The sequence below is a fragment of the Pseudoalteromonas sp. NC201 genome (genome assembly GCF_002850255.1).
Classification (GTDB): Bacteria; Pseudomonadota; Gammaproteobacteria; order Enterobacterales; family Alteromonadaceae; genus Pseudoalteromonas.
Map to the genome: position 1 here is coordinate 3,520,172 of NZ_CP022522.1, position 115,343 is coordinate 3,635,514.

A 115,343-nucleotide genomic window follows, 5' to 3' on the forward strand; every position below is an offset into this window, starting at 1 on the left:
TCTTGTATCAATGAGCTTATTAGTTACGCTAAAAGACGCGCAAAAAGAAGCGATGAAAGCCAAAGAGAAACTTCGTCTTGGCGCGATTCGTGCGGTACTTGCTGAAATTAAACAGCGAGAAATCGACAACCAAACTACACTAGACGACGCAGGCATTACTGCGGTTTTAGTTAAATTGGTTAAGCAGCGTCGCGATTCTTATACCCAGTATAAAGATGCAGGGCGTGAAGACTTAGCTGATATCGAAGCTAACGAAATTAGCGTACTTGAGACATTCCTTCCTAAGCCACTTAGCGAAGATGAAATTGTCGAGCTAATTGATGCCGTGATTGCACAAACTGGTGCGTCAGGCATGCAAGACATGGGCAAAGTAATGGGTGCGATTAAAGCAGAAGCTGAAGGTCGTGCTGATATGGGTAAAGTCTCTGGTTTAATTAAGCAAAGACTTACCGCTTAAGCCCACATACAATTGTATGATTGATAAGTGAACCGAGCCTAGTGCTCGGTTTCTTCGTTTTAGGCGTCATGCGTATCAATGCAGCGCTAATAAGATACCTTAATTGAATTAAGTTGATTTTTTCTCGTTGCTACTTGATATAATACGCTCACTCACTAATACAACTTCGGAACTTAAATGAAAGGCAAAATCCCTAGACAGTTTATTGATGACTTGCTCGCAAGAGCGGACATTGTCGAGCTCATAGACGGTCGTGTGGGATTAAAAAAAGCAGGAAAAGACTATCAAGCCTGCTGTCCATTTCACAATGAAAAAACGCCTTCATTTACAGTGTCACGTGATAAACAGTTTTATCATTGCTTCGGCTGTGGTGCTAATGGCAACGCAATTTCCTTTTTAATGGAATACGACAAGCTTGAGTTTGTCGATGCTATTGAAGAATTAGCCGCCCTATTAAACTTAGAAGTACCACGCGAAAACGCCCCGCAAGGGCCGCAGCGTTCAATGGAAGAAAAAAAGTCTGATTATGACTTAATGCTCCAAGCCGCTAAGTTTTATCAGCATCAGTTAAAACATCATAGCAATGCCACTCAAGTAATTGACTACGTAAAAGGCCGCGGCCTGAGTGGCGAAACTGTACAAAAGTTTATGATTGGTTATGCACCACCTGAATGGGAGTCATTGTGTAATCAAATAGCCCGCAAGCCTGAGCACAAACAACAGCTACTTGATTTGAAATTAGCATCAGAAAAGTCAGCTGGCCGCCAATTTGACTTCTTCCGCGATCGCTTGATGTTCCCTATTCGTGATAAACGTGGTCGTGTCATCGCATTTGGCGGAAGGATAATGGGTGCAGATCAAGGCCCTAAATATCTAAACTCGCCTGAAACACGCATTTTCCATAAAAGTTTCGAACTTTATGGTTTTTATGAAGCTAAACAAGCCCATAAGCAATTAGATAAAGTGTTGATTGTGGAAGGCTATATGGACGTCGTTGCCCTTGCAGAAAAAGGCATTGATTACGCCGTTGCCGCGTTAGGCACTGCAACCACAGCTGAACATATGCAAACTTTGTTTCGAAATACCAACAGAGTGATATGCTGCTATGACGGTGACAGAGCTGGCCGCGATGCGGCTTGGCGTGCACTTGACCATGCTTTACCTAATTTAAAAGACGGTAAGTCTCTACAGTTTGTCTTTTTACCTGATGGTGAAGATCCAGACTCATTAGTACAGCAAGAAGGCAAAGACGCCTTTGAAGCGCGGCTGGACACGGCAACCGATTATACGCAAGTATTGTTTACCAAATTACGCGAGCAATGCGACCTTACAAATGATGCAGGCAAATCCAAGCTGCTTACCGATGCCATTCCACTGATCAGCAAAATACCCAGTGACTACTACCAAGAGAGTTTGTTAACTACCTTAGCTAGATTAATTGGTCGTACTCGTGAGCAACTTAGTGCTAAATTGGCAAGTAACAAACAGCAGAATAAAATTGAGCGCCAATTTAAAGTCACGCCAATGCGTCGAGCGATTGGCTTACTGCTCCAACATCCACAGCTTGCGCAAACGGTTGAGTATATGCCTGAACTCGGTGAAATGGCGATCCCAGGTATTCAGCTGCTACTGAGCTTACAAATGTTATGTCACGATAACCCGCAAATAAACACAGCGCAGTTACTTGAACATTATCGCGACCAGGTTGAATTCGATGCCTTGAAAAAGCTTGCGGTGTGGCAACATGGCGTTGCTGAAGGCAGGCTAGAAGACGAATTTAAAAATACTTTTCAATTTATTGAAGATCAGTGTTTAAATTATCGCCTAGAGACCCTATTAATAAAGGAGAAAACCGAAGGCCTAACAAATGATGAGCGGCTAGAATGCGCACTCCTTACCCAAGCGCTTAAACAGTAGAAGTTCTAGTCAATAGCAATTTTCGGTGCTATAATGTTCTATTCACTGCGTCATCAAAATTTAGCTGTTAAATAGCTGGCGCCTGTTGTATCAACTTTTCAGAGTGGAAGCAAATTTCTCTATGGATCAATCTCCTCAGTCACAACTCAAACTTCTGATTCAGAAAGGTAAAGAGCAAGGTTATTTAACTTTTGCAGAAGTTAACGATCATCTTCCACAAGACATCATAGACTCAGATCAGGTAGAAGATATCATCAGCATGATCAACGATATGGGTATTCAGGTCTCTGAAAATGCGCCTGATGCTGACGAGTTGATGATGCAAGAAACAACAACAGATGAGGATGCTGCGGAAGCAGCAGCTGCGGCTTTAGCAACAGTAGAAAAAGAAATTGGCCGCACAACTGACCCTGTTCGTATGTACATGCGTGAAATGGGTACGGTTGAACTTCTAACTCGTGAAGGCGAAATCCAAATCGCTAAGCGTATCGAGGAAGGGATCAACCAAGTACAGATTTCTGTTGCAGAATACCCTGAAGCCATTACTTATCTTCTAGAACAATGGGACAAGTACGAAGCGGAAGAAATGCGCCTAAGCGACATTGTTTCTGGTTTCTTTGATCCTAATGCTGTCGAGGAAAACGAAGCACCAATTTCAGCAACACACATCGGTTCTGAGCTAAGTGATGAAGACTTGGATGACGAAGATGATGAAGATGATGAAGATGACGACTCAGAAGAAGGCGATTCAGGCCCGGATCCTGAAGAAGCTCGCGAGCATTTTGAACATCTTCGTACGCTGTACAATGCCGCGCGAGAAATTTTTGAAAGTAAAGGTCGCTCGCACCCAGATGCGAAAGCTGCAATTCAGGAAATCGGCGATCACTTCCGTACTTTCAAGTTAGTTCCTAAGCAATTTGACCGCATGGTAAATAACATGCGCGACATGATGGATAAAGTGCGTGTTCAAGAACGCATCATCATGAAGCAAGCAGTTCAAATTGCCAAGGTACCAAAAAAGGTTTTCGTTAAGCACTTTGCTAATAACGAAACCGATACCGCATGGATCGATGCTGAAATTGCATCAGGTGAAAAACACTCAGTAAAACTTGCTGAAGTAAAACCTGAAATCGAGCGTTGTGTTAACAAGCTTAAAGCGTTTGAAGATAGCACTGGCCTTAGCATTGAGCGTATTAAAGACATCAACCGTCGCATGAGTATTGGTGAAGCAAAAGCTCGCCGTGCGAAGAAAGAAATGGTTGAAGCGAACTTACGTCTTGTAATTTCAATCGCTAAAAAGTATACCAACCGTGGTCTGCAGTTCTTGGATCTGATCCAAGAAGGTAACATCGGTCTGATGAAAGCGGTTGATAAATTTGAATACCGTCGTGGTTATAAGTTTTCAACATACGCAACGTGGTGGATCCGTCAGGCGATTACTCGCTCAATTGCGGACCAGGCAAGAACTATCCGTATTCCAGTGCATATGATTGAAACAATCAACAAACTGAATCGTATCTCTCGTCAAATGCTACAGGAAATGGGCCGTGAGCCAAGTCCTGAAGAATTGGCAGAACGTATGATGATGCCTGAAGACAAGATCCGCAAAGTGTTAAAGATCGCCAAAGAGCCAATCTCAATGGAGACGCCAATTGGTGATGATGAAGATTCACATCTTGGTGACTTTATCGAAGACACAACTATCGAGTCGCCGATTGATTCAGCAACGATGGAAAGTCTTCGTGGCGCGACCAACGAAGTACTGGCAGGTCTTACAGCTCGTGAAGCTAAAGTACTACGTATGCGTTTTGGTATCGATATGAATACAGACCACACGTTAGAAGAAGTGGGTAAACAGTTTGATGTTACACGTGAGCGTATTCGTCAGATTGAAGCTAAAGCACTACGTAAGCTGCGCCACCCTTCTCGCTCAGATCTATTAAAGAGCTTTTTAGACGTTAAGGGCTAAAAAGTAGCAAATAAGATTAAGGCCGCTATTCAGCGGCCTTTTTTATAGTAATTGGATTAAATAGGTATACACACATGGCTTGGATCCAAATCCGAATTTATTCAGATAAAGCCGATGCCGATGCGTTAAGCGATATGCTTATGGATGTCGGTTGTCCGTCTGTCACATTCATGGATAGTAAAAACAATCCCGTTTACGAACCAAAACCTGGCGAAGTCATCTTATGGCCTGAGACAACGGTGATCGGTTTATTTGAAGCGAATCATGATATGCAAGCAGTCGTTGACTTTGTCCAGTCACAATATGACAAGCCGTTAAACTACAAGCTTGAACAGCTAGAAGACAAAGACTGGGAACGCGAGTGGATGGATAATTTCCACCCAATTAAGTTTGGCGAGAGATTATGGATTTGCCCAAGCTGGCGTGATGTGCCAGATCCCAATGCCGTCAATGTGCTACTGGATCCTGGTCTTGCATTTGGTACTGGTACCCATGCCACAACCGCACTTTGCCTGCAATGGTTAGAACAACAAGACCTCAGCGGCAAAACGGTCGTTGATTTTGGCTGTGGCTCTGGGATTTTAGGCATCGCAGCAATCAAATTAGGCGCTGAGCGTGTGATTGGTATTGATATCGATCCACAAGCGCTTATCGCAAGCCGCGATAATGCCGAGCGCAATGGCGTTGCAGATAAACTAGAAGTGTATTTACCTGAAAATCAGCCGCAATTCAGTGCTGATATCGTTGTTGCTAATATTCTTGCACAGCCGCTGAGAGAGCTACACGAAATCATTCTCGGCTTCTTGGGCGACAAAGGTGCCATCGCCATGTCTGGTATTTTAGAAGAGCAAGCGCAATCTGTTGCGGATGTTTATGCGCCATTTTTAAAGCTAGACAACATTGCTCAACAGGGTGAATGGACGCGCGTCAGCGGTGTGAAAAAATAAGGCTGCTAACGTAACGCTGACAAAAGTATCAGCGAGTCAATGAAAGTTAGTAAGTTTTAACTGGTAAAGCCTGTAATTAACAGGCTTTACGCATTTTTCACAGCTTAAATTTTCGGCTCAAATTGTACCTTTAAAATTGTTTTTGCATAAATTTCGTGCAAATTATCTGGGCTCTCAGGTTGTTATCAAATGTCAACCCATAAAGTTCAAAAAAAAAGCAATTATGTTCAATTTATAACCTTTGATTTTTGCGAAAAAAACCGTAAACTTAGCGCCCCTTGAGGTAAGGCGGATTAAACTGTAGTGCGTATTGGTCCATACCAACTTGAAAACAATCTTATCGTAGCACCAATGGCTGGGATCACCGACAGACCGTTTCGACAACTGTGTCGACGTCTAGGTGCTGGGCTTGCGGTATCAGAAATGTTGTCTTCAAATCCAAAAGTGTGGAAAACCGATAAGTCGCAAAATCGCATGGATCACAGCGGTGAATCGGGCATTCGCTCGGTACAAATCGCAGGAGCAGATCCTGAGTTGATGGCGCAAGCAGCGCAATTTAATGTCGCAAACGGTGCGCAGATCATAGATATCAATATGGGCTGCCCCGCTAAGAAAGTGAACAAGAAGCTTGCAGGCTCAGCATTGTTGCAATATCCAGAGTTGGTTGACGAAATCGTCACCGCTGTGGTTGCTGCCGTTGACGTACCTGTGTCGTTAAAAATCCGTACAGGATGGGACACAGACAATCGTAACGGTGTTGAGATTGCTCGCATAGCTGAACGTCGAGGCATTGCTTCGCTAGCCGTGCATGGCCGTACAAGAGCATGTATGTATAAGGGCGAAGCTGAATACGCCACGATCAGAGAAATTAAACGTTCAGTATCTATTCCTGTGGTAGCAAACGGTGACATTACGTCTCCTGAAAAAGCGAAACAGGTGCTGGAATACACGGGCGCAGATGCCATTATGATTGGTCGAGCCGCCCAAGGTCGTCCTTGGATTTTCCGAGAAATAGACCACTATTTGCAAACCGGTGAACATTTGCCAGAACCTGAAATAGCAGAGGTTCGAGCAATATTGATGGAGCACTTAGTAAATCTTCATCAATTCTATGGTGAGCCAATGGGAGCGCGCATCGCACGCAAGCATGTATCTTGGTATTTGCAGGCCCATGACCAAGAAGGTCAATTTAGGCGAGTATTCAATGCCTTGGAGACGCCAGAAGCGCAAATCGAGGCATTAGAAGACTATTTTGAAACATTAGGGTGAATGAATTTATTCATCCTTCAGGCTAACTAAGAAAGAGACATAACGATGTTCGAACAAAATGTGACTTCTCCATTTATTACTAACGCTCATGTTCAGTCACAAGAGAAACCGCAACCTTTGCGCGATGCAGTTAAAAAAGCTGTACATCACTACCTAAAGCAGCTTAATGGTCAAGACGTACAAGACGTTTATGAGTTAGTTCTTTCTGAGCTTGAAGCACCTCTACTTGAAGAGGTTATGACTTATACTCGTGGTAACCAGACTCGTGCAGCGATCCTTTTAGGCATTAACCGTGGCACACTTCGTAAGAAGCTAAAAAAATACGGCATGAACTAAGCACTGCTAGTAAAATTTAGTTGATAAAAAAGCACCTTCAGGTGCTTTTTTATTGTTTAAAATTCAGCATCTAGCGGACATTTATCCTTTTCATATCGCACTTTTCTCATGTTTATCTCGCCTTTTAACATCGTCATCTTAACAATAATGCGCTAAAATACCGGCTTTCTAAGCTAGCCCTTAACTAATCATTGAGGAAACCTGAACCATCATGGATATACATCGTCCAATTCGTCGCGCCCTACTAAGCGTGTCAGATAAAACCGGTATCGTTGAATTCGCCACAGCACTTGCAGCTCAAGGCGTAGAAATTTTATCAACTGGCGGTACTTGCAAACTACTTGCAGACAACGGCATTAAAGTAACAGAAGTATCTGATTACACTGGCCACCCAGAAATCATGGATGGTCGCGTTAAAACGCTTCACCCAAAAGTGCACGGCGGTATCTTAGGACGTCGCGGTCAAGACGAAGACGTCATGACTGAAAATAATATTTCAGCAATCGATATGGTAGTAGTCAACTTATACCCCTTCGCACAAACTGTTGCGAAAGCTGACTGTAGCCTAGAAGATGCAATCGAAAATATCGATATTGGTGGTCCAACTATGGTTCGTGCTGCGGCTAAGAACCACAAAGACGTGACCATTGTTGTAAATGCGAATGACTACAGCCGTGTCATTGAAGAAATGAAGGCGAACTCTGGCTCTACAACATACAAGACACGTTTCGACCTTGCTATTGCGGCCTACGAGCATACCGCACAGTATGACGGCATGATTGCCAACTACTTCGGTAAAATGGTTCCGGATTATACGGAAGAAGCAGCAGAGGAAACCAAATTCCCTCGCACTATCAATATGCAATTCACTAAGAAGCAAGATATGCGTTACGGTGAAAACTCGCATCAAGACGCTGCTTTCTATGTTGAAAACAACATTGAAGAAGCATCCGTCGCGACGGCTAAACAACTTCAAGGTAAAGCGCTGTCTTATAACAATATCGCTGATACCGATGCCGCACTTGAGTGTGTTAAAGAGTTTGATAAGCCGGCTTGTGTTATCGTAAAACACGCAAACCCTTGTGGTGTTGCGGTAGATGAAAACATTCTCGCCGCCTATGACCGCGCATTTAAGACCGACCCAACTTCTGCCTTCGGTGGTATCATCGCCTTTAACCGAGAGCTAGACGGCGACACGGCGGAAGCCATCGTAGCGCGTCAGTTTGTTGAAGTTATCATCGCGCCGAGCGTATCAGAAGAAGCTGCACAAATCGTTGCTGCGAAGCAAAATGTACGTTTACTAGAATGTGGTCAGTGGTCAAACAAAACCACAGGTACTGATATTAAACGTGTTAATGGCGGTATCTTAGTACAAGATCGTGACCAAGGTATGGTTGGTTTGGACGACCTTAAGGTGGTTTCGAAACGTCAACCTACAGAGCAAGAACTAAAAGATCTACTGTTCTGCTGGAAAGTCGCTAAATTTGTTAAGTCCAACGCGATTGTTTACGCTCGTGATGGGATGACTATTGGTGTGGGCGCAGGCCAAATGAGCCGCGTATACTCTGCAAAAATCGCAGGGATTAAAGCCGCAGACGAGAACCTAGAAGTTCCAGGTTCTGTGATGGCTTCTGATGCGTTCTTCCCATTCCGTGATGGCATTGACGCCGCTGCGGCTGCGGGTATCACTGCGGTAATTCAGCCGGGTGGTTCAATGCGTGATGAAGAGGTGATTGCCGCCGCTGATGAAGCGGGAATGGCAATGGTGTTTACCGGCATGCGCCACTTCCGCCATTAATCAATAAAGCGCGAAACTTATGAGTTTCGCGCTTTTTGTTTCAGCTAATTTCCAGTATTCTGGCTACAGCATAATCATAACAGAATGAAGGAAGCTAACGATGAATCTAGGTATGAAATCTCTTATCGCTGCTGCAGTATTTACCACTTTAGTGGGCTGTAACGCGACAGAATCTAACTCCAGCCAAGCAGTACCAAGCGCGATTGCAAAAGCCGTTGCTAGCGACAATCGAGCTGAGAGCAATAGAGCCCGAGACCAATATCGCCACCCAAGTGAAACGCTTGCTTTTTTTGGCATTGAGCCATCAATGACCGTGGTAGAAATTGCACCTGGTGGTGGTTGGTATAGTGAGATTTTAGCGCCGCTGGTTAAAGGTCAAGGCACCTATTACGCAGCGCACTTCCCTGCTGATTCAGATGTTGGCTACTATCAACGCTCATTAAAAGGCTACAAAGAAAAAGTAGCAACCAACCCAGACTATAGTGAAGTAAAGATCACGGAATTTGCACCAGTGACGCACAGTAATATTGCGCCACAAGGCAGTGCAGACGTGGTACTTACCTTCCGTAACGTACATAACTGGTACATGGGTAAAGGGGATGAAGGTGTACTTAGCGCGTTCAACGCGTTTAATAAGGCACTGAAACCTGGTGGCATTTTAGGTGTGGTTGAACACCGCCTACCTGAGCACCGTCAACTTGATGATCAAAAGTCGTCAGGTTATATGAAGCAAAGTTATGTTGTTGATATCGCCAAGCAAGCTGGGTTTGAATTAGTTGCAAGCAGCGACATTAACGCCAACCCACTAGACAGCGCCAATCACCCAAAAGGCGTCTGGACTCTGCCACCTCGCTTAGCGCTAGGTGATGAAAAAGCAGCGCAATATAAAGCGATTGGGGAAAGCGACCGCATGACCTTAAAATTCAAAAAGCTTTAATAGGAAAATTTCGCCATGAATGTACTAGTCATTGGCAGCGGTGGACGTGAGCATGCGCTTGCGTTCAAAGCCGCACAAAACCCATCTGTAAAAACGGTTTTTGTAGCACCTGGTAACGCAGGTACTGCGCTTGAGCCTAAACTCGAAAACGTAGCTATCGGCGTTGAAGATATCGATGCCTTGGTCGTCTTTGCTAAAGAAAACAATGTGCAATTAACCATTGTTGGCCCTGAAGCGCCACTGGTTATCGGTGTAGTTGACCGTTTCCGTGAAGAAGGCTTAGCTATTTTTGGACCTACTCAAGCGGCAGCGCAGTTGGAAGGTTCGAAGTCGTTTACTAAAGACTTTTTAGCACGTCATGATATTCCAACAGCGGCTTATCAAACGTTTGAAGAGATTGAGCCTGCGCTTGCCTACTTGAAAGCACAAGGGGCACCTATCGTCGTTAAGGCTGATGGGCTTGCTGCTGGTAAAGGGGTCATTGTGGCAATGACCGAAGCGGAAGCGGAAGAAGCAATCCGCGATATGCTTGCGGGTAACGCTTTTGGCGAAGCGGGCAGTCGTGTGGTTATTGAAGAGTTTTTAGAAGGTGAAGAAGCCTCTTTCATCGTCATGGTTGACGGCAAAAATGTACTTCCTTTTGCCACCAGCCAAGATCACAAACGTGCATACGATGGTGATAAAGGCCCAAATACAGGTGGTATGGGTGCATACTCTCCAGCTCCTGTAGTCACGCCAGATATTCATGACCGCATCATGGCCGAAGTGATCAATCCAACGGTTGAAGGTATGGCGAAAGAAGGTCACCCTTATACAGGTTTCCTATACGCTGGTTTGATGATCACAGCGGATGGCACACCAAAAGTTATCGAGTATAACTGCCGCTTTGGCGACCCAGAAACACAACCTATCATGTTACGCCTACAATCTGATTTAGTTGAGCTGATTGAAGCGGCAAACCGTGAAGAGCTTGATCAAACATCGATTGAATTCGATCCACGAGCTGCCGTTGGTGTTGTGCTTGCAGCTAGTGGCTACCCAGGGAGCTACCCTAAGGGTGACGCTATCTCAGGTCTTCAGGTGAACTATCCTGAAGGTGAAAAAGTGTTCCATGCTGGTACTAAGCAAGATGGCGAGCATGTAGTCACCGCTGGTGGTCGAGTATTATGTGCAACGGCCCTTGGCCACACGGTAACCGAAGCGCAAAAACGCGCCTACTCTCTAGTGAAAGACATTCACTGGGATGGTGTAGAGTACCGCACAGATATCGCATATCGTGCAATCGCACGCGAAAGCTAATTCACATTAAGCTTTGCAAGGCCAGCCCGACGCTGGCCTTTTTCATTTTTACACACTGCGTTTCTAGGTTTGTAATGGTATCCTACCCTTTTATGAGCATTTTTAGGGGCAAAGATGCAAGTACAAGGTACACTCAGCAAGTTAAAGTCAGCGCTTGTTGAACCTATCCAATATCAATTACCCGTGGGTGATAACTTGGTACCACTCAATGACTACTTTGGTAAATCTGTCACCCTTACCTTCACCGGCAATATATTTTGCAGTAGCTGTGGTAAAAAAACCAAAAAGAGCTATTCGCAAGGCCACTGTTTCGTGTGTATGAGAAAACTCGCGAGCTGCGACATGTGCATTATGAAGCCAGAGACCTGCCACTATGATCAAGGCACCTGTCGTGAACCCCAATGGGGCGAAGAGAACTGTATGATCCCGCACTATGTGTATTTGGCCAATACCTCAGGTCTTAAAGTTGGGATCACTCGTCATACGCAGATCCCAACGCGTTGGGTAGACCAAGGCGCAACGCAAGCTCTGCCGATTTTTAAGGTGCAGACCCGTCACCAGTCAGGATTAGTGGAAGTGGCACTGGCTCAGTTTATTGCCGATAAGACTAACTGGCGCAATATGCTCAAAGGCATCAATCCTGAAATAGACCTCAAAGCAGAAGCTGCTAAGCTTATTCCCGAGATCCAAGCAAAGCTCGACGAACTTGCTGAACTCTTTGGTGCAACCGCCATTGAAGTGCTGGACGAGGAAGTGGTTGATCTCACTTTCCCTGTAGAGCAGCACCCGAGTAAAATCAGCTCGTTTAACTTTGATAAAGACCCTGTAGTATCAGGCGTGCTTGAAGGGATCAAAGGCCAATACCTTATCTTTGATAATGGCGTGATCAATATTCGTAAGTTTACTTCTTACGAGATTACCTTCTCTGACGAATAAAATGCATGCCAATCGTCTTCTGTAAGTGGCTTACAGAAGACGTAACCTTGGATTGTATGACAACCTAGCTTGCGCAGGTAACGTTTCTGTACAGGCTTTTCTACGCCCTCAGCTACAACTTGCAGGTTTAGCGCCTTAGCCATCGCCACAATTGCCGAAACAATTTCGCTGTTGCCATATTCATCGGGCACTTTAGCAATAAAACTAGCATCTATTTTTAGGATATCGATGGGCAGTTTAGCCAAGTAACTCAGCGCAGAATACCCTGTACCAAAGTCATCAATCGCCAGTTTTACGCCCAGCTCCTTGAGTTTTTTCAAGGTGTACTTAGCCTCAAGCAGATTACCGATAAAGCTATTTTCGGTAAGCTCAAGCTCAAGATACTTGCCGTCGACGTTGTGCTTCTTTAATGCCTGCGCAACACATTGATACAGGTCGCCTTGAGTGACATGTGACGCCGAGATATTAATCGCCAAGCGCCTAATCTCAACACCTGCGCGTTGCCATTTAGCCAAGTGCTGGCAGGCTTTATCTATTACCCACTGATCTAAGCGAATAATAAGCCCAAGTTCCTCTGCGAGTGGAATAAATTGAGCCGGCGAGATCATCCCAAGATTTGGGTCACGCCAGCGCAGCAAACACTCAACACTGGAAATACGACTACTGGTTAAGCACTGCAAGGGTTGAAAATGCAGTTCAAACTCATCATTTTCTAAGGCACTCTGAAAACGGCTTAGCATGGATAAACGCTCAAATGAACGTGCATTCATCGAAGCTTCGAATAACTGAAAGGAGTTGCGCCCTACTTCTTTGGAGCGATACATAGCAACATCGGCGTGTTTAAGCAATGTTTCCGTGTCATGACCATCTTCGGGATAAATAGCAGCCCCCATCGAGGCCGTCGCAGCCACCTGCATATCACCAAGTTGAAATGGACTCGACAATGCCATCAACATTTGGTCGGCAAACTCAATAACCTCCGACATGCCATTCACTTCGCTCAGTAGCACAACAAATTCGTCGCCCCCAAGTCGCGCTAACGTGTCACCTTCGTTTAGAATAGACTTTATCCGCTCGCTAACCTGAACCAATAATTCATCTCCGGCGCTGTGGCCAAGAGAGTCATTCACTTCCTTAAAGCGGTCTAAATCTATAAACATCACACTGAGTTTTTGCTTGTAGCGGTGCGCTGATGCCAATGCCATAGAGAGTCTGTCGTAAAATAAGCGTCGATTAGGCAGCCCAGTCAATTCATCAAAATAGGCTAAGCGAGCAATTTTTTCTTCAGCATTTTTACGCTCCGTAATGTCGCTAAAAATGGCTGCGTAGAGCATGTCGTCACTGTACGGCTCTCTGATCTCAATAATCGTAAGCCATTCAACATAAATCTCACCGCTCTTTTTACGATTGCAGATCTCGCCCTGCCACACACCTGTTTCTCTGAGCGTTTGCCACATACTCTGATAATAGCATTCATCATGTAGCCCAGAGCTCAATATGCTTGGGTTTTTCCCTAGTACTTCGTAATCTTTATAGCCGGTAAGCGCACTAAACGCTGGGTTGATCTGGATTATTTCACCTGAACTTTTGGTGATCATAATACCATCGAGAGAAGCATCAATGATGCGGTTAGCTAAATAAAGATTCTTCTCCGATTTTTGCAGTGCAATATCACGTTGTACTAGGACTTTTTCCAGCTCGCTACAATACGCAGTTTCAATTTCAGTCAAAACATTTTTAAGCGCTAATAGCCCTATCACTTGTTGCGAGTCTGGGGAAGTCACCACCAAATGGCGAATGGAGTTTACCGTCATCAGCCGGTAAGCATCGAATAGACTGTCTTTTGGCGTCATGGAGAGCATCGGATAGCTAGCTAATTGCCAGCAAGGCTGACGCCAATCAGGGTTGAGAATAATATACGCAATATCGCGCTGAGTAATAATGCCATACTCATTTAATTCACGGTTATACACCAGCACAGCGGTCAGCTTAAGCTCACGCATATTATTGATAACATCAGAGACGCAGTCTTCACTGTCTAAAATCACAATGCTCGAGTCAAAGTGCTGCTCAATTGGTCTAAAATGCAAATAATGGTCAAGCCCTTGGCTGCGCACAATATCGGATAAAGAGACCACACCACAAGGTAGATTATCCAAGTCCACCACGAGTAAATGACGGATCCCTAATTGGTGGAACTTGACCGTCGCCTCACTCAAGGTTTTATCAATTTGAATTTTTTGCACCGGTGTAGTCATCACTTCTCGGATCGGCATCTGGGCAAAGTCAGGGTCGTTAAAGTTGAGCTTAACGCAATCCGACTCAGTCCAGATACCAATAATGTCATCGGCACGGGTAATAAAGATCGAGCTCACTCTGCTCGCTCGCATTTGCGCAACCGCATCATATAGACTGGTTTGCTCATCGCAACATAACAAGCTATTGGTAAATACTTCTTTGATCTGTAACTGACGTGAATCACCAACCATAAGCACACTCTCGCAATATTATTCCAATTTGAAGTATACTGGGCGACACTTTTGATAACTTGACCAAGAACAAATTATGGCGATAAAAACCTATCCTTTATTGCTGGTATTAGACCAAAGTATAGAGTTTATCGAAGATGAAAAAGCACTAGGGGATGCAACGCATCTGCTCGATGATGCGTCACTCAAACGGTTAATTCTAGTATACCCAAACGATTGCTGCAGCAACGTACACGGTGCGCCCGTGCAGTGTATTGATTTGAAATATTTAACCGAATTAGTGCAACAATATCTCGTTGACGAAGGCCAATGTTGCGTCAGCAAAATCCAACTGAGCAATACTCAGCAGGCTTTTGATTTATTAAGTCTAAGCTAACCCGACCAGCGCTTTGATATGTGTCACGGCGCTGCGGCCTAAAGAAGAAAGATCATAGCCCCCTTCTAAGTAGGAAATAATCCCCAAACAGTCCGATGAGTTTGCAAACTCGACTACTTGCTCAGTAAACCATTGATAATCTTGTTCAACAAACTTGAGTCCGCCCATATCATCTTCTAAATGACCATCAAACCCTGCACTGATAAAAATGAGCTGAGGTTTAAATGATCGCAGCTTAGGCAACCATTGCTGCTCCACCAAGGCTTTTAAGTCTGTGCCATCCGCTCCTGCACTCAACGGGGAATTGATTAGCGTTTGATGATTCTCAATCGCGGTATTTGGATAAAAAGGGTGTTGAAACAAAGAGCAAAGTAACACGCTATGATCGTCTTTGAAAATATCTTGTGTGCCATTACCATGATGTACATCGATGTCTAATATAGCTACCCGCTCTACGCCCTTTGTCTTGGCATAAGCGGCGGCAATGGCAACATTATTAAAGACACAAAATCCCGATGAAGTACTTTGATTGGCGTGGTGTCCAGGAGGTCTAACAGAACAAAATGCAGCATCAAGTTTACCTGCAACCACTTCGTCCACCGCAAGTATTCCTGCGCCGACAGCGCGTTCAATCGCTTTCATAGAATCAGGACAAAGCCAAGTGTCGCCGTCTAACTCGGTTAACCCTTCATTAGGGATTTTATCCATTACTTCTTTGATCATGGCTTGATCATGAACCAATGCATAGTGTGACGTATCGGCTTTCAGCGCCGTTTTGTGTTCAATGGCGATATCAAGTCCAGACGCTAGCAACCTGTCAGATATCGCATCTAACCTCGCAGGACACTCAGGATGTTCCTCGGTCATTTTATGCTTGCGGCAATATGGATGAGTAATAATTGCAGTACGCATAACGAATATACATCCTATGTTAGTTTGCGACGAGGTTGATTTAAGTAGCTATCCTTTCACTATATCAAAGCCACATAATTGTGGCTTTGATACTTTGGTATATCTTAATGCTGGATTTCTTTCGCCTTTAAATCCAAGTTATGGAAATCGAAACTAAAGTCGGTTATTTCCGGATTAACAAATTCCATCGCAGCAGACTCAACCCGTTGTGATTTACCCATCACAAAATTGATGTAAGCATCAGCTTCAAGTAATGGCTCATCCCACCGTACCACAAAAGTGTTACCGGTTAGGTGCTCAAGTTTCCCCTTTAGGCGCTTCGTGTGCGTAAAATCAATGCGCAGTTCCTTATCGAGCTTTTCCACTACCACATCGCCATACCAAGCGCTATTTAGTGTTCCCGTGTAGTTGTTTAATGGTAAAGCAGGCTGTGGTTTTGCAACTTCGATTATCCCAGCTTTGGCGTATTTATCTTGTTGCGCCTTAAAGTAATCATCGGCGATGATCTGCACCCAGTCTTTATCTTCTAGGCCAAGCGCATCTTCAAACACTTCATTGATAATCGCGGAAAGTGCGGGGTATTTTTGTTGGTTTGATAAGACCACCACACCCAATTTTTTCTCTGGGATCATCGCAACTTGCGACACCATACCTAAAATCCCACCGCCGTGACCTACCTTTTTATAACCAAAGTAGTCTTCTACCGCCCAGCCAAGGCCGTACCCTCTAAACTGTTGGTGGTATACTTCTGCGGCTTTTGCTGCGGGAATACGCGTAATGTGTGGATGCCACATTTGCACTTGTTGCTCTTGGCTAAATAGCTGCTCGCCAGAAGGTAAGCGACCACCTTCAAGCTGAGTTTGTAACCACTTGGTCATGTCATCCACGTTAGACGCAATGGCACCAGCACCACGGAAATCTTCTAGGTAATTAACAAAGAACGGCGTAAGTTTGCCATCCATCGGAATATGGCCAGTCGCCCAATTACTATTGTTAGCCTGGATCCGAGAGAATCCAGCCTTTGAGTCATCCATATCCAGCTTAGTAAACATTTCCTGCTCAACAAAATCGCGCCAATCTTTGCCACTGACTCGGCTTACGACTTCTCCTGCAACAACAAACATCAAATTGTTATAAGCGTAATGGCTACGGAAACTTGAATCAGGTTTGAGATGTGAAATACCTGCTAGCAATTCTGGCATGGTTTTATCAGTATCAGGCCAGATCATAAGATCACCCGCCCCAAGACCCAACCCACTTCGATGACTCAATAAATCGCGGATAGTCATCTCTTGAGTAACATAGCTATCATAGAGCTTAAATTCTGGAATGTGTTTGGTGACTTTGTCATCCCAACTCAGTTTGCCTTGATCTATCAACATCGCCAGCGCTGCTGCCGTAAATGCTTTCGTGTTAGATGCAATACCAAACAAGGTATCCGCATTGACCTTGGCTGGCTTATTTAAATGCGTCACCCCGAAGCCCTTGGTCATCACAACCTGACCATCTTCTACGATACCAATTGCCAAACCTGGAATATTAAACTTTGTCATTGCGCTTTTTACCGCAGTTTCAACATCCTGTTGGTTTACTGCCGCGCTTGCCTGTGCACTAAGAAAACTCGCAGCAACTAGGCCTGAGGTTAATAGCCATTGTTTTATTTTCATTATTTTTCCTTGGTTTTTTGCCACAACCAATCATGATGTTACCAGTCAAGCTTTGCGATTTAACTTCGTAATATCACATTGATAGATGGCTAATTCTTGTTGTTGTCTGTCACTATTATTATCTGTAACGTGTGATTGTGCCGAAATAGCCTGTAAATAGCTGGTCGGAAACTGATGCTCCTTTGCCCCGGCCAACACATGATGTACGTACCAATCGAAAGGTAATTGATGTTCCACAAAGGTGTTAGCAATATAGCACCAGGCCTCCACCATACCGCCACCTTGCCTTTCAACAGGCAAACAATGACAGTTGTATCGCTCCCCTTCAATGTCGTCCAAACGCGCTTTTTCTCGCTCATCCAAGGCATACAAAACGCCATAAACATGGCTATTTGCTTCAGTACTTGGCGTAATACTACACTTGGCTGAACCATCGGTGCTCAACATATCAAAAGTCAGCCGATAGCCATGCAATTTCCCCACTCCAAGTAACTTCGCTTGTGGTAAGCGAGCAAGCAAACGTGCAGTCGACATATTTGAACCAAAGCTAAAGTTAATAATGTTTTTGTCACACATTAGATCACCAATCTTACTGCAAGCAGTAACATGATCACACCGATCCCGCGATCAAACCAATGTCCTGCACGACGAAAAAATTGTCTTACCGTTGTTTTTGATAAAACTAAAGATAAAAACGAAAACCAAGCCCACGTAGCCAATGCCATATAAACACCGTAAAACAACTGCACACTGCTTGGTGTGGTTGGCTCAATCACTAGGGTAAAAAGCGATAAGAAAAACAGCGTTGCTTTAGGATTTAAGGCATTGACCAAAAAACCCCGTTTTAACGCAGTCCAATTAGACTCAGTAACAGCATGTGCAGTGATATTTTCTTGCTCTGAATTGGGTTTTGCATATCGCAACGCTTGCACACCAAGGTAAGCAAGGTAAAGCGCGGCTATATATTTTACTGCTGTGAACAAGGTTTCAGATTGAGATAGCAGTAACGCAACTCCCAATAAGCAATAACTGACATGTACTAAAATACCAAGACCAACCCCAAAACTTGTCCAAAGGGCGTTTGCTCTGCCCTGCTGTACACTTTGTTTAAGCACTATCGCAAAATCGGGACCTGGACTTGCGACTGCAAAAAAATGTGCCAGCGCAATTAAAATAAACTCATCAAGATAAACGAGCATGTGCATGCTCCTGTAAGGCCAGTAAATCACCCCGCTCTGAGTTATCCATTAAGGTATTAATTTGCTTTTTCGCCTTTTTATACTGGCTCACAAGGTGTGACTTAAGGTGCTTATGACCATCTCTAACCCCTTTAAAATGACATACGAGGGCATGCACAAAAACACTCTGCTGCTCCGTCAGTGCAGCTTTTCGGTTGGCATATTGGTTGTAGCAAGAACCACATCCTCCCCTAAAGTGATATACGGTATTAGACACCATGACCCCAAAGCCAAAAAAGCTCGCGAGCACATCACAAGCAGCGTCTAATTGCGCTTCCCCACCCGGAGGTAACACGCCACGCTGTAAAATTAAAACTTTTGCCATGACACCTGCATAACTGGCAATCAGATCTTGAGGCTGATTTATTTGGTTAGGATTATAAGAAATCAAAATAGGCGCAGCCGATTCAGCGATAACCGCTTGCTCACCGCGCCAACGCCCTGCAATGTTTAGCTTAGTCATGCTGGTCGACGCGAGCATGCGTTCAGGCGCAACCAAAGTGATTGGCCACTGTTGTAACCCCGCGTAGGACTTTACGCGGGAGAAAACCACCGCCGCCATCTCTTCAATACTGGATACCGGCTCAGGAAAACAACTGGGAGTCGGAGTAATGATCTGCGTTTCATTTAAAAAGTACTCGCCATCAAAGTGCTCAAATGCCCAAACAAAGGTGTCAATTAACCATTGGGTTTCTTCATCGCTAAGCAAAGGTGATACTTTAAATAAGGACAGCATGCTAATAATTCACTCTTTTCTGGAATAACCCCTGATAAATAGCATAAACTCTGAGCCTAATGCAAAAACATGGAGTTTCACATGCCACACTTTATTCTTGAACACTCAGCTAATTTGCCAATTGAAACCGAGGCGTTAGTATCGCAGGTGCAGCAATTTGCCTGTGCATGTGGCTTGTTTGATCCAACTTCCGTCAAAACCCGTGCTGTTGCTTTTGAGCATTTTCAGTTAGGTGATGGCAAACAAGGGTTTATTCACCTGCAGATCCATATGATGGCTGGTAGAACATTAGAGCAAAAACAAATGCTCACGGAAGGTGCTCTGAAGCTTTTGCTCGCAAAGGTCGGGGAGCATTTTGCGCTCAGTGTCCATTGCTATGATTTATTATCCGATATTTATCGCAAAAACTAATTTATTATTCGAGTTATTTAACTATGAAATTTCCATGTAGATTGGAGAAATTTTTGAGCCACGTTGCAGAGATACCACGCAGCAAGGTCAAAATTAATATTAAAAAAGGTCTCGTTACCGTCAATGGCAATATCGTCAAAAAAGGCGACATCCAAGTCACCCCAGCAGACCACATTACTTTTGATGGCGAACGCCTAGAGTATTTGGGTTTACGCTACTATATGCTAAACAAACCACAAGGTTATGTATGTGCAAATAGTGATGAATTACACCCAACAGTATTCGATTTAATTGAAGAACCTAACTTAAAAGATTTTCATGTTGCAGGTCGACTGGACATCGATACCACGGGTTTAGTACTGCTCACTAACGATGGTGATTGGTCTCATCAAATCACCTCGCCGAAGAAACAAAAGTTTAAAACCTATGTACTAGAAAGTCGCGACGAACTCACTGAAGAAGCGCTAACACAGCTTGAACAAGGCGTTGAACTACATGGTGAAAAACAAGCAACCCTGCCAGCAAAAGCGGAGCTTATTGATAAATTTGCACTACGCTTATCTATTTGCGAAGGAAAATATCATCAAGTAAAACGCATGCTTGCCGCAGTTGGCAACCAAGTAGTTGAACTTCATAGAGAAAATATTGCAGGGATCGAACTTGATCCAACCCTTGCTGAGGGCGAATACCGCCCATTAACTGATGAAGAAATAAGCATAATTAATGCAAGTTAGTCATCGTCTTTAGGTAGTATGAGTAAATATCATCTCAAAATCGCCTCCTTAGGGCATTAACCTACTTACAACTTCCCCCTAAACATGCTAAATCATGTAGTGAGAGTATTTTTAGGGGGCGATCCTGTGTTTTCTAGTTTCACATTAAAAGCAAAAATAATTACCTTTGCCGCCGCAATATTTGTTTCATTACTTGCCGTTGCCTTTGTAGGTCTTCAAGCTCTGCGCCATGCCAGTGAAAGCGATAATATTGCGCGTATCAACCAATTAATGAAAAGCACCGTTAATATTGTTAAACAGTTTGAGCGCTTTGCAGAGCAAGGGGAACTGACTGAGCAACAAGCAAAAGAGATGGCAATTCAGGTTTTAAGAGAAAATAAATACCATGACTCTGAGTATGTGTATGTTGTTAATGACAAAATGGACTTCGTAGCAACACCTCATGACCCCCAACTGCATAACACCAGCTTTAATGACTTTGAAGATGCTGACGGCAAAAGCATAGGCAGCATGGTGAAGCGCTTAGTCGGTAACCAATTTGATCGGATCATTACCTACAATTGGACTTCACTGCGAGATGGAGAAGTTGTCGACCTGACTTCAGTGGTACAAAAAACACCAGGGTTTGGCTGGTATGTCGGCACAGGTATTAGCTACAAAGAAGTAAACGATCGTTATTGGGACACCGCAATCTGGTTAGTCGCACTTTCTTTAGCGGTTGCCGTTGCATTGACCACCGCACTTGCGCGGTTTGGACTGTCTTTGAATAACAAACTTGGTGCTGAAATCAATGATGTGCTCGAAATCGTAAAACATGTTTCAAGAGGAAACCTAACTACACCTATCAATACTGCTGACTGCCAAGATTATAGTATTCTCGCAGCCATGGACTATATGCAAGGCGGATTAAAAGGAGTAGTTGAAGGGCTTAAAGAAGCAACTAAGGCGCTACAAAACCAAACATCAGACAGTGAGGTACGCTCAGTAGAACTTGAGAATCTAACTCGTAGTTTAAATGCAGAAACTCAAATGGTGGCTTCAGCAATTACCGAACTCACAGCATCAGCACAAACCGTTGTCGAACATGCGGAGCAAGCTGCGGATTCAGTTCAAGAGGCTGAAAAGCAAGGTAATGCTGCCGACAAACTGACAGCTCAAGCAGCAACTGAAATTGCATTATTAGAGCAACAAATTGACAGCGCTGGTAATAATATTCAAGTACTAGATGAAGAAGTATCTAATATCGCTAATGTACTTACCGTTATCCAATCTATCGCCGAGCAAACCAATTTATTAGCCCTCAATGCTGCAATAGAAGCTGCTCGAGCTGGAGAGCAAGGACGAGGCTTTGCTGTCGTAGCGGACGAGGTCAGACAGCTTGCTCAGCGCACTCAAACCAGTACAGAAGAGATCCGTACCATGATCACTAAACTGCAAAGTGCAACTCAAGATGCGAAGGCTTCTGTAAGCTTGAGCATTGCAACAAGCGAAAAAACGGTGAGTATGTCATCTAAGGCATCTCAAGCGCTTGTACAAGTCGCCGATTCTTTAAAATCTATATCGCAGATGAGTCATCAAATAGCTCAAGCAGCCAAAGAACAGTTGGATGCAGGAGAAGATACAGCCAAACGTGTCGTTGTTATCTCTGACACGGCCTCACAGACGGCAAGTGTGTCTGAAAAAGCACATAAAGCGACTGATACAATTAAATCTTTATCTGGAAATCTAGAGATTGAGATGGCCAAATTCAAAGTGTAATAAGTCAACTTTATTCTTATTTTTCATACAATTAGCCAAGTGTAAATTTATATAAACTGTTAATTGAAAAATTTCTTTAATTTTTCATTCACCTTGTGTTTATTTGGTGTTAAGTTTGTACCCACAGAGAGTTTCAGTTTTAGTAGTCTCAAGAGACTTCTTTGTTTGTTATAATTGCAATAATATATGCAACCTAAAGTTTGAATGCTTGATTGCGTAGAGATCAAGCAAACTTAATAAGGACTATGATAATGCAAAAACTAAATTTGAAAGAATGTAAAAAAGTTTCTGGTGGTGGTATTTGGATGCCAGATGAACCAGCAGCTAACAGTGCTGAAGCTAATGCAAATACCAAATCTAGCAAAGCCAATTAAAGATTATTGTTAGTTATGGAAAGAAAATTCGCACTCGGAGACTTACTACTACCATATGTCTTAGTTGTAGTAGGAGTCTTCATTATACACGATGTTAATTTTCACTTTTTTCTGACGTACACGGCACTTATATCTCTCTGTTTTGGTGTGGGATTACGACTGAAGGATGTGAACATATGTATTCTGTCCATCTTATGCCTGACTCCCTTTGTTCTTGAAACACTCGTGTTTTCAACCGGATTAATTAGCCTATCATCTTCCCCTGAGAATAGATTATTTCAGAATAGTTTGATTTTCGGCATTCACCTAATTATCGAGTTAATAGTGCTCGCCCCACTCACTTACCGGACAGAATTAACCAAAAAACTTTTCCCAAGATATAAAATTAAATACACCTTTGCGGATAATATATTTCCATGGTTGGCTATCTTAGGAGCTTTGTTCACATTCGCTACTATTGTCGAAAATTACCTAAGAAATGGTAAAGGCTATGATGTGACTTTCTTTTTCTACTCTTCCGATATTGCAGGATATATTCTGTACTCAGCAAAATGTGGAATTATGATAGCTTTAACAGCCCTAACATACAAAGAAGAGTACGATTACGCACTCCCAAGCTTGCGCAAGAAACGCTAGTAGTTTTTTGCAAAGTAAGGGTTATTCAATTTGATGCCTTCACCTTCAGGCGGTAACACTAAACGATATTTTTGTTTTAATCGTTTTAATTCACCAGACTCTTTAAGCTTAGCAAGCCCCTCCTCGAGTGCATAAGCAAGTTTTGGCTTGTCTTTATTCACAAAGAAGTAAAAAGCGGTTGAATACTCAAGGTGAAAATCAGGTACGATCATGAGGTTTTCGTTATTTTGTGCGATCAATTCTGAATTTGCCTCAATCACCGAGCGTGGAAAATAATCCGCTTTTTTATCCGCGATTAAATTAAACATGGTTTGATAATCGGAAATAGGCCTGACCTTCAGACCGTTATAACTAAGAATTTTAGTATCGGGCCAATCGTGTCCTTGTACCGCGGTAAAGCGCTTTAATTCATCAAGCGAACGAACCGTTTTTATGGCTGGATAAACATCTTTATGAACAATCAGCACGCGTTTACCAATAAGTCCATCATACAGTGGGACTTTAATGGGAATAGCGATTTGCTCGCGTGCGGGGCTGGTCATAGACCAGTGTAAATCAACCTTACCTCGGCTTAGTGCCATTAACGTACGCTGTTGATGAGGATGGATCTTGATGTGTTCGATTTGAGCTGAGTACTTAGCAGCAGCCAGTGCCTTTTCTAGTAATTCATAAAGATAAAGATCGCGATCGTACAAGGTTCGCGCTTCTTTCGCGACATAGATTAACTCGGGGGATTGCGCTGCAATACAAGCACTTTGAAACACCAGAGCAGAGATAGTTACACCCAACTTTAACTTCATCGCACAACCCTCTTTAGGGGAAATAATACTACAATCAAAAGTATTTTTACGGATTGCTATTACTATTGCGTAATTAAAAATATAGTCAACCTGCATTTTCCAGTCGTACAGTCGATACCGTAGGCTTACGACGGTTACAGACAAATAAATAGCTATTACGATAGCGCTTTGCTTCTTTCTTAGCATCTGTTGCTAAAGCTGCAACTTGATGCGAATTAATACAGTGTTGTAAATCTGGTCTCACTAAGCCAATCGATAAAGTGAGTAAAGGTACAAATTGCTTTTGCCCTTCACGATTTGTTGCCCAGTAACCGCCAGCACTAACATGCTCGGGAGTAAAAAAGGCTTTTGATTTAAGCTCAAACTGAGTGATGATCTCATGACACAACACTTCTGCATCATTATTATCGAACACCACCATAAAGTCGTCGCCCCCGATATGCCCAACAAAACTTGAGCTCTGTGCACATACATCAACTGTCACCTCGGCAAGTAGCTTAATCACACTATCACCACTTGCATATCCATATAAATCATTAAACTGCTTAAAATGATTAAGGTCGATATATGCTAGAGAAAAGTCATGATGTGAACGTAACCTTTGCTCTATTGCCTCATTTATCGCGACATTGCCCGGCAACATGGTTAATGGGTTGGCATGTTGAGCATGACGAATTTTTTCTTCTGTGATGTGCTTGAGTATGTCTCTCAAGGGCGCTAAGCCAAGATAACGACCATCTCTAGTAATAATGATATGACGTCGAATATCAAATTCATGGTCGGTTATTTGTTTACTCACCGTATCAAGCTCTTGCTGCTCATCCACCACTAACGGCTGTTTATCCATCAACTTAATCACTGATTTCTTATCGAAGAGTGCATGACCATATGGTGCCGCAAACACCTCAGTCAGTTGATCTCTGTGTAGCAGCCCTACAGGCTCTCTAGCATCATTAACCACAGCAAGGCTGGTTAGCTTACGATCTTGTTCAAACAACCTATGAGCATCGATACATTGCGTACATTCATGGATAGCATTGGCCTCTTTGGCAAGCCAGCCGATTGCCATCGACTGCTCAAATTGATTGAAGGCCGTTTTGGATTCCGTGTGTAAAAGTTTAAACAGTGCGAGTTCAGTGGGAGGTTTGCGAGTTGGCTTAGCAAGTAAGAAACCCTGCGCAATCACTATACCGAGCTGCTCAATAAGCTTCAGCTCTTCAATTCGCTCAATTCCCTCGGCAATTACTTGAGTACTGGTGGCTTTAGCAAGCTCGATAATGGACTTTAAAAACTCGCGTTTCACCACACTTTGGTCACAATGGTCGATGAAGTATCTGTCGACTTTGACGTAGTCAGGGCATAACTCCGACCACTTCTTGAGACCAGAATAACCCGCTCCCAAATCATCAATCGCAATTTGAAATCCAAGTTCTCGATAATGGGTAATTGTAGTTAGTAGCAGATTCGCGTCATCTACTTTGTCTTGCTCAGTCACTTCAATGACGACACGCTTGGGATCGAGCCCATACACTTCTGTAAGATGTCTGGTTTCGCCCTTTGGGTGGCTCGGATCAAGTAACGCTTTTGGACTAACGTTTAAAAATAACTTACCAGGAAGGTTGAGTGAGACGAACTGCTTAATAGCGGCTTCACGACAGATAATCTCCAGTTCTGACAAACGCTCCTGCTTACTCGCAATCGCAAAAAGCTTGTCTGGAGATTCCAACAATGAGCCGGACATGCCACGACTTAATGCTTCAAACCCTAAGATTTGCCGTTTCGCAAGATCGTAGATAGGCTGAAACAGAGTAAATACAGCTTTTTCTTTTATTATTGTATTAAGTACTAACGTGCGCGAAGGATCCACAGCATTAAACTCACTGTAAAAGTATAATCGCGCACGGTAGCAACAGAGTATGACAGATATATGTCAATCGGGTGAAATGTACCCAATTTGCAATTGAATGATTTTCAACCGCTTACTTTAGCGCCCGCTCTACCTGATCAAAGTGTGCAATCACTTCCACAATTTCCATCTCTGCACTCTTATAGTCTTCTGCGCCACTAAAGCCTTTCATCGCAATCGCTTGAACCGTTGCTGGATGCACTAATAAATCTTTTGCATGGTAGCAAACTGGGTCATCAAACTTGGGTAATTTGCCATCTGCGTGATAACCCGTTTCAATCTCTTCAAGTGGTAAAGTAGGAATGATATCCGCAGCCTTATCCAAGGCATCTAGATAAGTCTGGCACTGAGGGTACTTAGCCACAAACTCATTTAGCAAAGTTCTAGAAAGCGTCACAAGATCGGCGGATTGTGTTTCAAGTGCTGCAGCATCTTTCTCGATACGAATATCTGCAAGTAAGGCCTCTGCTTGAACTTTGTATTGTGCTAAAGATGAAGTTGCTTCTGTAGTTACAGATCCGGTTTGTTGCTCAAGCTCAGGTTGCTTAGAACATGCGGTCATTAATGTCAGTGCACCAACCGCCATCGCAAATTTGTACATAAGTATCTCCTTTATTGATAACGATTATCATTATATAGTAATGTAATATTTTAGAAACAATAAAATGACGTTTTACAGGCAACAAAAAAGCGGCCAAAAAGCCGCTTTCGATTATTACATCAAATTCCATGATTAAGGCATAGCGTCTAGGTCTGCACCTTCTTTTTCAACTTCTACCGGGATCAAATCTTCTTTGCTAACGCCCATTGCTACTGCAACTGAACTCGCCACATAAACAGAAGAATAGGTACCGATAAATACACCGAACAGCAGGGCCGTCGCAAAACCATGAATGGTTTGACCGCCCCATACAAATAGCGCTATCAATACAAGGATAGTCGTGATTGAGGTCACTAATGTACGATTAAGCGTTTGTGTCAGTGAAATGTTGATGATCTCTAAGGTGTCATCAATACGTACTTTACGGAAGTTTTCACGAATACGGTCAGACACAACAATAGTATCGTTAAGTGAGTAACCTATTACCGCCAATATTGCCGCCAAAATAGTTAAGTCAAACTCCAGACCTAAGATTGAGAACAGCCCCATTGTCAGTACAACATCGTGGAAAAGTGCAAATACCGCACCTACTGCAAAGCGCCATTCAAAACGAAAAGCAACGTAAATCAAGATACAGATAAGCGCGGTTAGCATCGCCAAGCCACCCTGCTCTTTGAGATCTTCACCAACACTTGGACCTACGAATTCAATGCGGCGCATCACCACACTTTCATCCGCTTGTTTCAGCGCGGAGATGAGTTGGTTACCTAATACTTCAGCTTTCACGTCGTCCCCACGAGGGGCGAGTCGTACTAATACCTCTTGGCTTGAACCAAAAAGTTGCACAGAGGCATCGGCAAAACCGCTCTCGGCTAATACACTACGTACCTTTGCTAAGTCTGCTGGCTGCGAGAATCCAACTTCAACTGCCGTCCCACCAGTAAAGTCCAAACCAAAGTTTAGTCCTTTCACCATAAACGAGCCGATTGAAGCCAAGATCAACAATGCCGAAAAAGCCATGGAAAGCTTTCTTGCCGACATAAAACGGATTGTGCCTTTTAAGTTTAATAATTGCATGTCCGTCTCCTAGATTGATAGCTTTGTGATACGTCTGCCACCGATGATGGCATTAATAACTGCACGCGTACCAACAATCGCTGTAAACATCGAGGTAATGATACCGATAGCTAGGGTTACCGCGAAGCCTGCAATTGGGCCTGTACCGACAGAGAATAGGATCACAGCTGCAATTAAAGTGGTGATATTTGCATCAAAAATCGTACTAAATGCACTATCGTAACCATGGTGAACGGCTTGCTGTGGACTGCGGCCTTCCGCTATTTCTTCCCGAATACGCTCAAAGATAAGTACGTTAGCATCAACGGCCATACCTACAGTTAATACGATACCGGCAATACCTGGCAGCGTCAGCGTCGCGCCTGGGATCATCGACATCACACCCACAATCATGATGAGGTTAGCCGCAAGCGCCAAGTTTGCTACCAGACCAAAGCCTTTGTAGTACAGCAACATAAAGGCAAGAACAAAAGCAAAACCAAGCACAACCGCAGTCATACCCGCTTCGATATTTTCCTGACCAAGGCTTGGACCTACAGTACGTTCTTCAACGATTTGAATTGGCGCAACCAGTGCACCTGCACGTAGTAGCAAGCTTAAGTTATGCGCTTCTGCTGGGCTATCAATACCGGTAATACGGAAAGAGCTGTTTAAACGCGCTTGAATCGTGGCAACGTTAATCACTTCTTCCACTTTGATTGGTGGTAACGCTTTGCCATTTTCATCTTTCTTGCCAGATGGTTTGTATTCGATGAAAACCGTCGCCATACGCTTGCCGATGGCGCGTTTAGTAAAGGCATTCATTTTTGCCCCACCTTTGCTATCAAGTTTGATATTCACCTGAGGGCGCTGATATTCATCCATACCAGATTGCGCACCTGTGATATGCGTACCTTCAAGAATAACGCGCTTTTTAAGCACGACAGGATAACCATCTTTATGCGGGATCACTTCCGTGCCAGGAGGAATACGACCTTGTGCTGCTGCACGCACATCGGCATTTTCGTCTACTTCACGGAACTCAAGCGTCGCCGTGGCACCGAGAATTTCTTTCGCGCGAGCCGTGTCCTGAACACCTGGAAGTTGAACAATTATGCGCTCACCACCTTGACGTTGAACATTTGGTTCAGCAACACCTAGTTGGTTAATACGGTTACGAATAATGGTTTCGTTTTGCTTGATAGCGTATTCGCGCAGCTCTTTATATTTAAGGTCGCTAAGGCTTGAGAAGAAAGCAAGGCTATCGCTGCTATCATTGATAAAGTCGTTACCTGGATAACGCTTTTTCAAGAAGCTCATTGCCGCGTCTTTGTCCTCTTCCGAACGCATCGTTACTTGTACACGTTCACTATTAGAAACCCGACGCACCGAGCGATAACGCAATTTTTCTTCACGTAAATCACTCTTAAAATCTTGCTCCATTTGCTCAAGTGCATTGTCCATCGCCGTGACCATATCCACTTCCATAGTGAAGTGAACACCACCACTTAAATCTAGACCAAGCTTCATTGGATTTGCACCTAAGTCTTTTAACCACTCAGGTTGCGCCGGAGACATATTGATTGCTGAAATGTAATCATCGCTTAAGCTATTACGCAAAATATCTTGTGCTTTAAGCTGATCTTCAACATTTTTGAAGCGGACAAGGATTTGACCGTCTTCTAACACAGAAGATTTTACGGCAAGGTTGTTCTTTTGTAGGGTTTCGTTAACTTGATCTAATACACTGAGCGTCGCATCAGCACCTTTTGTGCCAGACACTTGTATGGCCGGATCGCGACCATACAAGTTAGGTGTGGCATAAAGAATACCGATAGCCAACACAGCGAGAACAAGTAAGTACTTCCACATTGGAAACTTGTTTAACACTGGGCTATCCCTTTATTGTTATTCTTATAGAGATTTCATTGTACCTTTAGGTAACACAGCTGAAACCGCTGACTTTTGCACTGTTACTTCAGTTTGGTCGTTTAGTGCGATTACAACAAAGTCTTTATCATCAGCAACTTTAGTGATTTTACCCACAAGTCCACCTTGAGTTAGTACTTCGTCACCTTTGCCTAATGCACCCATTAGGTCTTTGTGTTCTTTAACACGCTTAGCTTGTGGACGGTAAATTAAAAAATAAAATACCAGACCAAAAATACCTAACATGATTAGCATTTCCATGCCACCACCAGCAGGTGCAGCTGCTGCGGTGCTAGCATGCGCGTTTGAGATAAAAAAGCTCATTTCACTTCCTCGTTTATAAATTAATTATTTTCTGTCAAACCAACGTCAGCCAACTCTGGCACCGCAATGCCACGGCGCGCATAAAAGTCTTCGACAAATTCATCAAATGTACCTTCAGATAAGGCGTTTCTCATTCCTTCCATCAGACGTTGATAATAACGTAAGTTATGGATGGTATTGAGTCGAGCGCCTAGAATTTCATTACACTTATCTAGGTGATGTAAGTACGCTCGAGAGTAATTCTTACAAGTGTGGCAATCACACTCCGCATCTAGTGGGCTAGTATCTGTTTTGTGTGCTGCATTGCGGATTTTTACCACGCCACCTGTCACAAACAAGTGACCATTACGAGCGTTACGCGTTGGCATTACACAGTCAAACATGTCGATACCGCGACGTACCGCTTCAACCAAATCTTCTGGTTTTCCAACGCCCATTAAGTAACGTGGCTTGTTTTCTGGCATTTTATAGGCACATTGGTCAAGAATATTGATCATGTCTTCTTTTGGCTCACCAACTGATAAACCACCAAGTGCATAACCATCAAAACCGATTTCTTCTAAGCCCTTTTGCGACTCGGCACGAAGCTCTGGGTACATACCGCCCTGAATAATGCCGAATAGCGCTGAAGGATTGTCAGCATGTGCATCTTTGGAGCGCTTAGCCCAACGTAAGCTTAGCTCCATCGAGTCTTTTGCTTCTTTTTCTGTCGCTGGATACGGCGTACATTCGTCAAAAATCATGACGATATCTGACCCTAAGTCGCGCTGTACTTCCATCGCTTTTTCTGGAGACAACATGATTTTCTCACCATTAACTGGTGACTTGAACAACACACCTTCTTCCGAAATTTTACGCATTGCACCAAGACTAAATACTTGGAAGCCGCCTGAATCGGTCAGAATCGGTTTATCCCAGTTCATAAAATCATGCAGATCGCCGTGCTGTTTGATGATCTCTGTGCCAGGTCTTAGCATCAAGTGGAAGGTATTTCCTAAACAGATATGTGCGCCCGTTTCTTTGAGCTCATCAGGGGTCATGCCTTTTACTGTGCCGTAAGTACCAACAGGCATAAATGCAGGCATTTCTACCACACCACGGTCAAAAATCAAGCGACCTCGGCGAGCCTTACCCTGTTTGCTATCTAATTCAAATTTCATTGTTACCTCGTTGTCGGAAAAACAGTCCAACTTTGACTAAAAAACGTGCTAAGCCAATGCTTAGGGCAGTGATCTTTCGATTCTACCAAGATTACTAGCGCAATTCTAATATTGGGATAAAAAACACAAAGTCCATATCGAGCTTGCAACTTTACAGCCATAAAACGCAAAATGCCCAGCAACACTGGGCATTTTAATAGCTGTATGGCGTGAGTTACTTATCTTGCTTTTGCAAGAACATCGCATCACCGTAACTAAAGAAGCGGTATTTCTGTTCAATGGCGGTTTGGTAAGCCTTCATAATATGCTGTTGCCCTGCAAACGCACTCACTAACATGATTAGCGTTGATTCTGGTAAGTGAAAGTTAGTCACCATTGCATCTACCACGTTAAAACGGTAGCCCGGATAAATAAAAATATCGGTATCGCCGTAAAGTGGAGCAATTTCACCGCCGTTTGCTTTAGCCGCAGACTCAAGTGAGCGCACCGACGTAGTACCTACCGCGATGACGCGTCCTCCTCTGGCTTTTGCCGCTTTGATTGCCTCCACGACTTCTGCTGAGACCTCGATATATTCTGAGTGCATAACATGCTCTTCCACCGAATCGACTCGCACCGGCTGGAACGTACCTGCGCCCACGTGTAAAGTAACAAAGGCCATCTCAACACCTTTGTCTTTTAGCGTGGCCATCAATTCATCATCAAAGTGCAGTCCGGCGGTAGGTGCAGCGACTGCGCCTGGTTTCTCACCATACACAGTCTGATAACGCTCTTTATCTTCTTCATCATCCGGTCTGTCGATATAAGGAGGTAAAGGCATATGGCCAATTTTATCTAAAATAGCCAATACATTTTCTTCGCCCTCGAATCTCAACTCAAATAATTCACCGTGGCGCTGAACCATTTCTGCGGTTGCTTGGCCTTCAAGCTCAATTTTAGTACCAGGTTTTGGCGACTTGCTCGCTCTTACATGAGCAAGCACAGTCCGCTCATCTACAACGCGCTCAACCAATACTTCTAGTTTTCCACCACTGGCTTTTTGACCAAACATACGCGCAGGAATAACTTTAGTGTTATTGAAGATGATTAAGTCTTCTGGATTAATGAGTGCCAAAATATCTCTAAATACTTTGTGTTCTATTTCACCACTATTGCCATTTAAGGTAAGAAGACGACTGCTAGAGCGTTCCTTCATTGGGTGTCTGGCAATCAACTCATCAGGAAGATCAAAACTAAAGTCTGCTACGCGCATGGAAAGGCCTCATTTCTAAAAGTGCGCCAAGTCTAGTGCGGTGTTTTGGCGAAATCAAGTGCTTGTAACCTTGCGTAAATACCTTTAACCTAGCGAGTCTAAAACGGTAATCACCATGTAAAATTTTGTACGGTGTGCACCTTTGTTTAGTACGTTCTTTATTCTTTACGTTTAAACAATAACTTATCGCTATCGGCTATGATTACCGAGCAAAGTTCGTGTCACTGTTTGATTATTATCAAGCAGCGGTTAAGTACGATTTGCTAACTTTAAGACAAGCCCAATGATTGTGTCGCAGTATCTGGTGAGGTTTTTTTATTGTGTCTAGACAACTAACGTTGCTCATTGTTAACGCCAGTGCTCACGAGCGTCAAACCTTGACTAAAACTCTTAGTGCATTAGATGTCTTTACTATCATTGCCAAATCCGACTCTCAAGATGCCCTAAGCTTACTAAAGACGCAAGCTGTAGATCTAGTGATCACCGGCTTGGATGTTGGCAAAATTGACGGCTGGCGATTCTCGCGCATGATCCGCTCAGGTCTGCTGGCAACGCCCAAAAATACACCCATCGTACTTATTCCACCGACTTATTGTGAACGAATAGCCGAAACCACCGCTCGTAGCTACAGTATTGATGCCGTGCTACCATTTGAACGTCAAGACATGTTGCCGCAAATTTTGGCCAATGTGTTGTCAACGCATTTAGATAAAAGCAGCCGCCTCAACTTGCTCTTGTTAGAGCCCAACCAACAACGTGCGCAAAAAATATGTGAGCACCTATCGCACAATTTCGTTTGCACACATGTAAGCTCGGCGGCCAGCGCTTTATCACTATTTCTACAAGATCATTACGCCATTGTTTTAATGGACACTACGTCTGATTTATCAGGTTCCGCAGAAAGCTTAGTCGAAAGTATTCTCAAACATCGTCCAAGCCAAGCCATTGTAACCATTATTGACAAACGCGATGCCGACCATGCCGAACAACTATTATTGTTAGGTGTTACCGACTTTGTTCGAGCACCATACGATATGCCCTTTTTAAGCAAAGTATGCGACCATGCAGCGCGGCGAGAAGATTTTATGGTGAGCTATGCCGAGTTTGCTAATAAAGTCGAGCAACTCAGTCGCAGTGAAAGTCGCTATAAAGATTTGTTTTCTGCACACCAACGGATTTTACTCCACCTGAGAACAGTTGTCGTTGAATTGGAATTGGAAGGCGCAATCCGCTTTATAAACCCAGCATGGGAATACCTCTCAGGCTTTGGTATTAAGTCAAGCCTCAATACCCAGCTCCGCGATTATATTGCCAAAGATGAGTTGCCGACCTTCAACAAAGTCATTCAAGAAATTCAAAATGGAGTCAGGCAACATGCGCAATTAGAGCTGCAACTCTGCCACAAAGCAGGACATCTAGTGTGGGTCGAGTGTCGCCTACAACTTATCAAGAATACCTCAAGTTCGGTCGCAATAACTGCAACACTCGATAATATTCACGAACGCAAGCAAGCTGAACTGCAACTCAGACACTTAGCATTGCATGATACGCTTACCGGCTTACACAACCGCTACTACTTCGACCAACAACTGAATCAGCTGTGCAATGAAGTAAAGTCTGCACAAGAGATAGAACATGCACTAATTTACATCGACTTAGATCACTTTAAGATCATCAATGACAGTAAAGGCCATCAGCAAGGAGATATTGTACTCAAAGAAGTATCTGAGTTGTTTGGTGACAAAATAGGTGAAGAGCATCTCACTTTCCGTATTGGTGGAGACGAATTTGCTGTACTGCTTAAGCACACCAATTTACTTGATGCTCATATGTGCGCTGAAAGCATTTGCATGGCTATCGAAGAACATAAATTTCACTTTGAAGATAATGCATACTCACTCAGTTGTTCTATCGGGTTAACGCAAATTACCAATGAAAATGCGGATCCCAGTGAGTGTTTGAAACAAGCTGACATAGCCCTTTATATCGCCAAGAATCTCGGCCGCAACTTGGTTCATTGTTATAATAAAGAAGATGAACAAAACCAAACACTGCAAACCGGTTTAGAATGGGGCCATAGTGTTAGGCAAGCGCTTCAGAACGACAGCATAGAACTCCATTATCAACCGATCTGGGATTTCAAAAAACAACAAATAGCCTATTACGAAGCACTGCTTAGATTAAAGATTAACGGTGAGACAGTTTACCCAAATCAGTTTATTCCTGCATTAGAGCTACTTAATGATACATTTTTGATGGATCAATGTGTGATCAGAACAGCCATTAAAGCACTGGCTGAACATGAGATTTTGAGCCAAGTGGCGATTAATTTATCTGCTCATTCATTTTTAGATGAACGACTGCAACCCCACATTCAGGCCTGTTTAAAAGAGCATCAAGTTTCAGCTAATCGCGTTATTTTTGAAATCACAGAATCTGCCAGTATTAATAACCTCAACGCAACCCAGACAATGATTAAAAATCTGAACGATCTTGGTTGTCATTTCGCTATTGATGATTTCGGGACAGGCTTCAGCACTTTTAGCTACCTAAAACAGCTACCCGCACAGCATGTTAAAATAGATGGCTCCTTTGTTCGAGACATGCTCAACGACCCAATTGACCTGGCGCTGGTCAAAGCTGTAAACGATATTAGTCACTCGTTAGATAAGTGTTCAGTTGCCGAATATGTCGAAAACAAAGAAATATTTCAACAACTTAAGGAAATAGGTGTGGACTATGGACAGGGTTACTTTATCTCTAGACCGCTCCCTATTGAACAACTAGCGAGCAGTGCAAAAACTATTTTATCTCTAAAAACAGCGTAGTAACATTTTTATACTAAAGGTTACTTTTACTTCTTGCAAAGTCCACTATAATTAAAGATACCAGTTTAAAATGTCACCAAATTTTAAGGTAACACCTTAATTTTATAGACATTCAAAGGATTGAGTTACATCTTGCTATGGACTTCAAGGGGTAAATTATGCTGTCATTATCACTGTTTTTACTACTTGCAAACTTGCTCATTGCTTATCAATGTTACCGCTATGCCAACACAAAAGGATACCCGGTAAAATTGTTCACAGGGCTCGGTTTGCTACCCTACTTTAATCTAGTGGTTTGGGTTTACTTACTCTTTTTACCAAATTTAACTACTGCAAAAAACATCGAGCAGGCTTAATAGCTCCTTTTTAAAACAAAACAGCATGCAGCCATGCTGTTTTTTGTGTTGTCATTTTCTTGCCCCCAAGTTCGAAGAAGGCGCTTTTTATCCCAAAATTAGGCTAACTAAAAGCGATAGCTAGTTACTATCTCAGCAAGCCGCTTAGCCGTTTTCTCACCTTTTACACATTGCTGCACCAAGGATTTTGGATAAACAAACACCTGTTTATTGTTTGGGTTGCTGAGTTCATTGTAAATAAAGCTTATATGCTCATCTCTAGGTAAACTTCTTAAACCTGCACCATAGTCACATAAACTTCGGGCTAAGCTGGTTACTAGCATTTTTTCAAGCGCCTGCTGCTTTTCTGCTTTCTCTTTCGCTCGTTTGACCCGAGAAGCTTCAAGACTTGCTTTCAGCTTATCCTTAAGGTCTTTTAATTCCGAATCCTTAAGTGAAAGCTTTTCTATGCGTTTCTCAACTTCTCTCAATGACTCCGTAAATTCTTTTACTTGATCATCACTTTCGTGCCTTTTCGCAAACTCCAGCTCCGCTTTTTGGCGTTCAAGTTCCCTCAATTGAATTCTATTCTCTCTTTCTTGCTCTACGGCTTCGCGGACCTTCTCGGCTCCTGCTCTCACTTTCTCAGCTGCATCCGAATAAGCTTGAGAAAAAGCTTCAGCTATCGGCTGTGAAATCTCAATCTCCGCGATGTCCATATCAAATTCCGGCAGTTCAAACTCCCCTATTGCAGCCACATCATCGAGATTATCGATATGAGAGATCCACTCTAAACGGTGCCGGCGTTTTAATGCCAGTTCAAACACAACTCCCTGATCTTTTAAATAATAGCCAGAAACACTACGAACTTGATCTTGTGTATCATGCTGTAGTGCACTCATTAATACCCGCTCAAAAATAGCAACCTCACGCTTTAGCGCTTCATCAACAACTTGGGCCTGAGCAAAGCTTGTAGCAATGGCTGCGACAGCGCCAAAACAAAGTGGAATTAACTTCATGGTTTACCTCGATACTGTGCTAAATTTTGTGTCGGTGTTTGCTCTACTTGCTCTGCCAATTCATTCAATTGCAGCCTAAGTAGGGCTTGATCTTGCGCTCTTTGTGCTTGGATCAGATCAACGAGATTATTCATTGCCAAACTGCGCTCTTTACGATTTTGTTCAACCACTTGCGTTGCTAACTTGGCAAGCGTAGCTTGATCTATTGGCTTAGTCTCATCAAGTTTTGCAAGCATGGCCTGCATAGCGCTTTGCTGCTGTGCCAGTTGTGTTTGTTGAGCACTCAACTGTTGATGTAAGCCTAAGTTCTGTAGCCAAAGTCCTGACACACCAAGCCCAACGACCAGCCAAGCTGCGACGGCAGCCACTGGCCAAGCGCGAGTTTGATGCTGCAAAGTGAGCTGTGGGGGTGGCGCCTGCTCTTCGAAGCTAGCAGCTCGCTGTTGCCAAGTAATAGCAGCACTCATCATTTCTCGATATTCACTATCTGCCTGAAGTTCGGCCAACTCTGCCTCAGACAGCACTTTGCCATCTAACCACTGCTCAAATAAGTGTGCTAATTTAGCCATGATTTTGCACCTCTAGTTGCCCTTTCATCTTACCTAACGCACTGTATAGCCTAGCCTTCACCGTATTACTTGATAACTCAAGCTGCAGCGCAATTTCATCAAAGGTGTAATGCTGGAAAAACTTTAGCTCCACGACAATGCGCTGCTCAAATGGTAGTTGTTTCAGCGCGATATATATCTCTTCATTACTTTGTTGTTGCGCTATTTTGCTGTCAGGTCCGTGTTGCGGCGTCTCAGGTTCTTTACCTTCAATCGATTCAAACTTATGTTTTCGCATGTGATCCACTATCCTTGCATGGGTGATTTTAAATACCCAAGTCGAGAACTTAGCATCACCATTAAAGGTATGCAGATTTCGATACATACTTAAAAATACATCTTGAGCTATATCTAGCGCGTCTTGCGGGTTACCAACCAGCCTCAAGCATTGGTTATACACACGGCTATGATGCTGGGCGCAAAGCTTTGACCATGCTCTTTGATTACCTTGCAGTGCTCTTTTTATTAATTGTTTTTCGCTATTAAAAAACACGCAGTTCACTCATCCAATCTTCTCACTAACTATTAATCGTAGCGGCTGCAAAAAAAGTTGTTCAGACGGGAAAGTTTTTTGAAAAAAAAGCACCGAGGGGGTGCTTCTTATCATTACTATGGCTGACATTGGCCGCTGATGTAGCCACCAACAAAGTCGCTAAACAGTCTAAAATCTCTGATCCGCCCCGTAGTACGACGCCAAATTAAGCCAATCTCACGATATGCATGATCTTGTGGTGGCATAGCCACTAAAGGTTTCCCTTCCAAAATCCCTGCATTGATCGCCATTTGAGGTAAAAACGTTACGCCATTTTTATATTCCACCATACTTAATAAAGTATGTAGGTTTGCCGCCTCAAATGGATTAATGCACGCGCTACGGTTTAAGTGGCAAGCGCTAAGAGCATGTCCCGTCATACAGTGCTCTTTTTCGAGTAAAAATACACTTTGCTCAGGTAACAGGTTAAAGTCCTCAATCGGCTCTGGTACGCTGTACTCGGTATGGCGAACCAAGCTAAAGTGATCTTTTGCAAGCACTTGAGTATGAAACTTATCGGTTCTATATGGCAGCGCTAACATGGCCATATCAATATGGCCATGCTCTAATTTGTCCAGTAAGTTATCACTGGTATCTTCAACCAGTACCAAATTAAGTGCTGCAAACTCCTTTTTACACGCCTGATAAAGTGGCGCAGCAATAAAACTCGCAATGGTGGGAATGATCCCTAACGTCAACTTGCCAGATAATGGATTTTTATAGCTTTTAGTCAGCTCTTTAACGCTCATGGTGTCGTCGATAATTTTCCGCGCTCGTTCAACCACTTCCTCACCAATATCGGTAAACATTAGGCTGCGATTTTCGCGTTCAATTAGCTGACATCCCAATGTCTCTTCAAGGTTTTGTATCGCGCTACTTAGCGTCGATTGGCCGATAAAGCATGCTTCCGCTGCACGACCAAAATGTTGGTGCTGATGTACCGCAAGCAGGTATTGTAGTTGTTTGATACTAGGTAAATTCGTCACAAGCTTTACTCTTAATTTTCAACAGCACAAATAAAAAGACCCCAACACCAAAGGTGCTGAGATCTTTTCAAGCTAAAAGTCTGTCTTTTTGAAAAGTGCGGTTTATTTTTATACGCCGAACACTAATCTCAAAATATAGAATATAACAATAGCAAGGGCAGCACCAACTGGCAATGTAATTACCCAAGAAACTACGATGTTACGAATAACACCCATGTTTAATGCCGCAATACCACGTGCCATACCCACACCCAATACCGCACCAACTAAGGTTTGAGTTGTAGAGATTGGTAGGCCTGTGCCTGATGCGATTACGACTGTTGAAGCAGCTGCAAGCTCTGCTGCGAAGCCACGGCTAGGAGTAAGATGCGTGATGCCTTCACCGATGGTCTTGATAACTTTCTTACCAAGAATCGCAAGACCCGCAACAATACCTAAACCACCTAGCGGTAAGATCCACCAAGCGAGTGCCGCTTTCTTAGCAATTTCACCGTCGTTTTCAACAATGTTTACCACTGCAGCTAATGGACCAATTGCGTTAGCAACGTCATTCGAACCATGCGCGAATGCCATACAACATGCTGTTAGTACCATAAGGATAGCGAATACTTTTTCAACATTGTTGAACTGCATTTGCTTGTCTGCATTAGGATCCATTTTCAGCTTAGAAATCGCAATCTTACCGATAATAGCAATGATAATAGCGATACCGATAGCAAGCGCAAAACCTTCGAATGTGCCAAGCTTGATACCAATATGCTTAAGACCTTTTTTGATTGTAACCAAAGACATAACAAAGCCCGCTAGACCCATGTAAATAGGCACAAAGCGTTTGGCGTTTTCTAGTGGCTTATTTGTATCAAAAATGAGCTTTTGGGCACTCATAAAGATGAGGTAAGCAATAAAGCCAGAGATGGCAGGGGTGACAATCCAGCTCCCAACAATGCCAGCAACTTTGCCCCATTGGATTGCTTCGCTGCCCACAGCTACTAGCGCAAAACCAATGATTGCACCTATGATTGAGTGCGTCGTAGATACCGGCCAACCTAGCATTGAAGCCATTAATAACCATGCGCCTGCAGCAAAAAGCGCGGAGATCATTCCTAATATCATCAGTTCAGGAATATCAATGAAAGGGGTTGAATCTATAATCCCTTTTCGGATCGTTGATGTTACCTCACCACCTGCAAGATAAGCACCAGCGAATTCAAAGATCATAGCAATGATAATTGCTTGTTTGATGGTAAGTGCTTTTGAACCTACCGAAGTACCCATAGCATTCGCAACATCGTTTGCGCCAATACCATAAGCCATAAAGAAACCAACTGCTGCGGCAATTAAAACCAATACTGTGCCGTAGGATGCAATGATATCCATAAGAAACCTTACTTTATTTTAAAAGATCGATTTTTATTAACGAGCTAACATCAGCTCAAGACGTGAACCAACGCGCTCTGCGATATCTGCAAGCCCACCGACCCATTCGATGATCTTGTATAAAAACATCGCATCAATTGGGTTAAGCTCGCTTTCAACAGCGCGTAACTCTCGACGAATTTTAATTTGCATATCGTCGGTATCTTGCTCGATGGCATCGAGCTCAACTAGCATTTTTTCAACTAAAGTGACTTCACGGCCTCTAAAGCCTGTCTCAAGCAGTTCATCAAACTCATTAATCGCTTCTGATGCTTGTTTAGTTGCGTCCACACAACGAGTGACGTAAGCAAGAAAGTCTTTTTGAATGGATTCAGGGATGACCATTTCACGACCGATAACGCGACCTGCGATATCTTTCGCTTTATTGGCTATCTTATCTTGGTGGGTGATAAGTTCCAGTAAGTCAGTCCGTTCTACTGGCATGAATAAACCACGAGGCAAATGTAAACGTACTTCACGTTTTAGTTCATCTGCTTCACGCTCTAGGTTGCGGATTTCAATGCGAATTGCATCCGCTTCTGTCCACTCCCCTTTGAAGACATGGTTAAAAAATGGGATCAAAGCCGCACTGGCTTGATGGACTATTTTTATATGCTCTTCAATTGGCTTAATAGGAGATTTAGCAAATACTCCTAAAAACGCGTTACTAGGCATAACTGACCCTTAAATCATATTTGTATGCATGTGCAAAGTGTAATTTTACAGCATTGAGCGCTGTTGTGAACGGTTTTATTGCAAGTTTAGATGAACTTACTATGAAATTGCGCGCCGAAAGCGCGCAACTAATTGATAAGCATCACAAGGTTTTTGCGATATCTTCTTGAGATGTATGACGAATATCTTTGCCATTTACGAAATAAATCACATATTCCGCAATATTTTGACAACGATCGCCGATACGCTCTAATGAGCGCACAGACCAAATTAAATCCATAATTTTTGGAATCGAGCGTGGGTCTTCCATCATGTAGGTCATAATTTGGCGTGTTACTGCTTCGTATTCACGGTCCACTTTGGCATCAGCTTTATGCACTTCAAATGCCTTTTGCGCGTCCATCCGGGCAAACGCATCGAGCACATCATGCAGCATTTGTGACACTTGGCGACCCATATTGTCAATATTCACCAATAGATCCTGCTGATCTTTGGTAAACGAATCCAATGCAACTTTAGCAATACGCTCCGCTTCGTCTCCGATACGTTCAAGATCTGCAATCGTTTTTGCGATGGCAACAACCAAACGCAAGTCACTGGCTGCAGGCTGCCTTTTCGCGATGATACGTGTACATTCTTCGTCAATATTCACTTCCATCGCATTGACTTTGTAGTCGTTCTGACTGACTTTTTTCGCTTTTTCAGCATCATTGTGATTAACCGCATCAAGCGCAGTGTTTAATTGCTGCTCTACCAATCCACCCATACTGAGTACGTGATTTCTCACGTTTTCTAGCTCTTCATTAAAGCGGCCAGAAATGTGCTTATTAATATTGTGTTCCATTATATTCTCCTCGCAAGCTCGCCTTAACCGTAACGACCTGTAATATAGTCTTCTGTTTTCTTCTTAGACGGCGTGGTGAATAAGGTATTGGTATCTGCATACTCAATTAACTCACCCATGTACATAAACGCAGTTTGATCAGATACACGCGCAGCTTGTTGCATGTTATGTGTAACGATAACTACAGTATACTTGTTTTTCAGGTCGTTAATGAGTTCTTCGATAACCAATGTTGAAATCGGATCGAGTGCTGATGTTGGTTCATCAAGTAACAATACTTCTGGTTCAATCGCGATAGAGCGAGCAATCACCAAACGCTGCTGCTGACCACCAGATAAACCAAATGCACTGTCGTGAAGTCGGTCTTTTACTTCATCCCAAAGTGCGGCGCCACGGAGTGACTTTTCAACCACTTCGTCTAACTTGCGCTTATCTTTGATACCTTGCAGACGCAGACCATAAACCACATTCTCATAAATAGACTTAGGAAAAGGGTTTGGTCTTTGGAATACCATACCTACGTTACGGCGCAGTGCCGCAACATCTACGCTCTTGTCATAAATGTTCTGTCCTTGAAGGTTGATTTCTCCTTCAATACGACAGCTATCAACAAGGTCGTTCATACGGTTAATACAACGCAGTAACGTTGACTTACCACAACCTGATGGACCGATAAACGCGGTTACCTGCCCTTTTGGGATCAACATATTAACGTTGCTAAGGGCTTGTTTATCACCATAGTAAAGATCTAGGTTTTTGATCTCTAGTGCGGTGAGTTCTGGACTTAAGTTTGCTAAATCAAGCTTGTTATTGCCGTTTGCTTGATTGACTTCTGGCGCTACTGTAATCATGTTTTTACCTATTAAAAATCTTTACTATTAATGCTCTAACGATCTGAATTTTTCGCGTAAGTGGTTACGAATACCAATCGCTGTGATATTCAGTGCAATAATCACCGTAACCAGTAGGAACGCGGTTGCATAAACCAAAGGTCTAGCAGCTTCAACATTCGGGCTTTGGAAGCCAACATCATAAATATGGAACCCTAAGTGCATAAACTTACGATCCAAGTGAATATAGGGGAAGTTTCCGTCTAGTGGTAGTGTAGGTGCCATCTTTACTACACCAACCAACATCAGAGGAGCTACCTCACCCGCTGCACGCGCAACAGCAAGAATAAGACCAGTCATAATTGCCGGACTTGCCATTGGTACAATGATCCGCCATAGGGTTTCAGCTTGAGTCGCACCAAGCGCAAGTGAACCATGACGCACTGAGCTTGGGATCCGAGACAGACCTTCTTCCGTGGATACAATAACCACTGGCAAAGTAAGGATAGCAAGTGTAAGTGCAGACCAAATCACACCCGGTGTACCAAATACAGGACTTGGCGCAGCCTCAGGGTAGAAAAGTTCGTCAATTGACCCACCTAGCATATAAACGAAGAATCCTAAGCCAAACACCCCATATACAATGGATGGAACACCTGCAAGGTTGATCACCGCGATGCGGATCATCTTAGTCACAGCGTTCTTTGCTGCATATTCATGAAGATAAATTGCGGCAATAACACCGAATGGGGTCACGATCACCGCCATCAGCATAACCATAAATACCGTACCAAAGATTGCAGGGAATACCCCACCTTCGGTATTTGCTTCACGCGGGTCATCGCTCACAAACTTGCTGATTTGCACTAAGTAGTGACCCACTTTGGCAAAAAAGCCCATGTCATTTGGAAACCAAACGTCCAACACTTGGTACAGCGGCAAAGTCACTTCTTCACCACGCATATCACGCACTACAACTTGGTCACGCTTTGCTTGCTTCCTTAGCTCAAATAAACGTTTTTCGAAGACTTTGTAATCTTCACGTAGCTCAGCACGGCGTGCATTTAACTCTGCTAACTTTTCCTCTGTCAGGTCATTATCGAGTTGATACGACTTTTCTTTTAAACGTAGTCGTTCAAGCTCATAGTTAATGTGCCCGATTTCGCTATTTTGTAGATCAAGCGCTTCGTCATTAAGGTCAACGGCACGCTCAACAAGCTCATGTAACCTTTCTATCGGCTGGTTAGTTACTACTTTACCGTCTTCTAAAACGCGAGCAACATAACCATAGAAATTACCATTTTTACTACGCTCAAATACCGCTAATTCCGCTGGCGTAGACTGGCTTTTGATGTCTGTTGATAACACCCAACGGAAATCAAGTTCTACGTATTCACGGTTACCCGTTTTAATGAGTAAACGCTCGATTTGTTCGCTGTTGTAGCCTGAAAGGTCGAATCCAGCCGCTTCAAGGCGAGACTTTGGTACCATCTCACGATCGTATATTTCACCAATAACAGTCTGCTTAGCAACAGAACCGTCGAGATGCATTTCTACAACTTCTGATGGCCAAAAGAAGCTCAGTCCTTTCCACGCTATCATCGCAAGTAGTCCAATTACTGAAATCAAACTAATACTGACCGCGCCACCTGTCATCCAGATCCACGGAGAACCTGACTTAAACCACTGTTTTACCATGTCATGTCACTCCAATTACATTGAGCTGTACTTTTCACGCAGCTGCTGGCGAACAAACTCAGCAACGGTGTTAAATACGAAAGTAAAAATAAACAATACAAAGGCAGCTAGGAACAAGATGCGATAGTGAGAGCTGCCAACTTCAGACTCCGGCATTTCCACCGCAATGTTTGCAGCAAGCGTACGCATACCTTGGAAGATACTCCAGTCCATGATTGGCGTGTTACCGGTTGCCATCAATACAATCATGGTTTCCCCTACGGCGCGGCCAAGACCCATCATTACCGCAGAGAAGATACCAGGACTTGCTGTTAGTAATACAACACGAACCAAAGTCTGCCACTGCGTGGCACCGAGTGCTAATGAGCCATTAGAAAGGTGCTTAGGTACGCTAAATACCGCGTCTTCTGCAATAGAAAAGATTGTAGGAATAACCGCAAAACCCATCGCGATACCCACGACTAGCGAGTTACGCTGGTCAAATGTTAGACCTAACTCATTGGTTAGATACTGACGCACATTACCGCCAAACAACCAAGACTCAATACCTGCGCTCATGGCAAATGAAATCCAGCCTACGATAAGCACCACGGGGATCAGTAAGATTGAATGCCAGCCTTCAGGCACAACGTGTCTCACTTTTGCAGGTAGCTTAGTCCAACCAAATGCCGTTGCTATCATCGCGATTGGCAATAGCACCAATAAAGCAACCACGGCAGGTAGATGCGTTTCAATTAAAGGAGCAAGCCAAAGGCCCGCCAAGAAGCCCAAGATAACCGTTGGTAGTGCTTCCATTATCTCGACTGTTGGTTTCACCACACGGCGTAATTCACTCGACATGAAATAGGCGGTGTAGATTGCTGACGCTAATGCAATAGGAACAGCAAACAACATGGCATAAAGCGCCGCTTTAATGGTACCAAATGAAATAGGCACTAATGAGAATTTCGACTCAAAGTCATCACTCGCAGAGGTTGATTGCCAAGTGTAAGCAGGCTCAGGATACCCTTCGTACCACACTTCTTGCCACAAAGCAGACCAAGTTACTTCCGGGTGTTCATTGTGTAGTTCTACCACCGTTAACGTATCATCGGCGAGTAACAAAGCCGCATTAGCACGTGGTGCTACCGCAAACTTTTGTACAGCTTTATCTGTGATTTTACCTTGCCATAAGTGCGCTTCACTGGTGGTGTAATATAGACCTAATTGACCATTTTCATTAGTCGTGAAGAAAGTACGACGATAATATTCACTAAATAGTTTGACCTGTTTGCTCTTTGGCGTCTCAAAAGAGCGGATTTTAGCAAACTGGCGTCCATCATCGGTATTGACTTCAAACCACTGTGAAACCTCACCGTTGTCGTTAGCAAGCATTAATGAGTTGGCGCCCGCTAGTAGGTTCATATCGACCAAGTTGGCATTTTCTTCATTTGCAGCAAGCAACTGGAATAACTCAACTTCAGAAGCATAGCGAGAATCAAAGACGTAAACTTGATTTGCTGAGCGAACAAATGTGCGCGATGTGTCTGGAGAAATAAGTAACTCATCAACGCGACCATCAATATCTAGCTCGGTACGCTCAACCGCCCATTCAACCTCTCCAGTAAACATGTTTTCTTCTGCAACAAAGGAGGCAAAAATCACACGTTTATCCGCAGTCTGTGCAACAACAGCGGTTTTGTCTTCGAAGTGACTAAAGGCGAATTTACGAATTGCTTGCCCTTGTTCATCAACAATCAGTTGCTTCGCATTAAGTGGATAACTTAAGCGAGGAGTTAAGACACGTTGATTTCCCGGAAAGCTTACCGTGAACATCGGCTTCACCAGTTGTACCTGACCGTTATCCAGACCAAATGCATATTGCCCTAAGAAAGGCGCACTTTCTGCAAATGCTGTAATATTACCGTCAAGTTCAACATCCAATGTATCTAGTAATTTACCGGCGCTTTCACCTTTGATCTGGTAATAATCTACCGAACCTCTGCTGCCGAGTAAGTACGCAATTTCCGTTTGTTCTTCTACCCCTACACCTAAATATGTTTTGTCTTGTGTAAGCTGAATATCCATACGCTTCTCAACCTTTGCCGATTCAAAGATTGGTTGAACAACATATAGTAAGTAGAAGAAGATAAGTAAAAGTGCGACTAATACCATTACTCCACCAGAAGTAATGCCAAATTGTGCAAACCTGTCTTTAAAGAGACGGCTTCTATCCGTTTTAAAGGATGGCTTTTGCGGATTTGAAGTCATCAATATACCCTTTGGTTTAAAAATTGGGGGCATTATATTTCATCAAGATGACAGTTGTGTTACACCCGAGACACAATTGCACTTTCTTCAATCGGTCTTGGCCTTCAAATTCATTATAAAAATAATGGAACTAATCGGCTCAAAAAGTGCTCTGATTGTTAGCCTAGAGTAAATACAAAAATTCCGTTGCATTTCTTTACATTAAGTGTTTTTAGACACTGGACAAAGTAAGTTTTTAGACTAGTCTAAATCATGCGCCGAATTCGTTTTTTCGCCCACGGGCGCCACAAAAAAAGAGACATGATATGAAGCAGTTAATATTAACACTTATAGGTAAGGACCGACCGGGTCTCGTTGAGGAAATCTCTTCCACTATTCTTTCTAACCATGGCAACTGGTTAACCAGTAACTTAAGCCATCTTGCCGGACAATTCGCGGGCATCGTACAGGTTGAAGTTGCAGAAGAACATTTGCAAGAAATACAAGATGCATTGCATAAGTTGCCTGGTATAGACGTTAGCGTTGAATCAGGCGAAAGCTTGCAAGTGCAGGATGAGCCAGACACATTAAATTTAATCATTACAGGCAACGATAGACCGGGAATTGTGCAAGAGCTTGCTACGGTTATTCGTCACAAAGGCGCAAACATCACGCACCTAACCTCAAAACAACGTAGTGCTCCAAACTGGGGACTGCCTATTTTCAGCGCTTTCGCAACCGTGACTTTACCTGCAGGCACGGTCAAGGAAAACGTAATTGAAGCACTCGAGTCAATCACCAGTGATTTGATCGTGGACATAGAAGAAAGCTAAAACCTTCACTATACTCATGATAGTTACATGACAAACACGACAGGCGCGTTGTGTTTGTCATAATTATGTCACACACCCTGCTTAAGCTGTAAAAATAAGCTGTACCTATGGAAAGAACCATGCAGGCCGTATCTCCAGAGCATAAAACTATCACGTACTTTGCCAAAGAATTAAGCTGGCTCTCTTTTAACGAACGTGTTTTACAAGAAGCCAAGGACCCAACCAACCCGATCATTGAACGGATCCGGTTTCTTGGTATATTTTCCAACAACTTAGACGAGTTTTTCCAAGTACGAGTTGCAGATGTAAAACGCCGTATCTTATTAAATAACCTTCCTGAAACGAATTTCGACGAAGACGAAGCACTGCTCGCCGACATTCAGAAGAAAGTGTTGGAACTAGGTAAAAAGTTTAATGCTATTTATGACCAGATCCTCATCGACTTAAATGAGCATCACATTCATATTAAGCAACCGGATGCGCTATCGGATTTCCATAAGAATTGGCTAGCCAACTATTTTAAAGACCAAGTACTACCTCACCTATTGCCAATGATGATTAACGAAAGTAAGGACTATTCAGACAATATCAATGACACCATGACCCACCTTTTTGTGGAGCTAAATGGTGAAAAGCAGCATCACGCTTTTTTGGAAGTCCCTACTGATCGCCTGAATCGTTTTGTCCAACTGCCGCCAGAAAAAACTCGTCGGCATAAAACGATTGTGTTGCTCGATGACGTTATTCGATTTTTTATAGCCGATGTGTTTAAGAGCTTCTTCAAATTTGAACGCATTGACGCCTATTCGATGAAACTCACTCGTGACGCCGAATACAACTTAGATGATGAGCTTGAAGAAGGCGTGTTAGATACCATGTCTAAAGGTCTCAAACAGCGCTTATATGCCGAACCAGTGCGCTTGGTATATGAAGAATCTATGCCGGAAGAAATGATCAAGCTGATGAAAAAGCGCTTAGGAGTGACAGGTCAAGATGCCATGATCCCAGGCGGTAGATATCGCAATTTTCGGGATTTTATTTCTTTTCCAAATGTTGGTCGCGGCTATCTAGAAAACAAGCCCCTGCCGCCGCTTAAAAGCGCAGCCTTTTCAAAATATAGCAGTGTCTTTCGCGCAATTTCAGTTCAAGATATCTTGCTGTATTACCCCTACCATACCTTTAATCACATGCTGGAATATATCCGCCAAGCGGCGTTTGACCCCAGAGTGACGCAAATCAAGGTCAACATTTATCGTGTGGCAAAGCAATCTCGATTGATCGCTTCATTGATCAATGCAGCAAAAAATGGCAAAAAAGTCACCGTGATGGTTGAATTGAAAGCCCGCTTCGATGAGCAAAATAATATTGAGTGGGCAAAACTCATGAGTGAATACGGTATTAAGGTCATGATTGGCATACCAGCGCTTAAGGTCCATAGTAAGCTTTGTGTGGTTCACCGTAGAGAAAAAGGCAAAATCGTCAAATATGCACACATAGGAACGGGTAACTTCCACGAAAAAACGGCTCGGATTTATACTGATTTCAGTCTGTTTACCAAACACCCCGATATTACGGAAGAATGCGATAGCGTGTTTCGCTTTATTGAGAGTAGTTATCTACCGTTTAAATTCGAACACCTGATGATTTCCCCCATCAATGCACGTAGTCGAATAATAGAGTTGATCGATGAAGAAATAGCCCATGCTGAGCAAGGCCGAACAGGAAAAGTAACTATTAAGGTCAACAACTTAGTTGACAAACAGCTCGTCGATAAACTTTACGAAGCATCGCGTAAAGGCGTCAAAGTCCGCCTCATCGTTCGTGGTATGTGTGCGCTTGTACCTGGCCTTACACATTTTAGCGATAATATAAAAATAATTAGTATCGTCGATCGCTTCTTAGAGCACCCACGAGTGATGGTTTTCGATAACAACGGCAACCCCAAGGTCTATATTTCCTCAGCGGATTGGATGACTCGTAACCTCGACCACCGTGTTGAAGTTGGCACGCCTATTTACGCCGAGCATTTGAAAAAACTAATTATCGATATCATTGAATTGCAGTTTAAAGATCGCACCAAAGCCAGAGTCATTGACGCCGAACAGAAGAATCTGTACGTTCGCCGAGGTAACCGTAAAAAAATTCGCTCTCAGATCGCGATTTATGACCATTTAAAAAAATGGGAGTTACACCAATTAAATGAAGCGAAAGAATAACCGTTGAGGAAGAATTTATGCGCGACTACCCTTCTATTGCCGCAGTGGACTTAGGTTCAAATAGTTTTCACCTTGTTGTAGCAAGAGAAGTAGATGGTCGCCTTCAACTCCTCCATAAAGAAAAACAACGTGTGTACTTAGCCGCGGGCCTTGATGATGATTTTAATTTAAGTGATGACGCGATCGCCCGAGCATTAGATACTCTCTCGCAATTTGCGACGACACTACATGATTTTCCGAAAGAGTCGGTGCAAGTAGTGGCAACCTATACACTGCGAAATTGCAAAAACCTTAATTATTTTCTCGCGAAGGCAAAACAAGTTTTTCCATATCCAATCAATGTGATTTCAGGCCAAGAAGAAGCTCGTCTTATTTACCAAGGGGTCGCCAACCATGAACATGATAGTCATAACCGTTTGGTTATCGACATCGGTGGAGGCAGTACAGAGTTGGTTATTGGTCAGCACCTTACACACAAACTGTTAAGTAGTCGCAATGTGGGCTGCGTGACCATGCAGAAAGCCTACTTTGCTGATGGTAAGCTATCTGCAAAGCGATTCAAAAAAGCCGAAATAAAAGCAGAGCAACAAATTGAGAGCATTACCGCGAGCTACTTAAGGCTCGGCTGGAATACCGTTATCGGTACTTCTGGTACTATTAAAGCGATTGCGGCCATGGTTCAAGAACTCACTCAAGCCGATGAAATTACCCTGCCTATTTTGGAGCAAATTAAGCAGTTATTTATTGATGCTGGACACATAGACAACGTCTCCTTAAAAGCACTACCTGAGGAGCGAAAAACCAGTATTGCTGGCGGCCTTGCTGTACTGATAGCATTGTTTAGACAGCTAGGACTTGAGCGCATGCGCCTTAGTGAATATGCATTGCGAGAAGGCTTATTGTTTGAAATGCATCAAACCAACGAGTTTGATATTCGTACTCGCACAATTAACACGTTCAGCGATCACTATAATATTGATAAGCAACACGCCGACAATATTTGTGAAACCATCAAACTTTTTACCACTCAACTCAAAGAGCAATGGCAACTATCCTCTTATGATGTCGAAATGTTATGTTGGGCAGCAAAACTCCACGAAGTTGGGCTCGCCATTAACTCTTCCGGCATGCATAAACACGGTGCTTATATTGTCAGGCACAGTCAACTTCCAGGCTTTACTCAAGCCCAGCAATTAAGGCTAAGTGCACTTGTTCGCTTTTATCGAAAAAAGATAAAAATGCCAGAGTTAACAGAGTTAATCGAAGAAGAGCTAATCCACTTTAACCGTATTTTGGCTGTGTTTCGTCTCAGCGTTTTAGTGAACCAAAAACGCCAACAAGACCAACTTCCCGAATTAAGTATTACAGCCGTTAATAACGCTTTGATACTTCACATTGCAGCTGGGTGGCTCGAATCACATTCACTGTTTCAAGCAGATTTAGAGCAAGAACAAAACTACTTAAAAACAATAGGTATTCAATTTAACCTGAGCTTTGGATAAGTATGCTGGCTATTGGAAGGGAATTCGACGTCGTTAGAACTGAAACAGGTTGCTAGAAAGGCGCTAATTATCCACAGCTCAAGTTACTTACCTTCTCACATTGACAGGTGAGAGCTACTGTTCATCACCTGCCACAATAGAGAGGATTTCATCTGCATAAGCTCGACTAGAAAGCGCCATATCATAGAGATAATTGGTCGGTGTAGCAGGTCGAATGGCTTGTAAAATAAGCTCAGCTTCTCGCCAGTCATTGCGCTCAATTTCGAATGCTAAACGTAGCGCTCCACCAAGCAACCCTTGATAACTCAGTAACGCGCTGGAAAGCGAATCATCGAGAGAAAATTCTGCTGCTATCACTGCAAGATCAACATCAAGTATCACGTCAAGGATGGACATAAGACCAAGCAAATAGCCGGTTTCAGCCATTTCTTCGCCCCCTGGCATCAAAAATGTTTCCACAAACTTGGCACGAGTTAACCCCATTCTTGTCAGCTCACTGGGTTTATCTGAACCCAATTCGCTCAACGCGAGTACTTTAACAAACTGCCTAATTGCGTCTTCACCTAAATACACAACGGCTTGAGAGATAGACTTAATTTCTAACCTATCTTCACCAGCTTTCGCGTTCGCCAGTTTTAGCAATCGTGCGGTTAAACTCAGATCTTTACTTACTCTAGTTTGTATTTCTTTGAAGCATAAAGACTTTCTGGCAGTGGCTTGTAGCAGCTGAAAGACCACCATTTTCGACGGTTCCACGTTGCCATGGTTGAGCATTTCAGGCTTGGCGAAAAAGAAACCTTGGAAAAAGTCTGCTCCAGATGATTTGATGATCTCGAACTCTTCTTTTGATTCGATACGCTCAACAATCACCTTAATATCTGGATACTGACGCTTGAGCTTTTTTACCGTCATATTGGTTTTTATAATTGGCTGCTCAACCTCTATTTTGACGAATTCCATGAGTGGTAACAACGGATCCCACTTTGACGTGCCATCGTAGTCATCTAGCGCAAAGCGGTAGCCTTTCTCTGTTAACTTAGTCACCGTATTCACCAGTGAAGGAATATTTTTAGAGCGCTCAACGATTTCCACCACAATTTTCTGTGGCGCTAATAAGCTAGGTAATTCCTGCAGCAAGGATTCGTCGGATAGGTTTATAAAGGCAAGCTGTCCCGCGGCCAAACGGTCTACGCCGATAAACATTAAGGAGTTAAAAAACATTCGCCCAGTCGCTTGCCCATCGCTCACCCCTACAGGGAAAGCATTGTTATCTGAGTCTCTGTAAAGCAACTCATAGGCAAAGACTTCTTGATCTGGCCGCAAAATGGCCTGTCGTGCAATATACTGCACTGCTGATTTACGTACTTCAGTCACCGGACCACTCATTAACATTCGTATCCTTTATTAGGTAAAAGGAAACCACGTATCATGGAGCGTATAATATGGTAACGCCCCGAGCAATAAAAAAGTTTCGCTATTTTACAACACTTATAACCAAAAGTTACCAACTTATTAAACTAAGTCCTTATAAAGAGTAGGCTTTTAATTCACAGAACGCCAGCGGCTTGCCTGTCTAAGAAAAGTTAAGCTAAGATGAGTGCATGAAGCAAGTTTTGATCGTCTGGTTATTCGCCTTTGCCGGTTTGACTAAGGCAGAACAAGTCCCCTACTTAAAATACAGTTTAAGTGGCTCGGGAAGCTTTTACCCTTATTTTACTCACAGTGAAGATGCGCCCGGGATCCTACCCGAAATGGTGGAAGCCATTTTGGTAAAGGCAAATATCAAAGGCGATAACTTACTTCTCCCAGCTAAACGTACTAACTTTTATTTAGAAAAGCAGCAAATTGATTTTGATATTATCAGCCCAGATTGGTTGAACGAACAGCAAAAGCAAGATGATAGATTTATCTATTCAGACCCCATTCTACCTATTAAAGAGTACGTTGTTACCCGTCAGTCTCAACCTCCAGTACTAACCCTAGCGGGTATCGAAGTTGGCACAGTGAGAGGCTACTACTACCATGATGACCAATTATTCGAGCGAGTTGATTTCGCATCCGAAAAGGAACTACTTCAGGCCTTAAACTTACGGCGGATTGAGTATATTATCATTGGTGATTTACCCGCATTATATTGGTCAGAACAACTTGGTATTACTTTTAGCTTCAACCAGCTACATTCAGAAGGGATGTTGCAGCTACGCCTGTTAGCTAAGCATCAAGGATTACTTAAGCGGATAAATCAAGCTATCACACAACTTAAACACTCTGGTGAAATTGAAAAAATAGAACAGCAGTATATTTCACAACTGCCTATGCACGCAAAAGGTGGCAGATAACCACTGCTCTGGATATAGATCAAGTTATACGCATAAATTCTTCCCATAAATTGAGCATCAATTGACGCATTTGGTATAATGGCGCTTTTACAGCTTGGGAAATCATTATGACTATCGCTGCCGCGCTTGCTGAGCGCAGTAACAATCAATGTGAGCTATGTACCTCAACGGATGGTCTCGAAGTATACGAAGTACCACCAGTCGCCGAGGCGCATTCTGACAAATGTGTTTATCTTTGTAGCCAGTGCAAACCACAGGTTGAAGGTCAGCAGGATTTAGAAGCCAACCATTGGCACTGTTTAAACGATAGTATGTGGAGCCAAGTTCCTGCCGTTCAGGTTGTTGCCTACCGTATGCTTAAACGCCTCGCGCCAGATAATGGTTGGGCTCAAGATGCATTAGACATGCTGTATCTAGAAGATGAGACTCGAGCATGGGCAGATCAAGCACTTGCAGAGGATGACGACCTTGTTCACCTAGACAGTAACGGGGTGAAACTGAGTGCTGGTGACACAGTGACTTTAATTAAAGACTTGGATGTTAAAGGTAGTAGCCTAGTTGCAAAACGCGGCACTGCGGTACGTAACATTCGCCTCTCGCCTTCAAACCCAGAGCATATTGAAGGTCGTGTAGAAGGTCAAAACATCGTTATTTTAACGAAGTTTGTTAAGAAATAACTAGGCCCTAAGATAAACTGCTAAGTCTCTTCAAGACCTTATCGACTAGGGCCTGTTGATCTTTGCTGTTTGATTTTTGTTCTCCTGAGTGTGTTTTGGTCGCGACGCTCGACTTGCCGCCTAGTAATCTAGGCAAAAGTTGAGCAACAATGAACAAAGCGCACTCAGGTGAACCCAAAGGGCAGCGCTTGATTAGCATTTCTACTGTGTTCTCGCCTGACTCACATAGAATAACTATGCTACGCAGGCTCTGCCTTGTACAAATACCAATCAAACTGCTGCAAAAACAAACTTGAAAGGTAAACAGGCCCTAGATAACCTGAGCTGCGGATAATTAATGCCTTTCTAGCAGCCAGTTTTAGCGCTAACTGCGTTGAATTCACTTCCAATAGCCAGCTATTGGTGCGTAAATTCGCCTTGTTTTCCCTAAAACTCTCTGGCTAGAAAAGGAAAAAACTAAGCTGTTCTTTAGAAACAATGAGTTGGAACATTCCTTATCCAAACCTCAGGTTAGATAGCTTAGCAGTTTATTTTTACTATTCTTCTACTAATTGAATGCTGCGGTAAAACGCACCATCATCCTCAGCCAATAACGAAACCAGCTCAGGCAACACTTTATCCATGATTTTCTTTAAGGTCCAAGGCGGATTGATCACCATCATACCAGAAGCCGTCATGCCTCGTTCTTGTGTATCTGCGCGGGTGGCAAGTTCAAACACTTGAATATTACGCACTCCAGATTCAATCAGGCTCGACTCCATTGCATCAATGCGTTCACGGTCAACAACGGGATACCAGATCATATAGACGCCGGAATCAAACTTTTTGTGCGCTTTTATGATGCTTTTGACCGCAACATCATAATCGGATTTGATCTCATAAGGAGGATCCATTAGCACGCAGGCTCTGCGTGAAGCTGGAGGCACCAATCCTAATAGCCCTTTAAAACCGTCACTCCCAGTGACGCGCAGTGACTTTTTATGTGCCGTATTTTGCTTTAACAGCTCAAGATCTTTTGGATGTAGCTCAAAAAACCAACCGTTATCCTGACGACGTAAGAAGTGCTCCGCTACCTTAGGAGAACCGGGATAATGGCTTAATTTATCGCCTTCGTTAAATGATTTGATTAATGCAACATAATCGCTAATTGCCGACACGGATCCAGAATAATCCCACAGCTTAGCGATGCCTTGCAGATACTCCTGAGTTTTTTGTGCATCACTACTCGCTAGCTCAAAAAAACCAGCGCCAGAGTGCGTATCCACGTAATCGTACGGCTTATCTTTTTTAGCCATGTATGACAAAGCTTCTGCCAATACTAAATGTTTGATCACATCGGCAGGGTTTCCTGCATGAAAAGAATGTCGGTAACTGAGCATAACCCCGCCTTGATAAAAATAATAACAACACAGGTGAAATAAACCTGAGCTAAATTTGAGCAATGATTCATCAATTTTTAACTTTAGACTGAATCACTTCTGAACAAAATATTCCAATATCGGCATTATCTCTTAAAAGTTGAGAAAAATCAGCAGAAAGTCGCGTAAACACTAGCATCCTTAGCCGCTTTGTTTTACATTTGCATGACAAATCACAGTCATATGAGCGCATTTATGAATAACCAAGATCTCCAAAAACTCGACCAGTTGATTGACCAACTTTTGAGCCAAAATAACCAGTTAAAATCGGAAGTTTCGGCACTGAAAGAACAAAATCAAAAACTCATCGATGAAAATGAAACCCTACAGCTTGAAATGCTAGAAAGCGAAGAAAAGCAAAAAGAATTTAGTTCATCTTTATCTGGCCTACTTGATAAGTTGCAAACTCAACAGGCTAGCTAATGTCTGAGCAGAATAACCAAGTAACAGTAACGTTACTTGGCAAGTCACATCAATTTGCATGTGCGCCAGATCAAGAAGAAGCGCTGCATAACGCCGTAGCGCTTTTAGACCGACGTGTAGAAGAAATGCGTAAACGCTCAACCGTTCGCAATGATCACAATGCGTTACTACTCGCAGCCTTACACCTTTGTCATGATTTACAAGCATTGGAAGCAAAGCAACAGCAAGACGCAGAGTTCGTTTCCACGCTCATCGACAAGTTAGTGCTGCCTGCAGGCGAATAATGCCGACATACTGGAGCAACCCTATCTTATGTAGCATCTCTCTAGTTTGGGGTCTCATTCTATTGGCGGCGAGTTTTCAAAGTACTGCCGCCAATGCTAATCAGTTCCATAAAATCAATGACGCGGTTTATTTTATCAAAGGAAAAGATAGCGCTTTACAGCCCAATCAAGCTTTAGTTATCGGCAAACAGTGTGCACTGTTGGCATCCATACATGGCGATCTTGTCACCACAGAGGCCTTGATCCACGAATTAGAAAAGCGCCTCACCGTTCCGCTTTGTTACGTAATCTCTTTGCATGCCGATATCAAACAAGACACCAGCATAGTGCTACTCAAGCATGCTTATCCAAATTTACAATGGCTAAGCCCAACGGCAACATCAGCCAACGCATTGACGAGGGCCTTTCACGCACAGCTTGAGCTTTTTAACCAAAGCGTCATGCTTAGTGAAAATCGTATCGCGTCTCTAGAACCAAGTGAACGAACGAAGTGGCAAACCAAACTTGCACTGGCAAAAAGTAGGATTGCAACGTGGTCCAAGCTCGCCACACAAGCGCCATCAAGTAAAGCCATTGATAACGCGCCTAAAACCGTGGAGCTAGGAGGTGTAGTGGTTGAGCTTACTCAAGTCACGGGCTTTAGCGGTCATGACATCAGTGTTTATCTGCCAAAATATCAAGGCTTGATAGCAGGTTATAGCGTGGATCAGATCCCACTTGCGCATTTACCGCATACTACACAGTGGCAGCAAACTATTACTCGCTTTAATCGCTATGCACTTGATTGGATATTACCTGCAACAGGAAAACCCTATCGTCCTGAAATGCTGAGCACTCCAGCACAATTTTTGGCTTTATTAGCGTTACAAGATAGTCAACAAGTGGTTGAAAAGATAAGCATTCTATATCCAAATAAACACATGCAGCAACGCGCGTTATTACAGTGGCAACACTTTCAGCAGCAAAGAAATTTTGAATAAAACTTAACCTCTCGGTATAGTTAAAGGATGAACAGAGTATTAATACAGCTAAGCGGGTTAATATTATTAACCATGCTCTCTGGATGTAAAAGCAGTAGCAGTCCACAGGTGAGTAGGCAAGCCATTTTGTCAGCTCTCACACAAGTGCCCGTAGAAAAGCCAGTCATGCCTCCAGCTATCGTTGAGGTAGAACCACCCAAAATCACTACCGTTAAAGCCCCCCTCAGAGACGATGATTTATGGCAACACATACGCCAAAAGCTCAGTTTTAATACTGCATCTCACCCAAGGCTTGATAAGCGCATAAAATGGTATTTATCACAGCCTAATTATCTCAATGTGGTAAATAAGCGCGCCGCTCCCTATTTTTATCACGTAGTAAAAAAGGTAGAACGCAAAGGTCTTCCTGTTGAAATCGCATTACTTCCTTTTGTCGAAAGTGACTTTAGACCAAAGGCCAAATCGCAACAAAATGCTGTTGGAGTTTGGCAGTTAGTGGATGCCACTGCCTACCATTTCGGCATCAAGAAAGACGAATGGTATGACGGTCGACAGGATGTGTTAGCATCGACTGACGCCGCGCTTGATTATTTGCTGTATTTGCATGAACGCTTTGATGGCGACTGGCTACACGCGCTTGCGGCCTACAACACAGGTGAAGGGCGTGTCAAAAAAGCCATCGCAAAGAATAAAAAAGCAGGAAAGTCGACCCACTTTTGGCACTTAACATTACCAAAAGAAACCGCAGACTACGTGCCCAAACTCTTAGCGCTCAGCCACTTACTAAAAACCTCACCCAAGGGTTTTAAGATACCAAGTTTGCCCAACAAGGCCACTACGTCGATACTTGATATTGGACAGCAATTTGACGTCAATCAACTGGCTAAACTCAGTGGTATCAAAAAGCGTCAACTATACGCACTCAATCAAGGGATCTTAAAACATAGAAGCTCTCCAAACGGTCCACACAAAGTGTTATTGCCATTATCCGAGCAAGCATTATTGGAAAGTGCATTTTTCAGGGAAAACTTCAGCCAAGGCTACACTGTCAAAGCTAACGACACACTCTACCGCATCGCATTAAATGCGGGGATGAGTGTTAGTGCACTAAAAGCGCTGAACAATAAGCGCTCTGATTTGATCCGAGTTGGCGAAAAGCTATTAGTTTCCGAGAGTAATGAGCAGTTAGACTTACTCATCGACTATGACGTAAGCCCTTATATTAAAGAAATAAAAGCCAAGCCCATACCTCAAGTGGAACATCACCACACCATAAAACAAGGCGAGTCATTGTGGACTATCAGCCGTCACTACAAGGTCGCGGTAAAAGATTTATTAAATTGGAATTCACTCACGGCGCAGAGTCTATTAAAACCTGGCAAAGTGTTAATGGTGTTTTTACCAGCTCCTGCTGCACCAAAAAGCAATAAGACTCAACCAGCTAGCTCCTCAATCTCTAGCATTGAAGCGCTCCAATCAATACTGCGCCATGGCAAGCCAAAGCAAAGTGAGAGCCCAAATTAAAGGGATAGACTTGCGTCCAAGAAGCGCACTCACGTAAACTACACGCTTTACAGGTGGATGCTAAATGGCGTCACCGAACACTATTTATTTAAGGTTTACTTATGCAAATTGCAAAGAACACAGTGGTAGAGTTTCACTACACACTTCACGAAGGTGACAGCCAAATCGAATCAAGCAAAGAAGGCGAGCCACTAAACTACCTGCACGGTACTGAAGGCATGCTACCAGGTCTTGAAAGTGAACTTGAAGGTAAAACCGGTGGTGATAGCTTTACGGTAACCTTAACGCCAGAGCAAGCTTATGGCGAATATCAAGAAGGTCTAGTGCAGCGCATTCCTATTAAGCACCTTCAAGGTCTTGGTGACAGCAAAGTTTGGAAGCCAGGCATGACTGCTATTGTCGATTCAAACCAAGGTCGTCATCAGGTTAAGGTAGTAAAAGTAGGACGCTTTAATGCGGATTGCGACTTAAACCACCCATTCGCAGGCAAAACGCTAACGTTTGATGTTGAGATCCTTTCTGTACGCGAAGCAACTGCAGAAGAAATTTCACACGGTCACGTACACGCTGCTGGCGGCTGCGGACACTAATGATGAACCAAGTTGCCATCGTTACCGGTGGCAGCTTTGGCATTGGCGCCGCCATTGTCAACAAGCTGCTATCGCAACAATACACCGTTTATAACCTCGATATTCAGCCCAGTGAACAAGGGATTTTTCGCCATTGTGACGTCAGTAAAGTCGCCGATGTAAAAGCAACAATTGCAGATATAGTCGCAGAAACAGGGAAAATAGATGCGCTTGTTTCAAACGCGGGGAAACATCTGAGTGCTACAATCGAAGATACCGATGAAGCCACATTTGACGCCCTTTTTGCATTGAATGTGAAAGGCGCTTACGCTGCCATTCAAGCCGTATTACCAAGCATGAAGTCACAAGGTAGCGGTAGCATCGTATTGATGTCTTCGGATCAGGCGGTTATTGGTAAACCTAACTCCTTCGCTTATAACCTGTCTAAATGTGCACTTGCTTCGATGGCGAAAACCACAGCACTGGATTACGCCAAATTTAACATTCGCGCGAATGCAGTGTGCCCTGGCACAATTGAAACTCCGTTATTCCATCATGCCATTGATAGTTACTGTGCGCGCAGCGGCGCTGATAAAGCAGAAATCGTTGCAGAAGAAGCCCAGTTGCAGCCATTGGGTCGATTAGGGCAACCGCAAGAGGTTGCAGCGCTGGTTGCTTTCTTGCTAAGTGAGGATGCGAGCTTTATCACAGGTAGCCTACAAAGCATTGATGGCGGTTATACTGCACAGTAAAAAAGGAATGCGTGATGAGTCTGAGAGTTATTGATAGCCACCTACACTTTTTCGATTTAGCGTTAGGACAATATTCTTGGCTCAAACACAACCCGCCCGCTTGGCCTAATCTGGAAAAAATAAGGCAGAATCATACCCTTACTAGTCTTCCCCAACATGCACAGTTTACACTCGAAGCCTTGGTGCATGTGGAAGCCGGTTTTGATAATCACAATCCCATCAACGAATTACATTGGTTAAATCAGGAACTATGCAGCTTTCCTTTTAAAGCCGTCGGTTACGCCCCTATTAACGCAACGCCTGAGCAATTTAGCGCAGCCATAGCACAGTTAGCACATCCTCACCTCGTGGCGATAAGAGACATCACCGAAGGCTGTGACAGCCAACGTTTATCCGCGCCTTTCGTGCTCGAAAATCTCACCTGTCTTGCCGAGCATGGACTACATTTTGAGGCGCAATTAGAATTTAAACAAAGCGAAAAAGTCGACCTTTTATTACAACTTGCAGAACAAAAAGCTGACCTTAAAATCGTATTTAACCATGCAGGGTTTATTGACGCTAACAGTCCTTGTACAGATATATTAAGGCGCATTGGAGCGCTTAATAATGTCATGATCAAGTGCTCTGGCCACGAAATGTTAGCAAACCCACTCACACTCTCTGAGTGGCTTACTCACTTAATCACACATGCGGGAGAAGAGAGCCTAATGCTAGGTTCGAATTATCCGGTTTCTCTTATGCAAAAAAGCTATTGGCAAATATGGCAGGATTATTTAGACGTGATAGGCATATCGTCAACTTGGCATAAACTCAGCCGAGACAATGCCAAAAGTTGCTATGGACTATGAGCGGATCTGGACGAGATCGTAAGCAACTAGCTCAGGTACTATGCGCTGTAGTTTTTCTTCCGTTTGATCTAAGGTGTTTAAGCACTCGCAATATTCTGCCGCTTTTTCTTCTAATTGATGGGCCTTTTTCTGCAGCGATTTATCTATCTCTTTCGAAATAATCTCCATGCGTTGCCCCATATCGTTGATGCGATCTTCGATATTCCCTTCGCGAGATTTAAATGCATCCCCCAAAGAGACTAAAATAGAGCCCAACGAACCATGAACAGCAGAGTGAATTTTTTGGCTGATCTCTTTAGTAAAAAAATCATCAATTTTAGAAAGTGACTGTGGTGCGATAAAAAAGAAATCATCTCCACGCTTAAACTTATCCATCAGCGCACGTTCAACGTATTGCAACTGCGTTTTGAGCACTTCGGGCTCTTTGTCGGACATCCCCTCAACCACCTGCTCAATCGCACTCAATCCGAGGTTGACGCCATCGGTTGCCAGATTTACCAGCTCAGGAACGGTATCCCGTATTCCTAAAGAGTACTCGCGCACAACTCTCTCCCCTTCCGGATCTAACTCAATCCAGCGACCTAGAATAAAGAGCTGACTATCATTGTTGATTTGGATTCGAGTCTGACCATCATCAACGATACGAATTTCGTTGTCGGTGATGATAAGACCATGCCCAAGTTCAACATCGCACTTATTTTTTGCATGTACGGAAGACGCCAATACGGCACAAGACAAGGCTATCGCGCTGAGTAATCGATTCATATGGCCTCCTGTGTGCAGAACGTAAGACGGGAAAGGGGTGCTTCAGGAGAGTACCAAAAGATCAAACAATCCCAAAGCCATTTTAGACGGATGAAAGTAACAAGCTATGTCTTACTGGCAATATTAGAGATCCATACCCGTCAGCATTAAAGGCAGTAGCAATACCACTAACTAAGGGCTATTGATAGTATCTCACTAACCTGACAAAGGCATCCGCAGTTTTAATGGTTGGATTATTTTTACCATCAGCAAACTGATACACCCAAGCAAACTGAGGTTGACTAGTCTGGGTCGTCGCAGACCAGTAATTATTACTTTTGGTCGTTGGAAATACCGTTATGTTTATCGCTGGAGTCACACACTCGTGATACACAATACTGGCAAGCTCTTTAACGTTAGGTACTTGCCAGTCTGTAAACCCTGCAAATTGGTCTTCGTTGGCAACCACCAATGCCTGCTGCCAAGTAAGTTGCTGAGCATTGTCTTCACAGCTTTGAGAAGTCGCGTTGTAACTTTGCCCAAAGTTGCAGCGCTGCCACATTAATCCCGTTTGGCTATCCAGCACTGTACCGTTGCTATTTATCGTATAACGGCTGGTATTGGAGCCAGTACCAACGCAAGTTTGCGCTTGGCAAACAGCCGTGAATGACAGAGTAAATAGTATAGTTGTAATAATTTTCATACCACGCTCCCTAAGGATTCCTAACCAACCTAACAAATGCGCTGCTAGACTTTTCTACTGCAAAATCATTGCCCGTATCCATGTCGATAACATAAGCCCTTCTCAGCGTGCCACCGGTACCATCTAAACTCGACTGCAAGGTCCAGTAATAGCGATGACCAAGTGTTGTTGTGCTAGGTAAGTTAGGGAAAAGCGCTTCATCTATCACCGCAGTACCTGCACTGCCGTAATCTAGTAGTCCAAGTAGTTCCATATAAGTTGGTAAGCGCCAATTGTTACCACCACAGTAACTTTGCTCTCCAACGGCAGGGTTATTTACTTCATCAATCAAAGCTTGAATACCACAGTGACTATCCTGCGGGCAGGTTGTATTTGCTGCGGCCTGCACACTCCCCTCGGCAATCGCTCCATCTACCTCAACATACCAGGTATAACTATTTTGTGCGTTGCGAGAAGAAGTGTTTGGTAATGTACCCGAACTCGCTTCTTTTACTTCCCAAATAAGTCCCGTGACGTTATCACGAACGCAAGCAAAGTCGGTAGCGTCATCAGGCAGTTCATCCGCAAAGCGATTTAGTTTGGTAAAGTCAAAACCTGCTCGACCACTGCCTTCTTTCGCCACCTGAGTGGCAAAATTATCACGCCCACGCTGTGCATCTTGAGCCGTAAACTGCGTCATACTACAGGTGATCACATCCGTATTGTTAAAACACGCGGTTTGGCCACTGTCGTTTAGTTTACCTAATGGCTTTTTCTCTATATCAATGCGCACGGTGTCGGTAGCTGAACGGTTTTGTGAGTCAGTAACGGTCAGCTCAAATTCCACTTGAGACAAAATATTTTGATCTGGTGCGTTAAAAGTTGTTGAACACCCGGTAACAGAACTTAATGCTACCTGAGTGCCAGACGTCACTTGCCGCCATACACACTGTTTCTGACCAGATACCGTATCACTGTTTGAACCATCAAGCGTGACCTCATCAAACTCTTGCACTTGCTGGTCGCTCCCAGCATCCGCCACTACTACATCCGAATTCTCAAGTAGCCCGAGGGTAAACTGGGTACTGGCTTGTCCGCCTTCATCATCGGTAACCGTCAACTGCCAGATTGACGCCTGAGAGGTAGCCAATAATGGGTGGACAAAAGATAAAGTAGCTGTATTCAAACCAATTGGCTGTATTGTTGTGGGACCACTCACTTGTTGCCATTGATAAGCAACCACTTGGCCATTTTCGTCTGGATCGGAGGAGCCTGCGCCACTGAGGACAATAGTATCTTTATATTTGGCTGGTAGTGTTTCCGGTGCAGTTTGGCTGATACTTGGTATAGGTAATTGGTTGTTAGATTTGATAGCAACCGTCACTTGGTCGCTTGCAAGACTGCCATCAGGCGCAACATAGTCAACCTGAATAAGTAAATTGACATCGGCTTTGATATCCGGTGCAACAAAAGCGGCTTGTTGCTCCGTAATTGGAAATTCACTGACGTTTGCACCAGAGATAACCTGCCAGTTAAAGGTGCCGCCAGCAGGTGATGCTTGAGCATTCAAGGTGACTTCTGTTTTTTCGGTCACTTGGATATCAGCACCCGCATTAACCGACGCACTGACTTGACTCGGTTCATCACTCCCAGAGCCTCCACCACAACCTGTTAATATTAGCGCAAGTACAACCCAACTTCCCTTGAATGCATTCATATTCTTCCTTATGAACTATAGATAACTTTCTTGATGTATCCGCACAAACAACTTAGTGCCAACTTTACTATAATCTACTTTGTATTCTCGACCATCTAAAGCCTGAATAAACAACAACCGCTTCACTTCACCAAACACATCAATACTCGAAACGTGGACGACTTCTAAATAACGCTCTTTAGCCTCTCTTCGATTTCTCGGCAGCTCTTCCTTAAAAGGCACCAAGCCGTTTGCAGTCACCTTGATTTTTGGGTGTGCTTCACCATTTACAATCACAAGATCTAACTTCTTCTCTTTGTGAATAATGGTATTACGCCCACTTTTAATATAGGCCGTTTCTAAGCTCATATTGGTGTATCCTGTTACATCTTCAGTAGGTGGTTTGTTCTTCTAACAATGCTTTTACCACCTCTTTAGGGTTAAGTTTCCAGCGGTTTAACATGACTGAAAATTGCCAAATATCCCTGTCTAAGGCAGTCGCGGGGATCAATAAATCATATCCCGTCACTGTCTTTAAATTATCCATCCGGTTTGCAAACATTGCCATTAAACCAGTATATTCTTTTCCCGCCTTGGAGCGAAAAACGGTTTCTTCTATCAACCATTCAGATGGGCAGTTGCCATTTTCGCAATGCATTTTAACAGCTTGTAAAAAAATATGCCGCTGCTCGATCAATAATTTACCCGCAAGTCGAGGTGTTAAATTTAATAAAAACGCATCAATATCATTAAGTTTAATACCAACTGCATTTAACTCAAGTGTTTCAACACCTTGTTGAACTTTGGGAATGCCGCTGGAGTGGAAGTTTACAATGGATAGCGGCCAAGCTCCATATTTATGCACATACCTAAACTCTTGTTCTGTAAAGTATAAACTAAAATATGGTTGCTGACTTTTGAGAAAGCCAACAAAAATAGCCACTAACATGGCGCTGGCAAGAAATATTTCTACAATAGTAATAGCAGTACCACGCAAATTGACAAAAAGCATGATAACAATCAAACCAATTGCGCCAACCAGCATAAATTCAACGCCATTGCGATCAGCGGTTGCACGTAGTTTTGCTTCAAGCATGGGTATACCAGACATAGAAGATATACATGATGATCGCCCATGCGACTAATTTACGTATTGTGATGCATCGTTTACATGAATGGCTGCGTTTCATAATATTTAATTTAGGTACAAACACTTAAATTGAATTACATTTTCGTTTAATGCACAAATTTACAGGATATGCCGTCGACTTTGTTAGCCTTTAATTTTGTAAACTAGAGACAAATTATAATCTGGGTCACTTTTATGCGTCATCAATCAGGAAAAGCACTGTTTCCTTTTATCATTGTAGTGCTAGTCGTCATCAGCGGCTATTTATATTTACCAGCCTCGGAAGGCAAAATGAGTGGCAACTCAGCACCCGTAACCTCCGTTCAAGCTCATACCGTAACTAAAGAGGAGCGTATTATTGCTGTTCACTCTATTGGTTCCGCCAGAGCAAATCAAGCAATCAACGTGAGTAGCGCCCAAAGCGACTATGTGGCAGCCCTCTTTTTCGATGACGGAGACGTAGTAAAAAAAGGTGACAAGCTAGTCCAGTTGCGCGATGCCGAAGAGAAGCTCGATATCGAAGCGCTGAAAGTGACGCTAAAGGAAGAAATTAGACAACTAAACCGCCTTAAAGACCTCGCAAAAACTCAATCGGCGGCTCGCTCTCAATTAGAAGCGCAATCAGCAAAGGTTGACACCTTAACGGCACAATTGGAAGCCACCAAAACAAAACTCGCCGAGATGACCATTTATGCGCCATTCGATGGATTATTGGGTACTCGAAATATCTCTATCGGTAGCTTCGTAAACAACAATACTGTGATCACCACACTCGATGACATTAGCATCATCAAAGTGGATTTTCAGGTACCAGAAAAATACCTAGCGCAACTACAGCTTGGTATGCAAGTGAATGCACAAAGCGAAGCTTACCCAGAGCAACTATTTACCGGTAAGGTCTCCCATATTGACCCGCGTATTAATGAACAAACGCGCTCGGTACGAGTGACAGCAAGTTTCACCAATCTAGACCATAAACTCCGCCCAGGTATGCTACTACACATGGGATTGGAACTGGCTCGATTACAAGCCCTTGTGGTGCCAGAAAAAAGCATCATACCAAGACAAGATAAGCATTTTGTATTTGTCATTGACGACCAAGGTAAAGCGCAACAACGTGAAGTGCACCTGCAAACTCGCTTTAGCGGCTGGGTAGCTATCGATGAGGGGCTTACAGAGGGACAACAGGTGATCACGGAAGGCACCCTGAAGATCCGCTCAGGCTCAAAAGTTGAAATAAAGGGGTAAGGCGACGTGAGAATCACTGATACGGCGGTAAAGCGCCCGATCTTCGCGATCGTTATTAACTTACTGCTGCTGACCTTTGGCTTAGTGGCATTTACTATGCTACCGCTGCGCGAATACCCTGATATTGAAACCCCAATAGTCAGTGTAAGCACTAACTACACAGGCGCATCAGCGGAAGTAGTAGAAACCAAGATCACCCAAGTATTAGAAAACCGGATTTCGGGGATCGAAGGGATCAAAAGCATAAATTCAAGTAGCCGCAATGGTAGTTCCAATATCACTATCGAATTTAATATCGATCGCGACATCGACGCTGCTGCAAATGATGTGCGTGAGCGCGTTTCTCGGGCGCTGGATAGGTTGCCAGAGCAAGTTAGGCCGCCTGAAGTATCGAAATCAAACAGCGACGAAAGCCCTATCGCTTGGTTTGTACTCAACAGCGAAACCATGGATACCTTGCAGCTTTCAGACTACGCCCAGCGCTTTATCGTTGACCGCCTGGCGGTTGTTGATGGCGTATCGAATGTACGTATTGGCGGTGAACGTCAATACGCCATGAAGATTTGGCTAGACCGAAAAGCGATGGCCGCTCGTGGAGTCACAAGCAGTGATATTGAACAAGTGCTACGCAGAGAAAACGTAGAATTACCCGCTGGCGAAATAGAATCCGTAGACCGTGATTTCTCTGTTCGTATTGCCAGAAGCTATAAGACTCAAGAAGACTTTGACAACCTAGTGATTAAGCGTGGCGAACAAGGCTATTTGGTGCGACTTGGTGAAGTCGCGCAGGTGGTACTTGAAGCCGCTGACGACGAAAGTACCTTCCGTGGTAATGGTAAAAATATGATTGGCCTTGGCGTTGTAAAGCAAGCCAAAGCCAATACGCTAGAAGTGGTCGACAACGCCCGTAAAGAGCTTGAAAAAATAAAACGCAACCTGCCTCAAGGTACCACCATAGAAGACAGCTACGATTCTTCTATTTTTATTCGTGAGTCCATTGCGGAAGTATACAGCACACTTGCGATTGCCATGGCGTTGGTGGTACTCGTTATCTACATCTTCCTTGGCAATATCCGCGCTACGCTGATCCCTGCTGTTACCGTGCCGGTAGCCTTAGTTGCAACCTTTATGTTCTTGCTGGCCATGGGGTATTCTATCAACTTACTGACGCTTCTTGCACTTGTGCTTGCCATCGGCCTTGTGGTCGATGACGCCATTGTAATGCTGGAAAATATCTATCGCCGTATCGAGCTTGGCGAACCCAAGTTACTGGCGGCATACCGTGGCGCGCGTGAAGTAGGCTTTGCCATCATTGCAACAACCCTGGTTTTGGTTGCCGTGTTTATTCCCTTGGTCTTTATGGATGGTCGTATTGGTGCCCTATTTACCGAGTTTGCCTTTGCAGTAAGTGCTGCGGTGCTGTTCTCCAGTATTACCGCGTTGACCTTGTCTCCAGCCCTTTGCTCCAAAGTATTAAAACCTAGTAATAAAGAAAACCGCTTTAGTCAGTGGATGGACCGTCGATTTACTCGACTAGAACAAGGGTATCGCCGTGTTTTACAAGACAACTTATCGCGCAAATACAGCCTGATCGTGATGTTGGCACTAGCGGGTTTTACCAGCTATAGCCTGTTTAAACAGATCCCGTCTGAACTGACACCAAAAGAAGACCGCGGTACTTTCTTCGTTATGATGAATGGTCCTGAAGGGGCAAGCTACGAAAACAACTCGCAAAATATGGCAAAAATTGAAGAGCGCCTACTTCCTTATGTAGACTCAGAGGAACTTAGCCGCGTGCTTATTCGGGTACCTGGTTGGGGTGGTCAAGGCGGTGTTGCTATTATCGGCATGCCAGACTGGGATGAGCGAAAACGCTCTACTTGGGAAGTCATGGATGAGATCAGCGGTAAAATGCAAGATGTTACAGATATTCGCGCCTTTGCTATTATGCGCCGTGGTATTGGCGGCGGCGGTAACTCACGCCCCATTGAGTTTGTACTACAAGGCAACGACTATGACGAATTGGCCGCATGGCGTGATCGCATCCTAGAACGCGCACGAGAAAATAAAGGACTGGTTCGCCTCGATCACGATTACAAAGAAACCTTCCCACAGTTTTTGATAAGCATTGATAAAACCAAAGCCGCAGATTTAGGCGTGTCGGTAAGTGCCATCGGCCAAACGCTAGAAACCATGCTGGGACAACGTCGTGTTACCACCTTTATTGACCGCGGTGAAGAATACGATGTGATCTTAAAAGGCACCAAAGCCGACTTCTCTGCCCCAGATAATATTTCTGATATTTATGTGAAATCTCGTAGCGATGAGCTCGTGCCATTAGACAGTTTGATCACCATAAAAGAAGAAGCCACAGCTTCTCGATTAAACCGCTACAACCGTATGCGCGCAATCACTATCACGGCAAACCTCGCTGGCGACTATACACTGGAGCAAGCGCTCGACTTTTTAAATAAAGTTGCCGCCGAAGAGAATGATATCGACGGTGCCATCGACTACAAAGGCGAGTCACAGCTGTTTTATGAAGGTGCATCAGCGATGACCTATGTGTTCATTCTGGCGCTCACCGTTACTTTCTTAGTATTAGCCGCACAGTTTGAAAGCTTTGTCCATCCACTGGTTATCATGCTCACCGTACCGCTGGGCTTAGTCGGTGCGATGTATGGATTATTTATCACCGACAGCACGCTAAACATTTATAGCCAAATTGGTATTGTCATGTTGATTGGCCTTAGCGCCAAAAACGGTATCTTAATCGTGGAATTTGCTAACCAATTGCGTGACAAAGGCATTGCCTTCGAACAAGCCATTGTTGATGCTGCTGCGCAGCGATTAAGACCTATTATTATGACCTCGCTAACAACCGTGATGAGCTCTATCCCGCTTGTGTTTGCAACAGGCCCTGGGTTCGAAAGCCGCATGGTGATCGGTGTCGTGATTTTTGCCGGTGTCAGTGTTGCCACCATTTTAACCTTGTTTGTTATCCCAACCGCCTATACTTTACTAGCTAAGCAGACGCAATCTCCAGAAGAGACGACAAAACGCCTTGAGGAGCAGTCGAAACAACATCCTGAGCAGGAGGTATAATGGCAACTTTACAAACCGCAACTTTTGGTGGTGGTTGTTTTTGGTGTATTGATGCGGCATTTCGCCGCGTCAATGGTGTTGAGTCAGTGCAGTCAGGTTACGCAGGTGGCCACACAGATAATCCCACCTATCAAATGATATGTCGGGGAGACAGTGGTCATGCTGAGGTAGTCCAACTGCAATTTGATGCCGATATTGTCAGCTTTGATACTTTGCTTAATATGTTTTTTACCCTGCATGACCCAACGCAGTTGAATCGCCAAGGCAATGACATTGGTACTCAGTACCGCAGTGTAGTGTTTTATCATGACCAGCAGCAACAGCAGCAAACTCAAGATTGTATTGCGCAGCTTCAAAGCCAGTTAAGTGAAAAAATAGTGACTGAAGTTAGCCCAGCGCCTGAATTTTATCCTGCTGAGCACTATCACCAAGATTATTACACTGAAAACCCAAACCAAGGCTATTGCAGTGTGATGATTGCTCCTAAAATTGCAAAGTTTGAAAGCCATTTTGCGGCGAATTTAAAACACTAAACTTGTGTGCCGAACGCAATCGATTGCGTTCGGCTTACGCCTTACGGCAACATAGGTATAGCAAATACATAAAAGCTAGTGCGGCCATCTTTAATCCGCAAATGCCCACGCGTTACTTCCATTTCTAAATTCGCAGTATCACCAGGTCTTAAGGTATCTAAGCCTTTAAGCGGAACAACACCTGAATTGATTAACTGGGCGTTGTGTTTAATGACCTGCGGAATATCTTCGCTCATATCCACACCCAAGAATTCAAACACATCAATCACAATACGGCTAAATTCTGTATAAAGCTTGTCAAAAATCCCCGGAGTCAAGGTATCTATCAAATCGAGGATCCACGGCAGCTCTACTTTTGTCGTCACCACAGGCTTAAAGCTAGAAATTAAAGGATCTAACTCAAGCTGCTGGGTACGTACATCATACTTACCTTTGATGGTGACATTTTCGTTGTTAATATAGACATGGATATAAATATTCATCCCAAGCTGCTTCTTACGAAACTTAGCGTAAGACTTCAAATCGAAGCCATCGATCAACACCGGTACTTTATTTTGTGCATCGACTCTACCTGCGATTTTCATATGCATAGTGCCGTAGAGACTAGTCGTGTGGCTTACTTTATTTGAACTAGATTGTGCGGCAATATTATTGACGATATCGGTCGTCAACTCTTTGTAGTTATGTTCTACATTCGAAAATTGCTGATGAATGATATCTGAAACCTGCGTATACATTTCCTTTGGACCTTGGCTAGATGTTGTCCTGCCAGTAGACCAACACTCTCCACCAGTATAAATCACAGGCACAGATATAGGCGTTAGGTGATCGTTGCCGGGGTGGCGATAATACATCATGCTGCGGATCCGATTACAGGTTTGCGATGGCGCGTTAAACCAAGCGAAATCGCCCGTCATTGATTGTGTTGAAAATTGAGGTTCAAGCTGATTTTCAGGTAGTGAGGCTTGCGCTGATGTGACAATCCCAAACGTGAGTAACCCAAATAATAGTGACTTCATGTTCTTTTCCTTAAGGTAGTAATAATACAAATCAAATCTATTATCAACCACACATAAAGCAGAACACCAGTTACAAATGTAATGCAACTAGGGCCTGTTGATCTTTCAAGTTTGTTTTTGCAGCAGTTTGACTGGTATTTATACAAGGCAGAGCCTGCGTAGCATAGTTATTCTATGTAAGTCAGGTGATAACACAGTAGAAATGCCAGTCAAGCGCTGCCCTTTGGGTTCACCTGAGTGCGCTTTGTTCATTGTTGCTCAACTTTTGCCTAGATTACTAGGCGGCAAGTCGAGCGTCGCGATCAAAACACACTCAGAAGAACAAAAACCAAACAGCAAAGGTCAACAGGCCCTAAATGATAAATAAGAAAAGTGATCCATTACTCATGATGGATCACTCTGGGTATTGAAAAGCAGTTAACGCATTAGAAGCTGTAGCTCACACCAACGTAGGCTTGTCTACCTAGTGGCTTATAGCCCAGTAAAGATCCATCTTTTGCTTCGCCCGCTGTGGCATTGAAATAACGCTTATCGGTTAAGTTTTCAATTCGGCCATTTAACTTGAATCCGTCGAAAAACGTATAGTTAGCAGCTAAGTTAAACAGCGTATATGACGGTAAAGTCACTGTATATGCACCTTCAGCTCCCCATACTTTATCGTCGCGATTACCTCTATGGACTAAGGTCAGTGTTGCATCGACATTTTCCCACTCTTTACTGACTGAATAAGTTAAGGTGCGTCTCGCTCTGCGCTGTAATTGCTTATCGGTATCTGCGTCTTTAGCACTCACATAGCTCACATTTACCGTATGCTCGATACCAAAGTTGTCTTCAATTTCAACAGAAAGATCAGCACCTTCAAAGTCAGCGCGCTGAACATTGTAAGGGATGTATTTCCATTTATCATTTTGCTGATAAACGATTTTATCGGTAATACGGTTATCGTATACCGCAGCTTCCACACGGAAGTTCTCGCCGCTCCATGTAACAATAATTTCGTTATTAGTAGCTTCTTCTGGCTTAATATTTGGGTTAGGTAAATAGTAAGGACTATCAATCACAAACGCCTGTGATAAAGAAGGTGCTCTAAAGGCAGTACCATGATTCAACTTAACACTTAGGCCATCCATGAGTTGCTTGCCTACAGCAACCGTGTAGGTGTTTGCACGACCATGAAAATCATAATCATCCGTTCTCAGTACAACCTCTGCCAGCCAATTTTCATCGTTGTAAAACCCACCGAGTGCTAAAGATAAATTATCACGCTCAGGCTCTGAAAAAGAGGCGGTAGAATCACCAACATCTTCATTTAGAAAGGTAAAGTTACCCGTGAAGATCAAAGCTTCAGTTAAACTATATTGCGACTGATATTCAAATTGGCTGCGTTTGGTGACATAAGCGTTATCGTCAGCACTATTACCGATTTGAACATTTTGTTCCTTACCTAAGCTGTATGACGCACTTTGGCTAAACTTATCAGTACGTCTTTTCCACGCCAACTTATTGGTGTAGTTATGGAAACGGTAAGCATCACTACCAAAAGAGTCATACTCCCCCTCACCTTCACTGTACTGTGAACGTAAGCTAAAAATGCCACTTTCTTCATCACCATACTGCACATTTAAACCGGCATTACCGTTATAATATCCATCACGGTCATGGTTTTTTGTGATTGCAGCTTCAGGGTCTTTCTCAATCACATCATAGCCATCGGTATGAGTGTAACCCGCATTAGCTGCAATACTAAACTTGTCTTTTTTGTAATTTACCGTCGCTTCGGTCTTGGAGTAATTGTTACTCCCAGTCGTAAACGCGATAGTATTGTTATTCCCTTCGCGACTAATAATGTTAATCACGCCAGCAATGGCATCTGAACCATAAATCGCAGCTTTGGCACCACGAATGATCTCAATTCTTTCGATGCTATTAAGTGGTAAATTAGTGAGCGAATTGTCACCGGAGTTTGCATCCGTCACTCGAACCCCATCGATTAACACTAGCGTATGCTTAGCGTCATTACCGCGTAGGAATAAACTCACGCTTTGGCCAAAGCCACCGTTTCTAACAGCTTGAATACCAGCGACATTATCGAGTAGCGATACGACATCTTGAACATTGCTTTTTTCAATTTCAGCGCGACCTATAACCGTAATGGCAGACAATGCGCTTTCTAGAGATTGTTCAAATTTATTGGCAGTAACAGTGATATGTTCAACATTTTGATCCGCAAATGCTGAAAAAGAGAGCGCCGTCGCTATCGCCGCGCTTAGAGCAGTTTTATTTAACATGGTTTCCCCTAACTTGTACCCACCGTACAAGAACACAAAGTGACTGTTTCAAGGCCGGTCTCCGGGCTCAGTAAATCTGCAGATTAGCAGTTCACTCTACCGTTGCGGGGGCAGCGCTGGCATAGAACCGATCCAAGCTAATCACGTGTAATAAACTGTCTTACTCAATTTATTATTGATTCACGCAATTAGATGTTCCCTTGTGTTCGCACCAGTTTCCCGATTATCTATACACTTAGCAACCACACTAGGTTGTGTACAGCACCTTGAAAATGCGAGGCTATTGTCTTGGGTTTCGGAATGATTGTCAATGGACGTCTAGAAATCCAAAAGTGCAATCTATGCACTTTTGGAATGAAGTAAAGCGTAATTAGTCGCGGAAGTTTTTGAATTGAAATGGTTGGCCAAGCTCACCGGTACGAACCAATTGCATCGTTTCTTGCAAATCGTCACGCTTTTTACCCGTTACACGCACCGTATCGCCTTGAATTGATGCTTGAACTTTAACTTTTGAGTCTTTAATAAGCTTAACCAGTTTTTTCGCCATCTCTTTGTCGATGCCTTGTTTTAACGCCACCTTGCGCGATACGTATTTGCCTGAGCGTTCAATGTCTTTTAGCTCGAAGCTTGCCACATCAAGGCCACGCTTTGCCGCTTTACCCACTAACATATCAAACAACTGCATAACTTGCTGTTCTGCTTCCGCTTTAAGGTTGATCATTTCACCGTTAAGCTCGATTGATGCATCTACGCCACGAAAATCAAACCGCGTATCAAGCTCGCGAACCGCGTTGTCTACGGTATTTTTTGCTTCTGTCATATCAATTTCAGATACAATATCAAATGAAGGCATGCTTCTCTCCTAAAGTCATTTTGGCTCGATTATAGCAGTTTATGCTTAATTTGAGTTACTTTAAGTTTTTAAACAGCGTATTAGGATGTTCACCCAATGGACAGTTTTCGATGGTATACTGCTCGCTTAGTCATACAGAAGTAGGATGTATTGTGACACGGCGCGTTTATAAAGCTCTTTTGATTATCTCTTTAATTATATGTACGGTGCTATTCGCAAAGGAAATTAGCTTGTCTCCAAAGCTGTTCCCAAATATCGATAAAGTGGCGCATTTTGGTGTGTTTTTTGTGCTTGCGTTTATCTCTCACCATGCTTTTAAAGTGAAAGTATGGACACACATAGTACTGCTGTCCTTGTATGGTGCAGGAATTGAGTGGATGCAACATTCATTACCGTATCGCCAAGCATCCACCGCTGATTTTTTCGCTGATTTAGCCGGTGCGGTCAGTTATTTTGTTCTATTTTATATTTGGGCAAGTTGGCGCAACAGAAAACATGGCTAACATACATATTTTAGGTGAAGGGGCGATAGGATTACTGCTCGCCCAGCACCTTAGTCAATCTCATCCAATTACGCTGATCACTCGAAACAAACGCGCGGCGACTTATCGCTATCAAACAGCAAGTATTCAACAAACCATCCCATGCAGTACAAAAACGCTTGCAGAACTTCCAGCTAGCAATATAGATACGCTAATCATTCCTGTTAAAGCATATCAGGTCATCGAAGCACTCCGAGCGCTTCGCCCTGCACTTTCAAAAAATGGCACGCTAATCCTTAGTCATAATGGCATGGTAGATTGGTCTGGTGAGTTAGCAGCGCTTGATAAAACGCAATCCGCCTACTTCTTAAGCACATCTATCGCAGGCTATAAAGTCGCAGACACTGTGCATCATACAGGACAAGGTGCAACTTGGTTTGGGCCGTTAAATTTACCAGCTGAATGCCACTACCAGCGCGTATTCTCGCAACTGTTTAGCACATTTGACAATGCTCAAACCACGTTTGACATCATGCCAACACTTTGGAAAAAGCTGGCGGTTAATATTGCCATTAACCCGTTAAGTGCATTGGAACAAGTCGCAAATGGTCAGCTAAGACAGCCCAAATACGCGGCCCAAATCCTTAATTTAATGAATGAAGTACAACTTGTGGCCACAAGTACAGGCGTGAACTTAGCGCTTAGTGAGCTAGTCACGCTTGCTTACACCGTAATGGCGCAAACTGCAAACAATCGCTCTTCAATGAATCAGGATATCGCGAATAACAGACGCACAGAAATTGACGCCATGTGCGGGTATATTTGTGAGCTAGCAGCGAAGCAAAATATCGATGTGCCGTTTAATCAACAGTTACTTGAGGAAGTGAATAAGCGCTGGCAGCTAGCGCGACAATAGACTTAACTTCTCGGCGGGTAAACCGCCCCCCACAAAGTTATTTGCACAGCGAATTAGGGATACAGCTCGTTGAGAGTTTTTGCAATACTTGCAAGCAGCTTAACTGCTAAAACCGTAGAAGGTTTCATAAGCAGCTAATACCAATTGAATTAATTCTCTAATCAATTTGAAGGGTGAAATAGCATATTAGCTTCGTTAAAAATTTCTCATTTAGAACAACTAAATAGCAAAATTTTTGCCTTGCTACTAAAGCTATTTCCCCGCTTCAAGATAGATCATTTACTTAATACAACTGGTATAATTCCCCTTTCATCACACCTGAGAAGCATAAGCCGATATGCAATGCACCGGCGGGATGTCGGTTGCTTTCCTATCAGTTTTTTGGTTTTAGGCTTCAGTATGATGTCGGGGCGACGTTTTCTTGATTCGCTCGATTGTGTCGTTTCAAAAGAATGAACTAGGAGCGCATGGCTGCGCTTTGATACTAACTGTGGAGGGCAGCTACAAAATACCTAGTAAATAAACGAGGATAAACAAGCAACCTATAACCTCCCCACAAGACGTACGTTGGGTAAATCCTAAAGTCTCACCCAACGCTTGTTAACACGCTTTTTTAAGGACGGTACACCTTGACGTTTGCATAGCCATTTTCATGCAGAATAAGTGCTTGTAACTGGCTCATTACGCCTTTCGAACAGTACAAGTAGTATGCTTTGTCCTGTGGTAAGTCGCCAAACTTAGTGGCTAATCTAAAGAAAGGTAAGTGGATCACTTGTGCACCATCTAGCTCTAGAGGGTTTGCATCTTCCTCTTCTGGAGAACGAATATCCAGTACCACCGCGTTGTCCGGTAATTCACTTACCGATTCCGCTTCTTTCACCTCTTCTTTTGCTTCAGCTTCAATGTCGCGAATATCTTTTACCGTCGCGTTAGCTACAACCGTATTCAATACATCAAAGTCAAACTTTTCTTCTTCAGCTAATATCTTGTGAAGCTGTGCTTTTACCGTTGGTTTTTGAGAGATCACACCACAATATTCAGGCATTGCTTCTGCCATTTCATTGGTGCCAATCGCTCTGGCAATACGAATGATCTCTTCTTTATCGTGTTGAATAAGCGGTCGTAATATCAGCATCTCTGTGACACGGTCAATCACGTTAAGGTTAGCCAAGGTTTGGCTCGATACCTGACCAATACTTTCACCAGTTACCAGCGCAGGGATCCCTAAACGCTCTGCAACCACAGCACCTGCACGCATCATCATGCGCTTTAGTACCACGCCCATTTGTCCGCTTTCGATATTTTCAAGAATTTCTGCAACAACCGGCTCAAAGTCAATCGTAATAAATTTAACTTTGTGGGTAGAGCTAAATTGTTTCCACAAATAGTGGCTCACTTGCTTAACGCCAATTTCGTGGGCTGCGCCACCTAAGTTAAAGAACAAAAAGTGCGTTCGCGCGCCTTTTCGCATCATTTGATAAGTCGCAACACCCGAGTCGAATCCGCCAGAAACCAAAGACAGCACGTCTTCTTGCGTTGGTAGTGGGAAGCCACCTAGACCAAAGTGCTGGTGACGAACGATGTAGGCTTTATTGTCTTTGACTTCGATTTTAACCGTCACATCAGGTTTTTTCAGTCTTACACTGGCACCCTCTACATTTTGGTTTAAACCGCCACCAACATAACGCTCCACGTCGCTTGAAGTAAACTCATGCTTACCTTGGCGCTTTACACGCACGCAAAACGTTTTGCCCTTGATCAATGGCTCAACCAAAGCAATCGTTTGTTGGTAGATATCATCAAGCGTGTCGAACTGTGTTTCTTGCACCTCAATAAACTGCACAATACCTGGCGTGCGTTTAAGGTGGTCGATCAGACCAAGACGGGTTTTCTCGTCACTTAGCTCGCTCGTCACTGAGATATTGTCCCAGTTATTTTTAACTTTTACGTTTTCGTCAACGCGAACCAACAGCATTTTGATGTTTTTCTCTAATACTTTGGTAAAACGCTTACGGACGGATTTGCTCTTAATAGCAATTTCGGGATGTAATTTGACGATAAATTTAAGCATAAAAGTCACTCTACTACAGATCGATTATCGGTTGCGATGACGCACTGATTTGACCTAAGCGGACTTTATCGTGGCGCACACTGACCGAGGACAGTTCGGGCGCGCGAGTATATCAAACTCAGAGCCGATTAGGAAATAAACAAACCTTTTCCCTTTGTGCTCTACAAAGAAAGCCTTTTGCCGTGCTCACCCAGGCAAAAGGCCCGCTTAATTATTTCAGGCTAAGCAATACTCGGTAAGCTCGCCTCTGCTAATGCTTGATAATGCTGCTGAAGTTGTGCCACTTTCGGTGCGCTCATGGGCGTCGCGTAAGGTTTAAAAATCATCAGAACTTTAACAATACCATTGTATATATCTTGTTGCTCAAGGACGCCTGTCATTCTTCTGGCTTTAACATAGGGAGTCCAGAAACTAACGGTCATTTTCAACATATGCGCGAGCTCTTTAGCATCGTCATCATCTATGGTGATCACGCCTGTATCTCTTAGACCAATTACCACAGCTTTTACTTGCTCAAGTAAGCGTAACTGAAAAGCAATGTAGTTTTTTTTCAATTCATCATCACGAGCCAAGATGTCTGTCAGATTGTCGTAGAAAAAGTGATAACGCCACATCAGGTCGAACAAGGAGTCTAAATATTGAGTTAGCTGCTCAAGCGGCTCATTGTGCTGCTCCAGTGGCTTAAAGTGCGTATTTAAATGCTCGCTATAAAGCGCGAATATTTGCCGAATGATGTCTTCTTTATTTTTAAAATGATAGTACAAATTGCCAGGACTAATCCCCAAACTGGACGCTATATGGTTTGTCGTAATCGCGCGCTCTCCATGCAAATTAAATAACGCGATGCTGGTACGTATTATTTTTTCCTTGGTATTCATTACGATTCTCTATCTTTGTTGATAACGTGGTCGCGCTATTGCTAGTGTTAATAGGCTATTGCGCGCTCCATGTGAAAAAATAGCACTAATTTTACCTCTAGATAAGCTTAGATCCGACAAAGCTGACCAGTGTTTTTTCAAAAAAACCTTGTTACCATACAAAAAAATTCAACATAATTACGCTTATGAAAGTCATCGCCCTCTACCCTGGCACATTTGATCCCCTCACTAATGGACATGAAGACTTAATCAAACGTGCAGCAAAAATGTTTGATACCGTGATCTTGGCAATTGCCCATAACCCAAATAAACAGCCTTGTTTCTCACTAGAGCAACGTGTTGCTTTGGCTGAAGAAATTTTAAAGTCACATAAAAATGTAAAGGTGATTGGGTTTTCAGGATTACTCGTTGATTTAGCGAAAGAGCAAAAAGCCAACGTGCTGATCCGCGGTATTCGCGCGGTGTCTGACTTTGACTATGAGTTCCAGCTGGCCAATATGAATCGCCGTTTACATCCCGATTTGGAAAGCGTATTTTTAACGCCATCTGAAAAGAATTCATTTATCTCGTCAACTTTAGTAAAAGAAGTTGCACTTCATAAAGGCAATGTCAGTGAATTTGTTCACCCGCTGGTTGCCAAAGCTTTAGAGGAAAAACTACACGGATGAAAAAGTGCCTATTATCCCTAGCCGTATTGGTTGGTACTTATGCGCATGCTTCACCTTGGATAGAGGTGTCACAAAGTGAGCTTAAACACAGCATAGATTTACTGGTTGCAGAAGGCGTGATAAATCGCCCAGTTAATCAATATCCTCTGTTGTGGAGCGGCATTGTTAATGACCTTGCCGCTATTGATGACAGCAATCTCTCTGAAACCGCAAGCTTTGCATTGGCACATTTACGCCATGCGCTAAAACAAGCAAAAAGAGAAAGATACAGTAGTGTAAAAGCACATTTTAACGGTGCTGAAGAGCGCTCAACAGGCTTTGGTGAACGTCAAAATGAACGTTCAGGCTTACGTACTTATGGCGTTATTACAGGTGGTGCTGTTAGCGCTAAAGTTGCGGTTAACTACGCAGATGAAAGCCAAGATGGAAAATACGTTAATCACCACGGCAGTCACCTTGCAGTGTTGTTTGGTAATTGGTCTCTCAGCGCTGAGCGACTGAGTTACTGGTGGGGCCCGAGCAACGAAAATGCGCTGATGCTTTCAAACAACGCAGCCCCCATGAAGGCGGTTCGTTTAAGTCGTGCCAATAACAATTATATTGGACCGAGCTTTTTCTCTTTCGTTGGTCCTTGGCAAGTGACGGCCATTATGGCAAAACAACGCCCAAATATAGCCAGTAAAAAGGATGGCGACTTTTGGGGGTTTAGAGCGGCTGCTTTTCCAATTCAAGGGTTAGAACTTGGCTTTAGTACAACATCCAGCGACTTTGTTTATCAACAACAAAACCTTGAAAGCGAAAAGCAAACGCAACGCCTCACCAGCGTTGACTTCAAATATTCCACTCGGATAGCTAATCAACCGCTCGCTTTATACGGTGAGTTTGCAGGCAATAATGCCAGTGGTGCATTACCAAGCAATCCAATGTACACCCTAGGTATTGAAAGCTACTGGGGTGGTAAAGACTATCGTCTCAAGAGCTTTATTGAATATTCAGATACAAGCATTGATTGTAAAGACGAGCTAAAGCTCGCGCTTTGCCCAAGAGACAATACAGTGGATTCAACGAACTACAGCGAGCGCGACCTCTGGCTTGGAGCAAGCTCGGGATTGGATGCTAAAAACCTCACATTCGCGTTAGATTACTTCAGCACGGATGGCATTGGCGCCTATGCCAAACTGAAACGAGTTGAATTTGACACACGAGATGTTGAACGAAACCAGCTCGAGCTCGGTTACCAACAAGGCGTGTTTGGCGCGCTTGCAAAAATAGGCGTAAAAGCATGGCAAGATAAGTCTCAGGAAGAAGACGAAAGCCACGCAGCACTTACGTTGAGCGTGGAATATCAGTTTTAACGAGCGGCCATCGCCGCTCTTTTATTGTGGCGTATAATCCAAGAAGATCTTTAGGAATAAGCAAAACGACAATTAAAAGCTAATCGGTTATATACATTCCGATAGTGTATAACCAGTAAGCACAAAAACAGCAAAACGAACACAACACACTGATAAGTAAGTAAAAACCACAGTTTAAATCGACTAAATTTTCAAGCTACCCTAGCTCTCACCTTACTTATAGCCCATTTAATACCTAACCAATCTTTATTGACTAATAAAGAAGCAACCATAATAAAGTCCACAGAAATCACTATGTATGAGTATAAATACCATAAGAACCAGCGTGTTACATTTTCATAAATATATGTATCTATAAACATAAAGAAGAACATTAAAGTATTAATAACCAAACCTACCGTAATATATAAAACGCCAACTTCGAGCTTTTCATCTTTAAAAAAAGTATACGCGACTAGAAAAAGAATCAATAAGGTAAAGAGATCAAACAAAGCAAATATTCCGTGAATAGCCGTATTGTAGCTATCAGAAGCAATGATAAAATCACTTACAAAGTAGGAGGTAAATAACAGGATAGAAGCAAAGAGTAGCTGTAAATTTTTCTGGACTTTTAGTATATAAAAAAATAGATGTAGCAGTGAGGCCATCAAGAAGCCCCATATTACAAGGGCTCCTATACTCATACCAAAAAAGTCATAAATTAACATTAATCATTAGTACGGTTCTTTAGACCCAGGCGGAATTATTGCACTTCCACGTGCGCCAGATACCATCTCAAGTTTACTTACAGATTGAATCACCTTATCAGAAAGTGGCTTTGCTTGACCAGTTGTTTTAGCTTGATTTTTTCTCGCTAGGATTGTTTTTATCATGAAATTTCCCTCAATATTTACAAATTAGTCTTAACTCTAAAAGTGAGTCATCTAAAAATTATCGAGATTTACTTAGCACGAAGCACGCCAACATTTATTAAATCAATTTCAATCGGTTGATTTACATACAGAAAGAACGCTTACTAGCGCTCTTTCTTATTCTGTAAAAGCTTAGTGTTAAGCCACAAATTTACATGGAATACTTAAGCTAGATGTTTGTTTTATAATGAAATCCATCGCAATTTCATCACAGTTATCTTTGCGCAAACACAACTCGCAGTCTTTCATCACTTTTTCAGGCAAGCTATCTTTGGTACAGTTGTTAAAACCTTGTTTCATAAAGAAGCCAGGTACTCTAGTTAGCACAATAATACGATTGAGTGCCAATTTTTTGGCTTTCACCAGTAAATGCTCGACTAAAAGTTGCCCCTGTCCCTTTATTTCGCTTTCGGGATTTACACCCAAAGAGCGAATTTCAGCAAGCCCAGTGTCGTAAATATACAAAGATGCACATCCTGTCACTTTGCCATCGACCTCTGTCACCGCAAACTCATTGATACTATGGATCATATCACTTTTCGCTCGCGGTAGGTTCTCACCTACTTTAGCCCAATATTGGATCAGTCCGGCAATGGCTTCAACATCATCTAAATTGGCATCACGCACTAGGATTTTTTGCTTTTTTTTTGCCGTTTTAATGGCATTGGTCACTTGTGGCAATGAGGTGCCGCCTAATGCTTTACGAGCGGCAATACAAGCGTCAATTTCTAGTACCGGGTAGACATCCTCTGCAATTACTGCGCTGACTTGCTGGAATTCTTCTAAGCTCAGATCCTCGAGGTTTTGCCCCTTACTAATTGCTAACTGCACTAATTCACCGACGATGTGATGGCCTTCCCTAAACGGTATTCCCTTAGCAACGAGATAATCAGCAAGCTCTGTCGCATTGGCGTAACCACCTTTTGCAGCCGCTAACGTCTTATCACCATTAACCTTAATGCCTTTAACGCATGCTTCAGCCATATGAATACACGCAAGCCAAGTTGGCATGGCATCAAATAGGCCTTCTTTATCTTCCTGCATGTCTTTGTTGTAGGCCAAGGGCAAAGCTTTAAGCGTCATCATCATGCCGCTAAAGGCGCCAAAAACTCGACCTGTTTTGCCACGGATCAACTCTAAGGCATCAGGATTCTTTTTCTGTGGCATCAAGGATGAGCCGGACGTCACGCTGTCGACCAAATCAATAAATCCAGATTCACCAGAGTTGTAAAAGATCAAATCCTCTGCAAAACGAGATAAATGCATCATCGAAATAGACGCACAACTGAGTAGCTCAACCACAAAGTCACGATCAGAGACCGCATCTAAACTATTGCGAGAGGCTTCTCTAAAGCCAAGGTTTACAGCTAACATTTCACGGTCGATAGGATAAGCAGTCCCCGCTAGTGCACCTGAGCCAAGTGGGCACACATTTAACCTTTCAAGCGCATCATTTAAGCGCGACTCATCACGCTCAATCATCTCAACGTAGGCCATACACCAATGACTAAAGAGCACGGGCTGAGCACGCTGTAAATGGGTGTAGCCTGGCAATATAGTACCAAGCTCCTGCTCTGCGAGTACCACAAGAGCTTGCTTGAGTGAACTCAGTGCCACAAGCAATTGCTGCGCCGTTTTCCGGCTCCACAATCTAAAGTCTGTGGCTACTTGGTCGTTACGGCTTCGACCTGTGTGCAGCTTTTTACCTAAATCACCCACTTTGTCGATAAGTTTAGCTTCAACATAAGAATGAATATCCTCATGTCCCGCGGTTGCTACACTGCGCGGATCAGCAATCACTTCATCCAAAAGCTGTTTCAGCGCTGAGATGATCTGCTGATGTTCGCTTTCAGTTAATACATCTACTTGCTTTAGCGCACCCGCCCAAGCGATAGAGCCAACAATATCTTGCTCTGCCAATTGATAATCAAATGGCAGAGAATCATTAAATTGCTTAAATGCCTCATCAGGACCTGATGAAAAACGGCCACCCCATAATGCCATCTCGTTCTCCTACCTTAAGACTGCTTTTGCTTGTTTAACGCCGCTATCCGGCTAGATAGTGAGAATAGACGAATGAATCCCTCCGCATGAGATTGGTCATATACATCATCTTCACCAAATGTGGCAAAATCTTCGCTGTATAAGCTATTGATTGATTGCTTTTGCACTGCATGTACATGGCCTTTATAAAGCTTAAGTACCACCTCACCAGTTGCCTGCTGTGCGAAAGACTCTGCGGCAGCTAGAATTGAATCTTTCAGTGGGGTAAACCAACGACCGTCATAGACTAAGTGTGCAAACTCTTCGCTAAGCGCGGTTTTCCATTTACGACAAGATTTGTCTAAGATCAGCTCATCAATCGCTTGTAACGCAGCCATCATCACAGTGCCTCCCGGTGTTTCATAACAGCCACGAGATTTCATGCCGACCAGGCGGTTTTCAACGATATCCACACGACCAACACCGTGCTGCGCTGCAATCTCGTTTAACTTAACTAGGCACTGATAAGGGCTGTAGCTCTCACCGTTAACACCGGTGATTTCACCCTTTTCGATTAATACCGACACATATTCAGGCTGATCCGGAGCTGCTTCTGGAGAGTTAGTCATGGTCCAAACCTGGTCGCTTGGCTCATTCCATGGATCTTCCAATTCTCCACCTTCGTGAGAAATATGCCAAGCATTGGCATCACGACTGTAAATTTTGGTGGCAGAGGCTGCACAAGGGATATTACGCTCGGCCAAATAGTCAAGCAAAGATTCACGACTTGATAGTGACCATTCACGCCATGGTGCAATCACTTTAAGGTCAGGCGCAAGCGCTGAGAAGCAAGATTCAAAACGCACCTGATCATTCCCCTTGCCTGTACAACCATGCGAAAGTGCATCCGCGCCAACTTTACGAGCGATTTCAACTTGTGCTTTGGCGATAATAGGACGCGCCATCGAAGTACCCAGTAAATATGTCCCTTCATAGATAGCACCAGTTTTAAGAGTTGGATAAATATAGTCGCTAACCATTTCTTCTTTTAAGTCGACGATATGGCACTCAGAGGCACCCGATGCGATTGCCTTTTCTTCAACCCCAACCAGTTCTTCTTCACCCTGACCTACATCGGCAACAAAGGCGACAACTTCACAACCGTAGTTCTCTTTTAACCATGGCACAATCGCTGATGTGTCTAATCCACCAGAGTAAGCCAGTACCACTTTTTTAATCTTGCTCATGTTCTTTAACCTCAAACGTAATCTTTGTTTAACAGCGATACCAGCAATGCGTTTTGAGCATGCATGCGGTTTTCAGCTTGTTGAATAATTTTTGACTTTGGCCCGTCCATCACTTCGGAAGTAATTTCAAACTCACGATGTGCTGGCTGGCAATGCAAAATGGTTTGTGCGCCACACGCTTCAACCAATTGTTGGTTGATTTGATATGGCATAAAGGTGTCTTTCACCTGTTCAATTGGCGTTTTATTCCCCATCGAAACCCAAGTATCAGCGTAGAGCACATTGGCACCAGCCGCCGCTTCTACCCGATCACTGACCAGAACTGAGGCGCCATTTACCGCCGCAATTTGTTCAGCTTGCTTTACAATCTGTGCATCTGGAGAATGACCTTTAGGACAAACCGCCACAAAATCAGTACCTAACGTTGCCGCAAGCAACATTAATGAATGTGTTACGTTGTTACCTTCACCGAGATAAGCGATTTTGATCTGGCTGACATCGTCGTAAGTTTCAAATAAGGTGAGAAAATCAGCCAACGCTTGGCAAGGGTGATATAAATCACATAGGCTATTCACAACAGGCACCGACGAAAACTCAGCGAGCGTCTCAAGCGTGCTATGATGATTTACGCGAGCCACAAGGCCATCGGCCCAAGTAGAAATATTAAGCGCAAAATCTTTTACGGATTCGCGCGCCCCCATTGCACCGTTTTGCTGATCTAAATACACAGCATGGCCGCCCAGTTTATGGATACCGATATCGAACGACAGCCGCGTTCTTAAGCTCGGCTTTTCGAATAACGTGACAATCGATTTGCCTGCTAAGGCTTGGTTATATTCTTGCGGTTGATTTTTAATATTTTTTGCAAGCTTTAATAAGTTCAAAACGTTAGTTTGGTCTAATTCCAAACCAGTTAAAAAATGCTTAGTCATGGTGTTTTCCTACGGCAGAATTTGTGTACCTACGTGCTCACCATTGAGCAACGCAATTAAATTTTCTGGCTTTTGCCAGCTAGAGATGTACACCCCTCGTCGTAAGTGTTGGGCAGCGTGAAGACTGGTCTTAACTTTGACCTCCATCCCGCCCACAATGACCTTTTGCGCGATTAACGTTGAGATCTGTTCCGCGTTAAGTTGATTTAATGGCTGTTTATCGCCATCAAGTACCGCCTCAACGTCAGTCATAAAGATAAGTTCTGCACCAAGCTTACTGGCGATAGCTGCTGCTGCTTCATCCGCATTCACGTTGTATAAATGGCCGTCAGCGCCAATACCAACTGAACTAACAACAGGCAACCTGTCAAACTCCAACACCGCTTCAAGCATGCCCCCTTCACTCGCTTCACAGCTACCCACACGGCCAAGCGCTTTAAGCTTTTGAGTTGTGGTAAATCCTGCATCATATAAGCACAGCCCAACGGGCTTGAGCGTGGCGGTAATGGCATCCGCCATCAGTTGCTTGTTAGCACAGCCTGCAAGTGCACCAACAATATAGGGCATTTGCTCTTGCGGACTGATCCGCAGTCCTTGATGTTTTGCAGTAGCAAAACCAGCATCGGTAAGCCACTTATCAACCAGCGCCCCGCCACCATGAACAATCACAAACTGCTTGTGTGGTGCGTCCTGTTGAATTTGCTTGATAGCTGAAAACAATGCTTGCGCTGCACCCTCTTGATTCAACACCGCACCACCTAGTTTTATCACCCAAGTTTGTTTGCTCATGCTGATACTCCTAAACCTTGATAATGCTCAAGTCCTGCCGCCAAGTTCATACATTGTAATGCTTGGCCTGCAGCCCCTTTAAGCAAGTTATCAATCGCGACAACCACGATCAGTTGATTGCCCTTTTGCTGCCAACCAATATCAACAAAAGGCTGATTTTCAACGGCTTTGATTGATGGAAGTTGACTCCCCTTTAATCTGATCAGCGGCTCATCGGCAAGCACTTGGTAAGCGGCATCGACTTGATTTGGTGTGACATTTTCTTTCAGAGTGACGTAGATCGTTTCCAAGATACCACGCTTAAAGTTCCCTAAATGCGGCGTAAACAACACTGGGTGTTCAAGGTATTTTTCTATTTCTGGACTGTGTCTGTGCGTAAACAAACCGTACGGTGCAAGAGATATTTCGCAAAAGTGTGTGGTGACATTCGCTTTTCTACCCGCGCCAGTAACACCAGAAACAGCATTAATGATAACTGGCTGCTCTGTTATCAGATCAGCTTGTTGTAATGGCTTAAGTGCATTGAGTGCCGCAGTCGGATAGCAGCCCGCGACCGCCACCAACTTCGCCGTTTTAATAGCATCGCCATACCATTCAGCTAATCCGTATTGCGCTTGCGCTAACCAGTCTTGATGTGGGTGAGAAAAGCCGTAGTAATTTTCGTAGTCTTCATTGCTAGATAAACGGTAACCTCCAGATAGGTCAAAAACCCGTTTCCCCATCTGTAAAAATATCGGTGCAAGCTCTACGCTAACCTTGTGATCCGTGCATAAACACACATAATCCGATGATTGCTCTATCAACGAAAAAGCTTGCTCATTTAAGGGTTGCAGCTCAATATCTAGCAAGCCCGAATATTCTGGATATAAATCGCTGATGAATTTGTGTTTGTCTAAGCTTTGCTCAGATACAAAGCAATGTGCAAGTGTGAAGGCAGGATGCTTGGCAACCAGCTTAGCAAGCTCAGCGCCACTGTAGCCGCTCGCTCCGATTATAGATACTTTCAACATAGTGTTCTCAAGATTAAAAAAGTTTGATTAGGATTGGTTCTGCTAATTGTTGAAGTCAAATCGTCGCATTGCTGTTCCAAAATATATTTATGCTAAAAAAGTGAATTGATATTCACTCTAAACATCTTTATATTTTTATGCAAGAACTTTGAATAAGTATTTTAGGAATTTTTATGAAATTGCCCGCTTTTATGGAAATGTATCAGCAACTGATCGCCGCGCCATCTATCAGTGCATTAGAAGAAAGTCTCAACATGAGTAATCAGAATGTGATCCACCTACTCGCACAGTGGTGCGAAACGTTAGGATTTACTGTCGAAGTAACAGAGCTTGAACATGCAAAAGGAAAATATAATCTAATTGCAAGACGAGGTAATGGCGATGGTGGATTAATGTTGGCCGGCCACACGGATACCGTGCCGTTCGACGATAGCCGCTGGCAATTTGATCCTTTTAAATTAAGCGAGCAAGATAATAAATTATATGGTCTTGGAAGTATTGATATGAAAGGTTTTTTTGCTTTCGTATTGAATGCAATCTCAGAGCTTGATGAATTACAGCAAAATGCACCTATCATGATTTTAGCCACCGCCGATGAAGAAACCACCATGGCTGGCGCTCAGGAAATTGCTAAACATCCAAGCTTGAAGCCGGCGCGCTGCGTTATTGGTGAACCCACCGATATGGTGCCGGTATTTACCCACAAAGGCCATATGACGACCGCCATCCGTATAGTTGGTCGTTCAGGCCATAGCTCAGATCCAGAGCGTGGCTTAAATGCTATTGAAATCATGCATCAGGTGATTGCAAATTTATTAAAATTAAGAGAAGAATTAAAGAATAAATATTCAACTCCACATTTTGCTATTCCTTACCCAACTTTAAACCTTGGACACATTCATGGCGGCGACAATGCCAACCGTATTTGTGGCTGTTGTGAATTACATATTGATATGCGCCCTTTGCCAGGTCTGAGCATCAAAGAACTACAAGCCATGCTCACGGCAGCCGTAGCACCAATCAATACACATTATCCGAATAGTGTCTCGGTTATAGATATGCACGAACCTATTCCGGCTTTTACCGGCTCGACGGATTCTGCTTTGGTGAAAATGGCTGAACGCCTGTCAGGACAACAAGCAATTGCTGTAAACTATTGTACCGAAGCACCATTTCTACAACAGCTAGGCTGCGAAACTATCGTCATGGGCCCGGGTTCAATTAATCAAGCACATCAGCCAAATGAATATCTCAATATGGAAAAAATAAAACCATCTCAAGCGATTATTAAAGCGCTAATCAAAGATTGCTGCTTTAGTTAAACATTCCGAACGAACAAGAAAAGCCACCTTAGCTGAAGTGACCCCTTAAAGTTGGACATTTCTATTATGCGGCTTCCAACGCCTGATTTCGGTATTCTACCGGAATCAGGCCTTTTAATTTGACCTTAATCCGATCGTTATTGTAATAATCAATATATTCATCAATACATGCCATAAGTTGCTCGGCACTGTCAAAGTGGTAACCATGGTACATTTCTGATTTTAAAAGCGTGAAGAAATTTGCAGCCACTGTATTATCAAAACAATTTCATTTTCTCAATACACTCCGATTAATTTTTATTTTTCAAAATTTTATGACAACCATGGTGCTGGTATTGCCACCCTTGTTCGCTATGTAGAACCAAGGATCATACTTGACTTAATTCACTCATCGCTTTATCTAGCATCTCAGTCACGAGATGCAATTTAGGTGTGGTCGCGACAGTATGGCTAACAATTTCTTGATTAAATAAATCGATAATAGGAGATAAATACATTTTTTCACCTGCCACTTTACATTCTGTCACATCGGTCATCCACTTTTCATTTGGTTTAGTCCATGTGAAGTTTCGATTCATGATATTTGGTGCAATACGTCCAACTAATCCTTTATATGAACGATATTTCTCCGGCCTTACAGTCGATTTTAACCCTAGTTTTGCCATTAAACACTGAACCATTTTATGATTAAGTAGATACCTTCTTTACGCAAAACATAATGAATACGCCAACAACCATACCGAGCATTTAAAGTCTGCGGAATTTTCATAATCAGAGGTAAAATGAAGATGAACCATGGATTATATAAACAGAAGTCCAATACCTAATCAGTCTAAAACTGATAGAAAACTCTTGATTCGATGATTCACCATCAAGACAACGCTGTGCGATGCACAGCTTTAATTCTCTGATGTATGTAGACATAAAATAACCCCCAATGTTGGTGTCCAACTACTGGGGGTCAGTTCAAACTGCTAGATTTTTTCTAAAGCGTGTAGTGCTTAAGAGATGATGTTTATTACATCATGCCGCCCATACCACCCATTCCGCCCATGCCGCCCATATCTGGAGCAGCAGCTTCTTCTTTCGGAATCTCAGCAACCATTGCTTCAGTAGTGATCATTAGACCGGCAACTGATGCTGCAAATTGTAGTGCAGAACGCGTTACTTTAGTTGGGTCTAGGATACCCATTTCGATCATGTCGCTGTATTCGCCAGTTGCAGCGTTGTAACCGTAGTTACCTTCGCCAGCTTTAACTGCGTTAACCACAACTGATGCTTCGTCACCTGCGTTTGAAACGATTTGACGAAGTGGTGCTTCCATCGCACGAAGTGCCACTTTAATACCGAGGTTTTGGTCTTCGTTGTCACCAGTTAGCGATTCAAGCTTGCTCGCAACGCGAACTAGCGCAACACCACCACCAGGTACTACACCTTCTTCAACCGCTGCGCGAGTTGCGTGTAGTGCATCTTCTACGCGGTCTTTTTTCTCTTTCATTTCAACTTCAGTTGCTGCGCCAACTTTGATTACTGCAACACCGCCTGCAAGTTTTGCCATGCGCTCTTGTAGTTTCTCTTTGTCGTAGTCAGAAGTTGCTTCTTCGATTTGTGCTTTGATTTGAGATACGCGACCATCGATTGCTTCTTGCTCGCCTGCACCGTCGATGATAGTTGTGTCGTCTTTAGTGATAACCACGCGCTTAGCTGTACCTAGGTCTTCAACCGTAGCTTTCTCAAGCTCAAGGCCAATTTCTTCAGAGATAACTGTACCACCAGTTAGTGTCGCGATATCTTGTAGCATTGCTTTACGACGGTCACCAAAGCCTGGCGCTTTAACCGCTGCCACTTTCACGATACCACGCATGTTGTTTACAACCAGAGTTGCCAGCGCTTCACCTTCAAGGTCTTCAGCAATGATTAGTAGCGGCTTGCTTGTTTTAGCAACAGCTTCAAGTGTAGGTAGAAGCTCACGAATGTTTGAGATCTTCTTGTCTACTAGAAGAATATGTGGGTTATCTAGCTCAACTTGGCCTTTTTCAGCGTTGTTGATGAAGTACGGAGAAAGGTAACCGCGGTCAAACTGCATACCTTCAACTACATCTAGTTCGTTCTGTAGTGATTGGCCTTCTTCTACAGTGATAACACCAGACTCGCGACCTACTTTTTCCATTGCTTCTGCAATGATGTCACCAATCTCTTTGTCAGAGTTAGCTGAAATCGTACCAACCTGTGCAATCGCTTTTGCGTCTGAACAAGGTACTGAAAGCGTTTTTAACTCTTCAACAGCAGCGATAACTGCTTTGTCGATACCACGCTTAAGGTCCATTGGGTTCATGCCCGCAGCAACTGACTTAAGGCCTTCATTCACGATAGCTTGCGCAAGAACAGTTGCAGTGGTAGTACCGTCACCCGCTGCGTCATTAGCTTTAGACGCAACTTCTTTAACCATTTGTGCGCCCATGTTCTCGAACTTATCTTCAAGCTCGATCTCTTTCGCAACAGATACACCGTCTTTAGTGATAGTTGGTGCGCCGAATGACTTTTCTAAAACAACGTTACGGCCTTTAGGACCTAGTGTTACTTTTACTGCGTCTGCTAATACATTTACGCCTTTTAGCATTTTTGTACGAGCGTCACCTGCAAAACGAACTTCTTTAGCTGCCATGTTATAAATTCCTCTTAAATTCTGTTGTCGATTAAACTAAAAAGTATTAATTATTCTACGATGCCTAAGATGTTATCTTCGCGCATGATCAGGTACTCTTGACCTTCGATCTTTTCAGTTTTTTCGATGTAAGAGCCGAACAACACTGTGTCGCCAGCTTTTACTTGTAGTGCTTTAGTTTCACCATTGTCCAACACGCGGCCGTTGCCTACTGCAACTACTTCACCACGTGAAGACTTTTCAGCTGCAGAACCAGTTAACACAATGCCGCCAGCTGACTTTGTTTCTTCTTCAAGACGCTTAACAATGACGCGATCATGTAAAGGACGAATGTTCATTTATATAGTTCTCCTAACAGTTTCTGAACAATGACAGAAATAATGCTTTTTTAAGGCGCTGTTACATCCACAGGTTGTGGTTAACACACGCAATTTTAATTGCTTTCATTTATGGGGATGGGCAAATTAAAACCCAAGAGAAAAAACCAAAAAAATTTAGTCTTTTCTTTCGTATTCACCTTCAATCGTTGTTGAAGAATTTCTACCCGATTGATTTTTAAATGGATCTCTAATTTCTTCCTGCTGATCCGCACGCTCGTCGCGTGATTGATTAGCAAACGGTGACTGACCTGAATGCATGCCTGTTTGCACTCTTACGGTGGCATGGGCTAAAAGCGACTGCGCCAGCTTTTTTCTAACGGCTGGGGTTAACAGTAAAAAACCTAATACATCGGTCATGATCCCAGGCGTCATCAATAGCACACCGGCAATGATCACACACAAACCAGTAAATAAATCTTGTGCAGGCAATTGCCCACGAGACATCTGTTGCTGTACGTTGACATAAGCGCCAAGACCCTGCTGTTTAACCAGTCTTGCCCCTAAAATGGCGGTACCAATTACAAGCGCAATGGTAGCAAAACCGCCTATCACCTCGCTGACTTGGATCAGCAAAGCAATTTCAATAATCGGAATAGCGATAAATAAAATAAATAAGAATCTAAACATACTTTCTCCAAATCTACGAAAGATAAATATGGGTGCTAAGGTCTTAATTCAAGCGATACAAGTAAGACGCTTTAGAAAAGAGGAGCTATCCGCTAAGATGCCATTACTAACCCTAAAATGGAAATGGCAATGGGCGTAAGATATAAACTCGTCTTATCTACATGCGATTCGGTTGCAGAAGCGCGTAAGATTGCAACGCAACTTGTAACGCAAAAACTTGCAGCTTGTGTGAACCTAATCCCAGCAGTGGAATCTATTTATGTTTGGGAAGGTCAGGTTGAACATGCACAAGAAACCAAGCTGTTAATCAAGACAAAATCCGAAAAACTAGAGCAAGTGATGGCCGCTATTCGCGACTTACACAGTTATGATGTCCCAGAAATTCAAGTCGTGGACGTCACCAGTGGCAACTTAGCTTATTTCAAATGGATGGACGAGGTATTATTGTAATGCGACTCTTAGTAGTTCTTTTCTCATTGCTGATGTGGTTTCCCGCGCAAGCAAACAATGCGGTGCTAGACAGCTTACTGGCTCCTAAACAACAGACTTTTTTACCAGTAAAAGAAGCATTCAAGTTCGATTTTGACCAGCAAGGCAACACCTTGTTTGTGGGTTGGGACATCGCCGACGGCTATTACTTATATAAGAAGAATCTTCAAATTATCGCCAAACAAGCCGACATCCAAGTGCCAGAGCTTGAACAAGGCAAGATGGTTGAAGATGAGTTTTTTGGTCGCACTGAAGTCTACTTTAATAACTTATCTGTTATCTCTAGGCTCAGTAATATCGAGCAAGGTGCAATCGTAAAAATACGCTATCAGGGCTGCGCAGAAGCTGGGCTTTGCTACCCGCCAGAAATTGTTGAAGTGCCGTTAAGCACGATTGCGGGAGAAAAGCCAAAAACCACATCAACCAAAGCTCCTGAAACAAAAGCAGCAGAGACAAAAGCAGAAGTTCAAAGCGACATCGCGCCTGTGGATAACGATAATTTGTCTTTCACTGAGCAGTTAATGCAGCGCAGCTTAGTTGCGAATATTTTGACTTTCTTTGGCCTTGGTATTGGCCTTGCGTTTACCCCTTGTGTATTCCCGATGTTCCCGATTTTGTCGAGCCTCATCGCCGGTCAACAAGGCCTTTCGACTAAAAAAGCCTTCAGTTTGTCTTTTGTTTATGTGCAAGGTATGGCGGTCACTTACGCTGCGCTTGGGTTAGTCGTTGCGTATTTCGGTGGCCAAATTCAAGGCTACTTGCAGCATCCCGCGGTACTTATCAGCTTTAGTATATTGTTCGTCGCACTCGCGCTATCTATGTTTGGGGTTTACGAAATTCGTTTACCTAGCGGCATGATGGATAAACTCACTCAGCTCAGTAACAAGCAAAAAGGCGGCAATTACTGGGGCGTATTCATTATGGGTGTACTATCAGGACTTATTGCATCGCCCTGCACCACGGCTCCACTTTCCGGCGCGCTATTATTTGTCGCGCAAAGTGGTGATTATGTGGTGGGCGCGGTAACCCTATATGCACTTAGCTTGGGCATGGGCCTACCGCTATTACTGCTAGGTACCTCAGGTGGAAAATTACTACCAAAAGCAGGTGGCTGGATGGATCAGGTCAAAACGCTATTTGGTTTTGTGATGCTCTTCGTACCGCTTATCCTTTTAGAGCGCATACTCGATGCGACAGTGATTGTCTCACTTGCCGGTGGCCTCGCCGTAGCAACAGCACTCTACTTGCATTATTGGCAAAGCCAATTACAGGCAGGAAAAGGTAAAACCACATTGTGGGGCTTTGCGATCACCCTGTTTATTGTTGGCTTATACGCATTAAAAACAAGCTTGTTTCCTGCACCTACAGCTGTTGTAAGTACTGCATCGACTCAAGCAGAGGCCGTTACCGGAGAGCAGAAGTTTAAGCTACTACCTGACTTAGCCGCGCTTAAAGTCGCCGTTACTGAGGCCAATGCCAAGGGCAAAGTGCCTATCGTTGATTTATACGCAGAGTGGTGTGTTGCGTGTAAAGAGTTTGAAAAATACACTTTCCCGAAACCTGAAGTACAAGCACAGTTTAAAGATTATGAGCTATTAAAGCTCGACTTGACCAAAGCCAATGACAACACCCAAGAGATCATGGAAGCATTCACGGTGTTTGGTTTGCCGACTATTTTAATCTTTGATAGCCAAGGTAATGAGATGCCAGCACACCGCATCACAGGCTTCTTAGATGCAAAAGACTTTGCTGCCCACCTAGAAAAGGCCAAGCAGGACGCAAAGTAACCATTTTAGGGGCAAGCTTGTTTGCCCCTCTCCCCTTCTGATTAGACCAGTATTTTGCTGCTATTTACCTCGAACTCTCTATAATACTCCACGAAATGGAGAAATATTTGCTATTTGCTGGAATTCGGCTTAAGTTAACAAGCCATACAGTCTAAATTTTTGGCTAATGCTTTAGTTAAAGGAAGTTCGCGTAATATGTCTGCAAAATTAAAGATTTTATTAGTAAACGGCCCTAATTTAAATATGCTAGGTCGCCGTGAGCCGCACAAGTACGGCACGCAAACTCTCAACGAAATTGTTGACGCATTAACTGAATATGCAGAAGCACAGCAAGTCAGCTTGTCACACATTCAAAGTAATAGTGAAGCGCAGCTAATCGAGGCTATTCACGCTCAATATGAACAATGCGATGCGATTATCATTAATCCTGCCGCATTTACCCATACGAGCATTGCCCTTCGAGACGCTTTACTCAGTGTGGACATCCCTTTTTATGAAGTACACATCACCAATGTGTACGCCAGAGAGCCATTTCGTCACAAGTCTTATTTTTCTGATGTGGCGGAAGGCGTGATATGTGGATTAGGCGCGTTGGGCTATCGTGCTGCATTTGATGCAGCGTTAGCGCAATTGCGAAAACAAAATAACTCAAATTAACTAACAGGCGGGTCATTGTATGGATATTCGCAAGATCAAAAAACTTATCGAGCTAGTAGAAGAATCAGGTATTGCAGAGCTAGAAATCACTGAAGGTGAAGAGTCAGTACGTATCAATCGCCACAGCAGTGCACCAGTTTATGCGCAACCTCAACAATACATGGCAGCTCCAGCGGCACCTGCACCAGCAGCACCTGCGGCGGCTCCTGCAGTAGAAGCAGCACCAGCAGAAAGCAGCGCACCTGCGGGTCACCAAGTTAAGTCTCCTATGGTTGGTACTTTCTACACAGCTTCTTCTCCAACAGCAGCGGCATACGTTGAAGTAGGTTCAAAAGTAAATGTTGGCGACACACTTTGTATCGTTGAAGCCATGAAGATGATGAACCAGATCGAATCAGACAAAGCTGGTGTAGTGAAAGCAATCCTAGTTGAAAACGGTGAGCCAGTAGAATTCGACCAACCGCTATTCATTATCGAATAATTACGCAGAAGGTCAACGTTATGTTAGATAAAGTAGTCATTGCAAACCGAGGTGAAATTGCACTTCGCGTATTGCGTGCCTGCAAGGAGCTAGGTATTAAGACGGTTGCTGTGCACTCAACAGCTGACCGCGACCTAAAACACGTTCTTCTTGCAGATGAAACCATTTGTATCGGAAAACCTGCGGCAAGCGAAAGCTACCTTGATATTCCTCGTATTATCGCAGCGGCAGAAGTCACTGACGCGGTTGCTATTCACCCAGGTTACGGTTTCCTTTCTGAAAATGCTGACTTTGCAGACCAAGTTGAGCAAAGTGGCTTTATCTTTATCGGTCCAAAGGGCGACACTATTCGCCTAATGGGTGATAAAGTATCAGCAATTGAAGCGATGAGAAAAGCAGGCGTACCTTGCGTGCCAGGTTCTGATGGTCCATTGACAGATGACAACGACCGCAATACGCAGATCGCTAAGCGTATCGGCTACCCAGTTATCATCAAAGCGGCTGGCGGCGGCGGTGGTCGTGGTATGCGTGTCGTTCGCAACGAAAAAGAACTTGCAAACTCTATCGCCTTAACACAACAAGAAGCGAAGCAGTTCTTCGGTAACGGCATGGTTTACATGGAAAAATTCCTAGAAAACCCACGCCATATCGAAGTTCAAGTACTCGCTGACGGTCAAGGCAATGCAATCCACCTAGGTGAGCGCGACTGTTCAATGCAGCGTCGTCACCAAAAAGTAGTGGAAGAAGCTCCTGCACCAGGGATCACAGCAGAAATGCGTAAATACATTGGTGATCGCTGTACTCGTGCATGTATCGAGATTGGTTATCGCGGTGCAGGTACGTTTGAATTCTTATACGAAAACGGCGAGTTCTACTTCATTGAAATGAACACTCGTATTCAGGTTGAGCACCCAGTAACAGAAATGGTCACTGGCGTAGACTTAATCAAAGAGCAACTTAAGATTGCTGCTGGTCAACCGCTTTCTATCACACAAGAAGACGTGGTGATCCGTGGTCACGCAATCGAGTGCCGTATTAACGCAGAAGACCCAGAGAGCTTTATCCCTTCACCGGGTAAAATTACACGCTTCCACCCAGCAGGTGGCCTTGGGATCCGTTGGGACAGCCATATTTACGCTGATTACACAGTACCGCCACATTACGACTCGATGATCGGTAAGTTAATCACTTATGGTGAGAACCGTGATGTTGCGATCGCTCGTGCTAAAAACGCACTAAATGAGCTAGTAATTGACGGGATTAAAACCAATACCCCGCTTCACAAGAAGATCTTGTCAGACGAGAACTTCCAAAACGGTGGCACAAATATCCACTACCTAGAGAAAAAACTAGGCATGCACCAATAACCTAATTCGTTCTCCTAAAAGAGGCCGGCCAATTGCCGGCTTCTTTTATCTCTGCCCTACTTCCAGCGAACGTTACTGCTTGCTCATCTTGTGTTTACAGCAAAAATCCAACCCGAATTCTAAGTAACTCTATTTTTTTACACTGCAAAACCAGACCAGTACTTACCTCACCATTTTAATGATCCGCACAACGCAACACCCTAACCGCTACAACATTGGCTTAATATTGAGCGATCAATCCATTCGCCCCGACTTTTTCACGTTTTAATAGTGACAAGCCTGTTAAAAATTTTTATACTGCCTGCGCTTTCAGTGATTTACCTTTAAACCACAAAGCAAAATTGCCCTATAGCTCAGTTGGGTAAACTTTCAAAGAAAGTTTACGTCGAGGAAGCAAAGGGATATTAGCGCAGCGACCCTGAGCGTTGAATCCGAGACCGGAACCAAGCTTCATGGACGAATATAACGCGCAAAAATACAAAATGGCCCTATAGCTCAGTTGGGCGAATCAAGACCGAAGCAGCGCTTCGCAGCTTGATGAGGTGGAGGCAGGACGCCGACAGGATATTGCTTCATGGATGAATTTAATGAGCACTTACAATACAAAATGGCCCTATAGCTCAGTTGGTTAGAGCGCACGACTCATAATCGTTAGGTCCCTGGTTCGAGTCCAGGTGGGGCCACCATTTTTACAAGCTTCCCAAGTAAACACCTACTAACAGCAATTACCTTGTGCTACCTCTGTGCTACTCTAAGCATTAGAGTTTTACTTTGATTTACCATCGTTTAGGTATGTATAATGCCCAATTATGTTTATTAATCCTCTGTATCTATTTTTAGTTAGTGTCCATACTTAGCTCTAAAGATAACAACTCAAGATCAAAAAAAATTAAGGCTTAGCTATTATGAAACGGCTTTTGGAATCAGATATAAAATCCTTAACCATCAAAGAACTAATAAAACGTAAGCTTTTAAATAAAGACTCTCTGATCATGAGTGAATTAGTAGTTGGCAACTTTTTAAGAAGAGTTGATTTAGCATTTACGTATCAAAATCGCTTGATAGCCATAGAGATAAAAAGCGAAGCAGATTCGCTCTATCGGCTCTCTGGTCAGTTGGATACGTACCTTCAATACTTTGATAAGGTTATAGTTGTAGCTGATTCAAAGTTTATCCCCAAGCTTATATCTGAATCGCCAGCTAATATAGGCCTTTGGGAGTTAGAAAAAAATACAATCAAAGTAAGACGTAAAGGCCGCTTTCAACAAAACGTTTCAAAAGAAAATTTATTAGATTTTCTTGATGTTGTAGATTTGCTAAAGCTTACATCAAACTTGAATTTCAAAGTTGATAGAAATAGAGCTGATCTGGAACAAGCTGCAAAAAAACTTTCAAAAGCTGTAATCAAGAGCGCGGCTTTGAAAGCTCTTCAAAGGAAGTTTAGGGAACCAACAAGTCGTTTCTTAACACAAACATGTTCTGATGAAATTAAGACAGAAGACTTAAAGTTATTAAGCAGATTTCAAGAGCAAAAAAGTTTTGCAGAAGAAAGTAGAAAACAAAACTTTGATTTCTGGAACAATCTAGATAACTACCTAGTTAGCTTGAAAAGCTTCGCTGAAAGTGTATAACTAAAGTTATTAGTCAACCCAGTCATCATCAGTATCTTGAATTTCAGTAATGTTGTCATAATAAAGCTGGGTGTGTAGATGCTTATTTATTCTCACTGCGGTTGCCTTTTGAGCTGAGTCTATTCCGTAATCATCCCCCTTTGCTGTTAATTCAATTAGGTAGTTTGAATATAAAGCTAGGGATTCTTCCCAGTAATCTTGTAACATGATATCTGAAGCAATTTGAGTATAAAGTTGTTTTTTTTGCTTTTTCTTTGTATTTTTCTCTTCTTCTGAATTTGCATTATTCAGATTTGATGGCAGCTCTCGTCTAATAAAATGCCACTCATTGCGGCATGCATAATCAATTCTAGGTGGAGGAGTACCCGCGCCTCCCGATTGTTTTTCAGCTCTTGCACTCCCTCTATCCGAATAAATAAGCTCTGGCAGCTGTAGTCTGACTCTATCAAATAAGGCCCTCTCATGTATGGAGTTACAGCCTTTATAGTACCCACCAAATGAATCAGGAAATGAAGTTGATGATAATGATAGCTTCGCATTAGGTAGTAGGTTGTTAATTGTTAGTAGTAGGTCTGTAATTGTGCCATGAGTATCAACAGCGTCTCGTGTTATTTGTTCTAGGTCTAATATTATAAGTATATTTTCTGTGCCGATAAGGTACGGTGTTATCCTTTCTAGTACAGCTAATTGAATGTCAACTTGTTTGAGTCTTAAAACAACTCCTCTGTTTAAACTAACGAGATTATTAAGTTGTTGTTGGAACTCTGATAAGTCTTGCAGCTGTAAACATGGAATTAAATATTTTTCTTTTTGGATAAATTCATACCAGTTTCTATACCCGTTTCTAGAGTCCATTAAAGTCAAAATTTCTTGATGTACTTCTCTAAGTTTCGATTGGTCTCTGGTTTTTAGGTCTGCGTGATCTATATCCGCAATCCAAAAATTTTCTTTACCAAGAGAATTCCTAACACGCTCCAAAGAACTACTAAGTTTATTTGCAGTAGCCCAAGATTTAATAGGAAATAATGGTAAGATGAGTTGCTTGTCTTTAGCTGGTAGCTCTTTTAAAGCCGTTGTTTCAGCTGGACTAATTGATAAAATTGGGCAGTATTTATAATCAAACTCGTTAGTGAACATCTTAAAATCCTTTTTTTCCTAATCGAATTTCCATAGCGGGTATAGAAAGTTTCGATAAATTAGCCAAGTACTCAACACGCTCTTCAAAGCGAAGGTTACTCGATAGTGGCTCTGAATCAATTAATGAAAACGGCATTACTATATCAGCTGCTAGTCTATTTGCCTCAGCTTCTAATGAGTTAGATAAAGATGATCGGAAGAGCATTGTATCAACGATTCCATCTCCAATTTTGTCACGATGTAGCAAAAAGTGAGCTATCTCATGGGCAAGTGTAAACCTTTGCCTTTCTTCAGAGTCATGCCTATTTATTTTTACAATGACCTCCCCATTAGTCTCTTTAATCTCACCTGAAATACCAGGGCTTAGAGTTGATCTTTTTACTTGAATCCCAAAAGCTTTCGCTATTGAGCCAACTTTGACAGGGAAAGAGTCATGATGTTGAGATATTATATCTTTTTGTTCTTTTGATAGCCGAAACCATTCACTACAAACTTTCATTATTTCTCATCCTCCGAAGGGTCAGTTGGGAAGTCATTTTCAGACAGAATATTACGGTATATGGACTTTTCTACAGCTTTAAAAATAACACTATCAAACTCTCCATTTTCAAGTTTTGTAGAGACGACGTTTTTTGATTTCTCGATCGCACTTTCAACGGCTCCCGCCTTTATATTACGATATCCCCAAAAAGCTAATATCGCTAATGTAAAGCTCAAACCTGTAATTATTAAACTTGCAGCTCCAAGCATCCAGCCAGTCCAATCATTGTGCTTCCCATTGACTTTAACAAGGTTTGAAATATCTTTTAGTTCTCTTAGCTCAATTTTAAGCCTTGTTACCTCATCTTTTAAATTGTTTAAGCTCTCTTGGCTATATTTAGGAGTTTGTTCTTGTACAGATTTCAACTTTTCTTGGTTAAATTTTAAAGATTCATATTTAACTTCAACCAGCGCTATTTGACTGCTTAGTACATCTATTTTCATATTTAGATTAGGTAAGCTTTTTGAGTTTGATTCAGAAGCTACATTTTCTGTTATTTGATTAGAAGTAATTTCCTTAGCTTTTAGAGCCTGTTGACTAGTTACTAAAAAAATTAAAGCAAAGAGTATAAATCTCATAATGAATCCATTCTATAAAATTAATTTTGATAGTAACTTACTTTAAACTTTACAACCACTATATCAATAGTCGTACCTATTCGAAGAGGTAGGGACGACTCGCAGAGTAGCCCCACTCTAGGCTATAGCTCATGATGCCTTGAACTCGATCACCCGACCGCAAAATCAAAAGGCCGGAAGAGGAAAAGGTATCCACTGGGCAAGTTAGCTACTTGCAATCAGCAATCTATGTGTTAACTTAAATACGAACCTGCTCACAACGAGCAAATAAGATAACGGGCGCCCCCCAACAGCCCTCAGCACATCAAGAGGGGCTACATCCGTAGCTGTCAGGCTCGACCCACATTAATAGTAACCAAAATCACTTAACCTGTGCCTTGAATCAACGACTCAGCGCCGCTTTGCTTGTTTACTTTAGATCACTAAACGAAAACCCAATAGTAATCACAGCTCGAGCAACAACACACTTTATGAACATACCGTAACCATCTTTGGAGTCTGCATACATCAATCCACATCATAAGACACTGAAACCTAGTAACCAAAGCGTCAGATGACTCAAACCCCTACCCACTTGAACTCCATTCATCTAACGCTGGCTAAACTCTAAGTATTTATATCCACATCACGCACCACCCCAAATAGCAGTTGCAGTAATTAGATAGTTGCCAAAACCAGAAAAATCAAAAAGTTGCATGAAGTTACATTTACCTTATATTGAGACTGAATAAAAAATAAACACAACTGTAAAGGAAAGACTATGGTTACATTCAACACTCGACTGCTTGCGATGGCATTGGCTTGTAGTTCCACTTCTGTTTTGGCTACACAGGTATTTTATGATCAGGATGGTGCGGGAGATCATTCACAGTATCAGGGCGCACCTGTTGATTTTATCTCAGCTCGTGCAGGCACAACTGAGTACTTTAATGCGCTCACGGGCGGCTTAGCGGCGGATGAGTGCCATCAATTTGAAGTGGTTAATACACAAACCGGCGATTTGATTGCTCCTCTCACATTCAACGCGCCCTTTATTTCTGGCCCACTGCCTGCGGAGCATAAGCTGACAGAAAAGTCGGTTAAACTCAGCTGCGCGTTACCCTCAGGTGAAGAGGCGGTTGTTTATCACAAGATACCCAAGGCTCCCGCTGTTGTATGGCACAGTGAAATCACAGTGGCTGATTGGCAAACGCCGAGCAATGGCCCTGGGTATTTTGCGGATGTTCAATATACCGGCTTGATTAATATTAATAACAACTCGCACGAAGGCCAGTGCCGTAAAACCAACTACGTCAGTGGTAACCCAGTATTTTTCAATGAAAGACATCAAGGTGGATTTTATAGTGATGTCTTGAATGTTGTGGGTGAGGCTAAATACAGTGGTTTTTATAAAGTGCTGGTGACAGAATTAATTTGTAAAAACTCGGGTGGTACGACTCGCCTTGTCGAAACTTGGCATATTAACCAAAATTCACAATCCCGCGAGCTTTCTTCCGAGCTATTTTAAACACAAAAATAGTGCAGCCTAGCTGCACTTACTTTAATGAGACTTAGCTCACACAAATTCCGTATTTGGGCAAAATATCATCAATAACACAGAGGCGATGCTTTTTGGCTGCATCGTGAAAATACTTCCAGTTAGAAGTTAAGAATTCACTGCGAAATGAATAGCTATCGTCGTCACCTTTAGCACGGGTTGTTCCTAGCGCTTGGTGTTTCCACGACCCCTCACCTTTGGCAATGTAAGTTAGGGTATAACTTCCAAGCCCAAATCGGTTAGCTTCGATGGCATCAAGCCACAGTTGATGACGTTCTTCACCATCATCCATATCAAATTCAGCAAAGCACTGCGCTATTTCTTGCTTTAATGACTCACTCAAGCCACTTGTAGCCTCACCTCGATAGTCTTGATAGACCTTGCAAAGCTCATCGGCTGCGATTAGAAAATCGCTTGGATTATCTCGCACTACTTTTTCGCCCAATCCGTTGAAGTAACTCCACTGCTGATGAGGCTGATCAGGGTGAGAAAGCGCCTGCCCATGTCCTAAACTTGGAATATCATCTTGAAAAACATCAGAAAAGTATTCGCTTATTCGCTCGCGCCAAGTCTCTTCTGCTTCACCATTCAAGTCCGTTATTTCAGTCACTTCATTGACTTCATGCTGTATGCCAGCAAATCCCTGGTGGCCCCAAGTATCAATAAAGACATGAGAGGTGATACCAAGGCGGTGCAGTCCATAAGGCCTATGCTTATCTGCAATACACTCAGCGACCATATCTTTTGCTACATGGGAATGTGGCTTACACACTAGCTTTTGAATAAAGGTGCCCGACGGATTTTGCCCAGCAGGTAAACCGCCATTACCCGGTAAGAAATGAAAAGGTACCCACACTTTCATGTTCTTTAAGCTGTCTAGGTTTTTATAATCGAGCATCTTATGGGCAGTTGCGATGCGCTCGTAAGCAGCACCGTTATCAAACTTGATGTGACCATAGTTTGTTGCATCATCAACGTATTGTGCCGCGTGAGCAATAATTTCAGCCTCTTGGTCAGTGAATCCCGCTGCGCGTGCGACCACCCACGTCATGCCATGATGTAAATCAATTTGCATTTTTCGTTGTCCTTCTCTTTTCCTTTATCGCCACAGTGTAGTCCGTGACACTGAAAATGTAACTATTCCTTACTTTGATTTAGCTGCATTAGGTGTTTGTGGCTCTTGGCTTTGTGGATCCGTAGCATTTGGGTTAACCGAAGCAGGCAAAGCAGATGTGCTGCCCTCCGTATTTAAAATCAATGGTAGACCATCTTTACCACTGCCTATTACCACCACTTTTGCGTTATTAGATTTCGCCAATTCTATGGTTGCTTCTATGCCGCGCCATCTTAGATAAGTTTCAGAGATCCCACCACTCACCGTTTCTTGAAAGTCGGCTATCCCCTGAGCCTCCACTTTCTTTCGCTCAGCCTCTTTTTCAGCAACATCTAAACGCATTTTATATTCTTGATATAGGTGCATTTGATTCACCTTCGCAACAATCGCACTATGCACGCCTTCAGGAATATCAACCTGACGAATAAGCATATCGTCTAAATTAACCAAATTGTGCCCTTGCATTTCGCTTTTTTCTTGTTTGAGTATCGACTTCTCTTGTAGCTGAACTTCTCTCAACACAGTGCTTAACAGTTGATCTTGGATCTTTAATCGCTGATTAGCATAGACCTCTTCAGCGGTATAATCAGAAACAATCATACGAACCGCTGATGCAACTTCAGGGATCACAATTTCATCAAGATAGTCTGTCCCGACTAACTTGTGTAGGTAAGGAATATGTTCCACAACAGGACGGTATCGCACTGTTATTTCCATTTTGATCCTGAGCCCCTCGGAGGTAATGGCGTGGATCTCTGTGGTCGCAGTTTGAAATCGACTCGAATAAATCGTCAACGTATCCCAGGGATAAACCAGCACCGTACCCTCATAAAATGGATGTTCTACAAACGTACCACCGCCAAGGCGCTTCCACAGCACCCCAACTTGACCTGAGTCGACTTTAATAAAAATAACTTTGACCAATGCAACGGCAATAAACAGTAGAATAAGTAACGTCACACCTGCGCGAAAACGCCAAGACAAAATACGCTTATGCCACTTGGGCTTGTAACGCTTTAACACCCGCATGAGCAAATTAGATAGGATCAGTGCCAGTATTAAGCCGCCGGCGACGAGTAAGGCAAAATCCCCTGAAATATTAATGTTCATGATGGTACTCCATTACTTTCACTGTCGAGGTGTGCTAACAACTGACCTTCCTCCATTTTTAAGTGCACATCGGCCAAATGGAAATAGGCGTCGTCATGGGTGATAGCAATAATGGTGTTACCACGCGCTTTTAAACGAGGTAACACTTGTTCGTAGAATTTTCGTCTAAAGATAGGATCTTGATCTGCCGCCCACTCATCAAAGATGTAAATGGGACGATTTTCTAAAATGGTACTCAAAAGCGCTAAGCGCTTGCGCTGACCTGATGATAAATCTATGGTGCTAAACGCCCCATTTTGAATACCCACTTTGGCGCGCATCTCTAAAAAGTCCAACCATTCGTCGATTTCTTCAGTACTCAAATCACGAATACCATAGAGCTGCTGGAACAAATGAAAATCCGCAAAAACGGCTGTGAATAGGCTTCGATAAGCAAGGCGATTATCTTCCGTAACCGCTTTGCCATTCAAAAGGATTTGTCCGCTCTGTAATTCATAAAGGCCAGTCAACATCCGTATAAACGTTGTTTTACCGCTACCATTACCACCGGTAATAAAAGTGGTTTTCCCTTGTTCAAAGGTGATATCCACCGGCCCCACAGCAAACGGACGATCGCTCGATTTTTTCTGATGTTGATAAAACGCCCCCGCTAAGGTGATGGCATTGAATGAGGTTAGGCTTTCACTCGGTTCAGGTCGTTTAACCTCTTGCTCATCTTGGACATTTTTTAAATCGCGCTCCAATGCTAAGACGTTTTGCGCCGCCTCTGTTGCGGTGGTGAAAACGGGGATCCCACCAACAATACTGGTAATAGGGCCGATTAAAAATAGCGATGCGGTGGTAACTTTAATGACCACATCGGTATACACGTCAGAGAGCATAGGGACGATAAACACCATAGCGCCTGTCGCTGCGAAAAAGGTGATTTGCGACAGAATAAAGTCGGTCGCAAACAAGGTTTGGGTTTTGGTTTTTGCACGCCTTGCACGATTCGAATCGCGACGATATTCATGTTCTAAATCTTCCGCTCTTGGCTCACTGAGCTTTACTTCTTTAAAGCCATCGAGCAAGTCAGATAAGCGTTGAATAAGCTGGTTTTCGCTTTCAAAAGAAATGCGCATGTTGCGCTGGATTTCATTGGCGCGTAAACGGTGAATACTGGCTCCGACCAAAATCAGTGTCGAGATAACCATAAAAGCCACAAAAGAGTGCCAAGCAATATAAAGAGATGTAAAAAACACCAAACTGATGGATTGACCAATGATCACAAACAGCTGCGCCGACTGAGATATGGTCTGTAGTTCTTTGCTGATGGTATTAAAGATCCGCTCTTTACCAATTTTCTCTAGCGTTGACAGCTCGGTATGACGAATGCTTTCAAACAGATCGACTCTCAATTTATCTATAGCACGCTCCACCATTTGCGCGGCTTTAGTCATCAATCTTTGCTGAGTGAAACCATATATTGCAATCGTCAGTGTAAATAGCACCAAGTAGTAAAGAATATGATTTTCTTTATTAATATCAGAGATATTGGCAGCTACGTTGTTGATAAGCGCAAGCACCAACGCGTTGGCCAAACCAGAAATACACCCCAGTGCAATAAAGGTCCTTTTCTTTATCTGAATATGTCGGCGAATTAATTCGTACAATACCATTGTTATTATCTTTTATTGTTATTGGGCTACCGCCCGCGCATGCTACTTAGCATAGTCCCTAAAAATCAAAACTGCCTGTTGGATTTAAATAAATATTGCATTAAAACATTAAGTTATATTTATAAATCGCCCAGTTTTACCGGCAATGTAAGATCTCATTCCTCGTCATTCACCTCTGTGGGCTTGCGCTTTTGCCCAACTAGTAAAATGATCAAGCCAACAATAGGCGTAAACATCAACGAAATTAAAAAGAAGCCCACAGGTCCGGCAAAGGTGTTTCGTCCCCAATAACCAGTTAAAATGCATAACACTAAATATAAAGCGATAAGCATAATTTTCTCCAAGTTGTTGATAAATTCGGTGCGAAGAATAAACCAGCAGTTGCCTGCCGGTTTATGTCAGCCAGTATCGGTTATACTGTGGCTTTTTCCGCTGTAGCTGTTGCGTCCGCATTCCCTTTATTTGCACGATACTTAGCTGCGATGTCTGCGATATCCCCTTTCATACTTGCTAGATTCAGGTCTATCAGCGTGCCGCCATTTTCAAAGTGTCGAACAAAAGTTGCGCCTACTGCGTGTGTTGATGCCGCAGACACAACTGGCATAAATGCGATTGCGCTTAACGTGCCAAGTACAGGAACCGCCTTCAAAAAGCTGCTTAGTCCCGCGCCCCCTAAGGTTTGTGGAAAAGAGCCGCCGATCAATGCGCTTACTGTGCCACGCAGCTTGTTGTCACCATATGATTGACCATAGACTTTTGCTACTTCGCCTATCATCTTCATTTGGATCCCTGTCAACGCCACTAAATCAACCGCAGGAACGGGAATAAACCCAGAGCCAAACGACCATTTTGTGTATTTGTCGACAATCAGCTGAGCAACGGCTGCTCTGTCTTCATCAGCAACAAGTTGTGATTCCTGTTGTTCTGGAGCATCGCTCGCCTTGTCATCCTTCGCTGTTTTTGTCACTGCCATAATTCATCCTCTATGATTTATTTAAACAGTTGTCGAACTCATCAAGCACCATGTTGGCACTTGCCCTAGTACCCAAAATCAAACAAGTTGCACTTATTCAACTCTGAGCTTTACCGCCTTCATCCATGATGAAGAAGTAAACCTAAGAACAACCAAGGATTTGCACAGTGTCACAAATACAACTGGCGAAACGTTGCCACCTACTGCAGGCGTTCTATTAATTTGTTTAACCGAGCGCGAAAGCTCGGTATTTTTCCCTACCGCGTTATGCCTGATTCAAATCTTGCTGGCATTGCTCGGTACGGTGTTTATCACTATAGAAGATAATGTTGCGGATCTCCTTGGCGATACAATCTGACTCAATCCCCTCTTTCACATAGTTGCTAAACACCATGATGCTTTGATCTCGTTCCAGTAAACGGGTGAAACTGGTCACCCATGAATAGGGGTAACTACCAGAGTACTGTAAAAATTTTTCATACATTCTAAGATTTGCATCGGCTGGGTTTTCGGGGCAATTTGCCACTTTGCCGTACTGGTTTGGGTCGACATAAGTCACAAACCAACCATAGCCATAGTATTCACACTCGTCGCTGCTACCAGTGTTAGAGTAGGGAGCAAAGGCCGCTAGTTTCTGGGTATCGTTTAAGATTTGAGTGCCATACAAGCCTTGATCCCACTTATGCATGTCTTCCACTGTGGAATACAAATCTCCAGCGGAATACAGTACCAAAGGGTTGCTATATGGATTCACTAAAATGTCTTCGTAAGGTGCAGGTCCACCTGTAGCTGGTGGACGACCATTGGCAAGGGGTAAGTATTGGTTTTGATTATAGATATAGCCTGTGGTCATATTTGAATAGACACCAATCGCACTGTAAGAGCCGCTGTCCGTCATGCTAAGCGGGTTTAGAATTTGCTCTTGAACGATATTAGCAAACCAATACTCACGACCGATATTGCCTTGTTTGCCAGCCGCTAGCTGCTCGATGATATTACCGATGAGATAATAGTTACAGTTGCTATATTCATACTTGCTACCCGGGGTAAATGACGGTGAGCCACTTTGCCCCGCTTCGGCACCACAAGTGCAAAAGCGATTACTAAAATCTTCCGGACCGTTAAGATCTAGACTCGAGTTATATAAATAAGGCCGCCAACCGTAGTTATCGTATACGGCTTCGTTGTCGCTGTAGTTATTGATCCCAGACGACATGGTAAGCAAATGATGTAGCGAAACATCCGCACATTGGTTATCTGGGTACCAAGGCAAGTGATCGCCAATGGTTTCCTGCCGTAAGTCCTTACCATCTAACATCTTCATTAAAATAGCAGCCGAAAACGCTTTGGTATTGGAGCCAATGCGATACTTGGACTTAACGCTGTTATCTACATCATATTGCATGTTCTGTGGTCCGCAGTTGGACTGGTACACCACCTTATCAACCGAGGTGATATAAACCGTGCCAAAGAATAGGTTGGCATCGCAATATTCCTTCACCACCGCCGCTATCATTTCTAATTGATTAGGCATAATGGTGTGATTATCTGCGACGCTCTTTTTCTGCAAACAAGAAGCCAGTGCTAAGGTGATGCAAAATAGCATCATCATTCTTAGCCGTAGTTGTATTAGCCATTTCATTTTTTCATTCCTTACATTGCCAACCACGTAACCACTAACAAATGTTGTTGCCCGATTTTCATCGGAATGAGTACCAACTAGTTATGCTGACGCGATATTTGCCATGCCAACTAGTACTTTACGAGTGCCTGTATAGGCCTCTCTGCCATGAGTAAACAGCATATTATCCAGCAGCAAAATATCGTTTCTTTGCCACGGGTAAGCAAAAGTGAGGTCTTGATAAACCTGATTGATGAGCTTGATGTCTTGGTCACTTATTTCGCTACCATCACCAAAAAAGGCGTTACGAGGTAAAAATTCGCTGCCGATACTGTCACGCATTTGTGCACTGAGTTGATTATCTAGGCTCGAGCAGTGGAACAAGTGAGCTTGATTAAACCATACCTTTTCACCACTTTTTGGATGGCGCATGACCGCCGGACGCCATTGCTTGGTTTGTAGCCTTTTATCATCAAGCCAAGTAAATTCGATTTCATTTTGTCGGCAATATTGCTCAACTTCGGCTTTACTCTCAGTCTGAAAAACCTCTTGCCAAGGTAGGTCGATATCACCGTAGTTACGCACGTACTGCACACCTAAACGCTCAAACTTGTCTCTTAATTCACTGGGAATACGACGATATACTTCACGGCTGTCGGCAAGTGGTGTGCACCCACCCGTGGTTGCTGGGATCACACAAAAAAAGCCCATTCGCATCGGCCAAACATTGGAGTAAGCATTTTCGTTATGCTGCAGGATCACTTGATCGGCATGATATTCCGTGGTGGTGTAAATATTGTTGTTCAGTGCCGTTCGTGGCGAAGAGCGATAAACATACTGGCTTAAACGCTCACCAAACAAGGTCTCAAGTATGGCGCTAAACTGATTCGTGCTCACAATATTTAAGCCACGAAGCAATGCAAAACCATCTCGCTCAACCCAGTTATTCACCTCTTGAACGTGGTTTTTCACCCATGCCATGCCGCTTTGTTTAACCTCAGATAAGTCATGTATCCGAGGGTCTGCTGCAATCGATGTCGGATCCAATTCCAAAGAAAGTGCGTGATCCATTGTTTTCCCATCCTTAAAAGTATGTACTTTTGCTAGTGCAACACATAGTTGCGCTCAATTATGTTAACCAACTGCCCTACTTGCTCGGCTTGCAGGCAGGACAAATGATCTCCTTTGACTTCATAACAAGAGAGAGAGTGACTAAATGGTTTCCATCCCATGTCTTTATTCACAGGATGGCCTTCAAATTCTTGCGTTTGCTGCGTTTTTACAACACAGATTAGGGTGTCGCTAAGCATAGACGGCATCTCAATATTTGCTCGCAGTTGGGCACTAAAAACTTGTTGAAAGTGGCGTAAATGCGCATCACTAAAGTTAAATCCAGCTTGATGTATCCATTGATTGAGATAGGCAATGCGTGCTGAAGCATCACCTTGCTTATAGGCACTGATTTCAGCATCAGAGACACTGAGGCGAAAAAACGTTATCAGATTATCCAGCATCATTTGTGCGATTTGCGCTTCATCTAAGTTAAGCGCTGGGTTGCTCGGTACAGGCGTATCAATCACAGTTACCGAACAGCCAATTCGACCTTGCTGCTCAAGTAAAGTGGCAAGTTGATAGGCGATAAAGCTGCCAAAAGAATGTCCGACCAAATGCACTTGCTCACCAAGTTCAGCGCCTGCTAATACACTCAAGTAATACGCTGCGGTGTGTCTAATCGAGGTTAGCGTCTCGGGTTCCTCGGCTAGCGCCTCTGGCTGCAAGCCATAAACGGGTATACGGCTATCAAGCCCATTCACTAACGCATGAAATGCCATTAACCAACCCCCCGCTCCCGCAATCAACACCACTGGTGTAAAACCAAGCTCGCCCTCTTGCAAACACACTAAGGTTTCAAGCGATTGAGGTTTACCATGACATTCGCCGAAACTATCCCTCAATGCTTGAATATACTGGCTGAGCCCACGCACAGTCGGATGCTCAAAAAGTGCCGACAGTGGCAAATTGAGCTGTAGGTGCTGATTAATATCACCCACTAAACGCATCGCTAATAGCGAATGACCACCTAAATTAAAGAAGTTATCGTCAAGGTACACTCCATCCACCAGCAAACGACTAGCAAACTGCTGCACTAATTGAGTTTGTAGTGGTGTAAGCCTTTCCAGCTTAGCCTCTTGCCGCAAGGGTTGAGGCGGAGGGTATGATCCGGCCAGCGCAATGAGCTGTTTGCGATCTACTTTGCCGTTCGTTGTCAGCGGAAGTTGGCTAACTGATTGAAACAACTCAGGGACCATGTAAGTGGGTAGTACTGCGCGTAATTGCGCTCGCAAAGCAGCATCACCCACTTCCGTATGCTGCGTTGGCTGCACAAATGCCACTAATTGCGCGTTGTTACAGCTATCTTCACGCACCACCACAGCACAAGCAGCAACTTCGTCTAGCAGCTGAAGTTGCCGCTCAATCTCACCCAATTCGATGCGGTAACCGCGCACTTTAACTTGGTCATCACCACGACCTAGATACAGCAATTCATTTGAGGCTAAGCAGCAAGCGCGATCGCCAGTTTTATAAAATCGCTGGCTGCTATTTGGCTCAATGATAAAGGCCTGCTGCGTCTTTTCTTCGTCATTGAGATAGCCTCTGGCAAGGCCAATACCTGCAATGTATAAATCCCCTTCCACACCGGTAGCCACCGCTCGAAGCTGCTCATCAAGTAAATATAAAGACAAACCCGCGACGGGCTGACCGATTGGCACGCGTGCACCGCTGAAGTGTGTGACATCATTAAGGGTTGCAGAAATGGTTGCTTCAGTCGGGCCATAGGCGTTAATAATTCGAATACGGTCGCCATAGCGCTGCTGCCAATCGGTGAGCGCGGCAATCTGCATTTGCTCGCCACCTATGGTGATGATCCTCAGCGAGGTTGGCAAGGTGACTGAAGTCGCTGCAAGTTGATGCCAATACGCCGTTGGTAAACTCATCAGTGTTAACTCGGCATCTTGGCTTAATTGCGCCAACTTATTGGGGTCCAACATGTCGTCTGTCGGTGCCATCACCAAGGTTGCGCCACGAAGTAAAGTACAAAAGACTTCTTCGGCAAACACATCAAAACTCATGCTAGCAAATTGCAGGTAATTGTCGCTTGGCGTAATCGCATATTGCGCGGCTAATGCCTGCACATAATTAACGACACTGGCATGCTCCACCATCACCCCTTTTGGCATGCCCGTGGTGCCCGAGGTATAAATTACATAACAGAGGTCGTCAATCTGGCATGGCGCAGTAAAGCAACGACTAGGCTGCTCAGCCAAAGCGCCCTGAATACTATCTAAATCGACTTGAGGCACCACCTGCTCCGAGCTACCCTGCCAATATTCTGTTTTAGAAACCAGCATGGCTGCATTGGCATTTTGCAGCAGCAAACGACGTCGAGACTCGGGTAGTGTTGGTGCAATTGGTAGATAAGCTGCGCCCAATTTGAGCACCGCAAGCATAGCCACAATAAGCTGGTAATTCGCCTCTAGACACAGGCCAATAATAACGGGGGCTGTACTCGGCTCTAGTCGTGAAGCAAGGTAATGGGCGAGCTGATTGGCGTCTTTATCCAGCTGTGAATAGCGATAACAGCGAGCCTCCCCAGAGGCGGTACTATATTCACGAATAGCAATATGCTCAGGAAATTCAGCAGCAACTTGAGCAAATAATTGCTGAATTGGTAAATTTGGCGTTTGATATTGCACCGCTTGCGTCAGTGAAAAAGTAGGTAGAGGCAATGCCTTGCTGTACTGCGCGTGTTGAGGCTGCCAAGACAATTTCCCAAGTGTTTGTTCGGGCTGTTGTGTCGCAGCTAACATCAGCTGCTGCATCGCCGCTAGGCTTTGCTCGATAAACACTTCATCAAAGCATTGCTGCTGATAGCTCAGCGTGAGCGATAAACTCGCCCCTACGCCGACCACAAAGGTCAATGGGTAGTGTGTTTCGTCAACTTCGCTTAAGGTTGTTGCAATAAATGGCAGCGCAGCGCTATTTTGCAACGGATCTTGCGGATAATTTTCAAAAACATACAAGCAATCAAACAATGGACTGTCGTTCTCAATACCCGACCACTGATGAACTTGTGTCAGTGGTGTATGCGGGTGCTGCGCCAATGCCGTAAGCTGCGACTTCACCGCTTGCAGGTAATCTTTCACACGCGCAGCTTGATCTATCGCGACATGGACCGCTTGCGTATTGATATACAAGCCAACGCGCTGCGCCATTCTACTAAGCGCTGTAGGTCTGCCCGCAATGGTTTGACCAAATAAGGCATACGGTTCGTTGCAGCAATTTGCCACCCAATACGCCCAGAGCCCTTGGATAAACTGATTGACGGTAAGTCCTTGTTCGCCTGTAAAGCGAGTCACGGCATCTTGCAACGATTGCGGTAAAGTCACACTAAGTTCTTTAACTCCAACCGCTTGATTTTCAGTGTGTAGTACCTTTTCGCTGAGTAATGTGGGCGCAGTGACTGCTCCCAAATACTCTCGCCAAAACGCTTCATCAACTTCAGCATGCGTATGTAAGTACTCAATATGATCGCGGAAATTATCCTCCACAATGGGGCGTAGCTCACCTTGACAACGAGCTTGATAAAATGCCAATAATTCAGCAAATAATACCGGCAGCGACCATCCATCTATAATGAGATGATGATAAGTCCAAACCACCCCAACATTGCCATCTTCAAAAGCGATTAAACACAACCGCATACAAGGCGCTTGTGAAAGCCTAAGCGGCTCGGCAAGTTCCACCGCAGCCTGTGATTTCACTATTTGCGATTGCTCTTCTGCAATGACGCTGCTGTGCAACAATTTGAGTGGCACATCGGCATGTTTACAGACCGCTTGCAGCGGCTCGCCAGCAACATCTATAAAGGCCGAGCGTAATATGCTGTGCTGCTTAATCAATTGCTGCCAAGCATAACTCAGCGCTTCAATATCTATACTTCCTTGCAACAATAAGCTGGTTTGCTCGACGTAAGGTAGCGTGCTTTGAGCGTGCGCCTCATGTACCGTTTGACTGTGAAACCACATGCCTTGCTGTAAGCCTGTTAGAGGGTAAATATCCTCAACTTCCCCTTCAACCTGCCCAAGTATGCGCTGTAACTGCCGTTCAGAAATGCCGCTGAGAAGTGCAAAGTCACTGACTGTGTAATGACGTTGAGGCTGGGATTGGCAATGCTCGATGACCTGAATTAGACTTTCGAGTATCTCTTTACTTAATCGCTCTGCTGCTTCAGATGCTAAGCGCAGGCTGTCAAACTCTAACGTTAACGCCAATTGACCATCGACAACTGCCGCTGTTAGCTGCGCTCCAAAGTAACTGAGGTTTGACTCTGCAACCAAAGTGCCAGTCGACTCACGAGCATCTCCCAGCAAACCTTGTTGCTCAATGACTGTATCTAGCTGGCCTAAATAGTTGAAAAACAGTAAGCCTCGGGTATCAATCTCAAGCGACGAGCGAACGTTTGGTTCTGGGTGTAAATACCGCGCTGCACCATAACTACTGGCGACTTTAGCGCTCCTTTCAAGCTCTGCCTTGATACTGCAAATCACATCATGCAAGCGGCTACCATTACTAAATAACTGCATTGGATAGAGCGCCGTTAACCAGCCAATGGTTCGGCTGCTATCCAGTGCCTCCGTCAGTAACTCGCGACCATGCCCTTCTAGCATGATCACTTCACTGCCTGCACCACGCTTTTGCGCACACCAGGCAAGCGCACTAAGCAGCAATGCTTGCGCCGTCGTACCGTAACTGGTGTTGGCGGATCCCAGTAGCGCACGGGTGTGCGCTGCTGACAATGTGTGGCGAACTTTGGCTATGGTTGGGGTCGCGCTTGTATCTTTAAGACTCAATAAGTGCGAAGTTTCAGCCAGTGCAGCCACCTTCTGCCATTTGCGCAAACCACGCTCATCGGTTGCAAGTTCACGATAAAAATCGGCAAGTTCAGCCAAATTCGCGCTTGCGGCAGGAAGCTCCAGCGGCACATTGTTTGTTTGCTGCTGTAATAGCTGACTTACATCTTCAAGTAACACACGCCAAGAGACGCCATCCACTAGCAAGTGATGTGCGCTAAACAGCAAGCGATTGTTGGCTTCGCCGTCAGGTGTAACAAATAACACTGCTTTAAACAGTGGCGTGCCAGTAAACGCAAAACCTTGCTGCACTTGCTCACTGAACTCGCTCAGCTCAGCTTGCCATGCGTCACGCTCAAGCGTATGCGCCGTAAATACCTTTTTAATATCAATGCCATCACGTACAAATAGGGTATTTTCATCCGCAACCACCAAACGTAGCGCATCGTGCTGAGCTATCAAGTACCCTATCACTTGCTTGAGCTGCGCTGGTGTGACGGATTTATCTACACTCACCAACACGCTTTGATCCCAATGACTGGGTTTGGCAAATTGTTGGGCGAAAAACCAATGCTGAATTGGTAATTTATCGAGTTGACCAACCAATGGCTGCCTTTCTTTACCCATA

104 protein-coding genes, 1 tRNA gene and 1 riboswitch (1 of these 106 cut by a window edge) are annotated in these 115,343 nt (G+C 43.6%); of the genes, 45 read left to right on the plus strand and 60 right to left on the minus strand.

The window, feature by feature from the left end:
* Positions 1-10: 10 nt before the first annotated feature.
* From PNC201_RS15435 to PNC201_RS15480, 10 genes are all read left to right on the plus strand, one after another.
* Positions 11-457 carry a GatB/YqeY domain-containing protein gene (locus PNC201_RS15435; RefSeq protein WP_010374111.1) on the plus strand — a complete coding sequence of 149 codons (447 nt, stop codon included), beginning with the start codon at positions 11-13 and terminating at the stop codon, positions 455-457.
* 177 nt (positions 458-634) lie between these two features.
* On the plus strand, positions 635-2,374 hold the full coding sequence (gene dnaG / locus PNC201_RS15440; RefSeq protein ID WP_102057549.1) for a DNA primase: 1,740 nt from the start codon (positions 635-637) through the stop codon (positions 2,372-2,374).
* 121 nt (positions 2,375-2,495) lie between these two features.
* Positions 2,496-4,343, plus strand: coding sequence for an RNA polymerase sigma factor RpoD (gene rpoD / locus PNC201_RS15445; RefSeq protein WP_102057550.1), 1,848 nt, complete (start codon positions 2,496-2,498; stop codon positions 4,341-4,343).
* Positions 4,344-4,417: 74 nt separating this feature from the next.
* Positions 4,418-5,290 carry a 50S ribosomal protein L11 methyltransferase gene (prmA, locus tag PNC201_RS15450; RefSeq protein WP_010607189.1) on the plus strand — a complete coding sequence of 291 codons (873 nt, stop codon included), beginning with the start codon at positions 4,418-4,420 and terminating at the stop codon, positions 5,288-5,290.
* Positions 5,291-5,593: 303 nt separating this feature from the next.
* Positions 5,594-6,559 (plus strand): tRNA dihydrouridine synthase DusB, encoded by a 966-nt coding sequence (gene dusB / locus PNC201_RS15455; protein ID WP_010374120.1) that lies wholly within the window; start codon positions 5,594-5,596, stop codon positions 6,557-6,559.
* A 45-nt stretch (positions 6,560-6,604) separates the two neighbouring features.
* Positions 6,605-6,895, plus strand: coding sequence for a DNA-binding transcriptional regulator Fis (gene fis, locus PNC201_RS15460; protein ID WP_010374122.1), 291 nt, complete (start codon positions 6,605-6,607; stop codon positions 6,893-6,895).
* Between the two features lie 211 nt (positions 6,896-7,106).
* On the plus strand, positions 7,107-8,693 hold the full coding sequence (purH, locus tag PNC201_RS15465) for a bifunctional phosphoribosylaminoimidazolecarboxamide formyltransferase/IMP cyclohydrolase (protein WP_039492703.1): 1,587 nt from the start codon (positions 7,107-7,109) through the stop codon (positions 8,691-8,693).
* 100 nt (positions 8,694-8,793) lie between these two features.
* Positions 8,794-9,630 (plus strand): class I SAM-dependent methyltransferase, encoded by an 837-nt coding sequence (locus PNC201_RS15470; protein ID WP_102057551.1) that lies wholly within the window; start codon positions 8,794-8,796, stop codon positions 9,628-9,630.
* Between the two features lie 15 nt (positions 9,631-9,645).
* Positions 9,646-10,929 (plus strand): phosphoribosylamine--glycine ligase, encoded by a 1,284-nt coding sequence (gene purD / locus PNC201_RS15475; protein ID WP_102057552.1) that lies wholly within the window; start codon positions 9,646-9,648, stop codon positions 10,927-10,929.
* 114 nt (positions 10,930-11,043) lie between these two features.
* Positions 11,044-11,865: a DUF2797 domain-containing protein gene (locus tag PNC201_RS15480; protein WP_102057553.1), complete on the plus strand. Its 822-nt coding sequence runs from the start codon at positions 11,044-11,046 to the stop codon at positions 11,863-11,865.
* On the opposite strand, the gene PNC201_RS15485 is transcribed toward PNC201_RS15480, so the two are convergent.
* Positions 11,838-14,354 (minus strand): EAL domain-containing protein, encoded by a 2,517-nt coding sequence (locus PNC201_RS15485; RefSeq protein ID WP_102057554.1) that lies wholly within the window; start codon positions 14,352-14,354, stop codon positions 11,838-11,840. The two genes, PNC201_RS15480 and PNC201_RS15485, sit on opposite strands and share 28 nt — an antisense overlap.
* Positions 14,355-14,430: 76 nt before the next feature.
* On the opposite strand from PNC201_RS15485, the gene PNC201_RS15490 reads away from it, so the two are divergent.
* A complete protein-coding gene (locus tag PNC201_RS15490; protein WP_102057555.1) occupies positions 14,431-14,730 on the plus strand; it encodes a DUF4144 family protein in 300 nt (99 codons plus the stop codon).
* On the opposite strand, the gene PNC201_RS15495 is transcribed toward PNC201_RS15490, so the two are convergent.
* From PNC201_RS15495 to PNC201_RS15515, 5 genes are all read right to left on the minus strand, one after another.
* On the minus strand, positions 14,722-15,642 hold the full coding sequence (locus PNC201_RS15495) for a histone deacetylase family protein (RefSeq protein ID WP_102057556.1): 921 nt from the start codon (positions 15,640-15,642) through the stop codon (positions 14,722-14,724). The genes PNC201_RS15490 and PNC201_RS15495 overlap by 9 nt on opposite strands.
* 104 nt (positions 15,643-15,746) lie before the next feature.
* On the minus strand, positions 15,747-17,309 hold the full coding sequence (locus PNC201_RS15500) for a serine hydrolase (protein WP_102057557.1): 1,563 nt from the start codon (positions 17,307-17,309) through the stop codon (positions 15,747-15,749).
* Between the two features lie 45 nt (positions 17,310-17,354).
* The gene (locus tag PNC201_RS15505) at positions 17,355-17,885 is read right to left on the minus strand and encodes a gamma-glutamylcyclotransferase family protein (RefSeq protein WP_102057558.1); all 531 of its coding nucleotides are present in this window, start codon (positions 17,883-17,885) and stop codon (positions 17,355-17,357) included.
* Positions 17,885-18,508 carry a LysE family transporter gene (locus tag PNC201_RS15510; RefSeq protein ID WP_010607178.1) on the minus strand — a complete coding sequence of 208 codons (624 nt, stop codon included), beginning with the start codon at positions 18,506-18,508 and terminating at the stop codon, positions 17,885-17,887. The genes PNC201_RS15505 and PNC201_RS15510 overlap by 1 nt, the downstream gene beginning before the upstream one ends.
* Positions 18,492-19,283, minus strand: coding sequence for a hypothetical protein (locus PNC201_RS15515; protein ID WP_102057559.1), 792 nt, complete (start codon positions 19,281-19,283; stop codon positions 18,492-18,494). Before PNC201_RS15515 ends, PNC201_RS15510 begins: the two co-directional genes overlap by 17 nt.
* Positions 19,284-19,364: 81 nt before the next feature.
* Between PNC201_RS15515 and PNC201_RS15520 the strand changes: the two genes are divergently transcribed.
* From PNC201_RS15520 to PNC201_RS23630, 4 genes are all read left to right on the plus strand, one after another.
* A complete protein-coding gene (locus PNC201_RS15520; protein ID WP_102057560.1) occupies positions 19,365-19,694 on the plus strand; it encodes a 5-carboxymethyl-2-hydroxymuconate Delta-isomerase in 330 nt (109 codons plus the stop codon).
* A 23-nt stretch (positions 19,695-19,717) separates the two neighbouring features.
* A complete protein-coding gene (rsuA, locus tag PNC201_RS15525; RefSeq protein ID WP_199539666.1) occupies positions 19,718-20,428 on the plus strand; it encodes a 16S rRNA pseudouridine(516) synthase RsuA in 711 nt (236 codons plus the stop codon).
* 126 nt (positions 20,429-20,554) lie between these two features.
* Entirely contained in the window at positions 20,555-22,186 is a 1,632-nt protein-coding gene (locus tag PNC201_RS15530; protein WP_102057562.1) for a methyl-accepting chemotaxis protein, read from the plus strand.
* A gap of 251 nt (positions 22,187-22,437) precedes the next feature.
* Entirely contained in the window at positions 22,438-22,560 is a 123-nt protein-coding gene (locus PNC201_RS23630; protein ID WP_264484056.1) for a hypothetical protein, read from the plus strand.
* 632 nt (positions 22,561-23,192) lie between these two features.
* Here PNC201_RS23630 and PNC201_RS15540 read toward each other — a convergent pair.
* The 8 genes from PNC201_RS15540 to queA form a co-directional block, all read right to left on the minus strand.
* A complete protein-coding gene (locus tag PNC201_RS15540) occupies positions 23,193-23,996 on the minus strand; it encodes a substrate-binding periplasmic protein (RefSeq protein ID WP_102057886.1) in 804 nt (267 codons plus the stop codon).
* Positions 23,997-24,081: 85 nt separating this feature from the next.
* Positions 24,082-25,863, minus strand: coding sequence for a bifunctional diguanylate cyclase/phosphodiesterase (locus PNC201_RS15545; protein WP_102057563.1), 1,782 nt, complete (start codon positions 25,861-25,863; stop codon positions 24,082-24,084).
* Between the two features lie 112 nt (positions 25,864-25,975).
* Positions 25,976-26,503, minus strand: a complete 528-nt coding sequence (locus PNC201_RS15550; protein WP_102057564.1) for a hypothetical protein — start codon at positions 26,501-26,503, stop codon at positions 25,976-25,978.
* A 132-nt stretch (positions 26,504-26,635) separates the two neighbouring features.
* On the minus strand, positions 26,636-27,580 hold the full coding sequence (gene secF, locus PNC201_RS15555; protein ID WP_010607169.1) for a protein translocase subunit SecF: 945 nt from the start codon (positions 27,578-27,580) through the stop codon (positions 26,636-26,638).
* Positions 27,581-27,589: 9 nt separating this feature from the next.
* Positions 27,590-29,449 carry a protein translocase subunit SecD gene (secD, locus tag PNC201_RS15560; protein WP_102057565.1) on the minus strand — a complete coding sequence of 620 codons (1,860 nt, stop codon included), beginning with the start codon at positions 29,447-29,449 and terminating at the stop codon, positions 27,590-27,592.
* Between the two features lie 24 nt (positions 29,450-29,473).
* Positions 29,474-29,812 (minus strand): preprotein translocase subunit YajC, encoded by a 339-nt coding sequence (yajC, locus tag PNC201_RS15565; protein ID WP_010374166.1) that lies wholly within the window; start codon positions 29,810-29,812, stop codon positions 29,474-29,476.
* A gap of 20 nt (positions 29,813-29,832) precedes the next feature.
* Complete coding sequence (tgt, locus tag PNC201_RS15570) at positions 29,833-30,972, minus strand: tRNA guanosine(34) transglycosylase Tgt (RefSeq protein ID WP_102057566.1); 1,140 nt, start codon at positions 30,970-30,972, stop codon at positions 29,833-29,835.
* Positions 30,973-31,186: 214 nt separating this feature from the next.
* Positions 31,187-32,224 carry a tRNA preQ1(34) S-adenosylmethionine ribosyltransferase-isomerase QueA gene (gene queA, locus PNC201_RS15575; protein WP_102057567.1) on the minus strand — a complete coding sequence of 346 codons (1,038 nt, stop codon included), beginning with the start codon at positions 32,222-32,224 and terminating at the stop codon, positions 31,187-31,189.
* Between the two features lie 320 nt (positions 32,225-32,544).
* On the opposite strand from queA, the gene PNC201_RS15580 reads away from it, so the two are divergent.
* Positions 32,545-35,052, plus strand: a complete 2,508-nt coding sequence (locus PNC201_RS15580) for a two-component system response regulator (protein ID WP_010607166.1) — start codon at positions 32,545-32,547, stop codon at positions 35,050-35,052.
* Positions 35,053-35,210: 158 nt separating this feature from the next.
* A complete protein-coding gene (locus PNC201_RS15585) occupies positions 35,211-35,408 on the plus strand; it encodes a hypothetical protein (RefSeq protein WP_010607165.1) in 198 nt (65 codons plus the stop codon).
* Between the two features lie 107 nt (positions 35,409-35,515).
* On the opposite strand, the gene PNC201_RS15590 is transcribed toward PNC201_RS15585, so the two are convergent.
* The 10 genes from PNC201_RS15590 to PNC201_RS15635 form a co-directional block, all read right to left on the minus strand.
* Complete coding sequence (locus PNC201_RS15590) at positions 35,516-36,406, minus strand: hypothetical protein (protein ID WP_102057568.1); 891 nt, start codon at positions 36,404-36,406, stop codon at positions 35,516-35,518.
* Complete coding sequence (locus tag PNC201_RS15595; protein WP_045962626.1) at positions 36,403-36,975, minus strand: hypothetical protein; 573 nt, start codon at positions 36,973-36,975, stop codon at positions 36,403-36,405. The genes PNC201_RS15590 and PNC201_RS15595 overlap by 4 nt, the downstream gene beginning before the upstream one ends.
* Complete coding sequence (locus PNC201_RS15600) at positions 36,968-37,507, minus strand: RNA polymerase sigma factor (RefSeq protein WP_010607162.1); 540 nt, start codon at positions 37,505-37,507, stop codon at positions 36,968-36,970. Before PNC201_RS15600 ends, PNC201_RS15595 begins: the two co-directional genes overlap by 8 nt.
* A gap of 116 nt (positions 37,508-37,623) precedes the next feature.
* On the minus strand, positions 37,624-38,532 hold the full coding sequence (locus PNC201_RS15605) for a hydrogen peroxide-inducible genes activator (RefSeq protein ID WP_010607161.1): 909 nt from the start codon (positions 38,530-38,532) through the stop codon (positions 37,624-37,626).
* A gap of 108 nt (positions 38,533-38,640) precedes the next feature.
* A complete protein-coding gene (locus PNC201_RS15610; RefSeq protein ID WP_010607160.1) occupies positions 38,641-39,909 on the minus strand; it encodes an inorganic phosphate transporter in 1,269 nt (422 codons plus the stop codon).
* A 36-nt stretch (positions 39,910-39,945) separates the two neighbouring features.
* A complete protein-coding gene (locus PNC201_RS15615; RefSeq protein WP_010607159.1) occupies positions 39,946-40,623 on the minus strand; it encodes a TIGR00153 family protein in 678 nt (225 codons plus the stop codon).
* A 142-nt stretch (positions 40,624-40,765) separates the two neighbouring features.
* Positions 40,766-41,467, minus strand: a complete 702-nt coding sequence (gene phoU, locus PNC201_RS15620) for a phosphate signaling complex protein PhoU (RefSeq protein WP_010607158.1) — start codon at positions 41,465-41,467, stop codon at positions 40,766-40,768.
* A gap of 23 nt (positions 41,468-41,490) precedes the next feature.
* Positions 41,491-42,318 (minus strand): phosphate ABC transporter ATP-binding protein PstB, encoded by an 828-nt coding sequence (gene pstB / locus PNC201_RS15625; RefSeq protein ID WP_010607157.1) that lies wholly within the window; start codon positions 42,316-42,318, stop codon positions 41,491-41,493.
* A 27-nt stretch (positions 42,319-42,345) separates the two neighbouring features.
* Positions 42,346-43,995, minus strand: a complete 1,650-nt coding sequence (gene pstA / locus PNC201_RS15630; protein WP_102057569.1) for a phosphate ABC transporter permease PstA — start codon at positions 43,993-43,995, stop codon at positions 42,346-42,348.
* Positions 43,996-44,010: 15 nt separating this feature from the next.
* The gene (locus PNC201_RS15635) at positions 44,011-46,245 is read right to left on the minus strand and encodes an ABC transporter permease subunit (RefSeq protein ID WP_102057570.1); all 2,235 of its coding nucleotides are present in this window, start codon (positions 46,243-46,245) and stop codon (positions 44,011-44,013) included.
* Between the two features lie 305 nt (positions 46,246-46,550).
* Here PNC201_RS15635 and PNC201_RS15640 point away from each other — a divergent pair, with 305 nt between their 5' ends.
* The 3 genes from PNC201_RS15640 to PNC201_RS15650 all read left to right on the plus strand — a co-directional run bounded on the left by PNC201_RS15640 (position 46,551) and on the right by PNC201_RS15650 (position 50,775).
* Positions 46,551-47,057 (plus strand): glycine cleavage system protein R, encoded by a 507-nt coding sequence (locus tag PNC201_RS15640; protein WP_102057571.1) that lies wholly within the window; start codon positions 46,551-46,553, stop codon positions 47,055-47,057.
* Between the two features lie 119 nt (positions 47,058-47,176).
* Positions 47,177-49,273 (plus strand): polyphosphate kinase 1, encoded by a 2,097-nt coding sequence (gene ppk1 / locus PNC201_RS15645; protein ID WP_102057572.1) that lies wholly within the window; start codon positions 47,177-47,179, stop codon positions 49,271-49,273.
* 17 nt (positions 49,274-49,290) lie between these two features.
* Complete coding sequence (locus PNC201_RS15650) at positions 49,291-50,775, plus strand: Ppx/GppA phosphatase family protein (RefSeq protein ID WP_102057573.1); 1,485 nt, start codon at positions 49,291-49,293, stop codon at positions 50,773-50,775.
* A gap of 114 nt (positions 50,776-50,889) precedes the next feature.
* Here the strand turns inward: PNC201_RS15650 and PNC201_RS15655 are convergent, their stop codons facing one another.
* Positions 50,890-52,167, minus strand: a complete 1,278-nt coding sequence (locus PNC201_RS15655; protein WP_029215901.1) for an EAL and HDOD domain-containing protein — start codon at positions 52,165-52,167, stop codon at positions 50,890-50,892.
* A gap of 209 nt (positions 52,168-52,376) precedes the next feature.
* On the opposite strand from PNC201_RS15655, the gene PNC201_RS15660 reads away from it, so the two are divergent.
* Positions 52,377-53,114 (plus strand): substrate-binding periplasmic protein, encoded by a 738-nt coding sequence (locus tag PNC201_RS15660; protein ID WP_010607150.1) that lies wholly within the window; start codon positions 52,377-52,379, stop codon positions 53,112-53,114.
* Positions 53,115-53,221: 107 nt separating this feature from the next.
* On the plus strand, positions 53,222-53,791 hold the full coding sequence (locus tag PNC201_RS15665; RefSeq protein WP_010374208.1) for a PhnA domain-containing protein: 570 nt from the start codon (positions 53,222-53,224) through the stop codon (positions 53,789-53,791).
* A gap of 7 nt (positions 53,792-53,798) precedes the next feature.
* Here PNC201_RS15665 and PNC201_RS23685 read toward each other — a convergent pair whose 3' ends face one another.
* On the minus strand, positions 53,799-53,990 hold the full coding sequence (locus PNC201_RS23685) for a hypothetical protein (protein WP_095728048.1): 192 nt from the start codon (positions 53,988-53,990) through the stop codon (positions 53,799-53,801).
* A gap of 337 nt (positions 53,991-54,327) precedes the next feature.
* On the minus strand, positions 54,328-55,170 hold the full coding sequence (locus PNC201_RS15675; protein WP_102057574.1) for a 23S rRNA (adenine(2030)-N(6))-methyltransferase RlmJ: 843 nt from the start codon (positions 55,168-55,170) through the stop codon (positions 54,328-54,330).
* Positions 55,171-55,404: 234 nt separating this feature from the next.
* Between PNC201_RS15675 and PNC201_RS15680 the strand changes: the two genes are divergently transcribed.
* From PNC201_RS15680 to PNC201_RS15710, 7 genes are all read left to right on the plus strand, one after another.
* Complete coding sequence (locus PNC201_RS15680; RefSeq protein ID WP_010374211.1) at positions 55,405-55,632, plus strand: hypothetical protein; 228 nt, start codon at positions 55,405-55,407, stop codon at positions 55,630-55,632.
* Positions 55,632-55,916 (plus strand): cell division protein ZapA, encoded by a 285-nt coding sequence (locus PNC201_RS15685; protein WP_010607148.1) that lies wholly within the window; start codon positions 55,632-55,634, stop codon positions 55,914-55,916. Before PNC201_RS15680 ends, PNC201_RS15685 begins: the two co-directional genes overlap by 1 nt.
* Positions 55,916-56,896, plus strand: coding sequence for a hypothetical protein (locus tag PNC201_RS15690; protein ID WP_102057575.1), 981 nt, complete (start codon positions 55,916-55,918; stop codon positions 56,894-56,896). Before PNC201_RS15685 ends, PNC201_RS15690 begins: the two co-directional genes overlap by 1 nt.
* 27 nt (positions 56,897-56,923) lie before the next feature.
* Complete coding sequence (locus tag PNC201_RS15695) at positions 56,924-58,420, plus strand: LysM peptidoglycan-binding domain-containing protein (protein ID WP_442793311.1); 1,497 nt, start codon at positions 56,924-56,926, stop codon at positions 58,418-58,420.
* A 101-nt stretch (positions 58,421-58,521) separates the two neighbouring features.
* Positions 58,522-59,010, plus strand: a complete 489-nt coding sequence (locus tag PNC201_RS15700; protein ID WP_010607145.1) for an FKBP-type peptidyl-prolyl cis-trans isomerase — start codon at positions 58,522-58,524, stop codon at positions 59,008-59,010.
* 2 nt (positions 59,011-59,012) lie between these two features.
* Complete coding sequence (locus PNC201_RS15705; protein WP_010374223.1) at positions 59,013-59,741, plus strand: SDR family NAD(P)-dependent oxidoreductase; 729 nt, start codon at positions 59,013-59,015, stop codon at positions 59,739-59,741.
* Positions 59,742-59,755: 14 nt separating this feature from the next.
* Positions 59,756-60,589, plus strand: a complete 834-nt coding sequence (locus PNC201_RS15710; protein ID WP_102057576.1) for an amidohydrolase family protein — start codon at positions 59,756-59,758, stop codon at positions 60,587-60,589.
* On the opposite strand, the gene PNC201_RS15715 is transcribed toward PNC201_RS15710, so the two are convergent.
* The 5 genes from PNC201_RS15715 to PNC201_RS15735 all read right to left on the minus strand — a co-directional run bounded on the left by PNC201_RS15715 (position 60,584) and on the right by PNC201_RS15735 (position 64,822).
* Positions 60,584-61,354: a YggN family protein gene (locus PNC201_RS15715; RefSeq protein ID WP_102057577.1), complete on the minus strand. Its 771-nt coding sequence runs from the start codon at positions 61,352-61,354 to the stop codon at positions 60,584-60,586. The genes PNC201_RS15710 and PNC201_RS15715 overlap by 6 nt on opposite strands.
* A 178-nt stretch (positions 61,355-61,532) precedes the next feature.
* A complete protein-coding gene (locus tag PNC201_RS15720; protein ID WP_010607142.1) occupies positions 61,533-62,036 on the minus strand; it encodes an Lcl C-terminal domain-containing protein in 504 nt (167 codons plus the stop codon).
* Positions 62,037-62,046: 10 nt separating this feature from the next.
* Complete coding sequence (locus PNC201_RS15725; RefSeq protein ID WP_102057578.1) at positions 62,047-63,732, minus strand: Lcl C-terminal domain-containing protein; 1,686 nt, start codon at positions 63,730-63,732, stop codon at positions 62,047-62,049.
* Positions 63,733-63,747: 15 nt separating this feature from the next.
* Complete coding sequence (locus PNC201_RS15730; protein WP_102057579.1) at positions 63,748-64,080, minus strand: hypothetical protein; 333 nt, start codon at positions 64,078-64,080, stop codon at positions 63,748-63,750.
* Positions 64,081-64,102: 22 nt separating this feature from the next.
* A complete protein-coding gene (locus PNC201_RS15735; RefSeq protein WP_010607139.1) occupies positions 64,103-64,822 on the minus strand; it encodes a DUF2982 domain-containing protein in 720 nt (239 codons plus the stop codon).
* A gap of 213 nt (positions 64,823-65,035) precedes the next feature.
* On the opposite strand from PNC201_RS15735, the gene PNC201_RS15740 reads away from it, so the two are divergent.
* The 3 genes from PNC201_RS15740 to msrA are packed head-to-tail and all read left to right on the plus strand — an operon-like array spanning position 65,036 to position 69,726.
* Positions 65,036-66,088 (plus strand): efflux RND transporter periplasmic adaptor subunit, encoded by a 1,053-nt coding sequence (locus PNC201_RS15740; RefSeq protein WP_010607138.1) that lies wholly within the window; start codon positions 65,036-65,038, stop codon positions 66,086-66,088.
* Positions 66,089-66,094: 6 nt separating this feature from the next.
* The gene (locus PNC201_RS15745) at positions 66,095-69,193 is read left to right on the plus strand and encodes an efflux RND transporter permease subunit (RefSeq protein ID WP_102057580.1); all 3,099 of its coding nucleotides are present in this window, start codon (positions 66,095-66,097) and stop codon (positions 69,191-69,193) included.
* On the plus strand, positions 69,193-69,726 hold the full coding sequence (gene msrA, locus PNC201_RS15750) for a peptide-methionine (S)-S-oxide reductase MsrA (protein WP_102057581.1): 534 nt from the start codon (positions 69,193-69,195) through the stop codon (positions 69,724-69,726). The genes PNC201_RS15745 and msrA overlap by 1 nt, the downstream gene beginning before the upstream one ends.
* 41 nt (positions 69,727-69,767) lie before the next feature.
* On the opposite strand, the gene PNC201_RS15755 is transcribed toward msrA, so the two are convergent.
* From PNC201_RS15755 to PNC201_RS15770, 3 genes are all read right to left on the minus strand, one after another.
* The gene (locus PNC201_RS15755; RefSeq protein ID WP_102057582.1) at positions 69,768-70,745 is read right to left on the minus strand and encodes a hypothetical protein; all 978 of its coding nucleotides are present in this window, start codon (positions 70,743-70,745) and stop codon (positions 69,768-69,770) included.
* A 425-nt stretch (positions 70,746-71,170) separates the two neighbouring features.
* Positions 71,171-73,033: a TonB-dependent receptor domain-containing protein gene (locus PNC201_RS15765; protein WP_102057583.1), complete on the minus strand. Its 1,863-nt coding sequence runs from the start codon at positions 73,031-73,033 to the stop codon at positions 71,171-71,173.
* Positions 73,034-73,068: 35 nt separating this feature from the next.
* Positions 73,069-73,317, minus strand: a riboswitch (cobalamin riboswitch).
* An 86-nt stretch (positions 73,318-73,403) separates the two neighbouring features.
* Positions 73,404-73,886: a YajQ family cyclic di-GMP-binding protein gene (locus PNC201_RS15770; RefSeq protein ID WP_102057584.1), complete on the minus strand. Its 483-nt coding sequence runs from the start codon at positions 73,884-73,886 to the stop codon at positions 73,404-73,406.
* Between the two features lie 152 nt (positions 73,887-74,038).
* On the opposite strand from PNC201_RS15770, the gene PNC201_RS15775 reads away from it, so the two are divergent.
* Entirely contained in the window at positions 74,039-74,389 is a 351-nt protein-coding gene (locus tag PNC201_RS15775) for a VanZ family protein (RefSeq protein ID WP_174170590.1), read from the plus strand.
* Positions 74,382-75,284, plus strand: coding sequence for a ketopantoate reductase family protein (locus tag PNC201_RS15780; RefSeq protein WP_102057586.1), 903 nt, complete (start codon positions 74,382-74,384; stop codon positions 75,282-75,284). Before PNC201_RS15775 ends, PNC201_RS15780 begins: the two co-directional genes overlap by 8 nt.
* Before the next feature lie 613 nt (positions 75,285-75,897).
* Here PNC201_RS15780 and thiI read toward each other — a convergent pair.
* Entirely contained in the window at positions 75,898-77,355 is a 1,458-nt protein-coding gene (gene thiI, locus PNC201_RS15790; RefSeq protein WP_010607129.1) for a tRNA uracil 4-sulfurtransferase ThiI, read from the minus strand.
* 221 nt (positions 77,356-77,576) lie between these two features.
* A complete protein-coding gene (locus PNC201_RS15795; RefSeq protein ID WP_102057588.1) occupies positions 77,577-78,233 on the minus strand; it encodes a TetR/AcrR family transcriptional regulator in 657 nt (218 codons plus the stop codon).
* Positions 78,234-78,418: 185 nt separating this feature from the next.
* Between PNC201_RS15795 and coaD the strand changes: the two genes are divergently transcribed.
* On the plus strand, positions 78,419-78,901 hold the full coding sequence (coaD, locus tag PNC201_RS15800) for a pantetheine-phosphate adenylyltransferase (protein ID WP_010374242.1): 483 nt from the start codon (positions 78,419-78,421) through the stop codon (positions 78,899-78,901).
* Complete coding sequence (locus PNC201_RS15805) at positions 78,898-80,256, plus strand: capsule assembly Wzi family protein (RefSeq protein WP_102057589.1); 1,359 nt, start codon at positions 78,898-78,900, stop codon at positions 80,254-80,256. Before coaD ends, PNC201_RS15805 begins: the two co-directional genes overlap by 4 nt.
* Positions 80,257-80,447: 191 nt before the next feature.
* Here the strand turns inward: PNC201_RS15805 and PNC201_RS15815 are convergent, their stop codons facing one another.
* The 7 genes from PNC201_RS15815 to argC all read right to left on the minus strand — a co-directional run bounded on the left by PNC201_RS15815 (position 80,448) and on the right by argC (position 87,125).
* The gene (locus tag PNC201_RS15815; RefSeq protein ID WP_233525185.1) at positions 80,448-80,903 is read right to left on the minus strand and encodes a hypothetical protein; all 456 of its coding nucleotides are present in this window, start codon (positions 80,901-80,903) and stop codon (positions 80,448-80,450) included.
* 66 nt (positions 80,904-80,969) lie between these two features.
* Positions 80,970-81,128 (minus strand): hypothetical protein, encoded by a 159-nt coding sequence (locus tag PNC201_RS23405; RefSeq protein ID WP_167310205.1) that lies wholly within the window; start codon positions 81,126-81,128, stop codon positions 80,970-80,972.
* Positions 81,129-81,305: 177 nt separating this feature from the next.
* On the minus strand, positions 81,306-83,171 hold the full coding sequence (argH, locus tag PNC201_RS15820; RefSeq protein ID WP_102057591.1) for an argininosuccinate lyase: 1,866 nt from the start codon (positions 83,169-83,171) through the stop codon (positions 81,306-81,308).
* A 14-nt stretch (positions 83,172-83,185) separates the two neighbouring features.
* Complete coding sequence (locus PNC201_RS15825; protein WP_010607125.1) at positions 83,186-84,397, minus strand: argininosuccinate synthase; 1,212 nt, start codon at positions 84,395-84,397, stop codon at positions 83,186-83,188.
* Between the two features lie 11 nt (positions 84,398-84,408).
* A complete protein-coding gene (locus tag PNC201_RS15830; protein WP_010374249.1) occupies positions 84,409-85,329 on the minus strand; it encodes an ornithine carbamoyltransferase in 921 nt (306 codons plus the stop codon).
* A gap of 9 nt (positions 85,330-85,338) precedes the next feature.
* Positions 85,339-86,118, minus strand: a complete 780-nt coding sequence (argB, locus tag PNC201_RS15835; protein WP_010607124.1) for an acetylglutamate kinase — start codon at positions 86,116-86,118, stop codon at positions 85,339-85,341.
* On the minus strand, positions 86,115-87,125 hold the full coding sequence (gene argC / locus PNC201_RS15840; protein WP_199539706.1) for an N-acetyl-gamma-glutamyl-phosphate reductase: 1,011 nt from the start codon (positions 87,123-87,125) through the stop codon (positions 86,115-86,117). The genes argB and argC overlap by 4 nt, the downstream gene beginning before the upstream one ends.
* 176 nt (positions 87,126-87,301) lie before the next feature.
* On the opposite strand from argC, the gene argE reads away from it, so the two are divergent.
* Complete coding sequence (argE, locus tag PNC201_RS15845) at positions 87,302-88,450, plus strand: acetylornithine deacetylase (RefSeq protein ID WP_102057593.1); 1,149 nt, start codon at positions 87,302-87,304, stop codon at positions 88,448-88,450.
* Positions 88,451-88,514: 64 nt separating this feature from the next.
* On the opposite strand, the gene PNC201_RS15850 is transcribed toward argE, so the two are convergent.
* From PNC201_RS15850 to PNC201_RS15870, 5 genes are all read right to left on the minus strand, one after another.
* Entirely contained in the window at positions 88,515-88,700 is a 186-nt protein-coding gene (locus PNC201_RS15850) for an integrase core domain-containing protein (protein WP_102057594.1), read from the minus strand.
* 118 nt (positions 88,701-88,818) lie between these two features.
* Positions 88,819-89,115: a DDE-type integrase/transposase/recombinase gene (locus PNC201_RS15855; protein ID WP_086003758.1), complete on the minus strand. Its 297-nt coding sequence runs from the start codon at positions 89,113-89,115 to the stop codon at positions 88,819-88,821.
* 353 nt (positions 89,116-89,468) lie between these two features.
* A complete protein-coding gene (groL, locus tag PNC201_RS15860; RefSeq protein ID WP_095728380.1) occupies positions 89,469-91,115 on the minus strand; it encodes a chaperonin GroEL in 1,647 nt (548 codons plus the stop codon).
* Between the two features lie 50 nt (positions 91,116-91,165).
* Positions 91,166-91,453: a co-chaperone GroES gene (locus tag PNC201_RS15865; RefSeq protein ID WP_010368755.1), complete on the minus strand. Its 288-nt coding sequence runs from the start codon at positions 91,451-91,453 to the stop codon at positions 91,166-91,168.
* A gap of 156 nt (positions 91,454-91,609) precedes the next feature.
* Entirely contained in the window at positions 91,610-92,122 is a 513-nt protein-coding gene (locus PNC201_RS15870) for an FxsA family protein (protein WP_017217203.1), read from the minus strand.
* Between the two features lie 129 nt (positions 92,123-92,251).
* On the opposite strand from PNC201_RS15870, the gene cutA reads away from it, so the two are divergent.
* The 7 genes from cutA (at position 92,252) to PNC201_RS15905 (ending at position 98,534) form a co-directional block, all read left to right on the plus strand.
* On the plus strand, positions 92,252-92,572 hold the full coding sequence (gene cutA, locus PNC201_RS15875) for a divalent-cation tolerance protein CutA (RefSeq protein WP_039494127.1): 321 nt from the start codon (positions 92,252-92,254) through the stop codon (positions 92,570-92,572).
* Entirely contained in the window at positions 92,572-94,398 is a 1,827-nt protein-coding gene (locus PNC201_RS15880) for a protein-disulfide reductase DsbD (protein ID WP_102057595.1), read from the plus strand. Before cutA ends, PNC201_RS15880 begins: the two co-directional genes overlap by 1 nt.
* Positions 94,399-94,593: 195 nt before the next feature.
* Entirely contained in the window at positions 94,594-95,055 is a 462-nt protein-coding gene (gene aroQ / locus PNC201_RS15885) for a type II 3-dehydroquinate dehydratase (RefSeq protein WP_010368763.1), read from the plus strand.
* Between the two features lie 19 nt (positions 95,056-95,074).
* Positions 95,075-95,536, plus strand: a complete 462-nt coding sequence (accB, locus tag PNC201_RS15890; protein WP_010368765.1) for an acetyl-CoA carboxylase biotin carboxyl carrier protein — start codon at positions 95,075-95,077, stop codon at positions 95,534-95,536.
* 20 nt (positions 95,537-95,556) lie between these two features.
* Positions 95,557-96,903: an acetyl-CoA carboxylase biotin carboxylase subunit gene (accC, locus tag PNC201_RS15895; protein ID WP_045987969.1), complete on the plus strand. Its 1,347-nt coding sequence runs from the start codon at positions 95,557-95,559 to the stop codon at positions 96,901-96,903.
* A 609-nt stretch (positions 96,904-97,512) separates the two neighbouring features.
* Positions 97,513-97,589 (plus strand) — tRNA-Ile (locus PNC201_RS15900).
* A gap of 219 nt (positions 97,590-97,808) precedes the next feature.
* Positions 97,809-98,534: a sce7726 family protein gene (locus PNC201_RS15905; RefSeq protein ID WP_102057596.1), complete on the plus strand. Its 726-nt coding sequence runs from the start codon at positions 97,809-97,811 to the stop codon at positions 98,532-98,534.
* A 9-nt stretch (positions 98,535-98,543) separates the two neighbouring features.
* Here the strand turns inward: PNC201_RS15905 and PNC201_RS15910 are convergent, their stop codons facing one another.
* Genes PNC201_RS15910 through PNC201_RS15920 form a run of 3 tightly spaced genes read right to left on the minus strand, consistent with a single transcriptional unit; the run spans position 98,544 to position 100,790 of the window.
* The gene (locus PNC201_RS15910; protein ID WP_102057597.1) at positions 98,544-99,671 is read right to left on the minus strand and encodes a beta family protein; all 1,128 of its coding nucleotides are present in this window, start codon (positions 99,669-99,671) and stop codon (positions 98,544-98,546) included.
* Between the two features lies 1 nt (position 99,672).
* A complete protein-coding gene (locus PNC201_RS15915; RefSeq protein WP_102057598.1) occupies positions 99,673-100,170 on the minus strand; it encodes an ImmA/IrrE family metallo-endopeptidase in 498 nt (165 codons plus the stop codon).
* Entirely contained in the window at positions 100,170-100,790 is a 621-nt protein-coding gene (locus PNC201_RS15920; protein WP_102057599.1) for a hypothetical protein, read from the minus strand. Before PNC201_RS15920 ends, PNC201_RS15915 begins: the two co-directional genes overlap by 1 nt.
* A gap of 760 nt (positions 100,791-101,550) precedes the next feature.
* Between PNC201_RS15920 and PNC201_RS15925 the strand changes: the two genes are divergently transcribed.
* Complete coding sequence (locus PNC201_RS15925) at positions 101,551-102,297, plus strand: hypothetical protein (protein WP_102057600.1); 747 nt, start codon at positions 101,551-101,553, stop codon at positions 102,295-102,297.
* A gap of 43 nt (positions 102,298-102,340) precedes the next feature.
* Here the strand turns inward: PNC201_RS15925 and PNC201_RS15930 are convergent, their stop codons facing one another.
* The 8 genes from PNC201_RS15930 to PNC201_RS15960 all read right to left on the minus strand — a co-directional run.
* Complete coding sequence (locus PNC201_RS15930) at positions 102,341-103,402, minus strand: DUF6765 family protein (protein ID WP_102057601.1); 1,062 nt, start codon at positions 103,400-103,402, stop codon at positions 102,341-102,343.
* Positions 103,403-103,471: 69 nt separating this feature from the next.
* Positions 103,472-104,551, minus strand: a complete 1,080-nt coding sequence (locus PNC201_RS15935) for a prohibitin family protein (protein WP_102057602.1) — start codon at positions 104,549-104,551, stop codon at positions 103,472-103,474.
* Positions 104,548-106,209 (minus strand): cyclic peptide export ABC transporter, encoded by a 1,662-nt coding sequence (locus tag PNC201_RS15940; RefSeq protein WP_102057603.1) that lies wholly within the window; start codon positions 106,207-106,209, stop codon positions 104,548-104,550. Before PNC201_RS15940 ends, PNC201_RS15935 begins: the two co-directional genes overlap by 4 nt.
* A 155-nt stretch (positions 106,210-106,364) precedes the next feature.
* Positions 106,365-106,541 (minus strand): hypothetical protein, encoded by a 177-nt coding sequence (locus PNC201_RS23410; RefSeq protein WP_017217212.1) that lies wholly within the window; start codon positions 106,539-106,541, stop codon positions 106,365-106,367.
* A gap of 80 nt (positions 106,542-106,621) precedes the next feature.
* On the minus strand, positions 106,622-107,182 hold the full coding sequence (locus tag PNC201_RS15945; RefSeq protein WP_010607109.1) for a YcjF family protein: 561 nt from the start codon (positions 107,180-107,182) through the stop codon (positions 106,622-106,624).
* Between the two features lie 265 nt (positions 107,183-107,447).
* A complete protein-coding gene (locus PNC201_RS15950; protein ID WP_102057604.1) occupies positions 107,448-108,824 on the minus strand; it encodes a serine hydrolase domain-containing protein in 1,377 nt (458 codons plus the stop codon).
* Between the two features lie 81 nt (positions 108,825-108,905).
* A complete protein-coding gene (locus PNC201_RS15955) occupies positions 108,906-109,874 on the minus strand; it encodes a TauD/TfdA family dioxygenase (RefSeq protein ID WP_102057605.1) in 969 nt (322 codons plus the stop codon).
* 32 nt (positions 109,875-109,906) lie between these two features.
* A protein-coding gene (locus PNC201_RS15960) for a non-ribosomal peptide synthetase (protein WP_102057606.1) crosses the window boundary here: on the minus strand, positions 109,907-115,343 show its end. It continues 6,611 nt past the right edge of the window; only the last 5,437 of its 12,048 coding nucleotides appear in the window; its start codon lies off the right edge, out of view; its stop codon occupies positions 109,907-109,909.

What these genes read in the sequence shown, in the direction of transcription:
- PNC201_RS15435 (WP_010374111.1), top strand. Translation starts at nt 11, where the DNA reads ATGAGCTTATTAGTTACGCTAAAAGACGCGCAAAAAGAAGCGATGAAA.
- dnaG (WP_102057549.1), top strand. Translation starts at nt 635, where the DNA reads ATGAAAGGCAAAATCCCTAGACAGTTTATTGATGACTTGCTCGCAAGA.
- rpoD (WP_102057550.1), top strand. Translation starts at nt 2,496, where the DNA reads ATGGATCAATCTCCTCAGTCACAACTCAAACTTCTGATTCAGAAAGGT.
- prmA (WP_010607189.1), top strand. Translation starts at nt 4,418, where the DNA reads ATGGCTTGGATCCAAATCCGAATTTATTCAGATAAAGCCGATGCCGAT.
- fis (WP_010374122.1), top strand. Translation starts at nt 6,605, where the DNA reads ATGTTCGAACAAAATGTGACTTCTCCATTTATTACTAACGCTCATGTT.
- purH (WP_039492703.1), top strand. Translation starts at nt 7,107, where the DNA reads ATGGATATACATCGTCCAATTCGTCGCGCCCTACTAAGCGTGTCAGAT.
- PNC201_RS15470 (WP_102057551.1), top strand. Translation starts at nt 8,794, where the DNA reads ATGAATCTAGGTATGAAATCTCTTATCGCTGCTGCAGTATTTACCACT.
- purD (WP_102057552.1), top strand. Translation starts at nt 9,646, where the DNA reads ATGAATGTACTAGTCATTGGCAGCGGTGGACGTGAGCATGCGCTTGCG.
- PNC201_RS15480 (WP_102057553.1), top strand. Translation starts at nt 11,044, where the DNA reads ATGCAAGTACAAGGTACACTCAGCAAGTTAAAGTCAGCGCTTGTTGAA.
- PNC201_RS15485 (WP_102057554.1), bottom strand. Translation starts at nt 14,354, where the DNA reads ATGGTTGGTGATTCACGTCAGTTACAGATCAAAGAAGTATTTACCAAT.
- PNC201_RS15490 (WP_102057555.1), top strand. Translation starts at nt 14,431, where the DNA reads ATGGCGATAAAAACCTATCCTTTATTGCTGGTATTAGACCAAAGTATA.
- PNC201_RS15495 (WP_102057556.1), bottom strand. Translation starts at nt 15,642, where the DNA reads ATGCGTACTGCAATTATTACTCATCCATATTGCCGCAAGCATAAAATG.
- PNC201_RS15500 (WP_102057557.1), bottom strand. Translation starts at nt 17,309, where the DNA reads ATGAAAATAAAACAATGGCTATTAACCTCAGGCCTAGTTGCTGCGAGT.
- PNC201_RS15505 (WP_102057558.1), bottom strand. Translation starts at nt 17,885, where the DNA reads ATGTGTGACAAAAACATTATTAACTTTAGCTTTGGTTCAAATATGTCG.
- PNC201_RS15510 (WP_010607178.1), bottom strand. Translation starts at nt 18,508, where the DNA reads ATGCTCGTTTATCTTGATGAGTTTATTTTAATTGCGCTGGCACATTTT.
- PNC201_RS15515 (WP_102057559.1), bottom strand. Translation starts at nt 19,283, where the DNA reads ATGCTGTCCTTATTTAAAGTATCACCTTTGCTTAGCGATGAAGAAACC.
- PNC201_RS15520 (WP_102057560.1), top strand. Translation starts at nt 19,365, where the DNA reads ATGCCACACTTTATTCTTGAACACTCAGCTAATTTGCCAATTGAAACC.
- rsuA (WP_199539666.1), top strand. Translation starts at nt 19,718, where the DNA reads ATGAAATTTCCATGTAGATTGGAGAAATTTTTGAGCCACGTTGCAGAG.
- PNC201_RS23630 (WP_264484056.1), top strand. Translation starts at nt 22,438, where the DNA reads ATGCAAAAACTAAATTTGAAAGAATGTAAAAAAGTTTCTGGTGGTGGT.
- PNC201_RS15540 (WP_102057886.1), bottom strand. Translation starts at nt 23,996, where the DNA reads ATGAAGTTAAAGTTGGGTGTAACTATCTCTGCTCTGGTGTTTCAAAGT.
- PNC201_RS15550 (WP_102057564.1), bottom strand. Translation starts at nt 26,503, where the DNA reads ATGTACAAATTTGCGATGGCGGTTGGTGCACTGACATTAATGACCGCA.
- secF (WP_010607169.1), bottom strand. Translation starts at nt 27,580, where the DNA reads ATGCAATTATTAAACTTAAAAGGCACAATCCGTTTTATGTCGGCAAGA.
- yajC (WP_010374166.1), bottom strand. Translation starts at nt 29,812, where the DNA reads ATGAGCTTTTTTATCTCAAACGCGCATGCTAGCACCGCAGCAGCTGCA.
- tgt (WP_102057566.1), bottom strand. Translation starts at nt 30,972, where the DNA reads ATGAAATTTGAATTAGATAGCAAACAGGGTAAGGCTCGCCGAGGTCGC.
- queA (WP_102057567.1), bottom strand. Translation starts at nt 32,224, where the DNA reads ATGCGCGTAGCAGACTTTAGTTTTGATCTTCCTGATGAGTTGATTGCC.
- PNC201_RS15585 (WP_010607165.1), top strand. Translation starts at nt 35,211, where the DNA reads ATGCTGTCATTATCACTGTTTTTACTACTTGCAAACTTGCTCATTGCT.
- PNC201_RS15590 (WP_102057568.1), bottom strand. Translation starts at nt 36,406, where the DNA reads ATGAAGTTAATTCCACTTTGTTTTGGCGCTGTCGCAGCCATTGCTACA.
- PNC201_RS15595 (WP_045962626.1), bottom strand. Translation starts at nt 36,975, where the DNA reads ATGGCTAAATTAGCACACTTATTTGAGCAGTGGTTAGATGGCAAAGTG.
- PNC201_RS15610 (WP_010607160.1), bottom strand. Translation starts at nt 39,909, where the DNA reads ATGGATATCATTGCATCCTACGGCACAGTATTGGTTTTAATTGCCGCA.
- PNC201_RS15615 (WP_010607159.1), bottom strand. Translation starts at nt 40,623, where the DNA reads ATGCCTAGTAACGCGTTTTTAGGAGTATTTGCTAAATCTCCTATTAAG.
- phoU (WP_010607158.1), bottom strand. Translation starts at nt 41,467, where the DNA reads ATGGAACACAATATTAATAAGCACATTTCTGGCCGCTTTAATGAAGAG.
- pstB (WP_010607157.1), bottom strand. Translation starts at nt 42,318, where the DNA reads ATGATTACAGTAGCGCCAGAAGTCAATCAAGCAAACGGCAATAACAAG.
- pstA (WP_102057569.1), bottom strand. Translation starts at nt 43,995, where the DNA reads ATGGTAAAACAGTGGTTTAAGTCAGGTTCTCCGTGGATCTGGATGACA.
- PNC201_RS15635 (WP_102057570.1), bottom strand. Translation starts at nt 46,245, where the DNA reads ATGACTTCAAATCCGCAAAAGCCATCCTTTAAAACGGATAGAAGCCGT.
- PNC201_RS15640 (WP_102057571.1), top strand. Translation starts at nt 46,551, where the DNA reads ATGAAGCAGTTAATATTAACACTTATAGGTAAGGACCGACCGGGTCTC.
- ppk1 (WP_102057572.1), top strand. Translation starts at nt 47,177, where the DNA reads ATGCAGGCCGTATCTCCAGAGCATAAAACTATCACGTACTTTGCCAAA.
- PNC201_RS15650 (WP_102057573.1), top strand. Translation starts at nt 49,291, where the DNA reads ATGCGCGACTACCCTTCTATTGCCGCAGTGGACTTAGGTTCAAATAGT.
- PNC201_RS15655 (WP_029215901.1), bottom strand. Translation starts at nt 52,167, where the DNA reads ATGTTAATGAGTGGTCCGGTGACTGAAGTACGTAAATCAGCAGTGCAG.
- PNC201_RS15660 (WP_010607150.1), top strand. Translation starts at nt 52,377, where the DNA reads ATGAAGCAAGTTTTGATCGTCTGGTTATTCGCCTTTGCCGGTTTGACT.
- PNC201_RS15665 (WP_010374208.1), top strand. Translation starts at nt 53,222, where the DNA reads ATGACTATCGCTGCCGCGCTTGCTGAGCGCAGTAACAATCAATGTGAG.
- PNC201_RS23685 (WP_095728048.1), bottom strand. Translation starts at nt 53,990, where the DNA reads ATGCTAATCAAGCGCTGCCCTTTGGGTTCACCTGAGTGCGCTTTGTTC.
- PNC201_RS15675 (WP_102057574.1), bottom strand. Translation starts at nt 55,170, where the DNA reads ATGCTCAGTTACCGACATTCTTTTCATGCAGGAAACCCTGCCGATGTG.
- PNC201_RS15680 (WP_010374211.1), top strand. Translation starts at nt 55,405, where the DNA reads ATGAATAACCAAGATCTCCAAAAACTCGACCAGTTGATTGACCAACTT.
- PNC201_RS15685 (WP_010607148.1), top strand. Translation starts at nt 55,632, where the DNA reads ATGTCTGAGCAGAATAACCAAGTAACAGTAACGTTACTTGGCAAGTCA.
- PNC201_RS15690 (WP_102057575.1), top strand. Translation starts at nt 55,916, where the DNA reads ATGCCGACATACTGGAGCAACCCTATCTTATGTAGCATCTCTCTAGTT.
- PNC201_RS15695 (WP_442793311.1), top strand. Translation starts at nt 56,924, where the DNA reads ATGAACAGAGTATTAATACAGCTAAGCGGGTTAATATTATTAACCATG.
- PNC201_RS15700 (WP_010607145.1), top strand. Translation starts at nt 58,522, where the DNA reads ATGCAAATTGCAAAGAACACAGTGGTAGAGTTTCACTACACACTTCAC.
- PNC201_RS15705 (WP_010374223.1), top strand. Translation starts at nt 59,013, where the DNA reads ATGAACCAAGTTGCCATCGTTACCGGTGGCAGCTTTGGCATTGGCGCC.
- PNC201_RS15710 (WP_102057576.1), top strand. Translation starts at nt 59,756, where the DNA reads ATGAGTCTGAGAGTTATTGATAGCCACCTACACTTTTTCGATTTAGCG.
- PNC201_RS15715 (WP_102057577.1), bottom strand. Translation starts at nt 61,354, where the DNA reads ATGAATCGATTACTCAGCGCGATAGCCTTGTCTTGTGCCGTATTGGCG.
- PNC201_RS15720 (WP_010607142.1), bottom strand. Translation starts at nt 62,036, where the DNA reads ATGAAAATTATTACAACTATACTATTTACTCTGTCATTCACGGCTGTT.
- PNC201_RS15725 (WP_102057578.1), bottom strand. Translation starts at nt 63,732, where the DNA reads ATGAATGCATTCAAGGGAAGTTGGGTTGTACTTGCGCTAATATTAACA.
- PNC201_RS15730 (WP_102057579.1), bottom strand. Translation starts at nt 64,080, where the DNA reads ATGAGCTTAGAAACGGCCTATATTAAAAGTGGGCGTAATACCATTATT.
- PNC201_RS15735 (WP_010607139.1), bottom strand. Translation starts at nt 64,822, where the DNA reads ATGTCTGGTATACCCATGCTTGAAGCAAAACTACGTGCAACCGCTGAT.
- PNC201_RS15740 (WP_010607138.1), top strand. Translation starts at nt 65,036, where the DNA reads ATGCGTCATCAATCAGGAAAAGCACTGTTTCCTTTTATCATTGTAGTG.
- msrA (WP_102057581.1), top strand. Translation starts at nt 69,193, where the DNA reads ATGGCAACTTTACAAACCGCAACTTTTGGTGGTGGTTGTTTTTGGTGT.
- PNC201_RS15755 (WP_102057582.1), bottom strand. Translation starts at nt 70,745, where the DNA reads ATGAAGTCACTATTATTTGGGTTACTCACGTTTGGGATTGTCACATCA.
- PNC201_RS15765 (WP_102057583.1), bottom strand. Translation starts at nt 73,033, where the DNA reads ATGTTAAATAAAACTGCTCTAAGCGCGGCGATAGCGACGGCGCTCTCT.
- PNC201_RS15770 (WP_102057584.1), bottom strand. Translation starts at nt 73,886, where the DNA reads ATGCCTTCATTTGATATTGTATCTGAAATTGATATGACAGAAGCAAAA.
- PNC201_RS15780 (WP_102057586.1), top strand. Translation starts at nt 74,382, where the DNA reads ATGGCTAACATACATATTTTAGGTGAAGGGGCGATAGGATTACTGCTC.
- thiI (WP_010607129.1), bottom strand. Translation starts at nt 77,355, where the DNA reads ATGCTTAAATTTATCGTCAAATTACATCCCGAAATTGCTATTAAGAGC.
- PNC201_RS15795 (WP_102057588.1), bottom strand. Translation starts at nt 78,233, where the DNA reads ATGAATACCAAGGAAAAAATAATACGTACCAGCATCGCGTTATTTAAT.
- coaD (WP_010374242.1), top strand. Translation starts at nt 78,419, where the DNA reads ATGAAAGTCATCGCCCTCTACCCTGGCACATTTGATCCCCTCACTAAT.
- PNC201_RS15805 (WP_102057589.1), top strand. Translation starts at nt 78,898, where the DNA reads ATGAAAAAGTGCCTATTATCCCTAGCCGTATTGGTTGGTACTTATGCG.
- PNC201_RS15815 (WP_233525185.1), bottom strand. Translation starts at nt 80,903, where the DNA reads ATGGCCTCACTGCTACATCTATTTTTTTATATACTAAAAGTCCAGAAA.
- PNC201_RS23405 (WP_167310205.1), bottom strand. Translation starts at nt 81,128, where the DNA reads ATGATAAAAACAATCCTAGCGAGAAAAAATCAAGCTAAAACAACTGGT.
- argH (WP_102057591.1), bottom strand. Translation starts at nt 83,171, where the DNA reads ATGGCATTATGGGGTGGCCGTTTTTCATCAGGTCCTGATGAGGCATTT.
- PNC201_RS15825 (WP_010607125.1), bottom strand. Translation starts at nt 84,397, where the DNA reads ATGAGCAAGATTAAAAAAGTGGTACTGGCTTACTCTGGTGGATTAGAC.
- PNC201_RS15830 (WP_010374249.1), bottom strand. Translation starts at nt 85,329, where the DNA reads ATGACTAAGCATTTTTTAACTGGTTTGGAATTAGACCAAACTAACGTT.
- argB (WP_010607124.1), bottom strand. Translation starts at nt 86,118, where the DNA reads ATGAGCAAACAAACTTGGGTGATAAAACTAGGTGGTGCGGTGTTGAAT.
- argE (WP_102057593.1), top strand. Translation starts at nt 87,302, where the DNA reads ATGAAATTGCCCGCTTTTATGGAAATGTATCAGCAACTGATCGCCGCG.
- PNC201_RS15855 (WP_086003758.1), bottom strand. Translation starts at nt 89,115, where the DNA reads ATGGCAAAACTAGGGTTAAAATCGACTGTAAGGCCGGAGAAATATCGT.
- groL (WP_095728380.1), bottom strand. Translation starts at nt 91,115, where the DNA reads ATGGCAGCTAAAGAAGTTCGTTTTGCAGGTGACGCTCGTACAAAAATG.
- PNC201_RS15865 (WP_010368755.1), bottom strand. Translation starts at nt 91,453, where the DNA reads ATGAACATTCGTCCTTTACATGATCGCGTCATTGTTAAGCGTCTTGAA.
- PNC201_RS15870 (WP_017217203.1), bottom strand. Translation starts at nt 92,122, where the DNA reads ATGTTTAGATTCTTATTTATTTTATTTATCGCTATTCCGATTATTGAA.
- cutA (WP_039494127.1), top strand. Translation starts at nt 92,252, where the DNA reads ATGGGCGTAAGATATAAACTCGTCTTATCTACATGCGATTCGGTTGCA.
- PNC201_RS15880 (WP_102057595.1), top strand. Translation starts at nt 92,572, where the DNA reads ATGCGACTCTTAGTAGTTCTTTTCTCATTGCTGATGTGGTTTCCCGCG.
- aroQ (WP_010368763.1), top strand. Translation starts at nt 94,594, where the DNA reads ATGTCTGCAAAATTAAAGATTTTATTAGTAAACGGCCCTAATTTAAAT.
- accB (WP_010368765.1), top strand. Translation starts at nt 95,075, where the DNA reads ATGGATATTCGCAAGATCAAAAAACTTATCGAGCTAGTAGAAGAATCA.
- accC (WP_045987969.1), top strand. Translation starts at nt 95,557, where the DNA reads ATGTTAGATAAAGTAGTCATTGCAAACCGAGGTGAAATTGCACTTCGC.
- PNC201_RS15905 (WP_102057596.1), top strand. Translation starts at nt 97,809, where the DNA reads ATGAAACGGCTTTTGGAATCAGATATAAAATCCTTAACCATCAAAGAA.
- PNC201_RS15910 (WP_102057597.1), bottom strand. Translation starts at nt 99,671, where the DNA reads ATGTTCACTAACGAGTTTGATTATAAATACTGCCCAATTTTATCAATT.
- PNC201_RS15915 (WP_102057598.1), bottom strand. Translation starts at nt 100,170, where the DNA reads ATGAAAGTTTGTAGTGAATGGTTTCGGCTATCAAAAGAACAAAAAGAT.
- PNC201_RS15920 (WP_102057599.1), bottom strand. Translation starts at nt 100,790, where the DNA reads ATGAGATTTATACTCTTTGCTTTAATTTTTTTAGTAACTAGTCAACAG.
- PNC201_RS15925 (WP_102057600.1), top strand. Translation starts at nt 101,551, where the DNA reads ATGGTTACATTCAACACTCGACTGCTTGCGATGGCATTGGCTTGTAGT.
- PNC201_RS15930 (WP_102057601.1), bottom strand. Translation starts at nt 103,402, where the DNA reads ATGCAAATTGATTTACATCATGGCATGACGTGGGTGGTCGCACGCGCA.
- PNC201_RS15935 (WP_102057602.1), bottom strand. Translation starts at nt 104,551, where the DNA reads ATGAACATTAATATTTCAGGGGATTTTGCCTTACTCGTCGCCGGCGGC.
- PNC201_RS15940 (WP_102057603.1), bottom strand. Translation starts at nt 106,209, where the DNA reads ATGGTATTGTACGAATTAATTCGCCGACATATTCAGATAAAGAAAAGG.
- PNC201_RS23410 (WP_017217212.1), bottom strand. Translation starts at nt 106,541, where the DNA reads ATGCTTATCGCTTTATATTTAGTGTTATGCATTTTAACTGGTTATTGG.
- PNC201_RS15945 (WP_010607109.1), bottom strand. Translation starts at nt 107,182, where the DNA reads ATGGCAGTGACAAAAACAGCGAAGGATGACAAGGCGAGCGATGCTCCA.
- PNC201_RS15950 (WP_102057604.1), bottom strand. Translation starts at nt 108,824, where the DNA reads ATGAAATGGCTAATACAACTACGGCTAAGAATGATGATGCTATTTTGC.
- PNC201_RS15955 (WP_102057605.1), bottom strand. Translation starts at nt 109,874, where the DNA reads ATGGATCACGCACTTTCTTTGGAATTGGATCCGACATCGATTGCAGCA.